Annotated in this window: 71 protein-coding genes, 1 tRNA gene and 4 pseudogenes; 39 read left to right on the forward strand and 37 right to left on the reverse strand. The window is 45.0% G+C overall.

Going from position 1 to position 89,652, the window contains the following annotated elements; all coding sequences use genetic code 11:
• The first annotated feature begins 222 nt into the window (after positions 1–222).
• From QUA77_RS00460 to QUA77_RS00480, 5 genes are all read left to right on the forward strand, one after another.
• Entirely contained in the window at positions 223–750 is a 528-nt protein-coding gene (locus QUA77_RS00460) for a type IV pilin-like G/H family protein (protein WP_333448923.1), read from the forward strand.
• A gap of 101 nt (positions 751–851) precedes the next feature.
• Positions 852–1,367 carry a type IV pilin-like G/H family protein gene (locus QUA77_RS00465; RefSeq protein ID WP_333448924.1) on the forward strand — a complete coding sequence of 172 codons (516 nt, stop codon included), beginning with the start codon at positions 852–854 and terminating at the stop codon, positions 1,365–1,367.
• A gap of 107 nt (positions 1,368–1,474) precedes the next feature.
• Positions 1,475–2,002, forward strand: a complete 528-nt coding sequence (locus QUA77_RS00470; protein ID WP_333448925.1) for a type IV pilin-like G/H family protein — start codon at positions 1,475–1,477, stop codon at positions 2,000–2,002.
• Positions 2,003–2,012: 10 nt separating this feature from the next.
• Positions 2,013–4,847 (forward strand): LpqB family beta-propeller domain-containing protein, encoded by a 2,835-nt coding sequence (locus QUA77_RS00475; protein WP_333448927.1) that lies wholly within the window; start codon positions 2,013–2,015, stop codon positions 4,845–4,847.
• Between the two features lie 125 nt (positions 4,848–4,972).
• Positions 4,973–6,031: a potassium channel protein gene (locus tag QUA77_RS00480; protein ID WP_333448928.1), complete on the forward strand. Its 1,059-nt coding sequence runs from the start codon at positions 4,973–4,975 to the stop codon at positions 6,029–6,031.
• A 338-nt stretch (positions 6,032–6,369) separates the two neighbouring features.
• Here QUA77_RS00480 and QUA77_RS00485 read toward each other — a convergent pair.
• Together QUA77_RS00485 and pyk are read right to left on the reverse strand one after the other, a co-directional pair.
• A tRNA-Thr gene (locus QUA77_RS00485) sits at positions 6,370–6,441 on the reverse strand.
• A gap of 94 nt (positions 6,442–6,535) precedes the next feature.
• Positions 6,536–8,323, reverse strand: coding sequence for a pyruvate kinase (gene pyk / locus QUA77_RS00490; protein WP_333135818.1), 1,788 nt, complete (start codon positions 8,321–8,323; stop codon positions 6,536–6,538).
• Positions 8,324–8,755: 432 nt separating this feature from the next.
• Here pyk and crtR point away from each other — a divergent pair, with 432 nt between their 5' ends.
• Complete coding sequence (crtR, locus tag QUA77_RS00495) at positions 8,756–9,646, forward strand: beta-carotene hydroxylase (protein WP_333448929.1); 891 nt, start codon at positions 8,756–8,758, stop codon at positions 9,644–9,646.
• A 159-nt stretch (positions 9,647–9,805) separates the two neighbouring features.
• Here the strand turns inward: crtR and aroH are convergent, their stop codons facing one another.
• The 3 genes from aroH to QUA77_RS00510 all read right to left on the reverse strand — a co-directional run bounded on the left by aroH (position 9,806) and on the right by QUA77_RS00510 (position 11,524).
• Positions 9,806–10,213, reverse strand: a complete 408-nt coding sequence (gene aroH / locus QUA77_RS00500) for a chorismate mutase (RefSeq protein WP_333448930.1) — start codon at positions 10,211–10,213, stop codon at positions 9,806–9,808.
• Positions 10,214–10,497: 284 nt separating this feature from the next.
• Positions 10,498–11,316 (reverse strand): signal peptide peptidase SppA, encoded by an 819-nt coding sequence (gene sppA, locus QUA77_RS00505; protein WP_333135812.1) that lies wholly within the window; start codon positions 11,314–11,316, stop codon positions 10,498–10,500.
• A 55-nt stretch (positions 11,317–11,371) separates the two neighbouring features.
• Positions 11,372–11,524: a hypothetical protein gene (locus QUA77_RS00510; protein WP_190738434.1), complete on the reverse strand. Its 153-nt coding sequence runs from the start codon at positions 11,522–11,524 to the stop codon at positions 11,372–11,374.
• A gap of 134 nt (positions 11,525–11,658) precedes the next feature.
• On the opposite strand from QUA77_RS00510, the gene QUA77_RS00515 reads away from it, so the two are divergent.
• Positions 11,659–12,732 carry a DMT family transporter gene (locus tag QUA77_RS00515; protein WP_333448931.1) on the forward strand — a complete coding sequence of 358 codons (1,074 nt, stop codon included), beginning with the start codon at positions 11,659–11,661 and terminating at the stop codon, positions 12,730–12,732.
• A gap of 13 nt (positions 12,733–12,745) precedes the next feature.
• On the opposite strand, the gene QUA77_RS00520 is transcribed toward QUA77_RS00515, so the two are convergent.
• The 4 genes from QUA77_RS00520 to QUA77_RS00535 are packed head-to-tail and all read right to left on the reverse strand — an operon-like array spanning position 12,746 to position 15,388.
• Entirely contained in the window at positions 12,746–13,165 is a 420-nt protein-coding gene (locus tag QUA77_RS00520; protein ID WP_333448932.1) for a PIN domain-containing protein, read from the reverse strand.
• Positions 13,162–13,461: a hypothetical protein gene (locus tag QUA77_RS00525; RefSeq protein ID WP_333037391.1), complete on the reverse strand. Its 300-nt coding sequence runs from the start codon at positions 13,459–13,461 to the stop codon at positions 13,162–13,164. Before QUA77_RS00525 ends, QUA77_RS00520 begins: the two co-directional genes overlap by 4 nt.
• A 51-nt stretch (positions 13,462–13,512) precedes the next feature.
• Positions 13,513–14,187 carry a phage tail protein gene (locus tag QUA77_RS00530; protein ID WP_333448933.1) on the reverse strand — a complete coding sequence of 225 codons (675 nt, stop codon included), beginning with the start codon at positions 14,185–14,187 and terminating at the stop codon, positions 13,513–13,515.
• Position 14,188: 1 nt separating this feature from the next.
• Positions 14,189–15,388 (reverse strand): AAA family ATPase, encoded by a 1,200-nt coding sequence (locus tag QUA77_RS00535; protein ID WP_333448934.1) that lies wholly within the window; start codon positions 15,386–15,388, stop codon positions 14,189–14,191.
• Positions 15,389–15,435: 47 nt separating this feature from the next.
• On the opposite strand from QUA77_RS00535, the gene QUA77_RS00540 reads away from it, so the two are divergent.
• From QUA77_RS00540 to QUA77_RS00550, 3 genes are all read left to right on the forward strand, one after another.
• Entirely contained in the window at positions 15,436–16,284 is an 849-nt protein-coding gene (locus QUA77_RS00540; RefSeq protein WP_333448935.1) for a M28 family peptidase, read from the forward strand.
• Between the two features lie 177 nt (positions 16,285–16,461).
• Positions 16,462–20,175, forward strand: a complete 3,714-nt coding sequence (locus tag QUA77_RS00545; protein WP_333037387.1) for a hydantoinase B/oxoprolinase family protein — start codon at positions 16,462–16,464, stop codon at positions 20,173–20,175.
• 37 nt (positions 20,176–20,212) lie between these two features.
• Positions 20,213–21,328, forward strand: a complete 1,116-nt coding sequence (locus QUA77_RS00550; protein WP_333037386.1) for a three-Cys-motif partner protein TcmP — start codon at positions 20,213–20,215, stop codon at positions 21,326–21,328.
• On the opposite strand, the gene QUA77_RS00555 is transcribed toward QUA77_RS00550, so the two are convergent.
• Complete coding sequence (locus tag QUA77_RS00555) at positions 21,306–22,094, reverse strand: phage Gp37/Gp68 family protein (RefSeq protein WP_333037385.1); 789 nt, start codon at positions 22,092–22,094, stop codon at positions 21,306–21,308. The two genes, QUA77_RS00550 and QUA77_RS00555, sit on opposite strands and share 23 nt — an antisense overlap.
• 217 nt (positions 22,095–22,311) lie before the next feature.
• Here QUA77_RS00555 and QUA77_RS00560 point away from each other — a divergent pair, with 217 nt between their 5' ends.
• Together QUA77_RS00560 and QUA77_RS00565 are read left to right on the forward strand one after the other, a co-directional pair.
• On the forward strand, positions 22,312–22,959 hold the full coding sequence (locus QUA77_RS00560; protein ID WP_333037384.1) for a sigma-70 family RNA polymerase sigma factor: 648 nt from the start codon (positions 22,312–22,314) through the stop codon (positions 22,957–22,959).
• Between the two features lie 112 nt (positions 22,960–23,071).
• A complete protein-coding gene (locus QUA77_RS00565; protein WP_333037383.1) occupies positions 23,072–23,392 on the forward strand; it encodes a 2Fe-2S iron-sulfur cluster-binding protein in 321 nt (106 codons plus the stop codon).
• Between the two features lie 200 nt (positions 23,393–23,592).
• On the opposite strand, the gene treS is transcribed toward QUA77_RS00565, so the two are convergent.
• A complete protein-coding gene (treS, locus tag QUA77_RS00570; RefSeq protein WP_333448936.1) occupies positions 23,593–26,973 on the reverse strand; it encodes a maltose alpha-D-glucosyltransferase in 3,381 nt (1,126 codons plus the stop codon).
• Between the two features lie 428 nt (positions 26,974–27,401).
• Between treS and QUA77_RS00575 the strand changes: the two genes are divergently transcribed.
• Positions 27,402–27,632: a photosystem II protein, Psb35-related gene (locus tag QUA77_RS00575; protein WP_333037381.1), complete on the forward strand. Its 231-nt coding sequence runs from the start codon at positions 27,402–27,404 to the stop codon at positions 27,630–27,632.
• A gap of 185 nt (positions 27,633–27,817) precedes the next feature.
• Here the strand turns inward: QUA77_RS00575 and QUA77_RS29230 are convergent.
• The 3 pseudogenes from QUA77_RS29230 to QUA77_RS29240 form a co-directional block, all read right to left on the reverse strand.
• A pseudogene (locus tag QUA77_RS29230) lies at positions 27,818–28,237 on the reverse strand (ATP-dependent chaperone ClpB); the annotation flags it as partial.
• Positions 28,238–28,429: 192 nt separating this feature from the next.
• Positions 28,430–28,951: pseudogene (locus QUA77_RS29235) on the reverse strand (AAA family ATPase); the annotation flags it as partial.
• 423 nt (positions 28,952–29,374) lie between these two features.
• Positions 29,375–30,769 (reverse strand): annotated as a pseudogene (locus QUA77_RS29240) (Clp protease N-terminal domain-containing protein); the annotation flags it as partial.
• Between the two features lie 623 nt (positions 30,770–31,392).
• Here QUA77_RS29240 and QUA77_RS00585 point away from each other — a divergent pair.
• The 3 genes from QUA77_RS00585 (at position 31,393) to QUA77_RS00595 (ending at position 35,510) form a co-directional block, all read left to right on the forward strand.
• The gene (locus QUA77_RS00585; RefSeq protein WP_333448937.1) at positions 31,393–32,463 is read left to right on the forward strand and encodes an MBOAT family O-acyltransferase; all 1,071 of its coding nucleotides are present in this window, start codon (positions 31,393–31,395) and stop codon (positions 32,461–32,463) included.
• Between the two features lie 5 nt (positions 32,464–32,468).
• On the forward strand, positions 32,469–33,458 hold the full coding sequence (locus QUA77_RS00590) for a DUF459 domain-containing protein (protein WP_333448938.1): 990 nt from the start codon (positions 32,469–32,471) through the stop codon (positions 33,456–33,458).
• A gap of 276 nt (positions 33,459–33,734) precedes the next feature.
• Complete coding sequence (locus QUA77_RS00595) at positions 33,735–35,510, forward strand: hypothetical protein (RefSeq protein WP_333448939.1); 1,776 nt, start codon at positions 33,735–33,737, stop codon at positions 35,508–35,510.
• Between the two features lie 108 nt (positions 35,511–35,618).
• On the opposite strand, the gene gloA is transcribed toward QUA77_RS00595, so the two are convergent.
• From gloA to QUA77_RS00615, 4 genes are all read right to left on the reverse strand, one after another.
• Complete coding sequence (gene gloA / locus QUA77_RS00600; RefSeq protein WP_333448940.1) at positions 35,619–36,047, reverse strand: lactoylglutathione lyase; 429 nt, start codon at positions 36,045–36,047, stop codon at positions 35,619–35,621.
• 110 nt (positions 36,048–36,157) lie between these two features.
• Positions 36,158–36,670 (reverse strand): cupredoxin domain-containing protein, encoded by a 513-nt coding sequence (locus QUA77_RS00605; RefSeq protein ID WP_333448941.1) that lies wholly within the window; start codon positions 36,668–36,670, stop codon positions 36,158–36,160.
• A 19-nt stretch (positions 36,671–36,689) separates the two neighbouring features.
• Complete coding sequence (locus QUA77_RS00610) at positions 36,690–38,945, reverse strand: heavy metal translocating P-type ATPase (RefSeq protein ID WP_333448942.1); 2,256 nt, start codon at positions 38,943–38,945, stop codon at positions 36,690–36,692.
• 35 nt (positions 38,946–38,980) lie between these two features.
• Positions 38,981–39,175: a heavy-metal-associated domain-containing protein gene (locus tag QUA77_RS00615; RefSeq protein WP_333037373.1), complete on the reverse strand. Its 195-nt coding sequence runs from the start codon at positions 39,173–39,175 to the stop codon at positions 38,981–38,983.
• Between the two features lie 319 nt (positions 39,176–39,494).
• Here QUA77_RS00615 and QUA77_RS00620 point away from each other — a divergent pair, with 319 nt between their 5' ends.
• The 5 genes from QUA77_RS00620 (at position 39,495) to QUA77_RS00640 (ending at position 46,621) form a co-directional block, all read left to right on the forward strand.
• A complete protein-coding gene (locus QUA77_RS00620) occupies positions 39,495–40,217 on the forward strand; it encodes a DUF305 domain-containing protein (protein ID WP_333448943.1) in 723 nt (240 codons plus the stop codon).
• A 348-nt stretch (positions 40,218–40,565) separates the two neighbouring features.
• Complete coding sequence (locus QUA77_RS00625) at positions 40,566–40,763, forward strand: hypothetical protein (protein WP_333037371.1); 198 nt, start codon at positions 40,566–40,568, stop codon at positions 40,761–40,763.
• 204 nt (positions 40,764–40,967) lie between these two features.
• Positions 40,968–42,923 carry an efflux RND transporter periplasmic adaptor subunit gene (locus QUA77_RS00630; protein ID WP_445302047.1) on the forward strand — a complete coding sequence of 652 codons (1,956 nt, stop codon included), beginning with the start codon at positions 40,968–40,970 and terminating at the stop codon, positions 42,921–42,923.
• 65 nt (positions 42,924–42,988) lie between these two features.
• The gene (locus QUA77_RS00635; protein WP_333448944.1) at positions 42,989–46,102 is read left to right on the forward strand and encodes an efflux RND transporter permease subunit; all 3,114 of its coding nucleotides are present in this window, start codon (positions 42,989–42,991) and stop codon (positions 46,100–46,102) included.
• Between the two features lie 39 nt (positions 46,103–46,141).
• Positions 46,142–46,621, forward strand: a complete 480-nt coding sequence (locus QUA77_RS00640) for a hypothetical protein (protein WP_333036585.1) — start codon at positions 46,142–46,144, stop codon at positions 46,619–46,621.
• Between the two features lie 114 nt (positions 46,622–46,735).
• Here QUA77_RS00640 and QUA77_RS00645 read toward each other — a convergent pair whose 3' ends face one another.
• From QUA77_RS00645 to QUA77_RS00655, 3 genes are all read right to left on the reverse strand, one after another.
• Positions 46,736–47,680 carry an FTR1 family protein gene (locus QUA77_RS00645; protein ID WP_333036587.1) on the reverse strand — a complete coding sequence of 315 codons (945 nt, stop codon included), beginning with the start codon at positions 47,678–47,680 and terminating at the stop codon, positions 46,736–46,738.
• An 87-nt stretch (positions 47,681–47,767) separates the two neighbouring features.
• On the reverse strand, positions 47,768–48,796 hold the full coding sequence (locus QUA77_RS00650) for a helix-hairpin-helix domain-containing protein (RefSeq protein WP_333448945.1): 1,029 nt from the start codon (positions 48,794–48,796) through the stop codon (positions 47,768–47,770).
• 157 nt (positions 48,797–48,953) lie between these two features.
• On the reverse strand, positions 48,954–49,958 hold the full coding sequence (locus QUA77_RS00655) for a multicopper oxidase domain-containing protein (RefSeq protein WP_333448946.1): 1,005 nt from the start codon (positions 49,956–49,958) through the stop codon (positions 48,954–48,956).
• A gap of 207 nt (positions 49,959–50,165) precedes the next feature.
• On the opposite strand from QUA77_RS00655, the gene rppA reads away from it, so the two are divergent.
• From rppA to rpmB, 4 genes are all read left to right on the forward strand, one after another.
• On the forward strand, positions 50,166–50,855 hold the full coding sequence (gene rppA / locus QUA77_RS00660; RefSeq protein WP_333448947.1) for a two-component system response regulator RppA: 690 nt from the start codon (positions 50,166–50,168) through the stop codon (positions 50,853–50,855).
• Between the two features lie 161 nt (positions 50,856–51,016).
• Positions 51,017–52,348, forward strand: coding sequence for a two-component system sensor histidine kinase RppB (gene rppB / locus QUA77_RS00665; RefSeq protein WP_333448948.1), 1,332 nt, complete (start codon positions 51,017–51,019; stop codon positions 52,346–52,348).
• A 264-nt stretch (positions 52,349–52,612) separates the two neighbouring features.
• Positions 52,613–54,601, forward strand: a complete 1,989-nt coding sequence (htpG, locus tag QUA77_RS00670) for a molecular chaperone HtpG (protein ID WP_333448949.1) — start codon at positions 52,613–52,615, stop codon at positions 54,599–54,601.
• Positions 54,602–54,806: 205 nt separating this feature from the next.
• A complete protein-coding gene (rpmB, locus tag QUA77_RS00675) occupies positions 54,807–55,043 on the forward strand; it encodes a 50S ribosomal protein L28 (protein WP_333448950.1) in 237 nt (78 codons plus the stop codon).
• A gap of 78 nt (positions 55,044–55,121) precedes the next feature.
• On the opposite strand, the gene QUA77_RS00680 is transcribed toward rpmB, so the two are convergent.
• The 3 genes and pseudogenes from QUA77_RS00680 to proS form a co-directional block, all read right to left on the reverse strand.
• Positions 55,122–57,188 (reverse strand): adenylate/guanylate cyclase domain-containing protein, encoded by a 2,067-nt coding sequence (locus tag QUA77_RS00680; protein WP_333448951.1) that lies wholly within the window; start codon positions 57,186–57,188, stop codon positions 55,122–55,124.
• 117 nt (positions 57,189–57,305) lie between these two features.
• A pseudogene (locus QUA77_RS00685) lies at positions 57,306–57,647 on the reverse strand (adenylate/guanylate cyclase domain-containing protein); the annotation flags it as partial.
• Between the two features lie 232 nt (positions 57,648–57,879).
• Positions 57,880–59,685 (reverse strand): proline--tRNA ligase, encoded by a 1,806-nt coding sequence (proS, locus tag QUA77_RS00690; protein ID WP_333448952.1) that lies wholly within the window; start codon positions 59,683–59,685, stop codon positions 57,880–57,882.
• A gap of 85 nt (positions 59,686–59,770) precedes the next feature.
• Between proS and QUA77_RS00695 the strand changes: the two genes are divergently transcribed.
• Positions 59,771–60,076 (forward strand): hypothetical protein, encoded by a 306-nt coding sequence (locus tag QUA77_RS00695; protein WP_333036600.1) that lies wholly within the window; start codon positions 59,771–59,773, stop codon positions 60,074–60,076.
• 515 nt (positions 60,077–60,591) lie between these two features.
• The gene (locus QUA77_RS00700) at positions 60,592–63,762 is read left to right on the forward strand and encodes an MFS transporter (RefSeq protein ID WP_333448953.1); all 3,171 of its coding nucleotides are present in this window, start codon (positions 60,592–60,594) and stop codon (positions 63,760–63,762) included.
• An 86-nt stretch (positions 63,763–63,848) separates the two neighbouring features.
• Here QUA77_RS00700 and QUA77_RS00705 read toward each other — a convergent pair whose 3' ends face one another.
• A complete protein-coding gene (locus tag QUA77_RS00705) occupies positions 63,849–64,436 on the reverse strand; it encodes a Uma2 family endonuclease (protein ID WP_333036603.1) in 588 nt (195 codons plus the stop codon).
• Positions 64,437–64,724: 288 nt separating this feature from the next.
• Here QUA77_RS00705 and QUA77_RS00710 point away from each other — a divergent pair, with 288 nt between their 5' ends.
• Positions 64,725–65,201 carry an orange carotenoid protein N-terminal domain-containing protein gene (locus QUA77_RS00710; RefSeq protein WP_333036605.1) on the forward strand — a complete coding sequence of 159 codons (477 nt, stop codon included), beginning with the start codon at positions 64,725–64,727 and terminating at the stop codon, positions 65,199–65,201.
• Positions 65,202–65,426: 225 nt separating this feature from the next.
• Here the strand turns inward: QUA77_RS00710 and QUA77_RS00715 are convergent, their stop codons facing one another.
• From QUA77_RS00715 to QUA77_RS00750, 8 genes are all read right to left on the reverse strand, one after another.
• The gene (locus tag QUA77_RS00715; RefSeq protein WP_333036607.1) at positions 65,427–66,101 is read right to left on the reverse strand and encodes an acetoacetate decarboxylase family protein; all 675 of its coding nucleotides are present in this window, start codon (positions 66,099–66,101) and stop codon (positions 65,427–65,429) included.
• A gap of 279 nt (positions 66,102–66,380) precedes the next feature.
• On the reverse strand, positions 66,381–67,862 hold the full coding sequence (locus QUA77_RS00720) for an S-layer homology domain-containing protein (RefSeq protein WP_333448954.1): 1,482 nt from the start codon (positions 67,860–67,862) through the stop codon (positions 66,381–66,383).
• 162 nt (positions 67,863–68,024) lie between these two features.
• Positions 68,025–69,011, reverse strand: a complete 987-nt coding sequence (locus tag QUA77_RS00725) for a DUF6263 family protein (RefSeq protein ID WP_333448955.1) — start codon at positions 69,009–69,011, stop codon at positions 68,025–68,027.
• Positions 69,012–69,015: 4 nt separating this feature from the next.
• The gene (locus QUA77_RS00730) at positions 69,016–69,705 is read right to left on the reverse strand and encodes a polysaccharide deacetylase family protein (protein ID WP_333036612.1); all 690 of its coding nucleotides are present in this window, start codon (positions 69,703–69,705) and stop codon (positions 69,016–69,018) included.
• Positions 69,706–69,892: 187 nt separating this feature from the next.
• Positions 69,893–70,681: a hypothetical protein gene (locus QUA77_RS00735; protein WP_333448956.1), complete on the reverse strand. Its 789-nt coding sequence runs from the start codon at positions 70,679–70,681 to the stop codon at positions 69,893–69,895.
• Positions 70,682–70,702: 21 nt separating this feature from the next.
• Positions 70,703–74,047: a DEAD/DEAH box helicase gene (locus QUA77_RS00740; protein ID WP_333448957.1), complete on the reverse strand. Its 3,345-nt coding sequence runs from the start codon at positions 74,045–74,047 to the stop codon at positions 70,703–70,705.
• Between the two features lie 47 nt (positions 74,048–74,094).
• The gene (locus QUA77_RS00745; protein WP_333448958.1) at positions 74,095–74,793 is read right to left on the reverse strand and encodes an ImmA/IrrE family metallo-endopeptidase; all 699 of its coding nucleotides are present in this window, start codon (positions 74,791–74,793) and stop codon (positions 74,095–74,097) included.
• A complete protein-coding gene (locus tag QUA77_RS00750; protein WP_106149692.1) occupies positions 74,790–75,158 on the reverse strand; it encodes a helix-turn-helix domain-containing protein in 369 nt (122 codons plus the stop codon). Before QUA77_RS00750 ends, QUA77_RS00745 begins: the two co-directional genes overlap by 4 nt.
• A 112-nt stretch (positions 75,159–75,270) precedes the next feature.
• Between QUA77_RS00750 and QUA77_RS00755 the strand changes: the two genes are divergently transcribed.
• The 9 genes from QUA77_RS00755 (at position 75,271) to QUA77_RS00795 (ending at position 83,423) form a co-directional block, all read left to right on the forward strand.
• Positions 75,271–75,861: a methylmalonic aciduria and homocystinuria type D protein gene (locus tag QUA77_RS00755; protein ID WP_333448959.1), complete on the forward strand. Its 591-nt coding sequence runs from the start codon at positions 75,271–75,273 to the stop codon at positions 75,859–75,861.
• A gap of 35 nt (positions 75,862–75,896) precedes the next feature.
• On the forward strand, positions 75,897–76,718 hold the full coding sequence (locus tag QUA77_RS00760; RefSeq protein ID WP_333448960.1) for a PD-(D/E)XK nuclease family protein: 822 nt from the start codon (positions 75,897–75,899) through the stop codon (positions 76,716–76,718).
• A complete protein-coding gene (locus QUA77_RS00765) occupies positions 76,715–78,955 on the forward strand; it encodes a Piwi domain-containing protein (protein ID WP_333448961.1) in 2,241 nt (746 codons plus the stop codon). Before QUA77_RS00760 ends, QUA77_RS00765 begins: the two co-directional genes overlap by 4 nt.
• 166 nt (positions 78,956–79,121) lie before the next feature.
• A complete protein-coding gene (locus QUA77_RS00770) occupies positions 79,122–79,292 on the forward strand; it encodes a hypothetical protein (protein WP_333448962.1) in 171 nt (56 codons plus the stop codon).
• On the forward strand, positions 79,289–80,056 hold the full coding sequence (locus QUA77_RS00775) for a ChaB family protein (protein ID WP_333036614.1): 768 nt from the start codon (positions 79,289–79,291) through the stop codon (positions 80,054–80,056). The genes QUA77_RS00770 and QUA77_RS00775 overlap by 4 nt, the downstream gene beginning before the upstream one ends.
• Before the next feature lie 231 nt (positions 80,057–80,287).
• Positions 80,288–80,446: a rubredoxin gene (gene rd, locus QUA77_RS00780; protein WP_333036615.1), complete on the forward strand. Its 159-nt coding sequence runs from the start codon at positions 80,288–80,290 to the stop codon at positions 80,444–80,446.
• Between the two features lie 12 nt (positions 80,447–80,458).
• Positions 80,459–81,736 carry an NAD(P)/FAD-dependent oxidoreductase gene (locus tag QUA77_RS00785; protein WP_333036616.1) on the forward strand — a complete coding sequence of 426 codons (1,278 nt, stop codon included), beginning with the start codon at positions 80,459–80,461 and terminating at the stop codon, positions 81,734–81,736.
• A 179-nt stretch (positions 81,737–81,915) separates the two neighbouring features.
• Positions 81,916–82,587, forward strand: a complete 672-nt coding sequence (locus QUA77_RS00790) for a hypothetical protein (RefSeq protein ID WP_333448963.1) — start codon at positions 81,916–81,918, stop codon at positions 82,585–82,587.
• A gap of 62 nt (positions 82,588–82,649) precedes the next feature.
• Positions 82,650–83,423, forward strand: a complete 774-nt coding sequence (locus QUA77_RS00795) for a class II aldolase/adducin family protein (RefSeq protein ID WP_333208643.1) — start codon at positions 82,650–82,652, stop codon at positions 83,421–83,423.
• Positions 83,424–83,534: 111 nt separating this feature from the next.
• Here QUA77_RS00795 and QUA77_RS00800 read toward each other — a convergent pair whose 3' ends face one another.
• The 4 genes from QUA77_RS00800 to QUA77_RS00815 all read right to left on the reverse strand — a co-directional run bounded on the left by QUA77_RS00800 (position 83,535) and on the right by QUA77_RS00815 (position 86,315).
• Entirely contained in the window at positions 83,535–84,449 is a 915-nt protein-coding gene (locus QUA77_RS00800) for an Rpn family recombination-promoting nuclease/putative transposase (protein ID WP_333448964.1), read from the reverse strand.
• 37 nt (positions 84,450–84,486) lie between these two features.
• Positions 84,487–85,233 (reverse strand): HEAT repeat domain-containing protein, encoded by a 747-nt coding sequence (locus QUA77_RS00805; protein ID WP_333182381.1) that lies wholly within the window; start codon positions 85,231–85,233, stop codon positions 84,487–84,489.
• Between the two features lie 337 nt (positions 85,234–85,570).
• On the reverse strand, positions 85,571–86,107 hold the full coding sequence (locus QUA77_RS00810; protein ID WP_333448965.1) for a GNAT family N-acetyltransferase: 537 nt from the start codon (positions 86,105–86,107) through the stop codon (positions 85,571–85,573).
• A 4-nt stretch (positions 86,108–86,111) separates the two neighbouring features.
• Positions 86,112–86,315: a hypothetical protein gene (locus QUA77_RS00815; protein WP_333036629.1), complete on the reverse strand. Its 204-nt coding sequence runs from the start codon at positions 86,313–86,315 to the stop codon at positions 86,112–86,114.
• Between the two features lie 136 nt (positions 86,316–86,451).
• Here QUA77_RS00815 and QUA77_RS00820 point away from each other — a divergent pair, with 136 nt between their 5' ends.
• Positions 86,452–87,813, forward strand: coding sequence for a calcium-binding protein (locus tag QUA77_RS00820; RefSeq protein WP_333036631.1), 1,362 nt, complete (start codon positions 86,452–86,454; stop codon positions 87,811–87,813).
• A gap of 214 nt (positions 87,814–88,027) precedes the next feature.
• Entirely contained in the window at positions 88,028–89,386 is a 1,359-nt protein-coding gene (locus QUA77_RS00825) for a calcium-binding protein (RefSeq protein WP_333448966.1), read from the forward strand.
• Positions 89,387–89,652: the final 266 nt, after the last annotated feature.

The following is an 89,652-nucleotide window of genomic DNA, read 5'->3' on the forward strand; positions in this document are numbered from 1 at the left end:
TACAACGTCTATATTGTGCGAAGCTGATTCTCCCGGTACAATTAAACCAGCGGAACCCACCTATGAAAATGGTAAAATTGCTTGTGGGAAAGGCACAACACAACTGTCCAAATAATCTAACTATACGCAATATAATGACAGTCGATTACCAAGCTCAAATCGGCATTCACTTGAGATTTACCGGAGTAAAGTCTTTACTACAAACAGGGAGGATACAAAACTATGAGTCAACAAGATTCTAAATCAGCTAGCCTTTCACCTAATGGTTGCGGATGCTTATTGCTTTTAATGGGCATTGGAGCAATTGGTGCGATCGCTCTGCCATCATTTCTGGGTGGTTGCAAGGGCTGTAAATATAAGAAAATGGAAGGGATACAGTATGTTAGATCAATGAGCCGAGGTCAGCAAGCCTATTTTGCCGAAAAAAATGCTTTTTCCAGTTCTGTTAAGGCTTTGGGAATTGGCATTAAAACAGAGACAAAAGTTTTCAAGTATTCAATTCGCGCCACTAAGAAAGCAGCCTTTAATTATGCAGTAGCAAAAGAAAACGAATTAAAAAGTTATGTCAGCGGTGTTTTTATTTTTCCGCCAAAAAACTTTGTTCCCAATGCTACTAAAGAGGAAATAACTACAACGTTCATATTCTGCGAAGCTGATTTTCCCGGTAGCATTCAACCAGCGGAACCCACCTATGAAAATGGTAAAACTGCTTGCGGTAAAGGCACAAGACCAATGGTCTCACCAAACTAACTATACGCAATATAATGACAGTCGATTACAAGATTAAATCGGCTTTCAATTGAGATTTACCGGACTAAAGTCTTTACTACAAACAGGGAGGATACAAAACTATGAGCCAACAAGATTCTAAATCAGCTAGCATTTCACCTAATGGTTGCGGATGCTTATTGCTTTTAATGGGCATTGGAGTCATTGGCGCGATCACTCTGCCATCATTTCTGAAGCAGGCTGGGAAGGCAAAGGGTTCGGAACCCCAACACTATGTTAATGCAATGAACAGAGCTCAGCAGGCTCACTTTGCAGAAAAAGGTGCTTTTGCCACTTCTGTTAAGGCTTTAGAAATTCGCATTAAAACAGAAACAGCAAACGGCAAATATTCAGTTATAGCTACTAAAAAAACAGCATTTAATTATGGATTATCTAAGACAAAAGACTTGAAAAGCTGTGTTGGCGGTGTCTTTGTCGTTCATGCTAAAAAAGTGGTTTCCAATGCTCTTAAAGATGAAATAATAACCAGAACCATCTTGTGCCAATCAGATTCTCCCGGTACAATTAAACCATCGATACCAACCTATAAAAATGGTAAAATTGCTTGTGGTAAAGGTACAAAACAATGGCCCCAGTAATCTAACTATACGCAATATAATGACTGTCGATTACTAATATAAAGTCGGCATTCAATTGAAATTTACCGGACTAAAGTTTTTACTACAAACAGAGAGGATACAAAACTATGAGTCAACAAAATTATAAATCAGCTAGCCTTGCATCGAATGTTGGTGGATGCTTAGCGATTTTAATCGTGATTGGAGTATTGGCTTCGGTAGCTGTGCCATCCTTTCAGGTTAAGCTTAGGAACAACAAGCAATGGGAACCCAGAGATTATATTAGCTTAATCAACAAACGTCAGCAAGCCTATTTTGCCGAAAAAAGTGTTTTTAGCACTTCTGTTAAAGCTTTAGCAATTCGCATTATTAAAACCGAGACAGAAAATTATAAATATTCCCACCATACAACAAAAAAAGCAACATTTAATTATGGAGTCTCAAAGCATAAATATCTTAAAAGCGTTGTCGGTGGAGTTTTTGTAATTCCTGCTACAAAAGTTGAGTCAAATGCTTCTAAAAATAAAATAACGACCACATCTATATTGTGCGGAGCTGATTCTGCTGGTACAATTAAACCACCAGAACCCACCAATCAAAATGGTAAGATTGCTTGTGCTACAGGCACCATAGAACTGAGACAAAGTTATCACTAGAGGCAATATAATGACAGTCGATTACCACTATCAAATCGGCGGCAGTCTCCCGCAAAATGCACCTACTTATGTAGTGCGACAAGCTGACTCTGAACTTTATCAAGCCCTCAAAGCCGGAGAGTTTTGTTACGTGCTCAACTCCCGACAAATGGGGAAATCCAGTTTGCTAGTGCGAACTGTACAAAAACTCTCGGCTGATGGCATTGCCTGTGCTACGATCGACCTTTCGGACATTGGCAACCAGCAAGTCTCTTTAGATAAGTGGTACGGCGGCGTCGCTTACAAACTCTTGTGCAGCTTCAACCTGTTTAACCCAGTCGAGTTTATGACTTGGTGGCGGGAGAGAGAGTTGATGCCGCCGGTGCAGCGCTTAGGAGAGTTAATTGAAGAATTGCTGCTGGTCAAAATTTCTCAAAACCTCGTCATTTTTATTGATGAAATTGATAGCGTTCTGAGTTTCCAAGAACCGCTAGACGATTTCTTTGCATTAATTAGATGTTGCTACAATAAACGCGCTCACAATTCAGAGTACCAGCGCATTACATTTGCTTTGCTGGGAGTAGCTACGCCATCTGATTTAATTAGCGATGCAACTCGCACGCCCTTTAATATCGGTTTAGCTATTGAATTGCACGGTTTTACATTACAGGAAGCTCTGCCTTTAGCAAAGGGATTCGAGGGAAAAGTAGACAATCCTCAAGAGGTTTTAAAAGAGATTTTGGATTGGACTGGAGGGCAGCCATTTCTGACTCAAAAGCTTTGCAAGCTGATTTTGCATCATGTAAAAAGCTTAGCGTCTGCTTCTATTATATCAGATTCAATCGATGAAAGCAAAACTAAAAATTTGACTATAAATAAATTATTAATTAGCGAGATAGTGCAGTCTCATATTATTGATAATTGGGAATCGTCCGATGAACCGGTACACATTAAAACAATTCGCGATCGCCTTCTCAGGAGTCAGCACCATGCCAATAGGTTATTAGGACTATATCAAAAAATATTGCCACCCTGCGATCCCCCCCAACCCCCCTTAATCTGGGGCGATAAAATGCCCGAATTACCCTTGTTAAAAGGTGGTGGGGGAATCTGCGCGGATGATACTCCCGAACAAACAGAATTGCGGCTGAGCGGATTAGTAGTAAAACGAGCCGGAAAATTAACCGTATCCAACCGCATTTACGCAGCTATATTCAGCCACGACTGGCTAGAAAAAGCACTCGGCGACTTGCGCCCCTATGCTGAATCCCTAACAGCATGGATAGCTACAAATTGTCAAGACGAATCTCGCTTGTTGCGCGGTCAAGCACTGGAAGATGCCCGACAGTGGGCGGCTAATAAAAGCTTGAGCACCCAAGATTATCAATTTTTAGGTGCGAGTCAAGAAGCGGAATTTGCCAAATTGCGCGATCGCGAAAAACAAACTCAAACTGAAATTGAACAACTGCGCCGCGAAAAAAAGTTACTAGAGGAACTAAGCGAAGCACAAAAGCAGAAAAAAGCGATTGCAGTTAAACTTTGGCGCGAGCAACAACTGAGAGTGCAAACAGTTACAGGAGCCGCAGTCATACTAATATCAATCCTGATAGTAACTTTTTGGGTAAAACCGTCAATCGAAGAAAGAAACAACAAAATTCTCACTCTCAGTTTGCTATCAGAAACGCTATTTGCTGCGGATAAAAAAGAGGAAGCTCTGCTAGAAAGCATCAGAGCTGTTACAGAAATGAAACGATCGCTCGGAGTGAGTTCAGATATTCAGATGCGAGTGGCGATCGCCCTCGAACAGGCAGTTTACAACTTTCGGGAACGCCGCCGCTTGCAGACTCAAGCCAGTACCCTTGCTTTCGCGAGTTTCAGTCCCGACAGTCAAACAATTGTGACTGCTACCGATGATAATTATATCAAACTTTGGCAAACTAATGGAACTTTGCAAGCAACATTAACAGGGCATACGGATAAAATTATCAGGGCCATCTTCAATCCTAGCAGTCAGATTATTGTCTCAGCAAGCGACGACCAAACTGTAAAAATTTGGCAAAAAAATGGCACATTGATCCACAATTTAAAAGGACATAGCGCTCAAATAACAAGCGTCTCTTTGAGTCCAGATGGTAATATTATTGCTTCTGCCAGTGCCGATGGCACTGTTAAACTCTGGAAAATCAGCGGTGAAGAATTGTCAACTTTTCAAGTGGAGCGAGGTTGGATAACCAGCTCGAGTTTTAGCCCAGACGGTCAGATAATTGCTGTGGCTGGTACTGATGGCACTGTTAAACTTTGGAGTTTGAGAAAGGTTACGGAAAAGTTGCAAAAACAGCAGTCAATCGAAGCCAGCACCGATATCAAATTGCTCCGAACTTTACAGATGGAAAGTGATAAAATTATGAGTGTAACTTTCAGTCCAGACGGAGCCATGCTGGCGGCTGCAAGTGCTGGGGGAACTGCGAGAATTTGGAGCAAAGACGGCACACCGCTAAGTATTTTAAAGCATACAAGTGGAGTGACAAATATCAGCTTTAGTCCAGACAGCCAAATTTTGCTATCTGCAAGCACAGACAAAATGCTGAGGCTGTGGAACATTGACGGTACGTTGCTCAAAACTTTAAAAGGTAACAAGGATGCTGTTTGGAGTGCGAGTTTTAGTCCAGACGGCAAAGCGATCGCTAGTGCTAGTGCTGACGGTACGGTGATGCTGTGGAATTTTAATCTTGACGATTTATTGCAGCAGGGTTGTAATGGAGTCCGCAATTATTTGCAGACAAATCCGATCGCAAATCAAAACAATCGCCACCTCTGCGACGGGATTGGAGATCAGTCGGAACTCACGCAAAAAAAACCGGGTTAAGAGTCAAACTCTTGAGTTTGGCAGCAAAGTATCTAGGCAGAAACTGGCTTTTTGACCGCCCCTGCGTCTAGGGCTGATATCGTTAAAATTGGTAGCAGGTAATAGGTAATAGGTCAGCCCGATCGGTGTATTCAACTCTAGAACAAAAATACCAGCGCCTGCAAAAAGACCTAAGAAACGGAGTCATCGCCCTTGGGGGCATTGTATGCACGGGTACTCTCTGGTATTGGCAGATGGAAAAATGGCCTTTGCTAGATGCCGCTTACATGACAGTCTTTACCCTAGCAACTGTGGGCTACGGTGAACTTCACCCCCTCGGCAAACGCGGGCGAATGTTTACTATATGCCTGATTTTGATGGGCGTGATTGTGATTGGTTTCATCGTCAACCGCTTTACAGAAGCGCTGATTGAAGGATATTTTCAAGAAGGAGCAAGAATTAGGCAGCAGCGACGATTGGTAGATTCTTTGATCGGGCATTACATTCTCTGCGGTTTTGGGCGCACTGGCCGCCAAATTGCCTTGGAATTTCAGGCCGAATATATCTCTTTTGTGGTGATAGATTCGGCGGTGCAGTCGGTTGAGGCAGCTTTGGCACTGGGGTACACGGCTGTGCAAGGAGACGCGACTTTGGACGAAACTTTGGTGAATGTGGGGATCGATCGCGCAATTTGCATAGTAGCAGCTTTGCCTTCGGATGCCGAGAATTTATACACTGTCATGTCAGCGAAAACTCTGAATCCGAAGGTACGGGCGATCGCCCGCGCCACTACAGAAGAAGCGGTAAAGAAGTTGCAGCGGGGCGGCGCCGATGCAGTCGTATCTCCCTACATTACCGGGGGAAAACGCATGGCGGCGGCGGCTTTGCGGCCTCAAGTTATGGATTTTTTAGATGGTGTTTTGACGGGTACCGATAGTTCTTTTTACATGGAAGAATTTTTGGTCGATCCCAATAGTTGTGTCTACGTCGGGCAAACTTTGAGAAATGCCAAGTTGCGATCGCAATCGGGGGCCTTGGTTTTAGCAGTGCGGCGCGCTGGCGGGACTTTGATTGTCGGGCCTACCGGAGAAACTGCGATCGAAGGAGGAGATATGCTGATTTGTTTGGGAACTGCTGAACAACTGCGAACTCTCAATCAAATCCTCAGTCCCCTGAGTTTTCGCCTCCCCCGGCCCCCGAACTAATACCAGGTCATGTTTCTAGTCAGGAATGCAAGTCCTCTCTCGATCAATGCTTCCCAGAAAAAATATTGACTGTTAACTGTTGACTGTTGACTGTTGACGGGCGGGTCGAAAAACTCAATGGTTGAGTGTTAAATGTTGACTCGATTTTATTATTCCGATGCAACCGGAAACGATATGAATTTAAAAAATTCACAATCTCCACCACACAAGGAATTAGGGCAAATAAAAATGCTCTCGGCTACTTTGCCGAGAGCATTTTTGAGCAGTTAAACTGCGTTTTGATCACAGTTTGATCTCACTCATAGACTAAAGCGTAGACAAAAATCGCTGAAACCTAAAGCCGATGGTGGGATTTGAACCCACGACCGTTCGATTACGAATCGAATACTCTACCCCTGAGCTACATCGGCACAGACAATTTTGAATTATAGCACAACCTAAGCGAAAAAAGCAAGGAGTTGTAGAAGTTAATTCAAAACTCCACAACTCCTAGCTCACCAACAGTTAAACGGTCACTTCCGCGTCAGTTGAGCCGCCTCTGGCCCCGGAATAAACTAAACCCCGCTGCATATCCAGCGTCAGCATAGTTCCGTCCCGAATTACGCGCGTGGCATTCTTTACGCCCACCATCACCGGCACGCCCAAGCGCAAACCGATAATCGCGGCGTGAGAAGTCAAACTGTCCTCCTCGGTCACCACACCTGCGGCTTTCCGAATCATCTCGACAAAAGCGACGCTTGTGTGTTCGACTACCAAAATTTCTCCAGCGTGGAAATTGCCTACATCCGCAGCAGTGCGAGCAACCCTGGCCATGCCACTCACCGATCCCAAACCCACACCGGTGCCTTTGCCTAAAACTGCTGTCACTACTTCAACTTTGATCAAATCCGTCGAGCCGGCAACCCCTTGCAGAGTACCGGCGGTCATTACCACTAAATCTCCGTCGCACACTAACTCTTTTTCCTGGGCGACTGTCATGGCAGAGTGAAATGTCTGGCCGGTGGAGGGCAAATCCAACACCAGTAAGGGTTTGACTCCCCATACCAATTGCAGTTGTCGGGCTACGTCTACGTGAGGAGTAACTGCCAAAATCGGAGTTTTGGGTCGGAACTTCGAGACATTTCGGGCTGTGGCGCCGGTTTTGGTCAGCGTCATGATGGCTGCGGCGTTCAATTGTTCGGAGATTTGGCTGACTGCTTGGCTGATACCGTTGGGGATCGATCGACCAATATCTTCTACATTCCTAATATTCCGCTTAATTCCTTCCCTCTCCATCCGCACCGCAATTCTCGCCATCGTCGCCACCGCTTCGACGGGGAACTTGCCGACAGCAGTTTCATTGGACAGCATCACTGCATCAGTTCCGTCAAGAATCGCGTTTGCCACGTCGGAAATCTCGGCGCGGGTGGGACGGGGATTGTTGACCATGCTGTCGAGCATCTGGGTAGCGGTAATTACCGGAATGCCCAGGCGGTTGGAGGTAGCAATCAGGCGCTTTTGCAAAATCGGCACGTCTTCGGCGGGTAGTTCCACTCCCAAATCGCCGCGGGCGACCATCACGCCGTTGCAAAGCGTGAGAATTTCCTCCATTTGTTCGATCGCCTCGTGCTTTTCGATCTTGGCAATCACCGGTACTTGCTTGCCCGCACTGGCAATCAGTTCTTTAATTTCGAGCACATCTTGGGGATTCCGCACAAAGCTCAGGGCTACCCAATCGACACCTTGGTCGAGGCCGAACATTAAATCTTTGCGGTCTTTATCAGTCAGCGCTTTAATTGACAGGTAAACTCCCGGAAAATTCACACCTTTGTTGTTGGAAAGCGGCCCGCCGACTACGACGCGGCAGTACAATTCCCGCGCCGCGCGGTCTACTTTTTCGACCAGCATTTCCACTTTGCCGTCGTCGAGCAGAATCACTGCTCCCTCTGGAACTTCGTCTGCTAGGGGGTCGTAGGTGACGGAAGAAATGAGTTCGGTGCCGGGAACCTGGCGGCTGGTGAGAATGAAAGGATCGCCGTTTTTGACGACTATAGAGCCTGTCTCAAAGCGCCCTAAACGAATTTTAGGGCCTTGGAGGTCTTGGAGGATGGCAACCGGCTGGTTCAGTTCAAAGGACGTTTGCCGGATTAAGCGAATGCTGCGCTGGTGGTCTTCTTCTGTTCCGTGGGAAAAGTTGAGTCGCAAAGTTGTGGCACCGGCTTCTATAAGCTGGCGCAGCACTTGTGGGTCAGAAGTTGCTGGGCCAATGGTGGCGACGATTTTAGTCCGGCGTAGGGCTTTTGGCAATTGCATCAGCGGTGTTCTGGGGAAGCAGGTGGATTTCTTGTTTAAATTTCGGCTAACGTTTCATCTTTGCACTACAAGCAATGACGCTAGTCTCAAGTCTTAAAAATTTTGATAGTGGTCAAAAAAGCAGGTATTGAACAATATATAGAATATCTGACTTTTTACCGATCGGTAATTTTTTCTTCGAGAGCGCTCTTTTTTGCAAATTTTTCCGCTCTCAGGCTTGACATAAATACAGACATACCCATTGATTTTGTTTCTTCTGCTGAGTTCTTGTGGCTACTCTAGCACTGGTATCCTTGTACAACAGCAATACTTTTTTGCTTGTGCAGACGCTAGTGTCTGGCGATCGAACAGAGTTCTTTCATAAAACTTTACTATTGTCCGGCTTGTATCTTATACTACGCAAGTGTGAAATATTAAGGAGTCTTAACAAAGATGTCGGAGGCAGGACGGCCGCTGACAGTGCCGAAAGAGTTTCTGAGTCCTCCCGGTGACTTTAATCCGACACTGCTGCTATTTTTGAGTGCAGTAGCGATTCTCGTGATTTCTAACTTGGGTTTCTGGTGTTGGGGATGGCCGCAGTGGTGCTGTTTTACACTGAACGTGTTGGCTTTGCACATGGCGGGAACTGTGATTCACGATGCGTCTCACAATGCAGCCCATCGCGATCGCACAGTTAATGCTATTTTGGGACACGGTAGCGCCCTGATGTTGGGTTTTGCTTTTCCGGTGTTTACACGGGTACATATGCAGCATCACGCCCATGTCAATGACCCAGATAACGATCCAGACCATTATGTTTCTACGGGCGGGCCTTTGTGGTTGATTGCTGCGAGGTTTTTTTACCACGAGATTTTCTTTTTTAAGCGCAAACTGTGGCGGAAATACGAACTATTGGAATGGTTTCTCAGCCGTTTGTTTGTGATCGCGATCGTGTATATCTCGATTCAATACGGCCATTTAGATTACGTCCTGAATTTTTGGTTTTCTCCGGCTTTGGTGGTGGGGTTGGCCTTGGGGTTATTTTTTGATTATTTGCCGCACCGTCCGTTTCACGAGCGCGATCGTTGGAAAAATGCCAGAGTATATCCTAGTCCTATTCTAAATATCTTGATTTTGGGGCAGAATTATCATCTGATTCATCACTTGTGGCCTTCTATTCCTTGGTACAATTACAAGCCTGCTTATGAGGCTGTGAAGCCGCTGTTGGATGAGAAGGGTTCCCCTCAAAGTTTGGGAATATTGGAAGGGAAAAAGGACTTTTGGAGTTTTATATATGACATTTTTTTAGGGATTAGGCTGCATCACAAGAAAGCGTCTGATTGACAAAAAACCCGGTTTCTTTGAGAGGCCGGGGTTTTTTTTATAATAAAAGCTTTTGATCGTATATCCCCAGGGCAGGTTTTGTACTTTATCAAGTCCCGTAAAAAATAAACCCACCTGTAATGGTGAGTTAACTTTTAAATCAAGCCCAAAGTGAATCTATTATTTTTCCCCAGCCCCCATAACCGCTAAATTCCTATCAGGGCGCAAATTTTGAGCTCCCCGCAAATAAGGATGATAAATTTCAGTATGTGCCGGCCAATTGACGTGAATTAAAAACCGAATGCAGCGTTCCAAAGCACCCTCAACGTGCATTTGCTGTACGTCCAACAAAGGAACATTGCACCAGTGAGAACGTTCGCGGGCGATCGCGGCCGGAAACACAGCATCTAAATCGCGAGTAGCAGAAAACGTAGCACTAATAATTAATTCTGGATTTATATCATTTTTTGCTTCTAATTCATCTAACAATTCTCTCACCGCTTCTCGAATTGCTTCCACCGAATTCTCGCTGGCAGTTGTTGCCCCGCGAATCGCCCGCACTTGCCACTCCACGCAAATTTCCTCCATTTTTTGTCAGTTGTTATCGCTCATTAGTCATTAGTCGTTAGTGATTAGTCACTAATAAGTAGTTATACTAAATTAGGCTTAAATACCCACTTTATTTCTTAGTCCGCCCTTGAGTGGAGTTCGTTTGTGTAGTTTGACCTCAAACTCGTAGGCGAAGCCAGCGCGAAGCGCTTATGACGGGCGAAGCACCACATTTGAGTTTGAGGTCAACAGATTTCAATCGCCCAATCATCCAGGGAGTAACTAATGACTACTGACTCCTGACCAATGACTAATTTATTTAATCACGGGCGATACATCCACAGCGGCAAACCGCTAGTAGAAAGCTCGAATTCCAGCACATTATTGTAAGCTGAAAGCCCGGATATATCCAGACTACTCCCCAAGACGCGATTTAGGAAAGGTTTTTGTTTTTCTAGGGTGCAAGACTCGGTTTTTTCCGGGTCGAGGCCTGCGAGTTCGGCTGCAAGGCGACGAGCGTCCTCTTCTGTTCCCAGTCGATCGACCAAACCCAATTCTAAGGCTTGCTGACCGGTAAAAACCCGACCGTCGGCAAAACTTTTGACTTTCTCAACACCCAAGTTCCGGGCTTCGGCAACGGTTTCCACGAATTGCTGGTAGCTGGTGTCGATCAAGTCTTGCAGAATTTGCTGTTCCGGATCCGTCAATTCGCGATCGAATGCCAAGATATCTTTATAGGGCCCCGATTTAATCACCTGAAAAGAAACGCCTACTTTTTCTAACAGCCGTTCTAAATTGTTGCCCCGGATAATCACGCCAATGCTGCCGGTAATTGTACCGGGATTGGCAACGATATGCTCGGCTCCCATGCCGATGTAAACTCCGCCAGAAGCTGAAATATTGCCAAAACTGGCAACAATTTTGACTTTTTCGCGCAAACGCTTGAGCGCGCTGTAAATTTCCTGGGAATCGCCGACAGTGCCGCCGGGGCTGTCTATCCGCAGCAGCAAGGCTGGAAATTTGCGTTCTTCAACGGTTTTGAGAGCTTCTAGGACTCGTTTACGGGTTTCTCCGGCAATGGCTCCGGTGATTTCGATACGGGCGATTTGTTTGCGGTAGCGGGGCTTGAATGGCCAAATCATGGGCAGTGTACAGGCAATGTTACGGATTTTTGTAGCTAACTTCTTATAGTGTGCCTTATTCATCGGGGTAGATGTTGTGCCATTTAGGAACAGGCAAGATGCCTGTTCCACAAGAAATTGCTTGATTGTGGAACGGGCATCTTGCCCGTTCCAGATTGTTCGCAACAGGCAAGATGCCTGTTCCACCTTGATTTTGTGGAACAGGCATCTTGCCTGTTCCTAATGGCCGAGATTTGTGCGATCGCACTTAACCCAACACCAATATATAATTGTAAAAATTGCTTAACAAATCTACATCATTTTCCTGAGAGCCACTCTCATCAATTATTTGGAGTCTCCGCCATGCAGCTAAAACTTACCGATTCAAAACTGCCTTTTGCCCCGCTGTTGCTAATTGCGCCGTTTTTCCTATGGGGAACCGCGATGGTAGCGATGAAGGGGGTGATGCCGCACACAACGCCGCTGTTTGTGGCTGTCGTGCGTTTGATACCTGCGGGCGTGTTGGTGCTGCTGGCGGCCGCATTCATGGGAAAACCACAGCCGCAGGGTTGGAAAGCTTGGCTGTGGATTTCGCTGTTTGCTTTGGTTGACGCTACTTTGTTTCAAGGCTTTTTAGCCGAAGGTTTGGCGAAAACCGGTGCGGGTTTGGGTTCGGTGATGATTGACTCTCAACCGCTAGCTGTGGCGATTTTATGTTTGTGGCTGTTTCAAGAAAAAATTGGTTTTTGGGGCTGGTTGGGATTAGTGATTGGCGTTGTCGGCATCAGTTTAATTGGGTTGCCCGATGGCTGGATTGTGGGGCTTTTTCATCCTGAAAACAGGCAGGTTTCGGCGGGTATCGAACAGTTATTTCAGGGTGGAGAATGGTTGATGCTGTTGGCTGCTTTGTCGATGGCTGTGGGTACGGTTTTGGTGCGCTGGGTTTGCCGTTATGTTGATCCGGTGGTGGCGACTGGTTGGCACATGATTTTGGGCGGTTTGCCGCTGTTGGCAATTTCGGCTGCAACTGAGTCCGAACAGTTTGTGAATATCGATTTTTCCGGCTGGATGGCGTTAGGTTATTCTACTGTGTTCGGAAGTGCGATCGCCTATGGTTTGTTCTTTTATTTTGCTTCTACCGGCAGTCTAACCAGTTTAAGTTCTCTTACCTTTCTTACGCCTGTTTTTGCTTTGCTGTTCGGCAATTTGTATTTGGGCGAGGTGTTGAATCCGCTGCAATCGATGGGAGTTGGGCTGACTTTGGTTAGTATTTATTTGATAAATCAGCGGGATACTTTGGGTGATAAATTGCGAAAAGTGCGGCAGGGTGAAGCGAGTGCAGAAGTTGAAGCAACAGGATTGTTAGAGTCGTCTGAGTTGAATTCTGTAGAACTACCCGTGCAGTTGCGGGTTAGCGAATTGGAATCAGAAGTTTAGCGGTTTGACAAAATTAGGGAGAATTGGTTAATTCTTGAATTAACTGATTGGGAGTTACAATCCTAGGAGTAGTAACCGGAAAATCTCGCGGGTTGCGGGTGACAATGGCATCAATCCGATTGATTGCAGCAGTGCTGTACTGAATCGCATCTTCAAAATCCTTGAAGTTGCAAGTTAATGCCATTGAAATAACAGAGTTATCTACTGTTCCTACTTGACAAAATGTGGCTAACTGCTTCAAAAACTCTAGTGTCCAATCACGACCTTTGTCTCGGCGAATGATATAGTAAAGGTCGCTAAAAGTTGAGGCAGAAACATAGCCTTGAATTTGGCCTTCTTCAACAAAAGTTAAAATGCGATCGCTCTCGGCAAAGAAAGGTTCTCGATCGAGCGCAACATCTACTATTATGTTGGTGTCTATCAAGACTTTCACAGGTTATGTTTCTCCTTTAAATATTCCCATTTTGCTTGTTTGTCTGGATCGTCAAAATCCAGCGGTTCCGGTACAGCATCTCGATCGAATAAACCTTGAAATGCCTTCACCCTAGTTTTAAACTTTTTTTTAGGTGTTTCAGGTGCGATCGCACTTTCTGAAGCGCTGGCTTGTTTAACCGTGTCAGCTAGCTGCAAGACGATGATTTCTACGTCTCCCGGTGGCATATTCACGGGTTCAACAACTACCAAGTTGCCAGTTGCATCGATTTTACCTCTAAGTTTGTATGCTTGCATGGTAATCTCCGATAACTATGTTTCTATTATATGACATAACAACCTTCTTCATTACCAATCCTCTTCATCACCAATCTTAATGTCTCTGCTTTGAATCTCTTCTATAAAAATTTTTAAACTGGGATTTTCTGCGTAATGCTTCATCAAAACTTTATGCTGGCGATATGGTTTTGAAATTTTTCGATAATCTTCAGGATTTTTAGCCTTAGCGTCGATCTTATCGGTTTTTTTCGCAAGTTGCAGATTTAAAGTATCGAGACAGTTCTTAAATTTATATTTTTTCTTTTTGTCGGTATAATACAGTGGAAGCAACCAACACTCAATAGAATGTACGGAGATTGCAAATATAATTTTTTGTTGATATTTGCTGTAAAAATCATCGCCGATCGCACCCCTAAACTTTTCAATAACTTTTTCAATTAACTGCTGAGGAGTAAATTCACCGTTTTCATCTTGCTTGGGGATATTATAATCTTCTGAAACATCCGTATCTATTTGGATAATGATATAGTCAATAAATTGCAATGCTTCTTGAAAATCTCTTGACTTAAAATAATCAAAAACTAGAGTCCAGCCGCCGTATTTGGATTTATTCTCATTGTCTTTATCTCTTTCTGGTTGAAGTTGTCTAATATCTAAATCAGGACTATTGAAATATCCAGCTAAAATATTCTCAATAACAATCTGGTCAGTAAGTCCCTCTGTAACCAATCCAAAACTAATCATATTAAAAAATTTTAGGAAGTCCGCCGATATAGCCCCTCAAAAACGCCTCTGATAATTTTACAGGTTCTTGTCCCTCTAGAGGTTCAGGTTTTAGAATGCGTCTAGCTTTAGTATGCCCTAATTGGTTGCGGTAGATCACAAATAGTCGCTGTTGATCATCATCTAAATCTAAACCGTCCAAAACTGCCGGGTTGTGGGTTGTGAATATAACTTGTTTGTCGTGTTTTTTGGCTAATTCTACTAATTCTTGCATTAATCTGCGACACAATCTGGGGTTGAGAGAAGCATCAATGTTATCTATCGCGAAAAACTTAGGTGTGAGATCGCTAATGAACAAGGCAAAGTAAAAGAGTAAAAATAAAAAGCCTTCATTAGAGCTTTTTTGGTCGAAGTAAGTTAAATCTATATCTAAATATTTATCTTTAATTTTGAGAGAACTTTGCAGGGGTGATAAATCTTCAGGCACTTCAAAATCTTTAAACCAATCTATCAATTGCAACTTTTCTTTAATTTGATCGAGTTTATCTTGGTTTGTTTCTGAGTTCAAAAACTTTATAAGTTTAAACAAGCCTTCACCATTAATGCCTAATGGTTGAATTTGTCCTTCTTTTTCAAAAGTTCGTAAGGCTTGGTTTTCGGGAGAGTAAATTGTAAATTTAATTAATTTAGAATTATAAATTAATTTTTTAGATAAGTGTAATGTTAGATTAAAGCTTGCTAGTATTGTTTTTAGTCGGTCTTCTAAGGTTTCTTTTCTTAATTTTTCAGAAACCTCTTCTGAATCTTCTATTAAGATAACATCTTCTGCTCGATCTGAGGTGGGAACAACATTTTCTAAAAAATTTTCAGGAGCGCTCACGAAGTTTTTATTAACCCATTGAGAATAGGGAGAGTTATCATTATCTAAAATACAACTAAAGTTGTCTCCATCATTTCCTTTGATCTCAATATTAATATTTTTAACTAAATTGTCAATTTCAAAAGCCGATCGCATCAATTGAGGTTCTGTAACTCTGATGCCCCGAGAAGCTAAAAACTCGTTATCCAGCTTGTCATCAGCCGCAGCAGAAGCAAGGGCGATCGCCTCTAGAATATTGCTCTTGCCGCAGCCATTTTCGCCAATCAATACGGTGACTCGTCCTAATTCTAGTTTCAGCTTTTGAATGGACTTATAATTTTCGATTCTGACTTCTCCAATCATAATTCAATCCCATATAATCTTAGTGTACTCATTGTATCTCCGATCGCATGAATCTCAAAGAACGCTTGCACAGCCATCTGATTCAAATTGTACGCGATCGCAACCCATACCTCGCATCAGCAGGGCATTTTTATGTGCAGCAATACATCCGCGAACAGTTGGCACAGTGGGGAACTGTAGAAATTGACGATTTTGCGGTGCGCGGCCGAATTCATCACAATTTTATCTTGGATTTACCCCCCTCCGATCCGGCGGTTAAGAAGCGTTTGCCGCCGATCGTAATTGGTGCTCATTACGATACTGCACCCGGATCGCCTGGGGCCGATGATAATGCTACTGGTGTGTCTGTTTTGCTGGAACTCGCAAGGGATATCGCATCTGCGCCGCTCAAATATCCAGTGCAATTAGTCGCCTTCGATATGGAAGAATACGGTTGTTTGGGAAGCCGTCATCATGCAGCTAAATACAAGCAACAGCAAAAGTCAATCCGGTTAATGATTTCTTTGGAAATGTTGGGTTATTGCAACCACAATCCTAATTCTCAAAGCTACCCCGCTGGCTTGAAATATTTTTATCCAAATAGTGGTAATTTTATTGCTTTAATTGGCAATTTGCGGACGGTTCCCTATTTGATTAATTTGAGTGGCAAAATTCGCAAATCTGGTCAGCCCTGCGAGTGGCTGCCGGTGCCGAATCGAGGTTTAATTGTGCCGGATACTCGCCGCAGCGATCATGTTCCTTTTTGGGATAATGGTTATCCGGCTATTATGGTGACTGATACTGCTAATATGCGAAATCCGCATTATCATCGAGAAAGTGATAGGATTGAGACTTTGGATTTAGGTTTTCTGGCTGGTGTTTGTCAGGGATTGGTTGAGGCTATTCGATATATATAGCAGTTTTATTTTAACGAACTGCGAAGGCGCAAAGGCCGTGAAGGAAGAAAGAAGAAGAGAAAAGAGAAAGTGATATGATTTTTATGAGTATAAGGTTAGGAATTTTATGAATTGACTTTTAGATGTTTTTGTTAAATAATTCTCAATTATTCACATAACAAAATTTAGGAAAAATATATGAAGGCGGATTTTCCCGATCGCACTCGCTGGCAATTTTGGATCGATCGCGGTGGCACTTTTACCGATATTGTCGCCAACAGCCCCGACGGTAAATTAGTCATTCACAAGCTGCTGTCGGAAAACCCGGAACGCTACACCGACGCCGCAGTCCAAGGAATTCGCGATATTTTGAGAATTCCCGCCGACGCAGCGATACCCGCCGCCGAAATTGAAGCGATTAAAATGGGGACGACGGTGGCGACAAATGCTTTGCTGGAACGAAAGGGCGATCGCACAATTCTGTTAATTACTAAAGGTTTCGGCGATGCGCTGAGAATTGGCTATCAAAACCGCCCGAATATTTTCGCGCGTCACATTATTTTGCCCCAGATGCTGTACGATCGAGTTATTGAAGTTGCCGAACGCTACAGCGCTCAAGGTGAGGAGTTAACTGCTGTCAATCCCGAGTTTATCCCGTCTTTGCAGCAAGCATACGATGAGGGAATTCGCAGTTGTGCGATCGTATTCATGCACGGCTACCGCTACTCGGAACACGAACAACAAGTGGCTAAAATAGCGAAAGAAATTGGCTTTACTCAAATTTCAGTATCTCACGAAGTTAGCCCGCTGATGAAACTGGTTTCGCGGGGAGATACTGCGGTTGTCGATGCTTATTTATCTCCGATTTTGCGGCGTTATGTCGAACAAGTAATTAGTCAATTAAGAGAGGCAGATCCCGGGGACGAGGGATTATTAATGCCCAATCCCCAATGCCCAATGCCCAATGCCCAATCCCCCAAATTAATGTTTATGCAATCGAATGGCGGCTTAGTGGACGCGGCACAATTTCAAGGAAAAAACAGTATTTTATCCGGGCCTGCTGGGGGAATTGTCGGTGCAGTTCAAACGAGCAAAAAGGCAGGTTTTGATAAAATTATTACCTTTGATATGGGCGGAACTTCGACAGATGTTGCCCATTTTAACGGCGAATACGAACGCGAATTTGAGACGGAAATTGCTGGGGTGAGATTGCGATCGCCCGTGATGGCAATTCACACTGTAGCAGCCGGCGGCGGTTCAATTGTGTTTTTTGACGGGGCTCGCTACCGCGTCGGGCCGGAGTCTGCAGGGGCCAATCCTGGGCCCGCTTGCTATCGCAAAGGCGGCCCCTTGACGGTGACTGATTGCAATGTGATGTTGGGGAAAATTCAACCGGATTTTTTCCCGAAAGTATTTGGATTGAATGGCGATTTGCCGATCGCCCCTGACGCAGTAAAGCAAAAATTTGGGCAATTAGCGGCGGAAATTGGGGGCGAGAGGACGGCCGAAGAGGTGGCGGAGGGTTTTTTGGCGATCGCGGTGGAAAAGATGGCAAATGCTGTCAAAAAAATCTCGCTTCAGCGCGGTTACGATGTTTCGGAGTATACATTGTGCTGTTTCGGCGGTGCGGGCGGCCAACACGCTTGCGCGATCGCCGATGCTTTGGGGATGAAACGGGTGTTTATTCACCCTTATGCGGGTGTGTTGTCGGCTTACGGTATGGGTTTGGCTGATGTGCGGGCTATTCGGGAAAGGGCGATCGAGCAACAATTAAATGCAGAATTATTAGCTGATTTGCATCATATTTTGACTGCATTGGAGGCTGATGGAAAGAGGGAATTGAACCGCAGAGGCGCAGAGAACACAGAGAATGAGTCCGAGGTTTTAGTTGTTAGGAAGCTGCGCTTAAAATATCAGGGAAGTGACTCGGTTTTGGCGGTAGATTTTGCTGACAATATTGAGGTCATGCAGGCTGAATTTGAAGCAGCCCACCGACAGCGTTACAGTTTTATTATGCCAGAAAAACCGCTGATTGTGGAAGCGGTTTCGGTGGAAGTTGTAGAAAGAATGGATGTGCCGGAAGCATCCACAATTTCCCCCTCTGGTGGCACGGGCATCTTGCCTGTGCAACCAATTTCAACGGTGCAAACCTATGTTGCTGGCGGGTGGCGGGCAACGCCTGTTTATCAGAGAGACGATTTGCGATCGGGCGACTGCATAGAAGGCCCTGCTATGATTGTTGAAGCTACGGGAACTAATATCATAGAACCGGGCTGGGAAGCGGAAATCACCGAAAATAATGATTTAATTTTGAACCGCAGATGCACGCAGATGGACGCAGATAATATCCGCGTTCATTCGCGTTTATCTGCGGTTAAATCCGATCCGGTTTTGCTGGAAATTTTTAATAATTTGTTTCGGGCGATCGCCGAACAAATGGGCGTCACATTGCAAAACACAAGTTCCTCAGTCAACATCAAAGAACGCCTCGACTTTTCCTGTGCAATTTTCGACAAAAACGGGCAATTAGTTGCCAACGCCCCGCACATTCCCGTACATCTAGGCTCGATGAGCGAAAGCGTTGAAGCTTTAATTTTAGCACAAGGCAATGCGATTCTACCGGGCAATGTTTATGTTTCTAACAATCCCTACAACGGCGGCACACACTTACCAGATATCACCGTTATTACTCCAGTATTCGATCGTGATTCCTCCCTTCCTTTGTTTTATGTGGCCTCGCGGGGACACCACGCCGACATCGGCGGCATCACTCCCGGTTCCATGCCTCCTAACAGTACAACAGTAACTGAAGAAGGTGTATTGCTTGACAATTTCCTGTTAGTAAGCGAGGGCAATTTTAGAGAAAAAGAATTACTTGATCTTCTGACTGCGGGGAATTTTTCTGTTCGCAATTCCGCTCAAAATATAGCCGATTTGCAAGCACAAATTGCTGCTAACAAGCGCGGCGCCGAAGAACTTCTCAAGATGGTAGAACATTATGGATTAGAGACTGTGCAAGCTTATATGGGCTTCGTACAAGACAATGCTGAAGAGTCGGTACGCAGGGTAATTGATGTGTTGCAAGATGGCGAGTTTACTTATCCGATGGATAGTGGCGGACAAATTAAGGTAGCGATTACAATTGACAAATCTGCGCGCAGTGCAAAAATAGATTTTACTGGCACTTCTGCTCAACAATCCAACAATTTTAATGCTCCCGCTGCGGTGTGCAAAGCTGCTGTTTTGTATGTTTTCCGCACCTTGGTAGATGACGATATCCCTCTAAATGCGGGCTGTTTGAAACCTCTCGAAATTATCAATCCCGAAGGCTGTATGCTGAATCCTCGCTATCCAGCGGCGGTAGTTGCCGGAAATGTGGAAACATCGCAGAATATTACCGATGCTGTGTATTGTGCTTTGGGAGTGATGGCTGCTTCTCAGGGAACTATGAATAATTTTACCTTTGGAAATCAGCGCTATCAATATTATGAAACTATTTGCGGCGGTTCGGGCGCTGGTGCAGATTTTGACGGTACTGATGCGGTGCAAACTCACATGACTAATTCGCGTTTAACCGATCCTGAAGTATTAGAATGGCGCTTTCCGGTGTTGTTGGAAAGTTTTGCAATTCGGGCTAATAGTGGGGGGAATGGATCTCATCGCGGCGGTAATGGAGTTGTGCGGCGAGTGCGGTTTCGGGAGGGGATGACGGCGGGAATTTTATCGGGGAGGCGGGTGATTTCTCCTTGCGGTTTGAATGGGGGTGAAGCGGGGAAAGTTGGACAGAATTATGTTGAAACAGTGGATGGTAAAGTTGAGGAATTGGGAAGTACGGCGACTGTGGAAATGCAGTCCGGGGATGTGTTTGTCATTGAGACTCCTGGGGGCGGAGGATATGGTACTATTATGTAGCCGCACTAAAATGAACTAGAGTGTAGAGATAACAATCATGGCTGACAGTTCTTTTTTTGATGAGTCCCGAGATAATTCTTTAGTGAAATCAGAAATAGTTGCTAAATACTTTTGGGCCTGGGCAAAGGTAATTATACCAAGAGCCAAGCAATGGAATAGTAATATTGCCTATATTGATTTGTTCTCTGGGCCAGGTCGTTATCAAGACGGTTCTAAGTCTACTCCACTACTTATCTTGGAACGTGCTATTGCTGATCCAGATATGTCACAAATGCTAGTAACCCTGTTTAACGATAAAGACTCCAATAATACTCACTCTCTCCAACAGGCTATAGCAGCCATCCCCGACATAGGTAGATTACAACATGAACCAAAAGTTTTAAATAAGGAGGTTGGAGAAGAAATCGTCCAAGAAGTTCGACAAATTAATAATATTCCTACACTCTTTTTTATTGATCCTTGGGGTTACAAAGGCTTGTCACTTCGGCTAATTGGTTCACTCATCATTAGTTGGGGATGCGATTGCATATTTTTCTTCAACTACAACCGGATTAATATGGGGTTGAATAATGCAGCAGTAGAGTCCCATATGAACGCCCTTTTTGGTAAACAACGAGCAGATAATGTGAGAGAACAGCTTGAGGCGAAGCAACCAGAGGAGCGAGAGTTAATAATTGTGGAAGCTATCTGTCAGGCATTGAAAGAAATAGGTGGTTCATATGTACTACCCTTTGGGTTCAAAAATGAGAGTGGCAATCGGACTAGCCATCACCTGATTTTTGTATCAAAGAATGTATTGGGTTATTCAATTATGAAAGGTGTCATGGCTGGAGAAAGCTCTAGTTTTAAACAAGGTGTTCCGTCTTTAGAGTATAATCCAGCGCCACCCAAGTATCCTTTGCTATATGAACTTTACCGACCTCTTGATGAGCTTGAAAATATGCTTATGGATGAATTTGCAGGTCAGACATTAACTAGAGTAGACATTTATAATCGGCACCACGTTGGCAAGCGCTACATTGAGAAAAACTACAGGGAGGTTTTGCTTAAAATGGAGGCGGAGGGAAAAATTATTACCGATCCACCTGTTAATAAAAGAAGAAAAAATACACTGGCAGAGACGGTAAAAATCACATTTCCAGCAAAGCAGTAACACCTACGTTGTTGATTTTTCGATTGGGTTCCAGTGTGTGCTGTTTGCACTTTGTTAAATGCCGCTCCAACACATCGGGCATCTCATCCCAAATTTTCCCATCCAACAGTCTCCCAGCAGCTTTAGGTGTTCTACCTCCCCATTGCTTGAAGAAAAACGCTACTCCAGCATCCTGACATTGATCCCGAATACTTTGTGCCCATTCGACTTGCATAGGACGGTGTTTTTGCCCCGACTCTCCCCCAACTATTACCCAGTGAATTCCTGTTAAATCAAGCTGTAACTGCCCTAAAAGTGGTTCGCAGGATAAAAAGCGTACCTTTGCATCCACTTGTCGCAAATAATCCACGCGATGAACATAGTTTTGATTTTCAACGGACACCCCCATCCAAATATTATCAGACCAATCAAGTTGAGGAGCTAAGTCTAATAAACGCTCATGTCGCTTCGTAAGGATTTGATAAATGTGGTGAGGAGTCTCACGCATTACCTCAAAGACTTGTTTCAGAAACTCAAGAGAGACATCTTCATGGAACAAATCGCTCATTGAGTTAACAAAAATGCGACTCGGCTTTCGCCAACTCTTAGGTTCGTTCAAGCGCTTTGGGTATTCCGTTAAAGTAAACCCGTTAGGGAAATTAGTATGAAACCGTTTTGTTAATGCTTCAGCATAACAATGCGTACAACCTGGACTGACTTTATCGCAGCCCGTCGTTGGATTCCACGTTCGGTCAGTCCATTCGATACCAGTATTAATGCTAGACATACAAAGAATTTACCCTTTAAACAACCTTTGTAGGTGACGGTGAACAAATAAAATTCGCTCTACTAATTGAGGTTTATTCACCGTCACCTACAACTTAATTATATAATTAATTTGACTTTATTATCAACATATTTTTTAAGCACTTGCATCAAATGTATATCGTGTTGTAGAATCGGGCTGCACCCGCATTTATTCTCCAAGCCTTTCCATAACAATTGTGCAAACACCTAATTTTTCAGAACTCAACCATCCTGTGGTCAAATCCCTGTTCCATCACAGCGACCAGGAATTATTGACTCTGTTTCAAAACCATCCCGATCAGGGTCGCTTCTTCACGGCGATTTTTTGCCGCTACGCTCAAATTGTACACTCGCTGATTCGCCATTCCGTGCGATCGCCCGTACAAGGCGATTACCTGTTTGCCCACACTTGGCTGCACATCTATCACGAACTCCGAGGCCTCGATTTACGCCGCGAAACCCAAGAGTCTGATGGCGGAAATCTCAGTCTCCAAAACTGGCTGATTAATGTCACCGCAGTGTGCATAAATCAAGCTGAATTGCCCCCTGTTGAGTCGATTCACTACTCTTTGCAATCGGCTCCGCCTCCGCTGTGGTGTTACGTCAAACAAGCCTTGGAATTGTTAGCGCCGCTGCCGCGTTTAGTGGTGTTGATGGCTCAGACTTTCCGCTGGAGCGAAACTCGAATAGCAGCTTATTTGCAAGCAGAAGGCGAAGCTATTTCGCCGGCTCAGGTAAAGGCTTTGCTGCAAAAAGGATATCAAAGTTTAGAATCCAACTTGCCGGAGGATATTCGGGCTATTTATCTAGAGGAAAATCTCGATTATCAAGAAGCACTTGTCTAGATATACACGATATAAATCCGCTCTTTCTAGTTGTAGGGGCGGGTTTTACCCGAAATATTTGGTAGGACTAACAGCATCGTAAACCCGCCCTTTTGCGAGGAATAAGGAAAAAATGGCAGTTTATCAAGTTCGGTTGGTGAATGAGGCTCTCGCGCTCGATCGCACGATCGCAGTACCAGACGACCAGTATATCTTAGATATCGCAGAAGATGCCGGCATCCGCTTGCCGAATGGATGCAAGCAAGGAGAGTGTTCTGCTTGCGTTGTCAAACTGCTGAGCGGTGAAATTGACCAAAGCGAACAAAAGTTTTTGAATCCGTCAGAATTGCAAGCTGGCTACGCTGTTACTTGTGTGGCTTACCCGCTTTCTGACTGCACTTTGTTAACGCATCAAGAACAAGTTTTGTATCAAGCCGCTCTTTATTTTAAGTAATACGAAATCGGTTTTTTACCATCTTTTATTCTAGTCTGGGGTTGCACGAAATTTATTTGTATAGGAGCGAATTATATTCGCCGATAAAATCGTTATCAAAGCAGATTTCTGTCATGTAAGGTGGGTGACTCTCCAGCATCTCGCTGCCACTTGAGTGGCTAGAAAGCCACCCACCCTAATGAGTATGGATAAACCCGCCCTTATAAATTCAGCAATTGTACAATCCGCTGAAGCGGAATTTCCGCCAAATCCAAGCGGTAATTAAGTTCGTAGGCTAGCTCGCCAACCGCTTTTTCCAAAATGTAAGCATCCAGCAAAACTTGTAGTTCCGGTATAGATTTGGGCAAGAAATCTGCATCGGCTGCTGTTGCCAAATAGCTCTTAACAAAAGTGAGGCTGACCCAGCGGTGCCAAACGTTTGCCCACTGCTGCATCTCCGGGAGATTTTCAGGGCGAATCATGCCACTTTCTACTTCATTGCGGAGTGCCAAAGTAACAGCGTAACTTATAGATTGCAGCATTCCCGCAACATCTCGCAGGGGCGACCTCTTCATCCGCCGCTCGTTTAATGGTCGATCGCGTTCTCCTCCGAAATCAATAATTACGAAGTCTTTGCCTGTATAAAGAACTTGCCCGAAATGAAAGTCTCCGTGACAGCGAATTCTATCGGTCGTGATTCTCAAGTTCAAAATAGACTTGAAACGTTCCATGAGCAAATCTTCGCGGTTGAGCAGCTTTTGCGCCGATTTTTGTATTTCGGGCGGCAGTTTGGACATCCGTTTTTTCAGCTCCAGCAAAGTTCTTCCGGCCAGATTTCTCATGTATTGATAAATGGAACGCTGGTAAAAGGAGGTGAAGTTTTCTGGGGCAAAAGCGGGATTTTCTGTGTCAGCAGCTAAAGCGAGGTGAAGTTCGGCTGTCCGCTGACCTAAAAGTTCGGCTGATGCTAAGTAAGAGCCGATGAGTTCGCGAGCTAATGCCGGAATTTCTAGCGATAAATCGGCTACTAGCGAGTTTTGCTGCCGCTGCGATCCGGTCAAAGCGTTCGGTAAATAATTTTCGGGGGCGGTAGATAAATTCTCGCCGGAATGCTTTGCTTCTACTGTCATTACTCGCTCGAAATAGTCGCGCAGCGTGTCTAATGTATAAGACCAAGCATCTACGCTGTCGGGGATTAATTTTTGTAGGATTCCGACTGTAAGGACTTGTTTTGCTGGTGTGTGATATTCCAATGCTCCAGCAATTGGAGCGTAGTGTTGGATCGAGTTGCGCTCTGTTAAAAAGCGTCCGATCTCTAATTCGGGGTTGATTCCTTCCTCGACTTTTCGCAATATTTTCAGGACGAAGCGATCGCCGTAACCTGCGGATGTATTGCTTTGTTCTTTTTTGAACAGGTGAGGGTCGAGGTGGGATAAATCTTCTTCTGAGCTGAATGCAGTGTCGGCTATTCCTAGTAGTTGGCCACCAGTACCTCTGTAACTGCGAGAAGTGGCGATCGCCCCCAGCAGCGCGCTCAGAAAACCTTTGTCCCCCGCAGCGTCAAATAGTACCCCGACTTCCTTGTTGGTTTCTGGGAAGTGGAGGCGCGCGATCGCCCGATCGTCCACATCGCCTTTCATCTCTTCCCACCCTAAAGGCAAAACGTAAGTTTCCGGCATACCTTCAGTATAATTCAACTGCAAAAACAGAATGTAAACTTGAGATTGCTCTCCCGCACTATCTTTACATTCAATCGGTATAATCTCACTTATTTCTAATGATTGAATTGTCCGAGCTGTACCGCTAAACCAGCGATGGCGCCGCAGGTATCCCGGCAAAATATTAAGCAGCATATCGCTTAACTGACTTGTAGCAAAAGCAGTTTTCCAATTGCCTATCACCGCCAAAGTAGGCAAGTCTGTGGGAACACCGTGCAGCGTCAAATCTTCATGTTTAACAGTAAGAGTAAACCAGTAAAACGTGTGAGGACTCAAGCACAAAAAGTAAGGATCTTCGCCAACAGCAGGAAACTCCGTGCGGCCGAAAATCTCCACCGGAACAGCACCTTTAAAGGGCGCAAGGTCTAATTCTGCCGTCTGGACGAAGCGCGACAAATTAGCCACTACGAGGATGTGTTCGTCTTGATAAGTGCGTACAAAAGCTAAAACTTTGCGGTTTTCCGGGTAGAGAAACTCGCAAGTTCCGCGGCCGAATGCTTGGAAGCGCTGCCTAATTGCAATCAGGCGTTTCATCCACCACCAAAGAGAACTCGGATTCGCCCGCTGCGCGTCCACGTTAACAGATTCGTAGTGATATTCAGGGTCAACAATTGGCGGTGCATACAGTCGCTGCGGGTTAGCACGGCTAAAACCGGCATTGCGATCGCCACTCCACTGCATCGGAGTTCTCACCCCGTTGCGATCGCCCAAATAGATATTGTCTCCCATGCCAATTTCATCGCCGTAGTAAAGCACCGGCGTACCCGGAAGAGACAGCAGCAAAGCATTCATCAACTCAATGCGGCGGCGGTTATTTCCCATCAAAGGAGCCAAGCGGCGACGGATGCCCAAATTAATTCTCGCCTGAGTGTCTTGAGCGTAAACCCGATACATATAATCTCGGTCTTCATCACTCACCATTTCCAGCGTCAATTCATCATGATTCCGCAAAAACAAGGCCCACTGACAGTTATTGGGAATCTGCGGAGTTTGCTGGAGAATATCGCTAATCGGGAAGCTATCTTCCATATACAAAGCCATAAATAAACGCGGCATCAGCGGAAAATGAAAGTTCATGTGACATTCATCCCCAGCAGCGTAATATTCAACCGCATCCTCCGGCCACTGATTCGCCTCAGCAAGCAGCATCCGGTTCGGGAATTTCTCATCTACGTGCTTCCGCAAGTGCTTGAGGAATACGTGAGTTTCTGGCAGGTTTTCGCAGTTAGTACCTTCGCGCTCATACAGGTAAGGCACCGCATCCATCCGCAGTCCGTCTACTCCCAGTGCCAACCAGAAATCCACCACATCTAAGATGGCTTGGCGGACGGCCGGATTGTCGTAATTCAAATCGGGTTGGTGGGAATAAAAACGGTGCCAGTAATAAGCTTTTGCTACGGCATCCCAAGCCCAATTAGAGGTTTCAAAATCTTTGAAAATAATCCGAGCATCTTGATATTTTTCCGGCGTGTCGCTCCACACATAAAAATCTCTTTCGTTACTTCCTTTCGGGGCGCGGCGCGCTCGCTGAAACCAAGCGTGCTGGTCGGAAGTGTGGTTGACAATTAACTCAATAATGACTCGAATTCCGCGTTCGTGCGCTGCTTCTAAAAGGTCTTTAAAATCCTCTAATGTGCCGTAAATCGGGTTGACGGTAGTATAGTGAGATGTGTCGTAGCCGTCGTCTCGGAGCGGCGAGGGAAAAAATGGTAGTACCCAAATTGCTGTTACTCCCAAGTTTTGCAGGTAATCCAGTTTTTCTGTCAGCCCTCTAAAGTCGCCGATGCCGTCTGCATTGCTGTCGGCAAAAGCCCGAACTGGTACTTCGTAAATAATCGCGTCTTTGAACCACAACGGGTCGTCATTTAACATTGAGTTTGGCATGATTTGTAGCGATGATTGGTAATTGGTAATTTGTACTTAAAATTTGGTAATTGGGATTTGTTAGTTCCCATCCAAACTGATAAATCATAACTTATAATTTGGCCGCTATTCCTCATGCCAGCCGCAGACTTTTAATCGTAATTTATTAACGCAAAACTTATAATTTCTTAACTATAAAATTTCAACAATCTGTTTGCTATTTCGGATACAGTTCACAATCCGGGTACTGTGCTAGCTACCGATGCGCGGTAGTGCCCACCATAGATACTCTCGCTCTCTCTGCTTCTTCCCCTCTGGCGCTGCCGTCAAAGGTGCGGTATTTACTACCTGCCGGACGGTTGCCACGACATTACAGTACCTTGACGTTTATTACTAATTTTCGTTACATTAGTTTACATAAAGCAACAAAAGTTAAGGAAAAAGCAAATATGGCTATCGTAATCTCTCTTTTAATCGTCGGTTGGGTCGCAGCAGCATTAATTGGCACTCAAGCATATTTCCTCGGGGAACAGTCAAAGCCCATCCACGAGCGGAATTGGAACGATGAATCTTTTGAAAAATTGGCTGTAGCAATCACAGCAACAGAGATGGATTACAGCGTTCGCGTTCCTGCCTATAGCATGGATGCCTATGGTAGCCGCACCATCTCGAATTCTTGATATCAAGTAACAGGTTTCACCATTTTCAATAACAGGCAGGATGCCTGTTCCACAAGAGAATTGATGGTTTGTGGAACAGGCATCTTGCCTGTTCCTAATTTTCAATAACAGGGCGGATGCCTGTTCCACAAGAAGACTTATTATTTGTGGAACAGGCATCCTGCCTGTTCCTAGCTGTTCGGCAACTACAAACTATTACCGACTAGCGCTGGGCGAGAATCTTTTTTGCGAAACTGCAAAGTGTTATTTTCGCAGTCGATCGCAATTGTATCACCCTCCACAAACGCATTTTCCAGAATCTTGTTGGCCAGCGGGTTTTCCAGCTCTCGCTGGATGGCGCGTTTCAAGGGACGAGCGCCGTAAACCGGGTCGTAACCGACATCTGTAATATGGTTTTTCGCCGCATCGGACAGTTCCAAAGTGATTTTTTGCTCTGCCAACAAACGCTCGATCCGCTTCACTTGAATGCTGACTATTTGCCGCAGTTCGACCTTGCTCAAAGTGTGGAACAAAATTATCTCGTCCACCCGATTGAGAAATTCGGGCCGGAAGTGCGATCGCAGGGCTGTCATTACCCGTTTTAACATCTGTTCGTACTCTTGGTCGGTCTCCCGTTCTTGAGTCAATAAATTTTCATTTTCACTCTTGTTTTCACTCTTGTTTTCACTCTTGGTTACACTATCAACATCAACTCGCTGGGCCGACACCTCAACAGTACCATCGGCAGCCACTTTATAATCTGTCTTTTGACTTGACAAATCTTTCGTTTCCTGCTTCCTGCTAGCAGGTTTTTTGACGGTTTTTTCCTTCTTAGTAAACACGTCTAAAATGTGGTCGCTGCCGATATTGCTAGTCATCACAATTACAGTATTTCTAAAGTCAACCACTCGACCTTGAGAATCGGTAATTCTGCCGTCATCCAACACTTGCAGCAAAATGTTAAATACGTCCGGGTGCGCTTTTTCCACTTCATCAAACAGCACTACCGAATAAGGATGTCTCCGCACTGCTTCCGAAAGTTGTCCCCCTTCATCGTAACCGACATATCCGGGGGGAGCTCCTACCAACCGAGAAACGCTGTGTTTCTCCATGTATTCCGACATATCGATGCGGACGATCGCATCATCGCTGTCAAACAAAAACTCCGCCAACGCCCGCGCTAACTCAGTTTTTCCGACGCCTGTCGGGCCCATAAACAAGAAAGAGCCGATCGGCCTTCCGGGGTCTTTCATCCCCGCCCTAGCGCGCCGAATTGCCGCCGCCACGGCTGTTACAGCTTCCTCTTGACCGATGACTTTTTGGTGCAAGTGTTTTTCCAATTGCAGCAATTTTTGGCGTTCGGATTCTAACAACCGGTTAACCGGAATGCCCGTCCATTTAGCGACAATTTCCGCAATATCGCCCTCAGTAACTTTTTCCCGCAGCAGGGAAGAACCTTGAGCTTGCTGTTTCAAAAGTTCCGCTTCTTTCGCTTCGCGATCGCGCACCGCAGTTTCCAACTTCCCATACTTTAACTGTGCGGCTTTATTCAAATCGTAAGCCCTTTCTGCCTGTTCGATTTGCACTCGCAATTGGTCTTCTTCTGCTTTCAATTTATTGATTGCATCCAACAACTGCTTTTCGCCCAACCACTGAGAGGACAATTTTTCCTGCTTGACTTTTAAGATGTCAATCTCAGATGTGATGCGTTCGACGCGGAAGCCGAGCCCAGGGGCGAGAGCACCTTTTCCTTCGCCTTCGATCGACAATTTTTCCATTTCCAACTGCATCACCCGGCGGTCAATGCCTTCCAATTCCACAGGTTTAGAGGTAATCTCCATTTTCAAGTGGGCGGCCGCTTCATCTACCAGGTCGATCGCCTTGTCCGGCAAAAAGCGATCGGAAATATAGCGAAAAGACAGAGTTGCAGCAGCTACCAGGGCAGAATCAGTAATTTTTACCCCGTGGTGGCGTTCGTAACGGTCTTTCAATCCGCGCAAAATCGAAACAGTATCTTCCACGCTGGGCTCGCCGACAAATACTTGTTGAAAGCGGCGTTCTAGTGCAGGATCTTTTTCAATATTCTTGCGGAATTCGTCGAGAGTTGTAGCGCCGATGCAGCGCAATTCGCCTCTCGCCAACATTGGTTTTAACAAATTTCCCGCATCCATTCCCGAACCGGAACTGCCACCGCCGCCAGTTCCGACAACCGTGTGCAATTCGTCAATAAATAGGACAATTTGCCCGTCGGAATCAATGACTTCCCGCAGAACAGACCGCAATCGTTCTTCAAATTCGCCCCGGAATTTTGCCCCAGCAATTAAACTGCCCATGTCGAGGCTGAATAGCTGGCGATTTTTCAAAGATTCCGGTACGTCGCCGTTGACAATTCGCTGGGCTAAACCTTCGGCGATCGCAGTTTTTCCGACTCCGGGATCGCCAATTAACACCGGATTGTTTTTTTGACGGCGAGAAAGAACTTGTACCACGCGGCGGATTTCCTCGTCGCGGCCGATTACTGGGTCGAGTTTGCCGGCTTTGGCGGCTTCTGTCAAATCGCGGCCATACTTGCTGAGGGCGTCGGAGTTAGCTTCGCCATCTTGATCTTGGGCTTTAGCGCTGCTGCGGCTGCCTTTCCCTGTTTCGGAATTTTTTTCTTGGGCTTTAGCAGTGGCGCGGAAAGATTTGATTGCTTCTTCGAGTTTTGGTCGATCGAGCGTACCGGCTGGGGGTTTGCGATCGTAACCGGGGCGGCCCGGCGGGCCGTCGCCTTTTGTCAGCAACCTGCGGCCGACTCGTTCGTCTTCTACTAAGCCAATTAATAAATGTTCAACGGCGATAAAATTATCTTGCCAAGTCGCCCTGGTGGCCTCGGCAACATCTAACATAACTTCTAAGCCGCGACCGAGGTATAGTTGGTCAGCGTTGGCAACTCTGGGCTGTCGTTTGGCAAAAGCATCTAACTGCTGGGCCAAGCGGGGGGCATCGACTCCAGCTTTGCTGAGAATGCTGTTTGCCTGGCCTTGCTGTTCGAGAAGGGCGATGGCTAAATGTTCAACCTCTAGCTGCTGATTGGCAAAGCGGCGGGCTACATCCTGGGATTTGACAATGGCTTCCCAGGCTTGATCTGTAAATTTGCTAGGGTCTGTTGGCTGCACGTTGGTTCCTCGCAATCAAGGGGATTCCTGTTGTTATCCGTTAATACATCGTCTCACAACCATCATAATCTTTAAACAGGATTATGAATTTATGAGTGCGGTTAACTAGGGCGGAAGTTGTGGCCTAATTGACCTCTTACAAAAGCTTACAGTCCGCTATCCACCCCGAAATTTGGTGCGCTCAGACCGACTCTAGCGATTCCCTTCGGGATAGGTTGGCTGGCCGTACTTATAAAAATATTGCCACAAACAAGATTTTTTATCGGCTGAGACTTATGCTATTTCCCACTTACCAATTTCTAGTTTTTTTCCTAATTATTTTTAGCCTGATCGTCTCTGTGAAACCCCAAGTCAATTTGTATAAAATTTTCTTGTTAATTTCAAGTTTATTATTTTATTCCTTTTGGAGTTTCGACTTTCTCTTGCTCCTCGTTTTCTCTACAGCCTCTAACTATATCATTCTCCGGGTTCTCTGCAACAACAATAAGTATAAAAAAATTGCTTTAATCTCCGGCTTAGTTTTCAACATTGCCTATCTCGGCATCTTTAAATATTGCAACTTCTTTGTAACTTCTTTATTTGAGATACTGAACCAGCTACAAATTCCAGCCAGCTTTCCAGTTTTGCAAATAATCGCCCCCGTCGGCGTGTCTTTCTACACTTTTAGAATGATTTCTCATTTGATCGACTGCTACCAGCAAAAAATACCCTGTCCAAAATTTATAGACTATGCCGCCTACATTACCTACTTTCCGCAAATTGCCTCTGGGCCAATCTCGCGAGCTCGCGAATTTTATTTGCAGCTAAATTCACGGAAAAAATACGACTATCAAATTGAAGAAGTTATAGTTTTGATTTTGTCTGGACTCTTCAAAAAATATACTTTATCGAGCTTTTTGTTTAACTTCACTGACTTACCATTCAAAGTACCCCAGCAGTACAGCAGCATCGATTTAATCCTCGCGGCAATTTCCTATTCCTGTTTAATTTATGTAGATTTCAGCGGCTATTCGGATTTAGCCAACGGTATCTCCTGTTTGCTGGGTTTCAAACCAATTGCCAACTTTAATATGCCATACCGATCACTCAGTCTGCAAGAATTTTGGAAAAGGTGGCACATCAGTCTTTCCGAGTGGCTGAGGGATTACGTTTACTTTCCCTTGGGCGGTAACAAATACGGCAAGTTGAGGAAGTACCTAAATCTATTTTTAACAATGGCGATCGGTGGATTTTGGCACGGCGCAGGTTTAAACTTTATTTTCTGGGGATCAATTCACGGTTTAGGATTAATTGTCAACCATTTATGTAAAGATCTCCCCCAAGCTATCCACTTTAAATTAGACTATGCCTTTCCCAGATTTGCTAAATTTTGCAGTTGGCTGCTAACATTTACTTTTGTTACTTGTAGCTGGGTATTTTTTGGCACTCCCAACTGGGAAACTGCGGTGAGTTTTTTTGAAGGAATTTTCCATCCTGCAGTCACAAGTTTTCAATTTAACTTTTGGCAATTGTATTTAGTAATTGCAGTTATTGGCGCGCTCAACTTGTGGGGCGATCGCATCGCGAAACTCTTGCAAACCGTATTGTCATTAAAAAACATTTTCTTTCGGGTTGTCTTAGTTTCACTGCTCGTGTATACTATCTTGATGTTGGGCCCGAGTACCATGCCGCCTTTTATTTACTTTAATTTCTAAGAAATATGAAAGACCGGGAATTTTTGCTGATTGTTACTTCTGTAATTCTCACTTTAATATTTTCAAACTTATCATTATTTCTCAAAAGCTTTGCTTCAACTCCTTTCGCCAGTGCAGAAATTAAACAAGCCGCGCGCCAGATCGAAATAGACGGTTTCAGAAAATCAGAACAAAATTTTTGGAGCCAAATTAAAGATATTAACTTCGATAGCCTTCCCAAAGAACCAGAAATTCCTCCTGTCCAAACCGAAACAAAAGCGGCCGTTGAACCCCCAAAGCCTGCTAATGCTAAAAAACCAACCCCAGCTAAAAAAACCACCCCAGTTAAACCCAAGCTGACCAGACCTTATCGCAGATTTTTATTTATTGGAGATTCCGTAATGTTCGACTTAGGAATTCAACTCCAGTACACTCTTAAGAAAAAATACAATATCGCCGATACGAAAATTGACTACAAGGTATCGACCGGATTAAATCGGATAGATTATTATGACTGGTATGCCAGAACTCGCCAAGTTCTTAATAATTACCAGCCGGATGTAGTGATAGTTTTATTCGGAGCCAATGACCGTCAAAATATCATTGATTCTCAAGGAAAAGGCTGGAAAGTTATGACCAAAGAATGGCAAAAAGCTTATCAAGAAAGAGTTGAAAGATATGTCAATTTACTTGATGCGTCATCCGTAAGAAAAGTGTATTGGGTCGGTCAATCGATGCCTAACAAATCTTCGTATATCAAAGTTTTTCCCATCATGAACGATATTTATAAAAATGCCAGCAAATCTTCAGCAAAAATCGAATTTGTTTCTACTTGGGACACTTTTGCACCCGGAGGAAGATTTGTTCCAGTAGTTGCTAATAAATCGGGTAAGCGAGGCTATGTAAAAAATAATGACGGCTTGCACTTTACATCCCACGGAGCTCAAATTATCAGCGACTTACTCGTTGACCAAATGGTAAGCGACAAAATATTAAAAGCTCCGACAAAGAAATGACTATAGTAGGTTGGGTTTCGTTGCCCAACCTAAAATTTGGACATTTCACCAATTATTGCAAAATAATATATTTAGTTCGGGACGCACATTGGCCTTGATTAACTAGGTTTATAGGGAAAATCTAGGCTTGAGTTATAATAAATTTACTCGTGAAACCGGGTTTATAACTCCCTATGCGTTCAGGACTAATATTGACAAAAAGCCACAGTAAATGTAATGCTGAATTCAGCATCCAACAACGGCCTCCATATCTAGCAATTGTCATGGCGACAAATTATGACGAGCAATATGTGGAAACTCGATCGCACTAACATCCCTGAGTCAATGGGGTGCAGCGGCAGAGCGCTAATCTTCACTCTCACTAAATATACTCAACCTTGGCAAAGAATAAACCTAGTTAAAAAAATCCTGCAACAGTGCGGCATCGAGCCTTTTGCTGAAGTTTTGGGCGTACCCAACAGCGGAATATTCAGAGAAAATATACCGGAATCCCTCAGAAAACCGCATCCGAATTTGCTGTTTCGCGCTTTGGCAATTCAGGCATTTGGGAAGGTGGGAGAGGGGCTGATATCAAGTGAGAGAAAGGCTAAAGCAAGTAATTTTAGCAAAAATCTGCTGGCGGCGTTAGAACAGGAAGCGCGAGGGGGATCGACTCCTTTAATTCGGTGGTCTGCGGCTGTTAGTATTAAGTCAATTTGGTTGGATGAAGCAGGGCAACAACAAGGCAAGGAAGGTGCTGTCAATGTCACAATCAATGCAGAGGAAATTGAGGGACGGGTTGTAGAAGAGCAAATTCAACTATTAGCAAGCAACAAATTTGCTTTGGGCGACAGCCGCAGAAATGACAGCCACAAGGAATATGATAATTGTCTCGATTTTTGGGTGTACGGCCCTAGCTGGCTGCTGCCGAGCCTGCCAATGAATGGCGACGAATATCTATTTTGGATTGATCGAGTATTTGCTGCGATCGCACTTACGGGCCCGTACAAATTGAGTGCCGACAACGATGCAGCGGTAACAAACTTTTTGGAAGTGGCAGAAAATAATTTTAATGACTTGGAATTCTCCAAAATACTTGCCAAAATTTTTGAGTTTCTGCACCACCCGGAAGCGAGAGTTAAAAATCTAGCTACAATTATTTTAGAACCTTACAAAGACAAGATTGACCGAAAATCGGCGCAGATTCTGACAGCGCTCCTATATAAATTTAATGTAAAATATCAGCCTTTAGAATCCCTTACTATTCCCGAAATCGAGGAGTACAAAGCGTCACTATATTTCGGTAAAATGGAAATTGACGACTTGTATTGTGAGGCGTTGGCGCTGTGCGGCGATCGGGATGTCGAACTCGCAAGTTTCTTGTCCGCTAAACAAAGGGAATACCAACATACTCTAGAGGAGTATATCAACAATCTCAGCAAGTTAGTTAAGTCAATCATACATTGCCAGAGCTTGTTAGATGCTAATAGAGAACTTTTGTATTTGACTGTAGATAGGCTGGAAAAATGGGATTACACTCTAGACAATAAACTGGCGGCGCACCGCAAAAAAATTCAAAACCTGAGCTTGGATAAAAGTACCTCCGAGCAGTGCATAAACCTCGACAATGAACTCAATCATATCAGAGATTCTTTGCAGTATACGTTGTATGAAGTCACATCAAATATTAACAGTCAAATTAGAGAGTTAGAACTTTCGGCATCCAAAAATAGCAAGACGGCAACAGATATGTTTAGGTGGACGTGGCTATTGTTCGCGGTGGGGTTTTCAGTAGGGTGGTTTTTTTATTTATCAAATTTAGTGATTAACTGGATATTCGCGGTCAGCTACACCAGCGAATTTCTAGTTTATTGGACTATTTTATTTAGTGTAATGGTGGTATTTTTGTTAGTATTAGCTGTATTCTTTTCGGCGCTCGCTGCTTTTGACCAGCGCCGAGAATCTAAATTAATTCCTCAATTTGATAGCTTAAGCCAAATAGGGAGCAGTTTTTCTATATTGTGGCAAAAAATATATTTGCAGCAGTTTTTACCGTCTGTGCGATCGAATTAAAAGTTTCAGTTGACAGTTGACAGTTGACAGTTGTGGGTACGACTGTTGTCAAAAGGAAAACGGAAGAGGGAAGATAGTTTTTCCTTCCCCTTCCCCCTCTTAAGAAAGTTAGGATGCGGTTGTTGCTGCTACTTTCTGGGTGTTGCTACCTTGATTTTCCAGTTGAATTAACTCAACTTTATATCCATCTGGGTCTTGCACAAAAGCGATGACTGTTGAACCGTGCTTCATCGGGCCGGGTTCGCGACTAACTTTACCGCCGCGAGCTTTAATTTCATCGCAAGTACCGTAAATGTCGTCAACGCCGATCGCAATATGACCGTAAGCATCCCCCAAATTGTACTCTGTGACGCCCCAGTTGTATGTTAATTCCAAAACTGTAGTGTCGGATTCATCGCCGTAGCCCACAAAAGCCAGAGTAAATTTACCGTCTGGATAGTCCTTTTGCCGCAGCAATTTCATGCCCAGAACCTCAGTGTAAAATTTGAGGGATTCTTCCAGGTTGCCGACTCGGAGCATCGTGTGTAGTAGTTGCATTTAGCTCACTCCAAATTTTTTAAGCTTTCATCTATTTTAGCGATTTATTGCTGAAAAAACTCGCGCCTCAACCGTCGCAATTGCCGCAGGTTGACAACTGTCTATTTGATTTAGCTTTGTACTTCCACCACACCCCTAAACATATTCATGCCGCAAGTAAATAGGTATCGTCCAGGTTTTTGAGGGGTAAATTCAACAGCCGTTACCTGATTGAGAGGTAATTCTAGCACAATGTGAAAATCTGGTAACAACACTTTTTCAAGACAACTGTTGGGGTCGCGCCTCAAGAAATTGAGCCTGACTAATTGACCTGCTTTCACAACTACAGTGGCAGGCTCATAACCCCCGTCTACAGTAATAGTCAACTCTTGTATCCCCTGAATATATTCAGCTTTCTGCCCTTTAGATTTACTGAACAAAAACCACCACACTTCCAAACCAATTAATGTTAAACCACCTATTGTGACGCCAACTTTTAAACCTAGTGGCTGTTCAATGCTGCGGAATTGAGTCGTTGAAGTAGAATGCTGGACGGACATTTCGGAAGCTTGAACTCCCGATGCCATTCCCATCAAAAGTCCTAAACTCGCGAGACTTCCCCAAATTTGACTAGGCTGTAACATTTTTATAATTACTCCAAATTTATGCACTAGATTTGGCTTGAAAATTCCGCAATCGCAAAGCATTAGTAACTACAGAGACTGAACTGAAAGCCATTGCTGCACCGGCGATAATTGGATTTAGCAGCCAGCCGAAAATGGGGTACAAAATGCCCGCCGCGATCGGTATTCCAGCGATGTTGTAAATAAACGCAAAAAACAGATTCTCTCGGATGTTCCGCATGGTGGCGCGGGAAAGTTTAATTGCTGTAACTATGCCTTGCAAATCTCCTGAAATTAAGGTAATGTCGCTGGCGGCGATCGCCACATCGGTGCCGGTGCCGATCGCAATTCCCACGTCTGCTAAGGCCAAAGCCGGCGCGTCGTTAATCCCGTCTCCCACCATCGCAACAATTTTTCCTCCCCGTTGCAGGGCTTGGATTTGAGCTGCTTTTTGGTCGGGTCTAACTTCGGCAAAAACGCGAGTAATGCCCACGGATTGGGCGATCGACTCCGCAGTCGCGCGGTTGTCGCCCGTCAGCATCGCTACCTCCAAACCGAGTTTTTGAAGAGCTTTCACCGCCTGCGCGGACGATGGTTTGAGAGCATCCGCAATGCCCAGAATTGCCTCTATTTTGCCTTCTACAGCCATCCAAACAACCGTTTTGCTCGCTGCTTCTAAAGCTCTCCCGCGCAGTTCCAGATATTCAGTATCGCAGCCTAGTTCCTGCATCCACCTCAGCGTTCCCAGGGCGATCGACTTTCCGCCTACAACCCCGCGCACGCCACTCCCCGCGATCGCCTCAAAATCCTTAACATCCGTCAAATTAACCTCTTGAGATTGAGCGTACCTCACAACAGCTTCCCCCAAAGGATGCTCGGAATTGCGCTCGACAGACGCCGCCAATTGCAGCAACTTTAACTCATTGCTGTTCGCCGTTCCCCTAATTGTCACAAAATCAGTTACAGTCGGCTTGCCTTCGGTGAGGGTTCCAGTTTTATCTAACACGATAATTTGGATTTTATGAGCCAATTCTAAACTCTCGGCTCCTTTAATTAAAATCCCGTTTTCTGCACCTTTACCAGTTCCCACCATCACAGCAGTCGGAGTCGCCAAACCCAAAGCACACGGACAGGCAATAATCAGCACTTCCACCATTGTTACGGTTGCAAAAGTGATGTTTCCAGTGGCGTTAAACCAGATAATAAAAGTAGCTATAGCGACGGCAATTACTACAGGAACAAACCAACCAGTTACTTGGTCTGCTAACTTTTGAATCGGTGCTTTTGAACCCTGTGCGTCCTGCACCATCTTGACAATTTGAGCTAAAAATGTATCTTTGCCAACTCTTGTCGCCCGAAACTTGAAGCTGCCAGTTTTATTAATTGTGGCTCCGATAACTTCGTCGCCAAGCTGCTTTTTCACAGGCAAACTTTCTCCCGTAACCATTGCTTCGTCTACCGTCGAAGCACCCTCAATTACCTCTCCATCTACGGGGATTTGCTCTCCCGGCCGCACCTGCACGATGTCGCCAATTTCCACTTGGGCGATCGGCACTTCCAACTCTTCCCCGTTGCGAATTATCCGAGCAGTTTTTGCTTGCAAACCCATGAGTTTGCGAATGGCCTCCGAAGTCTCTCCCTTCGCGCGATTTTCTAGGGTTTTCCCCAACAAAATTAAGGCGATAACGCTAGCGGCTACTTCGTAGTAAACACTAGGAGTCAAACCTTGGGCAGTGAAGAAACCGGGAAAAAAGGTCACAAATACAGAATAAAAGTAAGCAGCACTCGTACCCAAAGCAATCAGGGTATCCATTGTTGCTACGCGCCGTTTTAGGGATTTCCAAGCTCCCACATAAAACGATTTCCCGCACCAGAATTGTACTGGTGATGTCAGGACTAATTGCAGCCAAAAATTGTGCAGCCATGCGGGAATAAATGGCAGATGCAAGCCGGTCATCGCTGGAATAGCGCCCACAACTAGCAGGATGCTGATGATACCTGCTGTCCAGAGTTTCCGCTGCAAGTTTTGAGATTCAGATTTGCGATCTGCTTGTTCGGAATCATCCTCTGTCGCCGCCATTTCTGGAAGTGGCAAAGCTTGGTATCCCGCATCATCAACCGCCGATTGAATTGTTTCTAAGTTGGTTTGCTGGGAGTCGTATTGGATGGTTGCTTGTTCCATCCCAAAATTGACATGACACTCAATTACGCCGGGAACAGATTGAATGGCTTGTTCGATAGATGAAGCACAAGAAGCACAACTCATGCCCCGCAATTTAAGTGTGAGATTGTCCATATATGCCATCCTCAATGAGACTTTACCCTTTCTCTTTAAATAGTTGGATAGCCCGCCGATGCGATCGCTTTCCTAACTTCACTTTCTGACTTAGCGGTTTGAATCGTGACCAATTTTGTCTTGAGATCGGCCTCAACCTTTGAGGCTGAGTCAATGGCTTGGACTGCTTTTGTTATTGTATTCGCACAAGCAGAACAAGCCATCTTAGGAACTTTTAGCTGTAAAGTCATAGTTTGAACCTCAGCAGAAACTACTCTGCTCAATAAATGAATTAACTCCATTGTAAAGTCTCCAGTTCACTGGAGAGTCAAGAGGAATTGCGAAATAAATCAGAAATTATCAAAAAAGTGGTTTGACACGCTACCCATAGGGGTAAGGCGCGCACTGTGCACCCTACATAATTCGGTTGTCAGTCCTGTAAATCTTAAATTTGAGTTCGATAGACGGTACAGCAATAATTCTTTACAATTCCGAGGCAAAAATTTCATCCTAATTTCATTTATATGTGGAAAGCTGAAGATAAATGGCCGTTTTAAGGATATAAAATCGATGAAACCAATTTCATTAAAAACAGGGTTTGCAGCGCTGATGTTGACCGCCACAGCAGCTTTAACCAGCGGAGTGCTTGCAGCTTGTTCAAAAGCCCCTTCCAGCGAAGCTCAAGCCCCAAATGTTACGGCTGCAACCGAAGCAAACAACAAGCAAAAGGTGGCCCAAGGCGGTGGCATGAATCATGGCATGAATCATGGCACGAATCACGATATGTCAATGGATTTAGGCCCTGCTGATGCCGACTACGATTTGCGGTTTATTGATGGGATGACAGTACACCACCAAGGTGCTGTAAAAATGGCTCAAGATGTGCTTAAACAATCCAAACGCCCGGAAATGAAAAAACTTGCCACTAATATAATTGCTGCTCAAAACCGCGAAATCAATCAAATGAAAGAGTGGCGAAAAACTTGGTATCCCAAAGCCAGCAGTACGCCGATGGCTTATCACGCTCCAATGGGTCACATGATGGCAATGACTCCCGAACAAATGCAAAGCATGATGATGAGCATGGATTTAGGGGCCGGTGACGACCAATTTGACTTGCGATTTATCAATGCGATGATTCCTCACCACGAAGGAGCTTTAGTGATGGCTGAAGATGCTTTGAAGAAGTCAAAACGCCCGGAAATGAAGAAATTGTCTCAAGAAATTCTGACTTCGCAAAAGCAAGAAATTGAGCAAATGAAACAGTGGCGGCAAACTTGGTATAAACAGTAATTTAGCTCACCTCAACAAAACGTGACCCAAATCCCCAAAATGAGTGACCTTAATCACAGTAGCTCAATAGTTAAGAAAATACTTGCTTCACAAAAGCAAGAAATTGAGCAAATGAAAAAGTCGCGACAACCTTGGTAGACAAAGTAATGTAGCTCGACTGTGGCTGTCAGCATTTGTCTGACTCCACCTCAGTTCCATGAGAGTACCTACACCTACTGTAGATAATTGAACCGCCTTACCTCTAAAGTAGTAGAAAGTTACGTAAAAATACTGTAGACAATTGCTCAGCCCTACCTCTAAAGTAATAGATAGGTCAGCAAAAAGCTATATACATAGAGAGGGTAGTTTATGATATTGAATACCTTGGAATTAAACAGCACTTATAAATCAAATGCAGCCGTAGATGAGCTACGGAGCGAATTGACAAAAGAAATTGCAGCGCCAGCAGAGATAAAAAAACCGGAAAAAAATCTACAGCAAAATCGCTTGTCATTAGGCGAAACTTATCTTCGTATTTTAGAATCTGGTGGGCATCTGGGCTGCTAATTCAAAATTTTATTCTAATTTCATCCTAATTTCATTTGACCGTGAAATACTAGGTTGAGTAGAGCATTTCTAGCTCTTGGTCATTGCTTAGCGGTCGCTTCTTGGAAAATGCTAATAAGTAACTTTACTTAAGGGGTATCACTTACTTACCTTGGCAAAATACCAACTGCTAAACCTGTGGCACTCAACCTGATTTCAAGGACAATGCCAACGATGATATTCCACAAATATGCTCAGTGTTCGGCAATTATTAGCAGCTTGTCGGGAAGTTTGCTCAGCCTAATTTTGCTAAGTTCTCCTGCCGCTGTTTTTGCCCACGCTGGCCACGGAGATGAATTTCAGCATAGCGACGAAGCAACTGAAACTCCTACTGCTATTTCTGTCGATGCCGCAACAGCAAAACGATTAGGAATTAAAGTTTCCCCTGCCGCTCGCCAGCGACTAGATATCGGCATCAAAACCACAGGACAAATTGAAACTTTACCCAACGAAAAAGTAGAAGTTACGGCTCCTGTTGCTGGGAAAGTAATAGAGTTGCTGGTTAAGCCTGGGGACAAAGTATCAAAAGGCCAACCCGTTGCGGTGTTATCGAGTTCAGAATTAGGACAGTTGCGGGTTGAATCTCTCTCGAAACGTGCCGAAGCTGAGGCAGATTTGCAGCAAGCGGAAGGCGATCTCAAACTAGCACGAGAAAATTACGATCGCCAACTTCAAATATCCGCAGCGGAAATCGCCCAAGCCCAAACCCAATTGACAGCGGTAACTAAGCAGTACCAACAAGAACAAGAATTAGTAAACAAGCGTTCCGTGGTGCAAGCCGCTAAAGAAAATTATCAGCGTCAAGTTGAAATAGCGCAAGCGGAAATAGTGCGGGCAGAAACTGAACTGACAGTGGCTAAAGAACAGTTCGATCGCGACAAAGAATTAGTGGCATCTGGGGCGATCGCGCGGCGCACAATGCTGGAGTCGCAAGCCCACTTCGCCGAAGCACAAGCCGCTGTTGCTAAAGCAAAAAGCCGTCCTGAAGTTATCAAAGCCCAAACCGAAATTAAACAAGCCGAAGTAGACCTCCCAATGCGGGAATTGCGGGAATCTCAAGGCAGAGTAGCAGAAGCAAAAGCTCAACTTACCAGAGCTCAGAGCCGCCGGGAAGTCCTAGAAGCCGAGAACCAAGTCAAACGCGGCCAAACTGCCGTCGAAGTCGCTCAGTCGCGTATTCGCTTGGCTGACGCAGCCTATCAAGCGCGGCTCCAACAATTAGGAACTGTTGCCAACGATCGAGGACTCGTTACCGTAGTTGCTCCGATTTCGGGGACGGTAGCCGATCGCTTCATCACCCCAGGAGAGTCAGTAAACGCTGAAAAACCGCTGATGAGTCTGTTAAATGACAGCCGCGTTTTTGCCACAGCCAATATTTACGAAAAAGACCTGAATCAAGTAAAACAGGGTCAGGAAGTCAGGGTAAAAGTCGCTAATTTACCCGATCGCACTTTCAATGGAAAAATCGCCTTAATTGGGTCATCCGTGGAAGGAGAAACGCGGGTTGTGCCGGTGAAAGCAGAACTAGATAATATTAACGGTGAATTAAAGCCAGGACTGTTTGCTGAGTTGGAGATTTTAACCGACAAAACTGCAACAAATATTTTAGCAATTCCGAGTGCGGCGGTAGTGGATGTTAGCGGTAAAAAAACCGTTTACGTCCAAAATGGCAATGCTTATCAAGCGGTTGAAATTGAACTCGGTCAAACTGCCGGAGATTTAGTTGAAGTTAAGAGGGGTTTATTCGAGGGAGATTTGATAGTAACGCAGCGAGCACCTCAACTTTACGCACAATCTTTGCGGGGGGGCAGCAAGCCCTCAAAAGACGAGGCAAAGAAAGACGCAACTCCAAAGGTAACAGAAATTAATTTTAATAATTTACCCGTGTCTTTATGGTGGGCGGGAATAGGGGGAGGAGTTGCGATCGCATCTCTGACTTTCACAGCCGGCGTGTTGTGGGGAAATCGACGCAAATTGCCAGCAATAGCAGCGGATTCTGGAAACAATGCCGGAAACAATAGTTTTTCCAGCTCTGCATCGGCGTTAGACAATGAACTGCTGTTACACAATGACAACCATCACGTTAAAACTCAAGAGACAGAAGTCAAGAGTTTGAAGTAAACAATTGCGTGAATATAGCAATTGAGTTTGCATAAGTATGTATCTATTAACTCAAAGATAATAAAATGTTCAGCACTATTCTTAGATGGGTAATAAACCGCCGCTGGCTAGTTGTTATCGCTACCATTATTGTTAGTCTTTGGACATTGTATATCATCCCCCAAATGTCGCTTGATGTCTTCCCTCCTTTTGCACCCCCGCAAGTCGAAATTCAGACGGAAGCACCGGGGCTCGCGCCGGAAGAAATTGAGTCTTTAGTAACACTGCCAATTGAAAGTGCGATTAATGGAACTCCTGGGGTGACAGCAGTGCGATCGTCTTCGGCTGTGGGTCTTTCTGCGGTTAAGGTAATCTTTGATTGGGGAACTGAAATTTATCAAGCGCGCCAGTTGATAACAGAAAGGTTGCAGCAAGCGCAAAGCAAACTCCCCGCCGGAGTAGAAACACCGCAAATTTCTCCGACAACTTCTCCTGTGGGTACTGTTATTACCTATGCTTTTACCTCGGAAACTACTCCTTTGATGGAAGTGCGCCGTCTGGTTGATTGGCAAGTCACAAATCGCCTTCTAGCTGTGACTGGCGTTGCTCAAGTGGTGGCTTACGGCGGCGAAGAAAGGCAGTATCAAGTATTAGTAGAACCTGCCAAGTTGAAAGCTTTTAATGTGTCGTTGCAGCAAGTTGCCGAAGCGGCTGCGGCTGCTAATGTTAACGCGCCGGGGGGGTATTTAATTACGCCGGATCGAGAAACTTTAATCCGGGGGGTGGGGCGGATTGAGTCTGTGGAAGATTTGCAACAATCGGCGATCGACTCTCGCCACGGAACGCCCGTCAGAATTGGTGATGTGGCTGATGTCAAGATTGGTGCTGCAATCAAGCGGGGCGACGGCAGTTTTAACGGCAAAAAAGCTGTAATTGTGATGGTAAATAGACAGCCAGTTGCTGATACTCCGACGGTAACTAAAGCGGTTGAGGCAGCAATGGCTGAGGTGCAGCAAGCTCTGCCCAAAGATATCAAAGTTACTGTGACTTTTCGACAGGAAGAATATATCAATTCTTCGGTGGAGAATGTGCGATCGGCTTTAGTTGAAGGCAGCATCATTGTTACCATCATTCTGATCCCGTTTTTGATGAATTGGCGCACTCTGGCGGTTGTTTTGCTGGATTTCTTTCTGACTTGGCTGTTGGCGCTGCTGGCGATGAATTGGCTGGGGCTGGGGCTGAATACGATGACTTTGGGGGGTTTGTCGGTGGCGATCGGCACTGCGATCGACGATGCGATCGTCTATGCCGAAAATACCTACCGCAATTTGAGGGAAAATACGTCTTCGCTTCATCCGCGCCCGGTGATGGATGTGATTTTTGATGGCAGTCAAGAGGTGCGCGATTCGTTAATTGGAGCGACTGTTATTGGCATTGTGGTGTTTTCGCCAATTTTTACTTTGCCCGGTGTAGAAGGTCGAATTTTTACGCCTATGGGAATTACTTATCTGGTAGTTGTGGTGATTTCTAGTCTGGAGTCGCTGTTAATATCTCCGGCCCTTTGCGCTATCTTGTTGCCTAACAAACGCATGAGTGCTGCGGAACCTTGGCTGCCGAGATTTTGCAAGAAAGTATATCATTTTTTGATAAATTTGTCAATGCGCTATTCGGGGATTATTTTAGCTTTAGCTGCTGCTAGTATGGTGGCTGCATTAATTATTTTGCCATCCTTTGGACGGGTGTTTTTGCCGGAGTTTCAGGAGCAAACTTTGGTGAATACTATTATGCTTTATCCGGGGGTGTCTTTGGAGACAACGGATAGCGCGGCTTTTGCTATTGAAGATGCACTTAAGGATGATACTAGGTTTGAATACGTGCAAGTGCGATCGGGCAGAGCTCCGGGTGATGCTGATGCTGCGGGAGTTAATTTGGCTCACATTGATATTGGTTTAAGCGAGGAGGGCATGAAAAACAGGCCGAAAACTTTGGAAGCGCTGCGGCAGGAGTTTGGTAAATTGCCGGGAGTTGCACCAAATATCGGCGGTTTTATTTCTCACCGGATGGATGAGGTTTTATCTGGTGTCAGAAGTCAGATTGCTGTCAAAATCTTTGGCCCGGATTTGGATCAACTTCGCAGCATCAGTGCCCAAGTTGAAGAGCAAATGAAAACAGTTGAAGGAATTGTGGATTTGCAACTAGAACCGCAGGTGCCTGTTCAACAAATTCAAATTAAGTTTAACCGCCAAGCTGCGGGTAGATACGGTTTAAAGATTGGAGAACTTTCAGAAATAATTGAAACAGCTTTAAACGGCAAGGTTGTTTCTCAAGTTTTGGAGGTGCAGCAAACTTTTGACTTAGTTGTTTGGTTGCAGCCTGAAGCTAGAAATAACTTAGAAACTATTCAGAATTTGCTGGTTGATACTCCAAGCGGCAACAAGATTCCCCTTGCCCAAGTTGCGACTGTCAAATACGGTACGGGTCCAAATACGATTAACCGCGAGAATGTTTCTCGCTTGATTGTGGCGGCTGCTAATGCTAAAGGTAGGGATTTGCGATCGGTTGTGAATGAAATTCAAGCTAAAGTAAGACGAGAGGTAGAGTTGCCTTTTGGCTATTTTATCCAGTACGGCGGTCAATTTGAAGCTGAGCAAAGAGCTTCGCAAAATATTATGATATTTAGTGCGATCGCCTTTTTGGTAATTACAGTATTGATGTACTTGTCCGTCAAGTCCATTCCTTCAACTGCTATGATTATGATTAATTTGCCGATCGGCTTAGTGGGAGGAGTAATTGCGGTAGCTTTGACGGGCGGCATTATCTCTGTAGCTTCCCTAGTTGGCTTTGTCACATTATTCGGCGTTGCTACCCGTAACGGCTTGCTTTTAGTAGACAACTACAACTCTAAATTTGCTGAAGGACTGCCTTTTAAGGAAGCAATTATTAAAGGTTCGATGGAACGGCTCAACGCCATCTTGATGACCGCTTTAACTTCAGCTTTGGGTTTAGCACCTTTAGTATTTGAAGGCGGGGCGGGCAAGGAAATCCTCCAACCGCTGTCAGTAGTAGTTTTAGGAGGTTTATTTACTTCTACAGCACTAACTCTGTTAGTTTTGCCAGCTTTGTATGCTCAATTTGGGACATTTTTACGACCTCAAAAACCTCAGCCAGTTATTGAAGACGGTAAGGTACTTAATGTGTGATATTTTCTAATTATTGTCCGTCAGCAAGGAGTCAAACCAATGAAATCGCTCAAGTCTAGCTTAGTTATTCTAGGTAGTGTCGGATTGCTGTTTTTGGGAGCTTGCAGTAAAGGCGACCAAGGAAGCGATCCAAATAGCACTCCAGCATCCCCTCCTGTCGCCTCTCAACCTGCGTCTTCTACTCCCGCCACTGCTCCTGCAACCGCAACTAAAGGGGGGCAAGTTGTAAAGTCTGGAGCTTACTATTTAGAGTTTGTACCGGAAAAAGAAGCTACCGGAACTCATTTAGATGTTTTTGTGCAAAAAGGGGAGAAAAAGGAACCAGTTCCTAACGCTAAAGTGACAGCTCAAGTGCAGTTGGCGAATGGAAAGCAGCAAACCCTAGCTCTCAAGTATGATGCTGAGGGCAAACATTACGCTGTGGTATTTCCCGGCAAAGATGCAGGAAGTTATCCCGTGAAAGTGACTGCGGATATTAACGGAGAAAAAGTTGACGGTCGTTTTACATTCAATCAATAGATAGCTGATTTCCTAATGCGCTCTAACTTAGGGGCGCATTAGTTATTAGCAACAAACAACTGCCTCCTGCATTTCGACTACAAAGCCGATCGTATTTCGATCGCACTTTATTTCCTATTTCGTTGCCTGAGTTTTTTTGAATGGGAAGAAAACTCTACCTGCCAGACTTTGGAAGTAGATGCCACCGACAGTACCTAAAAACATCAAATAGGCGATCGCCTGCACGACATAGAGCTTATCCGTGTAGCCAAACAGCGCACTCAACAACAAACCTGGAAACTTGTCTTCGGGAAGCAGTTGCGACGTATTCCAGACCATCGGCCCGAGAATGCAAGAGTGGATTTTAGTAAATCTTTCGTAATAGAAACACAGTGCTGCTGATTCGCGATTTGTTTGCGATAAAGTATTCATCGCGCTGTCAAAAAGTCCCAAAGTAGATACCACTAAGCCTGCTACAATGAAGAGCAATAAAATGCCCATATATTTGAAAAACAGGCGGATATTAATTTTGACTCCCCATTTAAACAGCAGGACACCAAGTCCGGTGGCTGAGAGAATCCCGCCCAAAGCGCCGAGGGCTGGAATAATGCCTTGTTGAAACTTGGCGACGACAAACAAAACAGTTTCAAACCCTTCGCGCAAAACAGCAATAAAAACTAAACTAAATACGCCCCAACCGGCATGAGAGTTTTGCGTTAAAGCAGCACTTACAGCGCCTTCAACTTCGGCTTTCATAAATCGCGCTTGCTTGGTCATCCAAATCAGCATCCAGCTCAGCATTGCGATCGCTATCAGCCCAAAGATTGCTTCTAGCAGCAATTCCATAATCGGTGCAAAAGGCTGATTGGATGCGGACAAAATTTGAATCGTCCAGCCGAAAAGTACACCTATCAAAGCGCTGGCGATAAGTCCAACGCCAACACCACCGAAAACCCAAGGACTTAAATAACTTTGTCCTGATTTTTTGAGGCAAGCTAGAACTATGCCGACAACTAAAGCGGCTTCGACTCCTTCGCGGAGAGTAATTACAAATGTGGGCAATGCTTCGCCAAAATTCATTTTTTTATGGTGGGAATGAGAGTGCTTAATGAGCGAGGTAATTGGCAGATTATTTACCAATTACCGCTCTTGATGAGAGTGGTGTTTTTAGGATGCTGGTTTGAGAACTTTTTGGCTGTCGCTTTCGATCGTTTTAACTAGCTGGTTGACTTGTTCGGTTGTTTTTACAGGGGCGGGGGGTGCGATCGCCGTTGGCCAATTTGTCTTCAGTTCAGCCATGTTGGCAACAATTGCTTTGTCAATTTCAGGGCTGGTTTTAGCCACTTGTTCGGCGATATCTTTGTATAGCATTTCCGCGTACATGACAAAACCCCGCGAATCTTGATATTCAATAATTGCGGAAATTTTGCCGTTAGCAACTGCCGCTCCGTATTCGGAATTAGCTGTATCCAGCAAGCCGTTAATCACTTGCAGCACGAATTTCGGATCTTTGCGCTGCGCTTCGGGAAGAGCGGCAATTGCTCCATCAACTGCTTTCATAGATGTGTCAAATTCTGCATTCACTTGAGCCGGATCTTTTGCACCCGCTTTAACTAAATCCTGCAATTTAATTAAAGTAGCCTTAAATTCAGGAATTTTACGCTCGTTTAACTGATCTTCCACATCGGCATAAATTTCTTCGACTGGATGCCCGATGTGCGGTTCTGCCTGGTCGGGTTTGCCTTGATCCAAGAGTTCTTGGGCTACGAAAAGATGCCCTTTCATCAAGCCAAGTTTAGTCATGTAATCTACATCTTTGGGTTCGCCTGTCAGCACCACATTTTCAATAGTTACCAAGTCTTTGATTTGGTCGAATTGGGCTTGAGTAATGACATTTTTTGAAACCAATTCTTCGACTTTCCCGTAAGGGCGGCTGGCTTGAATTTTGTTAGAAAGTGCCGGCACTCCTAACTTGGCTTCGAGTTTATCTAACTCTGAAAGAATGGCAGTATTGATGTTGATGCCGCCCTTGCCGCCGTGATTCCCGCTGTGACCGCTTGTGGATGCGGGACTGGCTGTAGCAGCGGGTGAGGGTGTGCTGTCGGTGTTGCTGGCTGTGGGCGAAACGCAACCAGCCAGAGCAACGAGGATGGCTGTAGCGGTGGCGGTCGGTAATAAGCGAAAGGATGGTAACATGGCAGTTGCTAATTTTTACGTTATGTGCATTTGGACTCACAAGTTATTAAGAATAATTCTCAATTTGTGAGCTATTCATTCTACCTATTTGCGATCGAGCTTGTCAAATAATTTCATACTTTATTTGAATCGGCGCACCCTGGTAGCAGGATGTGGTTTAAGCGATGACTTCAAATACCCCCATGCAGCCTGCTTCGGCGATCGCATCTTGATGAGGATGAAACATATATTTTCCAGGGTAGCCGTAGGTGAATTCTAATATATGTCTTTCAGCTACTCCCATTGTGATGACATCAGTTCTTTCACTAGGAGTTAAGGTCATTCCCGTGCGATATACGTCAAAAAAGTTTGCGTGCAAGTGGAATGTTACTGCTGCTTCGTACTCAATCAGGTTGAGTACGTAGAGCCTAATTAGCTGATTTTTGTAAATAGGGATCGGGTTATTCATATAATAATTTGGCAACCCGTTAAAAGCGTATAGTTCGTTTTTTTCGTCCTCGTTTACATCATATCCTCCCATGATTAACAAGATTTCATCGGCGGGAGGACGGGGTGTTGGCGGATCGATAATGAACATTCCATATAGTCCTTTACCGATGTGGCGTGTTACGGGAGAAATATGACAGTGATATAAATGCACTCCGTAAGGATTGGCATCGAATTCATAAATAAATACCGAACCGTTTCTCACAGGTTTAACGCCATCCATTTCTGTGGGGTGAATGCCGTGAAAGTGCAGCGAGTGAGAATGTCCACCTTTGTTAGAAAAGATGACGCGGATACGATCGCCCTCAGTTGCCCTCAATGTCGGCCCCGGCACGCGATTGTTGACGTTCCAGGTGTTGAAAGTGACGGCGCTATTAAGTTGGACGATCGAAGTATTAGCTTCCAGGCGAAATTCCCGAACCGTGCGCCCGTTTTCGCGCGTCACCGTGCCGTAATCAAAATCCCGCGCAATTTGCATCGGGTTGATATTGCTGACGGTGAGTGCATCTGCCGGGATTGGCGGTATTCTCGCGGCTGCCGGTCGTTTTTGGGTGAAATTTTGCAATGCGATCGCGCCGCCCGCTACCCCAGCCCCAGCTATTCCTAGCTGTAGCAGTTGGCGGCGACTCCAGCGCCCAGCTTTTTTAATGGCGGGGCGATCGGATAAATCTGTCATAACTTATTGAAAATTTTTCTCAAAAATTTACTCGTGGTAGATTATAAGACATTACCAGCTTGTTGTCAATTATTGTCAACAGTTATCTTTTTCTGGGAATTCCGAAAATTTCATGCTGATTTCATCTCAGTATGTGAGCTTAAAGATTGGGGTAAATGCTGCCGATCGCTAACTATGTATAAGGATTTACCGCTATAAATTAGAGTTATGAGAGTTTTGCTAGTTGAAGATGAGCCAGATTTAGGGAAAGCGATCGATCGCACTTTAAAGCAGGAAAAATATATAGTTGATTGGGCCCTAGATGGCAGTGAAGCTTGGGAATATTTAGACAGTCAGTGGACGCAATATAACCTGGCTATTTTTGACTGGTTGTTACCAGGATTGTCAGGATTGGAACTGCTGCGGAGATTGCGTGCTAAAAATAGCGCAATGCCAGTTTTGATGCTGACAGCAAAAGACCGAATGGAAGATAAAGTGGCGGGACTAGATGCCGGGGCTGACGATTATTTAGTTAAACCGTTCGGGATGGCGGAACTGTTAGCAAGATTGCGGGCTTTGCAAAGGCGATCGCCCCAAATTCAACCGCAACAGCTACAGGTAGGAAATCTGGTTTTGGACTGCGGAACTCGAACAGTTTTTTTGCTCGAAAACAGTGGCAAAAATCAGAAGATTTTTCTGACAAACAAAGAATTTCAACTGCTAGAATACTTCATGAAACATCCGAACCAAATTGTCACTACTGACCAAATTCGGAATCAGCTATGGGAGGCGAGTGCAGATACCTTTAGCAATGTGGTAGCAGCTCAAGTGCGCTTGCTGCGGCGCAAACTTGAGTCGGTTGGCGGCGCTAATTTAATAGAAACCGTTCACGGCGTCGGATACCGCATGAGAAATTAAAGTAGGGCGGTAGCTCCGGCAGGGAATGAATTCCCGGCCTCAAAGCTAAAGTCCTCTAAAGAGGACTAATGAGTTCTTTAGTCCTCTTTAGAGGACTTGAACTATTAGCCAGGGAATTCATTCCCTGGCGGACTGTTTGACTGGCAGCTTAAGTTAGAAAAATGAATCAAAATAAACTATTTAATCGAACTCGCTGGCAATTAGCCATTTCCTATGCGGCTGTAATGGGTTTGATTTTAAGCTTGTTGGGATTTGGCGTATACAAGGCGATCGCCCACGCTCACTGGGTAGCCATAGACCGAGAATTAGAATCGGTAGCGGGGACGCTACACGACAGCCTAGAACTCAAATTGCAGCAGCCCGGACGCTTGGAGCCTATAGTAAACGAGCTTTTGCCCAACCTCCGCCTAATGGGAGTTAAAGGCATTAAAGAACAGTTGCCAAGCCGCCATATTTTAAGCGCTATCAACCAAGGCTATTACTATATTCGTTTATTTGATTATTCCGGGAAATTAATTGCTACAGCAGGCGCTTATCCCGAAGAATTACCACCAGAATTTAACTCCCAATACTGGCAAACAATAACTGACACCAAAGGCAATGTTTACCACCAAATTTCTGTAGCGCTACACACCCAAACACAGCAAGATTGGGGATATTTTCAAGTTGGCAGGAGCCTGCAAGACTTCAATGATTATCTCAGTACAGTGAAATGGATTTTGAAATTAGGATTGCCTACAGCATTGATTTTGATAGGCTTTGCTAGTTGGTTGTTGGCAGGATTGGCCATGAAACCGATTTACTCTTCCTACCGACAAATTCAACAGTTTACAGCGGATGCAGCCCACGAATTGCGGACGCCTTTAGCGGCTTCGCAGGCGACTGTAGAATCGGCGCTGTTGACGCCTCAATTAGATGAAAAAGAAGCGCGGGAAATTTTGCGGACGATCGATCGCCAAAACCGACGGTTGACTCAGTTAGTTGCTGATTTGCTGCTGCTGGCTCGCATGGATAATCAGGCGATACGCGATCGCCCTCAATTGTGTTGTTTGAATGACTTGGTGAGCGATTTAGTCGAGGAATTGGCCGCAATGGCGATCGCTTCTAAGGTAGCGTTAACATCCGAAGTGCGAGTCCAGCAGCAATTAAATGTTGTCGGCAATTCCGACCAACTTTATCGCTTAGTTGCTAATTTAATTGTTAATGCCATTCAATACACTCCGGCGGGCGGGAAAGTAACAGTTATTTTAGATTGCAGCCACCAAGAGGCGATCGTTCAGGTTCAAGATACCGGTATTGGGATGGCGGCGGCAGATTTAGAGCGAATATTCGATCGATTCTACCGAGTCAACAGCGATCGATCGCGCCATACGGGCGGTTCGGGACTGGGATTGGCGATCGCCCAAACCATAGCCCGCGCCCACCGCGGCAGCCTCAGCGCCCGCAGCGAATTGGGTTCCGGCAGCACCTTTCTCCTGCAGTTGCCTTTGTGAGCTACTATGTGAGGGCAACTGACATCTTGCACCATGTTCGCTTAACAGGCTTTTCGGCCTGTTCCACAAAAATTGAAATATCTTGTGGGGAGTAGGGGTTGGACAGGAGAACCCGCCCGTGAAAGGCTAATTGAGAATTGTGCAAGATGTGGGGAAAACCGAATCATCTTTTTGTGGTAATCCCTTTTGCACAAGAGAGCACGATCGCCGAAAATCATTAAATAGCTATTTCTAAGCAATTAGCAGTCATCAGAGAGAAAAATTATGACAGTTTTAGAACAGGGAACAATCTCAATCCATACCGAAAATATTTTCCCGATTATCAAGAAGTCGCTATACACTGACCACGAAGTCTTCTTGCGGGAACTAATTTCTAACGGCGTCGATGCCATTGCCAAACTCAAAATGGTTTCCCGTTCCGGCGAATACGGCGGCGACATGGGCGAACCGCAAATCAACATAGCGATCGACAAAGATAACAAAACCCTCTCAATTTCCGATAACGGCATCGGCATGACTGCCGATGAGGTAAAAAAATACATCAACCAAGTCGCTTTCTCCAGCGCAGAAGAATTTATTGAAAAATACCAAGGCAGCGGCGAGGACGCAATTATCGGTCACTTCGGTCTGGGTTTCTACTCTTCTTTCATGGTGGCGAAGAAAGTAGACATTGATACTCTTTCTTACCAGGAAGGCTCCCAAGCCGTACACTGGTCTTGCGACGGTTCTCCCGCTTTTGAACTATCAGAATCTTCCCGCACGGAACGCGGCACTACTATTACTCTTACCCTCCAAGACGAAGAAGAAGAATATTTAGAACCGACTCGCATTAAGCAGTTAATCAAAACTTACTGCGATTTCATGCCAGTTCCCATCAAATTTGAGGGAGAGGAACTCAACAAGCACAAAGCAATTTGGCGGGACTCAGCCAGCAATTTGCAAAAAGAAGATTACTTGGAACTCTACCGCTACCTTTACCCGTTCCAAGACGAGCCGCTGTTGTGGGTACACCTGAATACAGATTATCCTTTCATTGTCAACGGAATTCTTTTCTTTCCGAAACTGCGGCCGGATGTCGATGTTACCCAAGGCAATATTAAGCTATTCTGCAATCAGGTTTTTGTCAGCGACCACTGCGAAGAAATTATCCCGAAATTCTTGATGCCGCTGCGGGGAGTTATTGACAGTACCGATATTCCGCTGAACGTTTCTCGCAGTTCTTTGCAAAGCAATCGCACAGTCAGGAGAATTGCTGATTATATTGCGAAAAAAGTGGGCGATCGCCTGAAAGAACTCTACCGCGACGACCGCAACGAATACATCCGCTGCTGGCAAGATATCGGCACTTTTGTCAAGTTTGGAACTCTCAACGATGACAAGTTCAAAAAGCAAGTCGAAGATATTTTAATCTACCGCAGCACCTACGAACCAACAGCAGAAAAGCCAGAAACTGTAACGCCTGAAGTTCAGGTGCAAACTGAGGAAGGAGATTTGTGGCAAGATGTAACTCCGAAGTCGGAAAATTCGGGTTCAACACAGCCTTACACGACGCTGAAAGAGTATTTGGAACGCAATCAAAAACGTCACGAGAATCGTGTGTTTTATTGTACGGAACCTGCGTCTCAAGCAACTTATGTGGCAATGCACAAAAGCCAAGGTTTAGAAGTGCTGTTTATGGATTCTTTCATCGACACGCACTTTATCAGTTTCTTGGAACGAGAACACTCAGATGTCAAATTCTCGCGGGTTGATTCCGACATCGATGAAACGCTAATTGACAAAGAGAAAGAAGCGGAAATTGTCGATCCGGCGACGAATAAAACTCGCAGCGAACAAGTTAAAGAAATGTTCCAAAAAGCTCTCAATAAGCCGAAAGTGAACATTCGCACAGAAGCTTTGAAGTCTGACTCTGCGGAGGCGACGCCACCTGCGATCGTACTTTTGCCGGAAGCTTTGCGCCGGATGCGGGACATGACGGCGCTTTTGCAGCAGCAAGCGGCCGAATTCCCCGAAGAACACGTTTTGCTGGTGAATACGTCTCACCCGCTGATTCAAAATCTGGCTAGTTTGAGTCAGGGTTCGATTATTCAAGGCGGCGGCGAGTCTCCGTCGGCTGAGTTGGCGAGTATGATTTGTCACCACGTTTACGACTTGGCTTTGATGGCCCAGAAGGGTTTCGATGCTGAAGGGATGAAGGATTTTGTCGAGCGATCGAATCAAGTCTTGACAAAATTGACTGAACGTGCGATGTAATTCCCCCCCCAACCCCCCCTTGCTAAGGGGGGGAGCAAGAGTTTATTTCTATTGCTAAGGGGGGGAGCAAGAGTTTATTTCTATTGCTGAGCGGGCGATCGGGTGTTTTTTGTCCCCCCCTTAACAAGGGGGGGGCTAGGGGGGTTCTGCGCTGTTGCTATATAATAAAAGGCTGCACGCAAAAAACGGTAATCTGGAGGGAAGTATGTCACGCAAATGTCAGCTAACGGGGAAGAAGGCGAATAACGGTTTTGCAGTTTCTCACTCGCACCACCGCACTCACAAATTGCAAGATGCAAATTTGCAGTGGAAGCGGGTTTGGTGGCCGCAGGAGAAGCGCTGGGTAAAATTGCACCTTTCTACGAAGGCGATTAAAACCTTGCAACACAAGGGTTTAGAAATAATGGCGAAGGAAGCTGGAATTAACCTGTACAAGCTTTAAAAAACTTGGCTAATGTAAAATGAGGGCGATCGCACACTTGAGAGTGCGATCGCCCTTACTTTTAGAGAAAAACCTTTACTAGAGCAATTTGCGGCATTTCAGTAAATAAGTAGTCATCAGGCCTTTGCCTTTAACTTCGATGGCGCCGCGGTTTTCAAAGAAATACTTTTCCCGCAACTGCTGATAAGTTGTTTCTGTTACCTGAATACTCCCTGGCTTCCCGTGAGATTCCATGCGGGAAGCGGTGTTAACGGTATCTCCCCACAAATCGTAAATAAATTTTTTAATTCCAATGACTCCGGCAACAACCGGGCCAGTGTTGATGCCGATTCTGATGCTGAAATCTTGATTGTGGATATTGCTGAAGTCAGTAATTGCCTGCTGCATATCGAGGGCCATTTCTGCGATCGCTTCTGCGTGATCCGGGCGAGGAATTGGCAGCCCTCCTACTACCATGTAAGCGTCGCCAATCGTCTTAATTTTTTCCAAACCGTGCCTTTCGGCTAGGTTGTCAAATGTGGAAAAAATGTCATTCAGAAAGGCTACTAATTGCGTTGGAGAAACTCGCGAGCTCAATTGAGTAAAGCCTACTATGTCCGCAAACAAGACAGTAACGTCAGCAAAAGTATCTGCGATCGTACTGTCTCCCCGCTTCAACCGATTTGCTATTTCTTCAGGCAAAATATTCAACAACAAGCGTTCTGATTGTTCCTGTTGAACTTGCAGCGCATTTAAAGTATTATTCAGAGCATTAGTTCGTTCTTCCACTCTAAATTCTAACTCTTCATTCAGCTTGTAAAGAGCCATTTCAGCCCGCCTGCGGTCTGTGATATCCGTACCGATTGCCAGCATTCCCACGAAGTTTCCTGCTGCGTCAAACAGAGGTTTATTTGCCCACGATACCCAAACCCGATCGCCGTTACGCTGGATATTTTCATTTTCAGTTCGCGTGTATTGTTCTGGGTTTTCCAAAATATCTCTCAACTTTGCTGCCCAGTCATTTCCTGTGGTATCTCTCTGGGGAATGATTGTTCCCACGGCGTTTTTGCCAATAATCTCTTTTTCATCGTAACCAAAAAACTTCTGTGCAAATTCGTTAAAAAAAGTAATATTTCCTTCCGTATCTAGTTTTAAAATAATGCTGTTAGCATTTTCCACTAATTCCCGATACTTAATTTCGCTTTGCCGCAGTGAATCCTCTGCTGAGGCGCGTTCGGTTACAGTGGCGGCCAACAGCAGCGATGTAACTACAATTACGCTCATAAAAGCCTGCAAAAATAAGATTGCCTGATTGATATTTTCCGCTTTGCCAATAAATGGACCACCTCCCTGAGAACCGCCCCAAATTGCGATACTGGATACAATGAAAGATGCTAAAACCGCCCCTACGTGACCGAATTGAATGGTTGCCCAAATTACTAAGGGAAATGGCAAGTATTCGAGGGGATAACCGGAGAGATTACTTTCACTTTTTGAGTTGTAGACTAGCCAACTGACTGTTACTAATAACACCAGGCCTATTGCCGCACTGATTCGATTTACAATTGTTTGAAAACCTGTATTTTGTGAAAACCTGGGCGCTTGTTTGTGGTTGTATATAATCAACAGCAGGGGAGTAAAAATTAAAACTCCTAATGTATCTCCGAGATACCAATTCCATCTAACGTGCCAATATTCGCTCCACTCAACTAAACCAGTTACACAGAGACGCAGTGTGCCGAGAGTACAGTTGATTTGAGTGGCAACTACAGCACCGCACAAAACTAAATTGACTACATCTATGAGCCGATCCAGTGACGGGCGAAACTTGAGTTTGTGCAACAAAGTAAATGCACACAAAGCTTGTAAACAACCGCAAAAAGCACTAATTGTTGCACTTATTATGGTGAATTTGAGATTAATAGTTTCGTAAAAAAATACGCCTAAAGCTATTCCCGGCCACACCTGCCGCCCGAACAATAAAAGTGCAGCTTGTGCAATCCCTGCGGGTGGCCAGACGCACGTACCTAATTTATTTATGCCAGGGATTGAAACTGCTATTTTTGCTCCCAAAGCGTAAGCAAAAGCAATGGCAGCTACTTTGGCTAAGTATTGCCAAATTCTAGATTGAGGAAATCGCAAAAACTGATTTTTTTGGGAAATCATACTGAGTGTTATTTAGATTTTTAAGTAACTATAGCAACCGCGGCCGAAGATTAGGATATTCTTAATTCTGAAACCTGACTTCTTATATTACTTCTTCCTTCTTCATTCTTCCTGATGCTATAACTTGATGCCTGTAAGAAAATAAGTGTTCATCTCGCCTTTGCCTTTAACTTCGATCGCGCCGCGACTTTCAAATACATACTTGTCCTGCAATATATCATAAATTGCAGACGTGACTTGAATACACCCCGGGTTGCCGTGAGATTCCATGCGGGAAGCGGTATTAACGGTGTCTCCCCATAAATCGTAAATAAATTTTTTAATACCGATTACTCCGGCGACAACTGGGCCGGTGTTAATGCCAATTCTGATGCTGAAATCTTGATTATGGCTATTGCTGAAGTCAATACTTGCCTGCTCCAGATCGAGGGTCATTTGGGCGAGCGCCACTGCATGGAATGGAATCAACTGATTTAGCTTCAGATTTATATCGAGTTTTAAGTTTTAGGAACTTTCACATTTTGTCTTTAAAGTCCGCAGCGGAAGGAAGAAGGCCCTTCGGCTTCGCTCAGGATAAAAAGAGGGAAGAAGAAATAAGGAGCCTAATGTAGGCGATGCACACCGCACATTGCCCTATAAGTAGGGTGCTAATGTAGGGCGATGTACACCGCAGTTTACCAATTAAAAAGGCTTAGTTGATGGCGGCTTCAATCCACTGTTTTAAAGTAGAATTTACTTCCTCAATGAGAATTTCATGGGATTTGTGAGTGGCTCTTTCCACAACTTCAACTTTGCCTGCTTTCAGCGAACGACCCGGAACAATTCGATAGGGAATGCCGATTAAATCAGCATCTTTGAATTTGACTCCGGCTCGTTCGTCGCGCTCATCTAGTAGGGTTTCAATCCCAGATTGGTTGAGTTCTGCATAGAGTTTTTCGGCGACTTCTACTTGTTGGGCGTCGGAAATATTGGGGATGCTAATGATGGCGTGATACGGGGCGATCGCCACTGGCCAAATTATCCCGTCTTTGTCGTAGGATTGTTCTACGGCCGATTGAGCTAGCCGCGACACGCCAACGCCGTAGCAGCCCATCATAAAGGGCATTTCTTCGCCTTGTTCGCTGGTGTAGGTAGCTCCCATTGCTTGGGAGTATTTTGTGCCTAATTGGAAGATGTGGCCGACTTCGATGCCTCTGGCGCTTTGCAAGGTTTGTTCGGGGTTGTGCACTGCCCGATCGCCCTTTTTGGCTGTTCTGACACTTACAACCGTTGCTGGTAGCGGAAATTCTTTGTTCCAATTGGCTCCGACAACGTGGTATCCTGATTCGTTTGAACCGGTGACAAAGTTTGTCAGGTCAACTGCAGTGCGATCGACCAAACGCAAAAACTTAGAATTTACCTCCTTGCTCCCAGCGATATAATCATCAGCAACATCGGGAGCCATATAACCGAGAGGTAAAGATTTAGCCGCCCATTTCCGCTGAGCTTCCGCATCGGGAACAGTCAAAAATAAAACAGTTTTAGCTTGATAATTGCCCGCTAACTTCGTCAACTCATTCAGCAACTTTACCTGATTCACATCTTGGTCGCCCCGAATGCTTACCAATACCAAGACTGTGATGCCATTGTCGTAAACAGCTTGGTAAAGCACATTTTTGACCACTTGCGTCGGAGAACATTTCAAAAACTTGCAAAGTTTATCAATTGTTTCAGTTCCAGGCGTTTCCCGCTTTTCAAAAGTGGCAAAGGGCGACGGTTCGGCATCAGCAGGCATCGAGACAGCCTTTTCCACATTAGCTGCATACTGACCGTCTTCAGTATAAAGAACTTCATCTTCTCCCGCTTCTGCAAGCACCATAAACTCTTGAGAACCAGAGCCGCCAATTGCTCCAGAATCAGCATCGACTGCTCGGAATTGCAAGCCCGATCGGCGCAGCATATTGCTATAAGCTTGAGCCATATCCTGATAAGTTTTTTTCAGGCTTTCTTCGTTAGTGTGGAAAGAATAGCCATCTTTCATAATGAATTCGCGACCGCGCATCAACCCAAAACGCGGGCGAATTTCATCGCGAAACTTAGTTTGAATTTGATAGAGATGTACGGGCAATTGCCGATAGGAACGAATCATATCTTTAGCAATTGTAGTAATCACTTCTTCGTGCGTTGGGCCCAGTCCCAATTCTCGCTGCTGCCTGTCTGTCATGGAAAACATAATACCTTCAGCTTGAGTATAGGTATCCCAGCGGCCGGATTCCCGCCACAAATCGGCCGGTTGCAATTGCGGGAGGAGACATTCTTGAGCGCCGGTAGCGTCCATTTCTTCGCGCACAATTTGAGAGACTTTTTTGAGAACTCGCCACATCAAAGGGAGATAAGCGTAAAGGCCGCTACCGATGCGCCGAATATATCCGGCACGGAGTAATAGTTTGTGGCTGGGAATTTCTGCTTCTGCGGGGTCTTCGCGCAGGGTGACAAAAAGCATTTGAGAGAGTCGCATAGCTGATTTCCTTAAAATACCGAATGATTGTAATCTCAGATTAACTTCTGATATTATCAGACGTGAGGCGGATTTGATTAAATATATGAATAAAATTTGGCAAAACTACGAAAAAGGTATGGCAGTATTTGATAATTGTCACTCTCCTACTGTGCAATCTCAGTGGCTTGCTTTAAAAGATGAAATAGGAGAATTTGTTCGAGAACCTAATTTAAGCGAAATTTGGGATATTGTTCATGCTGCTGGTCGATTGTTTTACAAACTAACCGGAATTCCTTTCAATTTACTGGCCTATCCTACTGTTCGCAAACACAGTCAACGTTTTGAGGAGTACGGCTGTATTCGCAGCATTCGCAACTGTGAGGGTAAATGCTGCGGCAAAAATTCGTAGCCTAGGCTGCGACGCACCCGATATCATGTTTGTTGAATTGCCTGCAATTAGATATAGAAACCCTCGATCGCAACCGACTGCTTATGCAGATCCCTCCCTCGGAATTACTAGATAGCTTTGAGCCTAAAAATCAAACGAAATCCTCAACCAGGTAGCGTACTCTACGATATGTAGAGTGCATCACATCGCACTTTACTACTATTGATAATTGGTGGGGATTGCCCCCGCCTCAAACTTGCCACTTTTATGCGCTCTCTGCTGCTACCAATCCCTTAAAAAGTAATTTCTGACTTTAGACGGATTTATTTTTTAGCTTCCAGAGCCATAATAAGCAGTAAGGATGAGATCACTATAGAACTGAGTTACCACTCATCCCAATGTCACTAAGAAGGGCTTCCGTAAGATAAAGCCGAACCAAAACAAAACCTCATCTAAAGATTACAAACACCCCTCGAAAAAAGTTGGGGGAAATTTTCTCTATGCCGAGTTAGGCATAAAAATTAAGGAGGTAAATTATGTTTCAAAGCGAGTTATTAATGTCGCTGTACACTCCAAAACTCGATAGGGGCCAAATGCCAGTAGAAATGCCTGTACAAATGCCAGTACAAATGCCAGTAGAAATAGATGTGCCATTTGACCACCCCGATATCGGAGGGCTGATGTTTTTAAGCCCGCAGTTTTTCGTGGCATTAATTGCCGGAGTCATCATGGCTTTCGGCTTCCAATTCCTGTTAACAAATTTCTCGATCGCCGCCAAAATATCAAATTGGGACGAGGCTTTACCCGACGATGACGATGATGATGATGAGTCCGAAAGTATAGGCCGTAAAGTTCGCAAAATCGAAGGTTTAGTCGGGGGTTGGATTTTAGTCACCGTTAACCTGGCTTTATTTTTGGCTTGTTTTCTGGCCGTCAAACTAACTTCAATTGCCTCGGTAGACGGAGCGGCAATTATTGGTGTCGTAATCTGGGCTGCGTACTTTTTAACCCTGGTGTGGCTCGGTTCTAGCGCCGTCGGTTCTATGATCGGTTCCTTGATAAAAACTGCTTTTTCAGGCGTTCAAGGCCTCATGGGTACTGCCGGTGCTGCGATCGGCGGCAAGATGGCCAGCGACCAAATGGTCAACACTGTAGAGGCATCTGTTGCCGCTGTCCGCCGCGAATTGAGTTCGGCGGTAGACCCGGATAGCATTCGCGAAACACTGCAAGATTATGTGGGTTCTTTGCAGTTACCGAAACTAGATGTTAAGGAAATTCGCGGTCAATTTGAAAAGTTGCTGGGCGATGCAGATATCAAATCTCTTGCCGGAAGCGACGTTCTGAAGAATGTTAACCGCCAAACTTTTGTGGATTTAGTTAAGAGTCGCACAGACTTTTCTCAAGAGGAAATAACTCAAGTTGCTGACCAACTCGAAGGCGTTTGGAAGCAAACTTTCGGCAAGCAGCAAGAGCAGAAAGACCCGAATTTAGAGTTGGTTGATTTTCTCAAGTTTGCGGCTCCTGATTTGCTGAAGTCTGACGAACTCAACGCCAAGTTGTCTCAAATTCTGGAAAGTCGGGAAAACAAATCGGAATCCAGCAGCGGCATGAAGCGAGCGATGCAGTTGGGTGTCGAAGCTCTTGTGGGCACTGTTTTGTCGCGAACGGATTTGTCTGATTTGGATGTTGAAAAGATCACTGGTCAGTTGCAGCAACTGACAGCCAAAGGGACGGAACAAGCTAAATCTTTGGCTTCTAAGGTGGGCGACAAAGTGCCTGCGCTGCCTTTCAATACAGGTAAGGCTGATGTGGAAAACTACTTGCTGAATACCCAACCTTGGCATCTCAACCGCGAGACAATCAAGCAGGAATTTAGGGATGTGATTTACGACCCGGAAGCTTCTCCGGGAGCAGTTTTGCGCCAGTTAGAGCAGTTTAATCCCGATTATTTTGTAGGGATTCTGGGCCGCCGCGAGGGGTTTGCTCCTGAACAGGTGACGGAAATTGCCGAACAGCTTGAAGGTGTCCGCCAAGAAGTGTTGGAAATCGTGCGAGATGCTGCTGGTGAAGAACAGTCTCAAGATTTACGCAGCCGGATTGAAAATTATTTGCGATCGACTGGCAAAGATGAGCTGAATCCGGAAGGTATTGAACGGGATTTCCAAGCGCTTTTGGAAGACCGGGATGCGGGTTTTGAGGCTTTGCGCGATCGCCTGTCGCACTTTAACCGCGATACTTTGGTGCAGTTGCTGGGTCAGCGGGAAGATTTCAGTCCAGAGGAAGCCGATCAGTTAATCGGGCGGCTCGAAAGTTCCCGCGATCGCGTTATTTCTAGAGCTCAAGAATTGCAAGAGCAAGCGCAATCGAAAGCCCAAGAATTGCGGCACAAGGTAGAAGACTATCTCCGCAATACTAATAAGGAAGAACTCAATCCTGAAGCGATCGAGCGCGAGTTTCAAACGCTGTTAAACGACCCGGAAGCCGGATTTAAAGCGCTGAGAGAACGCTTGTCTCAATTCGACCGCGATACGCTGGTGCAGTTGCTGTCACAGCGCCAAGACCTCAGCGAAGAACAGATAAATCAGGCGATCGACCGGATCGAATCTGTGCGCGATAACATTATCCACGCGCCGCAAATAGTTGCAGATAAAGCTAAGGAGCAGTACGAGGAAGTTACTGCAAAAATTGGCGAATATCTGCGGAATACCAACCTGGAAGAACTCGATCCAGAAGGCATCAATCGGGATTTGACTAAATTGTTTGAAAATCCGAAAGAGGGTGCTTTGGCACTTCGGGACAGACTTTCTCAGGTCGATCGCGAAACTTTAGTCAAGTTGCTGTCGCAGCGCGAAGATTTGAGCGAAGAACAGATCAATCGGACGATCGATCGCGTGCAAGATTCGATTCGCAGCATCGTGAAATCGCCCCGCCGCTTGGCATCTCGCGCTCAAAAAACAGTCCGGGATTTCCAAGGCAGTTTGGAAAATTACTTGCGGAATACGGACAAGGAAGAACTCAATCCTGAAAGCATCAAACGCGATTTGCAGTTGCTGTTTAGCGAGCCGGGAATGGGGATGCAAAGTTTGGGCGATCGCCTGAAGCACTTTGATCGATCGACTCTGGTAGCATTGCTGTCGCAGCGGGAAGACATCTCGGAAGAGGAAGCTAACAGAATTGCCGACCAAATTGAATCTGTCCGCAACCAAATTGTCGAACAAGTTCAAATGGTTCAGGAAAAGTTTCAGTCAGCAATGGACGGTATTTTCGGAAAAATCCGCGATTACCTCAATTCGCTCGATCGACCTGAACTCAACTACGAAGGCATCAAGCGGGACTTACGCAAAGTGTTTGACGACCCGCAGGCCGGATTTGACGCGATTAAAGAGCGTTTAGGTGAGTTCGATCGCGGTACTTTAGTTGCCCTGCTGAGTTCTCGTTCCGATATTTCCGAGACTGACGCGCACCGAATTGTTGACCAAATGGAAGGAGCCCGGGACAGCGTTTTATTGCGCTCGGAACGCCTGCAATCTGAAGCCAAAAAACGCATCAAACAGCTCAAAAACAAGGCCAAGCAGCAAGCAGAAGATGCGCGCGAAGCCGCAGCAACTGCTGCTTGGTGGCTGTTCGGTACGGCTCTGACTTCTGTGGTTGTTTCGGCTTTGGCTGGAGCAATAGCAGTCGGTGGTATTTCGGGTTTGTTTAGCTAGATTTTCAACGAGTTTGAAATAAAGTTCTCCTGATTCTAGGCTGGCTGTTTGCCAGCCTATTTTCTTTGGAATAATATCACAGTCCTTCAGGATGCTATAGTTGGCGGAAACACTCTCGATAAATCGAGCGCCAAGTCGTGAAAATAAGGCAGATTAACAGACTCGTTGGGCAGAAAAATCAGCGTCCTGCGATAACCAAATTGGCCAGGGGCATTCTGATACGGCTCGCTGTAACATTCCAAGCAAGTTTGTGATAAATTAAATATCCAATAGTTCGAGATTCCGGCTTCAGCATAAAGGGGGAGCTTAACCTGTTTGTCGTAACTCAAAGAAGAATCTGCAATCTCAATCAGCAACAGTATATCCCCTGGACAGGGGTGAGAGGATAGATAGTCGTCAGGGCGATTTTGTACGATCGCGCGATCGGGTTCTGGTTCGCTGTCATCCGGCAAAATAATCGGTTGTTGGCCTCGCAGTGTCGCCCGTTCTCCCAGCAGCTTAAATAACTCGCGTTCCAAGCGTGTCTCGCAAACAGAATGAGCGGTACCTTTAGCTGCCATTTTCACAAGTTCTCCCTTGATTAGCTCAACTCGATCGTCCTCACCAAAGAACCCCAGTTCTGTGAGGCGATGATATTCCGCTATGGTGAAACGTTTAGCAGTTGCGATCGACATAACAGCCACCTCAATACAGGTCTGTTGCGATTATAGGCGATCGTCGATCGGCTAAACAATGCTAATCATGAGCTCCGCTAACAACAATCTTGTCAAATTTGCCTCATCCTTTGGTTGCAAATTTTCCCGATTTTGGTGAATTTACTCCCCGAACTTATGTCCGGGATCATCTCTGTCTTAAGCAAGATTCTAGCATCACTATTTATTAGGTACTTTAACTTAAGTAGCAAACAAAAGTTTTCTCACAAATAAGAAAACTGAGCAATACATATTATTTTGGAGGCTTGAATGACCTTTACTACCAGTGCTTACGACCAAGGAAAAGCAGATATTAAGCAGTTGAGTGTAGACGACCAATTAGGTTTGCTGTGGTTTGTTTACACCGAAATGGGCAAGTCAATAACCCCAGCGGCTCCCGGTGCTTCCGGTTCCGAAATCGCTCAGGGTTTGTTCGAGCAAGTCAAGCCTCTGCCCCACCAAGAACAACTACAAGTAATGCGGGACATTGCCTCAAAAGCCAATACCGAAATCAGCCGGATGTACGGCTCAATGAGTCCTGAAACCAAGCTGGCTTTTTGGTATTTCCTAGCAGTAGGAATGGACGAAGGAACTATTATTCCTGTGCCTCCAGACTATCAACTTCCCGAAGCAGGAAAAGCTTTATTAGGAAAGATTGAGGGGATGGATTTCCAGCAGCAAATTGATTTCCTTCGCGGTACAATCTTAGAAATGGGTGCTGAAGCCGCTCCGGGGGCTGGCATTTAAAAATAGGGCTTACGAAAAAAAAACCGGTTTGTAGGGGAATATGGCGTGCCGCAACGAGGCATCTAAGAAGAAACCGGGTTTTTAGCCTTTTGATGCGTAAGTTCTCAAAAAGATTAGTAAGTAGATCAAACTAATACCCCGCGCCAGAAACCCGGCTTCTTCAAGAAACCGGGTTTCTGGCTGTTCGGTTTTTTTAGGTTTACGGCGAATACCCGCACTTTACAGCTAATAATTGAATTCAAGGGATTTGTTCCCCACAACTTCCGGCGCAGCGACTGTTAAACGCATATCTTCGGAGCCAAAAGTTAGCAAGGGCTGGCCTAAGTTTAAACTGGCAAAAGGACTTTCTTCTGCCACTTCTAATTCGCCTTTAATCAAACCGATGCGAGACTGCAATCCTCCTTTAAACAACAACAAATTGCTGCGGTCAGCGCTGAAAACATTTCCGCTAAAAGGCAGGGGTAAGGCTAACGTTTGCTGGCTGTAATTGAGGCTGCACAGTTGACGGTTTTCTTGGCTAACTGTGACGCGGTAGCCTAGCGGTGCTGCCTTTACCGAATCGCTGCCTTCCCAACTAAATTGAGCTAATTCTTTAGGAAGCCCCCAAATTTCGCGCCCCCCCGCTACCGAGTTAGGATTGTCTACGTAAATATGGGAAATCCAAGCGCCCCATTTTCCTGCATAATTGGCGATCGCGCTAACGACAATTAACTCATTGTATTCCATCACCGAACCCAACCCGTAGGAGGATATATAAATGCCACCTAGGGTTTTTCCTGGCAATAAAGAGACTATTTCTAACTCAGAGGGAACCAAGGGGCGCACTCGTGCCACATCTACCAATTGTAAAGTCTCAACAGCATAACCTTGCAGATTCCAAGGTGCAGATGGATATACCATTTTCAGTGATTAAATTTATGAGATTTTATATTTATTTTAGCTGGGCGCTTCAAAAAGCAACTATTTTTGGTATTTCTTCACAAGTTGTTAGTGATTTACTTTATTTAAACAAATTAATATGTGACGAGAAATTCGATGAATAGTTGACGTGGGTTATCTGTTGTATGGGGGCGGGTTTAGTAATATTGTTAGTAGGAATTAGATATTATTCGTAAAACCCGCCCCTACAGATATTATCAGCGTTTATCCGCGTTCATCGGCGGTTAAAAACCTCCTAATCTACTTACTAGCATAACCAGTGATCACCAAAAACTCCCGCAACTTTCCAAAGAATTGAGTTCGATCGCGCCCTTGATAAACCCTCTCCAACAACTGCCAACCTTCCGCCTCCTGACCCATGACATACTTGTTCGCCATGAATGCCGCCAACACCCCTTTCACCTCCCCATTTTCACTCAGACGCTTGTTAGATTCCAGCCAAAGCTCAGCAGAATTTGTGTATACTTCCACCGGATACTGTTTGCTAACATCTTGCATTTTACCTTGGCGGTACTGCCAAATTTGCAGCGGAAAGCGAGAATCAGCATAATTTGTAAAAGCCTCGGAAAATCTGCCGTCCAGACTCTTAAACTCTGGGATATCATTTTTGCCAAAATCGACTATTTCGTAACTCACATTGCCCCAGAAATGCTTTATGTGACTGTACTTGTTAGCCCCCGATTCGTAGCGGTAAATAAACGAATAATTGCAGCATCGGACGCCGCTTTTGATTGACACTAAATCTGCCAGCACTTCCGGTTCTTTGTCCCCGTCCAAATCACGGATTAGCAGCGATAAAAAACGTCCTTCTGATATTTCTTCGCTGGCTCTTTGGTCGGGATTATCTACTAGAGAGCGAGTCGGAATCAGCACGGGTTCTTCTAATAAAGTTTTACCGTCGCGGATAATTCTGATGCGGAGATTTTTAGCATTTTCTGCTTCTTTTACGAAAGAAACTTCCGCCCGAACTTTCCCCGCTTCCGAGATTTCTGTTGTTCTCGGCGGGCCGATATTCGCCGGAACTTGGGCGATATATTGGGCAGGAACTAAGGCTGTTTGACCGGGTTTGGCGATCGCCTGACAGAAAAAAGTTGCGACTTCGGCGCGAGTAGCGTTCCGAGTAGGTTCTAGCTGTTTAACAGCCGGATAATTCACCACAAGTTGTTTTTCTGTGGCCGCGGCGATCGCACTTCTGGCCAGTTCCGGAATATCCCGCGCATCCTCAAAAGTCGTATCCAAAATCTCAGCCGCCGACCCCGTAGGTGTATATTTCAAGCCGCTGGTTAAAGCTACCAAAGCCTGCCAGCGGGTAATATTCAAAGTGGGGTTAAAGATACTGCCACTGTATCCAGACATAAAACCCGTCTGATAAGCTTCTCGAATTGCTTTAAAACCCCAGTAATTTGTAGGAATATCTGCAAAGTCGATCGGAGCGCGGACGGTTTTGGCATCGGGAAAAGCCATGCGAACCATCGCCGCAAACTCAGCGCGGCTGACGGGGCGATTCGGGCGAAAAGTGCCGTCTTCGTAATAGCCACTGATGATTTTTTTCTGTGCTAACTCCTCAATGCAAGCTTGCGCCCAATGGTCGTTAACATCCTTAAATTTGGCTTGAGCAACTGCCGGCGCTACATTCAGACCCGGAAACATTAAATTCCCGATGATTATCCCCAGGGCTACCAGTAAACCGATGATAGCTTGCCATCTGTGCGATCGAATCATAGAACAGACTCCTCTACTTACAAATTGGCGATCGAAACTTTCATAAAATTTATATAATATCAGGTATATTAACCTGATTTAATACCATTTATTACAAGTTAATCGGCGACTAAGGACACGGCAGTGCCGTGTCCCTAATTTTTCGAGTTCCTATAATAAAGCTTACTTCGACTCTAAAGTCATCTCCATCGCCATTTTTGTGGTGATTGTTGATTCTTCTGAGCTGCCAGCATTTTTAACACTCATTTCGCTATTTGAACTAATAGACACACTAGAGCGCAAAGGAATTAATCTATCCAAGCGCCCTGTAACTTTTCCCCGGCCCTGAGAACTAAAAGATTTGAGGCTTAAAGTAGTTCCAGCAGGCAATTGGGGAGAGGTAATATTTTGGGGGTTGGCTTGCTGCTCTATACTTACATTCAGAGACACAACTCCATCTTGCCAGCTATCCAATTCATAGGTAGCAATGTCATTCACATTCATGCCACTGAAATCAGAGGAAGAAGAAACGCGCCATTTCGCTCCTTTTCCGACTGCTTCGGCAGGCAGCGGCGAGGCTAGTTGTTCTAGAGATTTAGACATTTGTCCAACCATTTGTTTGAGGTTGTTGTCAGCTCCTTCGGGCAAAATAATGTCACCTCCTTTATGAAAACCGCGATTGTCCATGATGAAAGAGCCTTTCACTCCCACCATGCTTTTGAGTGCGGAACGCATGGCATCTCGGACGGCTGGTGGCATATTTCCAGTATCGCCGACGATATCTGAGTTAGTATAAGCAAACTCGTAGTGAATATCGCCATTGGGATCAATTTTAGTGACTTTTGTCTCGAAAGTCATCACCGATACTGGAATTTTAGCCCCAGGCGAAGACCGACCGGATGCGGATATTTCCATATCCGTTTTTACGGTCATAACAGTTGTTTCTTTGACATCGATAGCGGGTTTTAAACGCAGTTCCTGTCGTGGTTCCACTCCCGGATTTAGCAGTTCCACTTGCGGGGTTTTCGAGTTGGGGGCAGGCGCGGATACGCCAGGGGCTGGCTGCTGCACTACAAGTGGAGTTTCCGCGCTTAGGGAAGCAGGAGAAAGCTCGATCGCCCATCCGGCACTTACCAAACAAAGAGATGCAATAAACTGTCTTTTTTTCATTAACTTAATTTCCTGTTATTTGAATGTTGGTCTGTTCCCACAGTCTATCGACAGTCACAAATTTGTAACCTTTGTACAAAAGCAAGGGAATTATTTTATCCGCAGAAGCTGCAACATCTTCACCGCCGCAATAGCCGTCGTGCAGTACAATAATTGATCCGTTTTCAGTTTGCTGCACGATGCGACTAATAACTTTCCTTACCCCCGGTCGCACCCAATCTTCCGGCACAACACTCCACATTACAGGGCGATATTCCCACTGTTGCAATAACTCTAATGTTCGCGGCGTAAAAATGCCGTTGGGTGGCCGCACGTCCAGGATTAATTGTGGGTCTAAATCGCAAGCTTTGGCAATTGCTTTCTGCGTGTCTTCTAAACTTTGTTTGAGTTCGTGGGTTTTTAGTTTGGGAAACGATATATGCTGATAGCCGTGGAGGCCGATCCAGTGTCCGCGATCGTACACTTCTTTAGCCGTTTCTGGATGCCTGTCCACGCAAAAACCTAGCCAGAAAAAACTAGCTTTGATGTCGTATTTATCTAAAATTTTTAACAGTTGAGGTGTGTGCTGACGGTGCGGCCCGTCGTCAAATGTGAGGGCGATCTCTCGGCTGTTGATATCTCCAGTCCACAGACATCTGGGAAAAGCAGATTTGAGGATGGGATGAACGACAGGAAACAGGGGTGCTAATGGCATTGATTAACCTTGATAAATGCGATCGGGTAGAAATGAAGCTGCGCCTTTCTTCTGGCGCAGTTCAAGTTTAACAAAAGTCAAATTTACTTTTTCTCAAGCTTGGCGTTTAGATATTGTTGTATTGATATGGAACCCATCATGTTAGTAATTAGGATTTTTTCCCGATAAATATCGTGATGGGAGTTAGCTATTTGGTTGACTTACCAGGCTTTAAAATCCGAGGTTGTTCGATTTGGCGATCGAGCTGTGCATTCCGGGATTGGAACAAAAATAGCAATCCTCCAAAAAATAAAACTAATATGCTTCCTATTGCCGCCATTATATATACTAATCGGCGAGTTTTTCTTGTATTCAGCTCTAAATTAGAAAGCGACTGCTCTGTTTTGCTCAGACGTTCTTCTAGACCTTTACATTGCTCCCCCGTACTTGCTTGAATTTGATTGATTGAGTTCATTTCAGACTCGACGTGGCCTAATCTAGCGTTAATTGCTGAATCGTTAGCTCCTAAAGTTTTCAGACTTTGTGCAAATTCTTTTTTAAGCTCTTGAATTTGTTGCTCCAGCTCGTTTAAACGGACAGAAAACCTATCGCAAAATTCCTCCCATCGGTCATCAGCAGCGCTCTCGAAGTTAGCAAAATGTTGAGCCAAGCTTTCCCGTGCTTGAGTTGTGCTTGTCTTTGTTGCATTTTCTAGTTCTAAAAAGCGCTGTTCAAAGCTTCTCTGTGCTTGCAATACTCGCTCTATGGAACTCTTTGACTCAGCTTGTAACAAAGATGAGACTGTTTGGGATTCCTCTATATGTTCTGTGAGTTGATGATATCCTTCTTGTAACTCCTGATACTTTTGTGCAAGATTATTAAAATTAATCTGAACTTTAGCCAAATCATTCAAGACCTCAGAAGACTCTTGAAATTTACTGCGATATTTGGCAATTTCTTTCTCCATTAGCTCTAAATTATCCAAAAATTGTGCCATGATTTTACCTCCGATAATAATTTAAATCAGTCGCTCAAAGCCATTTTTTAGAACCTCAATCGTTGGCTTGAAAGCAGCACAATCATCACTGACTTCATTGAACCTTCCAAGAAGCCACCTCACAATTAGAACGCGGTAATGCGTGGAATCAGTACCGAACCTTTGAGCTGCTTCCTGAATCAAGAATTTTAATCCCTCCTCACTATCCCAATATCCACCAACCTGGGTTAGCCATTTAAAAGCTTCTTCAGGCTGTAAAAGCACACCTTCTTGATAGAATAGTAAAAGACGATCGGCAAATAACCCCTGTTTGACTCCTTCATTAAACCCACGTTTCAGATAATCAAATGCTAGCGTTTCGCGTCCTGGGCGCTGTCTGGCTAACGCACCCGCCAAGAAGAATGCAGCCAAGCTAGTAGAGTCTCGCTCAAGGCGGTTAGCAACACGAGCAAACAGCCCTGCTACTGCCCCACGCTCTATAGTAAGCCGCAACACTTCCAGCAGAGCTTTTGTATCAAACCCTTCTAATAAAACGGGAAGTTTTTCGGCAATCTCATCAACTTGAGCATCCTGTAGAGGAACAGCAGCTTTGTCTCCCTGAAAGTTGAGATTTGGAGTACAGACATCACAGAAACCACATCGGTAGTTTTCAGTGGTTAGATGTTCAATAGAATCAAAAAGACCTCTGATGACAACCCGGCGACAAGTTCCTTCTTCATCGCTTGTAGCATAATCTAGTTCATTGAGAAGCATTTGGTAGCGCATCCGAGGCACAGTTTCGTAAATACGCTCTAAAAGGATATGCAAAGCCTCGGTTAATCTCCTCTGTGGTAAATTTTCATGGTATGGGCTAAAGACTGTGTTATCAATCCGACTAAGCTGTCCTTCAGCATAGTTTTCGCTGGTACCTGTCTGAACTAAAAATTTCTTTAGGTTACTAGCTATTTGGTCTAAAGACCAGTTACGGTCAAACTCTATTTTGTACCCGCCACTAAAACCTTTAGAATAATGCTTGGAATATTCCTTGACAACTCCTAACTGCTGTAGTCGGTAAAGTGGAATTTGCAAATTTTTATCCTCTTTATCGTTTTTGAATCCAATAGGTTCTCCCGATATAATTTTCTGATATACTGAGATAACACGATCACTGTCTTTTTTTATGCCACGGTAGTCATCCTTTATGAAATGGGCTTGCAGTCCGTAGTCACACAAATGATCTTCGTAATAAGGACACTCGTGGCGTATGTAGTTTCGACCGTTAGAAACGCAGGGAGGCTCAATTTCACCAGCGTAAATATGCTTGTCTTTGCATTCCTGATGTGGCGGTAAGTACATCAAAGCTACGTGAGAGTGTCGTCCATCGCGTCCTGCACGTCCTGCTTCCTGGTAATATGCCTCAAGACTGCTGGCAAAGGCATGGTGAATGATAAAGCGGATATTGCGTTTATCAATTCCCATACCGTATCCCTTGGTGGCTACTAACAAAGGAAATTGATTGTTTTGAAAAGCGTCTTGGCGCTTTTGCAGTTGGCTATTCCAGTCTTGAGGTTTCTTACTTTTGCTGGCTGTGAAGGAAGCTTGACAGGAGCGACACCGAGCCATTTGATCGGATCTAATGAAAAAAGGAGATTCACATTCAGGGCAGTATTCTGGCTGAGTGCTGGCGTGTACTTGGACTAAATTGGTGTTAGGAATGATTCGTTTTGTAAGTTCGTCTTTGATGTAATGTACTCCCTCATGGATAGTGGATTTACCATGAGGATTCGCATAAATGCCGAACATGATTCCAGCATGGCGAGTTTTGTCATCTTCTGGAATCAATTCTGCAAAAGGAATTCCGAGTATCTGGGGAACAATTGTTTGCAGTAGATAAGCTAGTTTTTCTGGCTTATTTTCGGGTTTGCTGACAGAGTGTACTGAAAGGCTGAGATTAGGTCGATCGCTACTTGCTAGTTGTACTACACTATTTGAAGTTAGCCCCAAGACACGCAAGATATCTTTACGCACTGGTTCCGAGGCTGTTGCAGTCAGAGCAATAATCGGTACTGGTCGTCTGGAGGCTTCTTCTAAAGCTTGCTGCAAACGCCCAATTTGCAGATATGCAGGTCTAAAATCGTGTCCCCACTCAGACACACAGTGAGCTTCATCTATAACCAAAGCACCAACTGGGGTTTGCTGCATCGTAGCCTTTATCTCATCGTAAAATTCGCCTATCTGCAAGCGTTCAGGTGAAATGTATAGCAGCCGATAGCGACCAGATTTAAAATTTCTAAGTTTAGTTTTCCTAGCTGTATTTGAATCTGTATAAATAATGGAATCTACACAGGTAAGACCAGGGCGATTTAAGTTATGTACTTGGTCGCGGATGAGTGCCTGGAGAGGGCTGATTACTAAGGTAGTGCGAGGAATCAACAAAGCGTATAGTTGAAATATTAAAGACTTACCAAAGCCTGTTGGTAAAATCCCCACTGTTGACTCGTTGCGTAAAGCCTTTTGTATAAGTTCTACTTGCGCTGGTTTTAATTCCGGAATCAGAAAATAACGACGCGCAAAATAGTCTAGAGTATGTCGCTCAAATAACACTGGATGTGCGTGCAGAGGTAGCACGTTTTCAACATAAGCTCGAAAAGGAGAAGTAAAGTTTTCTAGTTCATTAAATGTGTAAGCATTTTCTGAGATGTAATTATTTAAATACCTAGCACATGACACAAAATCCACGTCGATTGGCAAATCTGTTGCTAGCATTAATCGCACAAATGTGTGACAACAATCTACACGATTCGCTGATTCACCAAGTTCAGCCCCTCGGTAATGGTGCAGTAATTGCGTCACGCCCAATTCATCAACTGCACCTACCAAGTAAAGCTCTACTTCTGGTAGCTCTACGGGTAATCCGTACAGTTCTGCTACCCGTTCTATTAAGGCTAATGAATCCAGTACAGCTAAAGCCAAAGCTGCTACATTCGTCTGGTATTCAGCTATTTTGAGAAGACATTTTCCACTTTGTACTGCTTTCCAGAGTAAGGTGAAAGCCACTTTCTGATATGTTGGGTATCGATCGGGAAGCTGGTGCAACAGACTCGAAGGGAAAACAGAACTATCTTGCGATTCTTCTATTGCGTCAACTAGGTAACTATTTTGATCGTGCCAACTATTTACCCATTCATATTCTCCTTCGGCGAACTCAAGAGGAGATTTTTTGAATAATGTGAGTTCAATGGTTCCTGGATTTTGCAGGTCAATAGTTTTAAGAACAGCGGTCCGTATTGGAATTGGTAATGATCCCAATGGCTCTTGCTCTGTTCTGCCTAAAAGTGTAAGTCCTGACAAGTGGTAGACAAGTTGCCATAACAACTGATTACTCATAGTTAGCACCAATCTTATGTAGTTAAGTGGGTGAGATACGCTCGCTATTAAAACAACCTCATCTGTCCATTGGGTACACCATTACCTAGATAAATTTGCTTAGACCCCTTGGGAATGCAAATCCACCCAACATCTTTGAGACGATGTTTTAGATTAGCTTTTGTGACGCCAATATCTTGGGCCATTGCGTCGAGGTGGGACTCTCTTGTTAGATCGCGCCCTATTCGTTTTTCTTCCAAGATATGGGTCGGCATCAGCAGACAACTAGCAAAATATTGCGCTTGCCATTCAATTGAATCAAGCTGCTTGTTAGCGCTATTTGGAGAAATCTGTTGTTCGGTAACTTTTCGGCACAAGAATGGCTGTTCTGCTGCTTCATCAGATAGAGATAACTCTAGCTGTTGTACAAAACCATCAGCCTCATCTTGATTAACATGAAGCATCCAGTGTCCAATTTCATGTGCCAGTGTCGATTGTTCCAGTCCTCGGTTTTGCTGGAGTTCCGGGATATCTTCATTAAATTCTATTATACGGGTTTGGGGATAAATTCTCGCGAATACGGGTCTGTTGTTGTGAGAAGGTAAGCTATCCCAGACCACACTCAATTTTAAATAATTAGCTGCCTGGTCAGCCACAAAGGGCCATTTAGGAGAGTTAGGCGTTCCCTGCATCTGCAAAAGAAGCTCATTAGCCTCACTCTCAATTGCATTTTTGGTCAAGTACCGATAGGGCTTAATTACACTCAAGTTGGCTTCTCCTGGCTTTCTGCTTGTGTGGCTTCCCGAATAAACTTTTGAGTCAGTTCAGGATTATCTCGCATTTGACGGAGCAAAACTGGCATCTGTTTTTGGTAGGTTTTGGCCAGTTCTTGAACAACTTTGGCATCTTCGGAGGTGATCCGACCAGCGAAGTAGATTAGTTCCTCCGCATCCAACTCTAGGTGATGCGCTAACAACTTAATCACCTCCTCCTTTGGGGCATATTCAGCGCGATCGTTCTCTAGTTTGGAAAGATAGGTGTAATCTACCTTTACCAATGCAGCCAAATCGCGCTGACTGTATCCCTTATTCTGACGAGCTTCACGAATACGCTTACCAAAAGTCTGAGTCACGGTTTTTTCCTACTTACCTATCAATCATACTAGGGGTTGACGCTCCACGTCAACCTGCGCTAGGATCTAAATAAGGTTGACGCGGTACATCAACCCAGACAAGGCACTACATATGGTGTATATAAGAAAGATTGCGGAGAACGAGGTACATCAAGTAGAGCTGTCAAGGCTAGGTACATCCCAGTGCGGCTCTCGAATCAACAGGGTTGCGGAAACGGGACAAGCTGTTCAGATGTCAGTTCATCGGTGCAGTCAGTTCATCGCCCAAAACCTAGAGCGAGTCTTTCCCGATTGGGTTTTGCCCGTGACGACTTGCCGAGTGGTTGTGGTACTACAGCAATCCCGCTACCCTCTAACGGACACTGCACTCCACATTGAGAGGGAGAAAGATAGGTTGCGGGAAAGGTTTATCAACTTCGGCTCAGACGTAGTACGCAATCTGCGCGATCGCGGTTTCCTAACAGATATGATTGACCCCCGTACTGGTTATCCCCAACTCTCGCGTCCCGGAGAAATCGCCCACGACGATACCGCAGTTGTCAAAGCTTTGTTAGGCTTCCCGATCGTTCACAATAGTTGTTCTATTTTGGAGCATCCCAGTTGGGGGAGTGCCGTTTACCCCGGTATTTTGATGTCTTCGGCTTCTGAACAAGTTATCAAAAACGTGCTGAAAAAAGTAGCTGTCCAACACAGTTGGAAATAACCCAAAAAATTACAAGTATCAGTTGGAGTTTAACAATGGCAAAAAATTGGCTACCGTTTGCTAGTTATAACTTGTGGTTGCAATTTGCTCCAGCAATAGGTCAAGAACACTTGCATTGCGATATGAAGCGGGGTTTTGCCAAGGCGCGAAACAAAGAACCGCAAGTTAAAGCACTCTTGGAGCAAGACACCATTCCTCAACAGATTGGGATGCTAGCACAAAGAGGAGTTTATGAATTTCATCAAAATACCGATCTGTTGCACCAGTTAGACGGTGTGCAGGAAATAGCAGAGATTCTGCAATTAAGCCAAAAATCATTGGAAATTCAGGAACGAGTCATTTCCATCCTGAACAATTACCGCGACAATCCCATTCTTGTCGGAAAAAATATCGTCCAGTTAAGCCGAGGTGATGAGGGATATCCCGAACCAATTTTGATTCGAGAGGGTAATTATTTATTTAAATTTTATGCAGCAATTGACTGCATTTTTAGTCTCACAGATGACACACTGCACATCTTGGACTTCAAGACGGGTAAATCAGACTTCGATCTGCGACAGGGTTATATTTATCTGCTAGCAGCTAGCTATCTCTACCCGCAACGGAAAACTATTGCCATTTTCTATAACTTAGAAAATGGAAAATGGTCGGCACCAATCTCTGCAACATCCGAGACACTAAAATGCTTCCAGATAGAACTAACGCTGATAGCTAAAAGGCATCAGAAAGATTTGAGCAGTTACCGCAATAAAACTGCTGAGTTCAGCCAAATTTTCCCGCCCAATCCTGGTGTAATGTGTTCGTTCTGTTCGTTCAATTCAATTTGTCAATTTTCCATTTGCGAGGTAGCTGCATGACTGTTGCTGTTCAATTTCCCACTCAAGCTGCGCCATTACCAACATTTTTGAGCGAGATTTTCCCTCTGAGGATTTCTCAACTCAATTTAATCGGCTTTCGAGTAACTCCTGAAGTCGATCGGGAAATAGGCAACCGATTGAGTTGGCGTTTTAGTCAGAAGTTTCTTGATGTTGTTGTTATCTGGCAACATAAATATTTCTGGGTCTTGGCTAAACCTAATCAACCAATGCCAAGCCAAGATGAATGGCGAAAGAAACTGGCAGAAATCCTGGAGGAGTTGAAAAAAGATATTGGTGATGGCTACTACTCAATTCAATGGGTACGGGAACCGGAGGTAACAGCTTCCATCGTTGCTCAGTTAGCTGTTCGAGTCTTAAAAATCACTCGTCCCTTCTCATCTAATAGCGTTCTATCTGAAAATCAGGTTCAGGTTAGGCGTGAGGTTGACTTTTGGGAAGAAACTATTGACTTGCAAGGAGTTCCACAGCCTGCTTTAACTTTAACAATTCACAGCCGTATCCTATTCAATGGCGATTTAGCTCAGTTCTACGAGAATCATCCCTATCGGCAAGATCCAAAAAATCTTTTGATTGGGTTAAAAGTTCGAGACATTGAAAAAAATAGTTTTGCTAGAATAACTGGCATTGTGGGAACGATTGAAGAACACCGAGATCAACTCCTCAAGGAAGCAACTGGCGCAATCAGCAAACAAGCACTTAAAGATGCACCACATGAGCAACCAGTTGTTGCTGTTCAATTTGGCAAAGATGCAAGGCCTTTTCACTATGCTATGGCCGCTCTGCGTCCTTGCATCACGCCAGAAACTGCTAAGCGATTCGAGGTAGACTACGGAGAATTACTCAAAGCAACTAAAGTTTCCTACAAAGACCGAAAAGACCTCTTAGTTTTGTACAAAAAAGAAGCTGGACAGGCTCTATCTAATTATGGCTTTCAGCTAGAGCGCAGTATTAACAGCCGCGATTATCCTAACTTATTCTGGGAACCCAAAGTCAAGGTCGAACACACCAAACTACTGTTTAGGAAAAATTATACTGGCATCCAAAGTCAAATTCTCACGGGTTTATCTAAAGGCGGTGTCTATCGCCGTCATGAAGATTACCTCGATCCATCAAGACCTATTCGTGTTGCCGCTCTAAAACTTTGCAATTTTAAGGTGGGTTTCTTTCTAAGTGAAGTTCAGAAACGGCTAAAACGCTATGGGTTTGAAAGTATTCTTCCTGAAGAGAACAAAAAGGAATTATCTGTAGAGAGTTTAAGAGGGGCTGAAGCTAGAGCTAAAGTTGAAGAAGCCGTTGACGATTTAATGGTGAGGCAACCTGATATTGTGTTGACGTTTTTACCGACTAGCGATCGCCACGCTGACGACAAAGAAGGGGGCAGTCTCTATTCTTGGGTTTACTCGCGGTTGCTCCGACGCGGAATTGCTAGCCAAGTGATTTATGAAGATACCTTGAGAAATGTCCAAGCTAACTATCTTCTCAATCAGGTGATTCCAGGAGCCTTAGCTAAATTGGGAAATTTACCTTTTATTCTGGCTGAACCCTTAGAGATTGCGGATTATTTTATCGGTTTAGATATCTCCAGAGGTTCCAAAAAAAAGGGAGCGGGGACCATGAATGCTTGTGCGAGCGTGCGTCTATATGGCAAGCAAGGGGAGTTTATTCGCTATCGGCTAGAAGATGCTCTGATTGAAGGAGAAGAAATACCACAACGCATTCTAGAGAGTTTTTTGCCAGCGGCTGACCTGAGAAATAAAACTGTTTTAATTTACCGAGATGGGCGTTTTTGTGGAGAAGAAGTCAAACATTTACGGGAACGAGCTAATGCAATTAGTTCTAACTTTATTCTGGTGGAGTGTTACAAGTCTGGTATTCCCAGAATGTACAACTTAAATCAACACTTTGTAGGAGCGCCGACACAAGGTTTAGCGTTGCGCATATCTGATTGGGAGGCGATTTTAGTGACTACTGAAGTCAAGTCGGAAAGTATGGGTTTACCTCTGCCACTTCGTTTGAATGTTATTCCATATCCAGGACAGCAAGTGTCAATTGAAAGTGTGGTAGAAACAACCCTAAAACTTACTTTGCTGCATCATGGCTCGCTGAATGAGCCACGTTTGCCCATACCACTTTTTGGCTCTGACCGCATTGCTTATCGCCGATTACAGGGCATTTATCCTGGGGTGCTTGAGGGCGATCGCCAATTTTGGCTCTAGGAAGGCTAGAGAAATCATGCCGGAATCATTCTTGCGCAAAGATATTGTTACTCAGTGGGGGAGCAAATGCAAGTAATTGTGAGATTGATTGCTGCGAACTCAGCGGAAGAAATGATAAATCAATTGGAGTTTATGGGTGCTTATATTCGAGCTAAATAAAAGCAAAATGCGAGGCAAATATAGCAGCTTGCACAACTATTTAACTCTTTTGATAGAGCCTCAAACTATATCCGATCGCATCGACCTCTATCTCGCGGTTGATGCGATCGCCCTGCGGTGTCCTCCTATACTGAAAACCAGCACAACTAATCGAAAAACGATCAAGGAGGAACAATGACCGAGGAATATTTAGCCGAACGCACAGTTTCAGCCGTATTTAAGGAAGAAGAACAATTAGACGGTGTAATTCGGCGGTTGCTCGATCGCGGAGTTTCCCGCGACCACATCTCAGTAATGGGAAAAAACTTTCAATCTAAAACTAAAATTGCCGGCTTTATTACTAAAAAAGATGTGATATTAGGCGGTCTGCGAAGCGGGGCGATTTTTGGTTCCTTATTCGGTTCTTTTTTGGGTTTGCTAACAGGCGTCGGTGTCCTGTTTATTCCCTTTGTCGGTGCAGTAGTCTCGGCGGGCCCGCTGGGTGCGGTACTGTTGGGTGCAGCTAGCGGCGCGATCGCAGGTTCGGCCGGTGCGGGTCTAGTTTCGGCTTTGGTCGCTTTGGGAATGCCGGAAGACAAAGCAACTATCTATCAAACCCGCGTTGAAGCAGGCGAATTTCTCGTGATGGCAGAAGTTCCCGCAGATAAATCGGGCGAATTTAAACTCTTGCTAGAAAGTGCAGGTGGCGAAGAGATAGCTATTAGCGAAATGACGCTGCCGCGCGCCGTCAAAGGTCGCTGCAATAGTCCGGCAGATTTGTCTCCAGAAGTGCGATCGCACCTGTCGGAAGCAGCTCAAAAAACCTTTATGGAATCATACAACGCCGCATTTGATGAAAGCAACGACTCGATACAAGCGGAACACACCGCTTGGAATGCCATTCACCAGCAGTACGAAGAAGATGAAAACGGCGTTTGGACTAAGCCTTTAGCAAAAGTCTAGTCTTCCAATCGCAGCAAACTAATAAAAAATACGATCAAGCCTCTAGAACTGCGGTTCAGGAGGCTTTGACGATTTTAGATTTGAGATTTGAGATTTGAAGATGGTGCAAAACTTAATTCGTAAAGACTTGGGAATTACAGAAAGTCTCATTACTTTTTGAAAGTGGTATTGCACTAGGTTGCGTTGTCAAGTACAATCTATAGGCTTACAATAAAAAATTGAGTTAAGCAAATGCAAAAATACGTTTGTACAGTTTGCAATTACGTCTACGATCCAGCAGAAGGCGACCCCGACGGAGGCATAGCTCCCGGTACTGCCTTTGAAGATATCCCCGACGATTGGGTTTGTCCCACTTGCGGGGCGGCAAAATCCGATTTTGAACCAGAATAAGCGAGAAAAAATTTGTCCGATCGAATCCTCAAAATTACAATCATTGGCGGCGGTGCAGCGGGTTTTTTTAGTGCAATTACCTGTGCCAAAACCTACCCGCAGGCCCGCGTCACTTTACTAGAAGCTGGCCGGCAACTCCTGGCAAAAGTTCGCATCTCTGGCGGCGGGCGCTGCAATGTGACTCATGCTTGTTTTGACCCCGGTGTTTTAGTGCAGAATTACCCCAGAGGAGGGAAAGCTCTGCGCGGTGCTTTTACTCGATTTCAACCCCGCGATACTGTAGAATGGTTTGCCAGTCACGGTGTGAAGTTGAAAACCGAAGAAGACGGGCGAATGTTTCCGATCACCGACGATTCGGGGACAATTGTTAACTGTTTGATTCGGGCTGCTGAGGATGCAGGCGTGAAAATTCGCACGGGTGATGCAGTCGTTTCAGTAAAGAAATTAACGGGCAACACCGCAGAGGGCGAACACGGCGACACCGCCCCTAGTTTTGAAATTGAGTTGAAGTCGGGGGAAAGACTTAAGTGCGATCGCATTCTTCTCGCTACAGGCAGCAATCCGTCGGGTTATAAATGGGCCAAAGAGTTAGGTAATACTGTAGAACTGCCCGTTCCTTCTCTATTTACTTTTAATATTTCAGACAGCAGAATCAAAGATTTAGCCGGAATTTCTGTGCCTAATGCTAAGGTGAAATTGCCGGGAGCTAAATTAGAACAAAGCGGGCCTTTGCTAATTACTCACTGGGGTTTAAGCGGGCCTGCTGTACTCAAACTTTCGGCTTGGGGTGCGAGATTTTTGCACGATCGCCATTATAAAACACCTGTGCTGGTTAATTGGCTTCCCCAGTACAATGCGGAAGTTTTGCGGCAGCAACTGCTAGCGGTTAAGTCGCAGTTGTCGCACCGATTGATTGTCTCTAGCTGTCCGTTTCCGGTGCCGCGCCGCCTCTGGGAACGCTTGACAAGTTCGATCGGCATTGATGAGCAAAAACGCTGGGCTGACTTATCTAACAAAATCCTCGATCGCCTCCTGCTAGAACTCGTTCAAGGCGAATATCAGATTGCCGGAAAAGGCGCATTTAAAGAAGAGTTCGTCACCTGCGGCGGTGTCAACCTCAAAGAAGTCGATTTCAAGACAATGGAAAGCCGCCGCTGTCCCGGACTTTTCTTTGCGGGCGAAATCTTGGATATCGACGGCGTGACGGGCGGTTTCAACTTCCAAAGTGCTTGGACTACGGCGTGGTTGGCCGGTTTGGCGATCGGCAAACCATCGGATTTTAGATTTTAGATTTTAGATTTTAGATTGGGGAATACTTGCTGTGTAAAAGTTTGGGAGTTGCGATCGCGCGATCGGCTTGCTTGTATTAAATTTTGTGTTATTTTTGAATTAAGGCGCACCAAATGTGTGTCCACTTCAGCTTGTAGACAAAATTCGCAGTTTTGCGGAGTTAACATCGGGTGAGATCCATGAAAAACTTGAATCTAAAAACCCTAGAGTTCGATCGCAACCTTGAGGGCCATTTTGACTCACCTTTCATCGAAAAAAATGGCTTGCTGGAACTAAACCCCAAATTTATCACTCCCGAATTTTTAACAGCCTGGACGTTTGAAACACACCTGTACGACGAACAAGTTGCGATCGACCACTTTGTCCTCACATTCCCTAGCCGCACCGAACTCGAAAACTACGCCAAATCTTTTTACCCCTTCGGCGCCAAAACAGTTGAAGGCCCCGACTTGTTCCCGATTAACTTTTGTGGGGAAAACATTAATGTTCCCTCCGACTTGTGGCTGCATTTAATGACCTTATTAATGCCAGCGGGCGGCTTAGTAGTATTAGATGCGCCCCACGCACCGGGCGACCAAACAGACCGCTTCCAGCAAGAAAGAGGATTAGAAGCCGTTCACCACGTCGCGATTCGAGTTGAAAACGTGCAGAATGCTGCTAAGATATGGCAAAATAAAAACTTTAAACCACTATCAGAGCATCCTCTAAACTCCGGCTCATTAACTCAGTGGTTTCTGCAAAACCCCGCCGGACAAATTCTCGAATTAATAGAACGTCGCCCCGGCAACAACGCCACCTTTGACTGCAAAAACATCGCAGGTTTGCGCCTTAGTGAAGTCGCCAGTCAGTAGGGCAGGCAAGATGCCTGCCCCACAATTAGCAATTACCCATTCCCCATTACAAAATAAAATATATGGTTGCAATAAAAATCCCCAAAGTCACTTTTCAACCCCCAACATTCAACTCAGTTGAAGAAGAACGCCGCCACCGCAAACAGCGTTTAGCCGCCGCATTCCGATTATTTGCCCGCTTCGGATTCAGCGAAGGAATTGCCGGACACATCACCGTCCGCGACCCCGAACACCTCGACCATTTTTGGGTCAATTCCTTTGGAATGCACTTTAGTTTAATTCGAGTCAGCGACCTAATTTTAGTCAACCACAAAGGCGAAGTTGTTGAAGGAAATAAACCCGTAAACGAAGCAGCTTTTGCCATTCATTCCCAAGTGCACAGCGCTCGCCCCGACGTAATCGCAGCAGCCCACGCTCATTCTCCCTACGGCAAAAGTTGGTCGAGTTTGGGCCGCCTGCTTGACCCGCTGACGCAAGATGCTTGTTCTTTTTATGAAGACCAAGCTTTATTTGACGATTACACCGGAGTTGTTTTGGAAATCGAAGAAGCTAAACGCATCGCCAAAACTTTAGGTGAGAAAAAAGCTATTATCTTACAAAATCACGGACTGTTAACAGTAGGTCAAACAGTAGATGAAGCAGCTTGGTGGTTTATTGCAATGGAACGTTCTTGTCAAGCGCAGTTAATGGCCGAAGCAGCGGGAAAACCAATTCTCATCAAGCCAGAATGTGCGCGTTTAACACAGCAGCAAGTAGGGTCTCACCGCATGGGATGGTTTAGCTTTCAACCGCTTTATGACATGATTGTGCGTCGGGAACCTGACTTATTAGATTAGCAACTAGGCGGTTGAAACCGCTACTACACAAACACATTCCGCCTGCGGCGAATCAAGAATGAAGGGGGTATTAAAGCCGGATTTAGTATCAGAAGTGCAAAATTTATAAATTCATCCTGACACGGATTCCAGCCAAGCTATCAAATCCTCTTGACTGGTAAAATCTAACAAGATTTCTCCTAAATCCTCTAATTGTTCGAGAGATAACTGCCGAATGCGAGTTTTAGTTTCGGGTGGGATTTCGCCAGTGCGCCGCCGGAGTAGACGCAGGATTAATGCTGTTTGCCCCTCAATTAGACCTTCTTGGCGACCTTCTTGCATCCCTTTAATAACAGCACCGCGTTGGTCTTCAAAAAACATTTCCCGCTTTTCCAATTCCTCTAATTCCTTAAGGGTTAAATTAGTTCTGCTGGCGATGGAAAAAGCTGTTTGAATTTCGGGCATTGATGCAAATTTTTCCGGTATTTCATCGAAGAGGGGAGCATTTTTGATAAAATAAATCCAGCTTTGAATTAGGTTTTCGACTTGTTCCAGTTCTTTGTTAAACTTGGGCAGTTCGACAAATACTAATTCGATTTCTCTGTTATAATACTCGAAGTTTTCTTCGAGTTCTTTAAAGACAAAATGGGTCAGAAATTTTTCTGTGTTTTCAAATAGAATAAAATCTGTAATTGTTAAAGCAATCAGAGGATTTAATTTAGAGTATCCTTCCCTGGGTCTGAGTTGAGTTGCGTAGGTTTTGGCGGCATTATACACTACCCGTTTAGTAAAAGCTTCTACATTTATTACCTGCATTTCGATAATCACAGTTTTGTTGCCTGTAATTTTGGCTTTAACATCCAGGTAAGTGTCTTTTAATCCAGTAACACTCGGCGCGGCGTAGGGATCGATGATTTCTAAGTCTTCAATGGTAGGCTGCGCGTCATAGAGCATAGCATTGAGGAAGCTAATCAAAATGTCTTTGCTCTGGGGCGAACCAAATATTTTTTTGAAACCAAAATCTGTTTTAGCACTAATGAAAGGCATAATTAGTAATGGGTAATTAGTAATGGGGGCGGTTTAATCACAAAAGTCCTTCCATTTCTAAATCTTCAATTATCTGCAATCCGCGCGGGTCGCCGACTCGCAAAAGTGAAGATTTAGCATCTTCCCGCACGCCCATATCTTCATCTTCTTCTAAAGCTTCAATCAGACCATCGATCGCCCCAGCGTACACTATATTATTCGGCAATTCGCGTGCCAGTTGCCCGATCGCCCAAGCGCAGTTGCTCCGCACTGCAGACACAGCATCTCCCCGCAGCGCTTCAATCAACGGCGGAATCGCCGCAATCACCACATAGTAACCAACTTTTGCCATTTGACCCAGAGAACTCGCCGCCCACAAACGCACCGCTGAAATATCAGTTTTCAGAGCATCAATTAAAGATGGCAAAGCGCGGTGGTCGCTGCAATTTCCCAAGGCCCAAACTACCCCTTTGCGAACGTAACCGTTCCAGTCGCGGTTAAGCTGAACAATCAGCGGTTCCACAGCATCGGGACTCGGATTTCGCCCCAACGCATAAGCCGCGCTCACTCGCACCAAGGGGCAACCGTCTCTCAATAAATTAATTAAATGCGAAATTGCTCGATCGTCCTGCAGTTCGCAAAAAGCCCGCGCCGCAATCATCCGGTGCTGAGGTTCCGGGGATTCCAGCAAAGGCAGCATTTCCTCGGGATCTGGCAGCGGGGGTTCGGATTCGTCAAAATGATCCAAAGGGCTTTCCAGTTCCGTGTCAGTATCAAGGGCGTTGGAGTAGTCGTTATTGTTCATAAAAAAACTTTACCGCACAGAGGATGCTCCTAAGCAACTCAGTCAGCACTCAGCAGTCCGCAGTCAATAATTGTAGGGTGCGCGCGCAGTACCTTACTACAAACAAATACCTCTGCTGTCACCTAAGTTAATAGCGAGGACTTCAGTCCTCATAATTGCTGTCACCTAAGTTTGTAGTGAGGACTTCAGTCCTCATAATTTGGATGAATCCGGACTAAAATCCTTACTACAAAGGAATATCTCTGCTGTTACTTAAGTTGGTAGTGAGGACAGAAGTCCTCATAATTGGAATGAATCAGGACTTTAGCCCTGATTCCAAACCAGTAGAATTTATATTTCAAAGGGATTTGAGCATCGAGAGGGAATGACTTTGATAGCCTAATTTTTGATAGAGATTCACCGCAGGCTGATTGCTCAGAAATACTTGCAAACCAATTTGCCGATCGCCTCTTTCCCGCGCCCAATTTTCAGCATGAATAACTAAAGCTGCCCCGAGCCCTAGACGGCGATGTTCCGGTGCTACGTACAACAAAAAAATGTGAGCGTAGCGTTTTCCGGTGGTTTGGTCGATCGCATTTCCCAACCACAAACATCCGACAACCGATGTCAGATTTTGGGCTTGAGATTGGGGATTGAGATACTGCGAGGGAAGCGCCGGCAAAATTTCTGCCTCTTCCTGGGTGTTTTTCTGGCACTCTACCCACCAAACCGGCGTCTGGTTAGAAAAATACTGCTCGACAGTTTGAGCCAAATGTCCCAATTCCCCATCCGGGTAAAGCTCTTGGTAAGTCCGGTGCATAAACTTTACCAGTTTTGCCCGATCGAGTCCCGATCCTGAGCGCAGCCGGTAGCCCGGTATTAGTTGAGCAGACATCAGCTCAGCGGACACGAAAAGCGGAATAATTTAGCCCCAAGAAAATTGGATTCACTACTGCCGCTTGCTTTTGCGGGATCGCTTCCTCAATCGGTGCGGGGGCAGCCATGTCACCAGGCAAAAAGATGCGAGCACTGACTGCTACCAGAGCCGCGAAAAATACTAATACCGCTATCAATGGAGCAATGTATTGACGAATGATACCCATAACCGCAAAAACTTAATTCTTGAGTTGATATTATCAAGTGTACCATACAAATCTTGTCAGCTATAATTGCTACCATTGGACAATTAGCTCAACAAGAGAGCGATCGCAAATACCAACAAACAGAAAATATAATATTATGAGTGCCTCGCCTGCTGTTTATGAATCTCTAGCTAAATCAATTGTATTTTTGAATCAAAAGCCGAGCGCGCAAAATCAAGTTTCGACTTTCCTAGATACTAATGGCTACTATATCGATCGCATATTCGACGACCCAGAAACAAACTTTTATGCGATCGGGTTCGGTTCATCCAATCCCGAAAACCCGCCCGCCCTGGTATTTAAAGGTACAGACTTCATCGACGGCGACGCTATCTTTTCCGACTCGCGGGACATTGGTTTACCTGAATTTGAAAAGAACAAAGATAATATCAAAAATTGGCTCACAGAAATCGGTCAAAATACTGGTAAAAACCCCAGCAAATTATTGCCAGATGTCATCGGGCACAGTTGGGGCGGAGCTGTCGCTCAAATTGTAGCAACCGAATACACATCTCTGACCGGCGATATCTTTACTTTCAACTCTCCGGGAGTATCAGTGAGTACATTTAACAGTTTTCGGAGAAATCTCAGCAGGGCAGGCAACAAAAATGTCACTCACTACATTGCCAGCGGAGATGTAGTCAGCTTGTTTGGCGAAGCATTTATCCCGGGTAAAGTATTTATCCAAAGTTTTACAGATCCGAGTATTAATCCCTTAACTGTTTTGGCAAAACATCGAACTGAAAATTTGTTAACTACTCCGCCCGTCGGTTTTTTGCAGAGGCAAATTTCCGTAGAACAATTAAACAGTTCTGAATTTACTTATAACAACGATTCAGATTTTAACGAGTTTATAGCTGCGATGAATTTGGCCCTGCCCAATGTGTCAGTAGCGATCAGAAGCAGAGGCGGTGCAGAGAGTGTGAGAACAGCACCAGAATTTTCTTTTGTGCAGTTGATCAGAGAAATGCAATACGGTTTAGCTCCCTTACAACCGAATTATTTATCAGGCGACGCTCGCAACAATACTGCTACGGGGGGCCCTGGAGAGGATACAGTTATCGGCAACGGCGGTAACGATACTCTCAGAGGCAATCGAGGTAATGACAGCATCACCGGTGGTGATGGCGACGATTTCTTGTACGGCGGCAGAGATAACGATTATTTCGAGGGCGGCGACGGAAACGATTTGGTTTCCGGCGAGTTTGGCAACGATTTTTTAATTGGTGGTGCGGGGCGCGATCGCTTTGTATTGGAATCCGGCGGCGGAGCAGATGTGATTTTAGATTTTCAAGATAGTGAAGATTTAATTACCCTGTCGCGGGGTCTAACTTTTCCTCAAGTTAGAGTAACCCAAGGTGGTGACGGAGCTTTAATTACTATCCCGGTTACTGGGGAAATTCTTGCTACTCTCAGAGGCGTAGTTGCCAGCGATATTACGCGGGTAGATTTTGTATAGCTTTAGGGTGCTCAAAATTTGTATTTTTGGTGGCGCAAAACCTGCCTGGGTTTTGTAGCGATAGGTTTTTTTTTATTAAAAAATCTGTATCAATTTGCCGCAAAAAAACTACTAAAAATGACCAATTAATATGGTCAATAAACTAAGTTTATAGTAAACTTAGTTTAGTAGCTTAAAAACTAATTACCCCTCAAACGACAGGAAATAAAAAAATATGCCCTCCTCCCCCGCCGCTTACGAAACTATAGCCAAGCAAGTTGTTTACATAGATAACGACCCCCAGTCTCAAACTTTAGTTCAAACGGGTTTGACCGCTGCTGGCTACCAAATCGATCGCACTTTTGACGATCCCGGAACTGGATTTCACGCGATCGGCTTAATTTCCACCACCCCAGACAAACCGCCTATTTTGGTATTTCGCGGCACGGACTCGCCCGTAGACGATATTGCCAACGCAGACCCGCGCGGCGCCGGTTTCAACCAATTTGAAGCCAACAAACAAGCATTAGGAAATTGGTTGACAGAAATCAGTCAAGATACAGCCAAAAACCCCAGCCGCTTGCCACCAGACCTTCTGGGACACAGCTTGGGCGGCGCCATAACGCAACTAGCAGCCACCGAATTTACATCTACTATCGGAGATGTTGTCACCTTCAATTCTCCCGGAGTTGAGCAGAGCACCGTCAATACATTTAAGCAGAAAGCTGGGGCAGGAAAAAATGTAACTCACTACATAGTTAACGGCGATTTTGTTAGTTTGGGAGGAGAAGCTTTTATCCCCGGCAAAGTAATTCTTCAAACATTTACTAACCCGATTATCAACCCGCTACTTGTCTTGGACAAGCACACGCAAAGCGGTTTGTTAACTTCTCCACCTCCCGGCTTGACTCAGACAGAAATCACTGTAGACCAGTTGAGCCGCCCGGATTTCACTTTTACAGATTCAGATTATTTAGAACTGTTAGCTGGCTTAGACTTTGCACTGCCAGCCTTGGGAACCTCGTTGGAATCGCGCAGCAGTTTAGAGCAATTAAGAACCACTCCGGGAACCTCATTTTTAGCAAACGTTGCAGCAATGCAAACTGCTCTAGCTCCCTCCCAAATTAATAATTTAGTCGGTGACGAGGCCAACAATACAGCATCAGGTTTTGGAGACGACGATATTATCACTGGCAATGGGGGAAACGACACTCTCAGCGGCAACAAAGGCAACGATATTATCAGCGGTGGCAGCGGCAACGATCTGCTATTAGGCGGCAAAGGGGATGACAATTTGAACGGGGCAGAAGGAGACGATACACTCATTGGCGCAGCGGGTGCGGATCTCTTAATCAGTGGCGCTGGACGCGACGTATTAGTGTTAGGAGCAGGTGCCGGTACAGATACACTTGTAGACTTTCAAAAGGGTCAAGATTTAATCGGTTTGAGTGGAGGTTTGACCTTCAACCAAGTCAGAGTTACTCCAGGGGATTTTATAACGACGATTGAACTAGCCCGTAATGGCGAAGTTCTTGCCAGTATTCCTGGCATTCCAAGTAGTCCGCTAACAGCTAGTGATTTTATTGCGATTTAGTTAGTTGGCGGCTGGCAATACAGATATTCGGTAAGGACACAACAATGTTGTGTCCTTATTTTATCTTAGGAAAACAAACACCGACAATTTATACTCTGCCATGATTAAAAACATCAATATTCCTCCAACGGCGGGTTCACCGAAATCTCGAAAAAAAAGTGCAGACCTTCGTAAACCCGCCCCGCCCGGCCAGGGTAAGCTCATCTAATTTGGTATAATATGAACTTGACAAAGTTAACAAAATAAGCATAAGAGACTGTGTAGGC

Origin of the sequence: Microcoleus sp. K5-D4 (assembly GCF_036704575.1) — a bacterium.
Taxonomy (GTDB): Bacteria; Cyanobacteriota; Cyanobacteriia; order Cyanobacteriales; family Microcoleaceae; genus Microcoleus.

Coding starts and splice junctions, on each gene's coding strand:
- QUA77_RS00735 (WP_333448956.1), bottom strand. CDS start 70,681: ATGGCACAATTTTTGGATAATTTAGAGCTAATGGAGAAAGAAATTGCC.
- QUA77_RS00760 (WP_333448960.1), top strand. CDS start 75,897: ATGGCAAAAAATTGGCTACCGTTTGCTAGTTATAACTTGTGGTTGCAA.
- treS (WP_333448936.1), bottom strand. CDS start 26,973: ATGCCAAACTCAATGTTAAATGACGACCCGTTGTGGTTCAAAGACGCG.
- QUA77_RS00820 (WP_333036631.1), top strand. CDS start 86,452: ATGAGTGCCTCGCCTGCTGTTTATGAATCTCTAGCTAAATCAATTGTA.
- htpG (WP_333448949.1), top strand. CDS start 52,613: ATGACAGTTTTAGAACAGGGAACAATCTCAATCCATACCGAAAATATT.
- QUA77_RS00655 (WP_333448946.1), bottom strand. CDS start 49,958: ATGACAGATTTATCCGATCGCCCCGCCATTAAAAAAGCTGGGCGCTGG.
- QUA77_RS00460 (WP_333448923.1), top strand. CDS start 223: ATGAGTCAACAAGATTCTAAATCAGCTAGCCTTTCACCTAATGGTTGC.
- QUA77_RS00710 (WP_333036605.1), top strand. CDS start 64,725: ATGACCTTTACTACCAGTGCTTACGACCAAGGAAAAGCAGATATTAAG.
- QUA77_RS00575 (WP_333037381.1), top strand. CDS start 27,402: ATGGCTATCGTAATCTCTCTTTTAATCGTCGGTTGGGTCGCAGCAGCA.
- QUA77_RS00725 (WP_333448955.1), bottom strand. CDS start 69,011: ATGAAAAAAAGACAGTTTATTGCATCTCTTTGTTTGGTAAGTGCCGGA.
- QUA77_RS00765 (WP_333448961.1), top strand. CDS start 76,715: ATGACTGTTGCTGTTCAATTTCCCACTCAAGCTGCGCCATTACCAACA.
- QUA77_RS00695 (WP_333036600.1), top strand. CDS start 59,771: ATGAATAAAATTTGGCAAAACTACGAAAAAGGTATGGCAGTATTTGAT.
- QUA77_RS00740 (WP_333448957.1), bottom strand. CDS start 74,047: ATGAGTAATCAGTTGTTATGGCAACTTGTCTACCACTTGTCAGGACTT.
- pyk (WP_333135818.1), bottom strand. CDS start 8,323: ATGCAATTGCCAAAAGCCCTACGCCGGACTAAAATCGTCGCCACCATT.
- QUA77_RS00635 (WP_333448944.1), top strand. CDS start 42,989: ATGTTCAGCACTATTCTTAGATGGGTAATAAACCGCCGCTGGCTAGTT.
- QUA77_RS00535 (WP_333448934.1), bottom strand. CDS start 15,388: ATGATTGGAGAAGTCAGAATCGAAAATTATAAGTCCATTCAAAAGCTG.
- rpmB (WP_333448950.1), top strand. CDS start 54,807: ATGTCACGCAAATGTCAGCTAACGGGGAAGAAGGCGAATAACGGTTTT.
- aroH (WP_333448930.1), bottom strand. CDS start 10,213: ATGGAGGAAATTTGCGTGGAGTGGCAAGTGCGGGCGATTCGCGGGGCA.
- QUA77_RS00615 (WP_333037373.1), bottom strand. CDS start 39,175: ATGACTTTACAGCTAAAAGTTCCTAAGATGGCTTGTTCTGCTTGTGCG.
- QUA77_RS00805 (WP_333182381.1), bottom strand. CDS start 85,233: ATGAACAATAACGACTACTCCAACGCCCTTGATACTGACACGGAACTG.
- QUA77_RS00590 (WP_333448938.1), top strand. CDS start 32,469: ATGAAAGACCGGGAATTTTTGCTGATTGTTACTTCTGTAATTCTCACT.
- QUA77_RS00550 (WP_333037386.1), top strand. CDS start 20,213: ATGGCTGACAGTTCTTTTTTTGATGAGTCCCGAGATAATTCTTTAGTG.
- QUA77_RS00630 (WP_445302047.1), top strand. CDS start 40,968: ATGCCAACGATGATATTCCACAAATATGCTCAGTGTTCGGCAATTATT.
- QUA77_RS00795 (WP_333208643.1), top strand. CDS start 82,650: ATGGTTGCAATAAAAATCCCCAAAGTCACTTTTCAACCCCCAACATTC.
- QUA77_RS00825 (WP_333448966.1), top strand. CDS start 88,028: ATGCCCTCCTCCCCCGCCGCTTACGAAACTATAGCCAAGCAAGTTGTT.
- QUA77_RS00770 (WP_333448962.1), top strand. CDS start 79,122: ATGCGAGGCAAATATAGCAGCTTGCACAACTATTTAACTCTTTTGATA.
- QUA77_RS00680 (WP_333448951.1), bottom strand. CDS start 57,188: ATGATTTCCCAAAAAAATCAGTTTTTGCGATTTCCTCAATCTAGAATT.
- rd (WP_333036615.1), top strand. CDS start 80,288: ATGCAAAAATACGTTTGTACAGTTTGCAATTACGTCTACGATCCAGCA.
- QUA77_RS00510 (WP_190738434.1), bottom strand. CDS start 11,524: ATGCCTGTTCCACAAAATCAAGGTGGAACAGGCATCTTGCCTGTTGCG.
- QUA77_RS00525 (WP_333037391.1), bottom strand. CDS start 13,461: ATGCAAGCATACAAACTTAGAGGTAAAATCGATGCAACTGGCAACTTG.
- QUA77_RS00610 (WP_333448942.1), bottom strand. CDS start 38,945: ATGGACAATCTCACACTTAAATTGCGGGGCATGAGTTGTGCTTCTTGT.
- QUA77_RS00595 (WP_333448939.1), top strand. CDS start 33,735: ATGACGAGCAATATGTGGAAACTCGATCGCACTAACATCCCTGAGTCA.
- QUA77_RS00705 (WP_333036603.1), bottom strand. CDS start 64,436: ATGTCGATCGCAACTGCTAAACGTTTCACCATAGCGGAATATCATCGC.
- QUA77_RS00620 (WP_333448943.1), top strand. CDS start 39,495: ATGAAACCAATTTCATTAAAAACAGGGTTTGCAGCGCTGATGTTGACC.
- QUA77_RS00640 (WP_333036585.1), top strand. CDS start 46,142: ATGAAATCGCTCAAGTCTAGCTTAGTTATTCTAGGTAGTGTCGGATTG.
- rppB (WP_333448948.1), top strand. CDS start 51,017: ATGAATCAAAATAAACTATTTAATCGAACTCGCTGGCAATTAGCCATT.
- QUA77_RS00470 (WP_333448925.1), top strand. CDS start 1,475: ATGAGTCAACAAAATTATAAATCAGCTAGCCTTGCATCGAATGTTGGT.
- QUA77_RS00465 (WP_333448924.1), top strand. CDS start 852: ATGAGCCAACAAGATTCTAAATCAGCTAGCATTTCACCTAATGGTTGC.
- QUA77_RS00790 (WP_333448963.1), top strand. CDS start 81,916: ATGAAAAACTTGAATCTAAAAACCCTAGAGTTCGATCGCAACCTTGAG.
- QUA77_RS00650 (WP_333448945.1), bottom strand. CDS start 48,796: ATGTTACCATCCTTTCGCTTATTACCGACCGCCACCGCTACAGCCATC.
- QUA77_RS00545 (WP_333037387.1), top strand. CDS start 16,462: ATGAAGGCGGATTTTCCCGATCGCACTCGCTGGCAATTTTGGATCGAT.
- gloA (WP_333448940.1), bottom strand. CDS start 36,047: ATGCAACTACTACACACGATGCTCCGAGTCGGCAACCTGGAAGAATCC.
- QUA77_RS00775 (WP_333036614.1), top strand. CDS start 79,289: ATGACCGAGGAATATTTAGCCGAACGCACAGTTTCAGCCGTATTTAAG.
- crtR (WP_333448929.1), top strand. CDS start 8,756: ATGTCGGAGGCAGGACGGCCGCTGACAGTGCCGAAAGAGTTTCTGAGT.
- QUA77_RS00800 (WP_333448964.1), bottom strand. CDS start 84,449: ATGCCTTTCATTAGTGCTAAAACAGATTTTGGTTTCAAAAAAATATTT.
- sppA (WP_333135812.1), bottom strand. CDS start 11,316: ATGATTTGGCCATTCAAGCCCCGCTACCGCAAACAAATCGCCCGTATC.
- QUA77_RS00720 (WP_333448954.1), bottom strand. CDS start 67,862: ATGATTCGATCGCACAGATGGCAAGCTATCATCGGTTTACTGGTAGCC.
- QUA77_RS00810 (WP_333448965.1), bottom strand. CDS start 86,107: ATGTCTGCTCAACTAATACCGGGCTACCGGCTGCGCTCAGGATCGGGA.
- QUA77_RS00730 (WP_333036612.1), bottom strand. CDS start 69,705: ATGCCATTAGCACCCCTGTTTCCTGTCGTTCATCCCATCCTCAAATCT.
- QUA77_RS00515 (WP_333448931.1), top strand. CDS start 11,659: ATGCAGCTAAAACTTACCGATTCAAAACTGCCTTTTGCCCCGCTGTTG.
- QUA77_RS00645 (WP_333036587.1), bottom strand. CDS start 47,680: ATGAATTTTGGCGAAGCATTGCCCACATTTGTAATTACTCTCCGCGAA.
- QUA77_RS00815 (WP_333036629.1), bottom strand. CDS start 86,315: ATGGGTATCATTCGTCAATACATTGCTCCATTGATAGCGGTATTAGTA.
- QUA77_RS00555 (WP_333037385.1), bottom strand. CDS start 22,094: ATGTCTAGCATTAATACTGGTATCGAATGGACTGACCGAACGTGGAAT.
- QUA77_RS00605 (WP_333448941.1), bottom strand. CDS start 36,670: ATGTTACAGCCTAGTCAAATTTGGGGAAGTCTCGCGAGTTTAGGACTT.
- QUA77_RS00625 (WP_333037371.1), top strand. CDS start 40,566: ATGATATTGAATACCTTGGAATTAAACAGCACTTATAAATCAAATGCA.
- rppA (WP_333448947.1), top strand. CDS start 50,166: ATGAGAGTTTTGCTAGTTGAAGATGAGCCAGATTTAGGGAAAGCGATC.
- QUA77_RS00715 (WP_333036607.1), bottom strand. CDS start 66,101: ATGGTATATCCATCTGCACCTTGGAATCTGCAAGGTTATGCTGTTGAG.
- QUA77_RS00530 (WP_333448933.1), bottom strand. CDS start 14,187: ATGATTAGTTTTGGATTGGTTACAGAGGGACTTACTGACCAGATTGTT.
- QUA77_RS00540 (WP_333448935.1), top strand. CDS start 15,436: ATGAATCTCAAAGAACGCTTGCACAGCCATCTGATTCAAATTGTACGC.
- proS (WP_333448952.1), bottom strand. CDS start 59,685: ATGCGACTCTCTCAAATGCTTTTTGTCACCCTGCGCGAAGACCCCGCA.
- QUA77_RS00565 (WP_333037383.1), top strand. CDS start 23,072: ATGGCAGTTTATCAAGTTCGGTTGGTGAATGAGGCTCTCGCGCTCGAT.
- QUA77_RS00755 (WP_333448959.1), top strand. CDS start 75,271: ATGGTGTATATAAGAAAGATTGCGGAGAACGAGGTACATCAAGTAGAG.
- QUA77_RS00700 (WP_333448953.1), top strand. CDS start 60,592: ATGTTTCAAAGCGAGTTATTAATGTCGCTGTACACTCCAAAACTCGAT.
- QUA77_RS00475 (WP_333448927.1), top strand. CDS start 2,013: ATGACAGTCGATTACCACTATCAAATCGGCGGCAGTCTCCCGCAAAAT.